Annotated in this window: 91 protein-coding genes and 1 pseudogene (2 of these 92 running past the window's edge); 51 read left to right on the plus strand and 41 right to left on the minus strand. The window is 71.9% G+C overall.

The window, feature by feature from the left end; translation table 11 throughout:
- The 4 genes from IE269_RS06660 to IE269_RS06675 form a co-directional block, all read left to right on the plus strand.
- Nucleotides 1–507, plus strand: partial view of a bifunctional adenosylcobinamide kinase/adenosylcobinamide-phosphate guanylyltransferase gene (locus IE269_RS06660; RefSeq protein ID WP_189821796.1) — the end only. The gene continues 687 nt to the left of window position 1, outside the view; 507 of the gene's 1194 nt are visible here — the last part of the coding sequence; its start codon lies beyond the left edge, outside the window; it ends in the stop codon at nucleotides 505–507.
- 65 nt (nucleotides 508–572) lie between these two features.
- Nucleotides 573–1682 carry a nicotinate-nucleotide--dimethylbenzimidazole phosphoribosyltransferase gene (gene cobT, locus IE269_RS06665; protein WP_189821797.1) on the plus strand — a complete coding sequence of 370 codons (1110 nt, stop codon included), beginning with the start codon at nucleotides 573–575 and terminating at the stop codon, nucleotides 1680–1682.
- A gap of 89 nt (nucleotides 1683–1771) precedes the next feature.
- On the plus strand, nucleotides 1772–3583 hold the full coding sequence (locus tag IE269_RS06670) for a phosphatidylglycerol lysyltransferase domain-containing protein (RefSeq protein WP_189821798.1): 1812 nt from the start codon (nucleotides 1772–1774) through the stop codon (nucleotides 3581–3583).
- Nucleotides 3580–4299, plus strand: coding sequence for a hypothetical protein (locus IE269_RS06675; RefSeq protein WP_229897810.1), 720 nt, complete (start codon nucleotides 3580–3582; stop codon nucleotides 4297–4299). Before IE269_RS06670 ends, IE269_RS06675 begins: the two co-directional genes overlap by 4 nt.
- Here IE269_RS06675 and IE269_RS06680 read toward each other — a convergent pair.
- Nucleotides 4260–5003, minus strand: a complete 744-nt coding sequence (locus tag IE269_RS06680; RefSeq protein ID WP_189821799.1) for a hypothetical protein — start codon at nucleotides 5001–5003, stop codon at nucleotides 4260–4262. The two genes, IE269_RS06675 and IE269_RS06680, sit on opposite strands and share 40 nt — an antisense overlap.
- Nucleotides 5004–5073: 70 nt before the next feature.
- On the opposite strand from IE269_RS06680, the gene IE269_RS06685 reads away from it, so the two are divergent.
- Nucleotides 5074–5880 (plus strand): adenosylcobinamide-GDP ribazoletransferase, encoded by an 807-nt coding sequence (locus tag IE269_RS06685; RefSeq protein ID WP_189822085.1) that lies wholly within the window; start codon nucleotides 5074–5076, stop codon nucleotides 5878–5880.
- A gap of 57 nt (nucleotides 5881–5937) precedes the next feature.
- On the opposite strand, the gene IE269_RS06690 is transcribed toward IE269_RS06685, so the two are convergent.
- From IE269_RS06690 to IE269_RS06710, 5 genes are all read right to left on the minus strand, one after another.
- On the minus strand, nucleotides 5938–6723 hold the full coding sequence (locus IE269_RS06690; protein WP_189821800.1) for an endo alpha-1,4 polygalactosaminidase: 786 nt from the start codon (nucleotides 6721–6723) through the stop codon (nucleotides 5938–5940).
- Nucleotides 6720–7373: a spherulation-specific family 4 protein gene (locus IE269_RS06695; protein ID WP_189821801.1), complete on the minus strand. Its 654-nt coding sequence runs from the start codon at nucleotides 7371–7373 to the stop codon at nucleotides 6720–6722. The genes IE269_RS06690 and IE269_RS06695 overlap by 4 nt, the downstream gene beginning before the upstream one ends.
- 442 nt (nucleotides 7374–7815) lie before the next feature.
- Complete coding sequence (locus IE269_RS06700; RefSeq protein WP_189821802.1) at nucleotides 7816–9225, minus strand: hypothetical protein; 1410 nt, start codon at nucleotides 9223–9225, stop codon at nucleotides 7816–7818.
- Nucleotides 9226–9256: 31 nt separating this feature from the next.
- A complete protein-coding gene (gene pelF, locus IE269_RS06705; protein WP_189821803.1) occupies nucleotides 9257–10795 on the minus strand; it encodes a GT4 family glycosyltransferase PelF in 1539 nt (512 codons plus the stop codon).
- A 103-nt stretch (nucleotides 10796–10898) separates the two neighbouring features.
- The gene (locus tag IE269_RS06710) at nucleotides 10899–13007 is read right to left on the minus strand and encodes a hypothetical protein (protein ID WP_229897870.1); all 2109 of its coding nucleotides are present in this window, start codon (nucleotides 13005–13007) and stop codon (nucleotides 10899–10901) included.
- 379 nt (nucleotides 13008–13386) lie between these two features.
- Between IE269_RS06710 and IE269_RS06715 the strand changes: the two genes are divergently transcribed.
- From IE269_RS06715 to aceE, 5 genes are all read left to right on the plus strand, one after another.
- The gene (locus IE269_RS06715) at nucleotides 13387–14907 is read left to right on the plus strand and encodes a leucyl aminopeptidase (protein ID WP_189821804.1); all 1521 of its coding nucleotides are present in this window, start codon (nucleotides 13387–13389) and stop codon (nucleotides 14905–14907) included.
- Nucleotides 14908–15200: 293 nt separating this feature from the next.
- On the plus strand, nucleotides 15201–16589 hold the full coding sequence (gene lpdA, locus IE269_RS06720) for a dihydrolipoyl dehydrogenase (protein ID WP_189821805.1): 1389 nt from the start codon (nucleotides 15201–15203) through the stop codon (nucleotides 16587–16589).
- 63 nt (nucleotides 16590–16652) lie between these two features.
- The gene (gene sucB, locus IE269_RS06725) at nucleotides 16653–18449 is read left to right on the plus strand and encodes a 2-oxoglutarate dehydrogenase, E2 component, dihydrolipoamide succinyltransferase (RefSeq protein WP_189821806.1); all 1797 of its coding nucleotides are present in this window, start codon (nucleotides 16653–16655) and stop codon (nucleotides 18447–18449) included.
- A 157-nt stretch (nucleotides 18450–18606) separates the two neighbouring features.
- On the plus strand, nucleotides 18607–19230 hold the full coding sequence (locus tag IE269_RS06730; RefSeq protein WP_189821807.1) for a GntR family transcriptional regulator: 624 nt from the start codon (nucleotides 18607–18609) through the stop codon (nucleotides 19228–19230).
- Nucleotides 19231–19486: 256 nt separating this feature from the next.
- On the plus strand, nucleotides 19487–22159 hold the full coding sequence (aceE, locus tag IE269_RS06735) for a pyruvate dehydrogenase (acetyl-transferring), homodimeric type (protein WP_189821808.1): 2673 nt from the start codon (nucleotides 19487–19489) through the stop codon (nucleotides 22157–22159).
- A gap of 69 nt (nucleotides 22160–22228) precedes the next feature.
- On the opposite strand, the gene IE269_RS06740 is transcribed toward aceE, so the two are convergent.
- Nucleotides 22229–23683, minus strand: coding sequence for a serine/threonine-protein kinase (locus IE269_RS06740; protein ID WP_189821809.1), 1455 nt, complete (start codon nucleotides 23681–23683; stop codon nucleotides 22229–22231).
- A gap of 70 nt (nucleotides 23684–23753) precedes the next feature.
- On the opposite strand from IE269_RS06740, the gene IE269_RS06745 reads away from it, so the two are divergent.
- The gene (locus IE269_RS06745; RefSeq protein WP_189821810.1) at nucleotides 23754–24725 is read left to right on the plus strand and encodes a helix-turn-helix transcriptional regulator; all 972 of its coding nucleotides are present in this window, start codon (nucleotides 23754–23756) and stop codon (nucleotides 24723–24725) included.
- Nucleotides 24726–24863: 138 nt separating this feature from the next.
- On the opposite strand, the gene IE269_RS06750 is transcribed toward IE269_RS06745, so the two are convergent.
- Complete coding sequence (locus IE269_RS06750) at nucleotides 24864–25787, minus strand: SDR family oxidoreductase (RefSeq protein ID WP_189821811.1); 924 nt, start codon at nucleotides 25785–25787, stop codon at nucleotides 24864–24866.
- Between the two features lie 101 nt (nucleotides 25788–25888).
- Nucleotides 25889–27901, minus strand: a complete 2013-nt coding sequence (locus IE269_RS06755) for a hypothetical protein (protein ID WP_189821812.1) — start codon at nucleotides 27899–27901, stop codon at nucleotides 25889–25891.
- Nucleotides 27902–28151: 250 nt separating this feature from the next.
- Here IE269_RS06755 and IE269_RS06760 point away from each other — a divergent pair, with 250 nt between their 5' ends.
- A complete protein-coding gene (locus tag IE269_RS06760; protein WP_189821813.1) occupies nucleotides 28152–28670 on the plus strand; it encodes a DUF4240 domain-containing protein in 519 nt (172 codons plus the stop codon).
- A gap of 400 nt (nucleotides 28671–29070) precedes the next feature.
- Here the strand turns inward: IE269_RS06760 and IE269_RS06765 are convergent, their stop codons facing one another.
- Both IE269_RS06765 and IE269_RS06770 read right to left on the minus strand, forming a co-directional pair.
- On the minus strand, nucleotides 29071–29982 hold the full coding sequence (locus IE269_RS06765; protein ID WP_189821814.1) for an SDR family NAD(P)-dependent oxidoreductase: 912 nt from the start codon (nucleotides 29980–29982) through the stop codon (nucleotides 29071–29073).
- A gap of 90 nt (nucleotides 29983–30072) precedes the next feature.
- Complete coding sequence (locus IE269_RS06770) at nucleotides 30073–30849, minus strand: SDR family NAD(P)-dependent oxidoreductase (protein WP_189822087.1); 777 nt, start codon at nucleotides 30847–30849, stop codon at nucleotides 30073–30075.
- A gap of 147 nt (nucleotides 30850–30996) precedes the next feature.
- Here IE269_RS06770 and IE269_RS06775 point away from each other — a divergent pair, with 147 nt between their 5' ends.
- Nucleotides 30997–31677 (plus strand): TetR/AcrR family transcriptional regulator, encoded by a 681-nt coding sequence (locus tag IE269_RS06775; protein WP_189821815.1) that lies wholly within the window; start codon nucleotides 30997–30999, stop codon nucleotides 31675–31677.
- Nucleotides 31678–31706: 29 nt separating this feature from the next.
- Here the strand turns inward: IE269_RS06775 and IE269_RS06780 are convergent, their stop codons facing one another.
- Together IE269_RS06780 and IE269_RS06785 are read right to left on the minus strand one after the other, a co-directional pair.
- Nucleotides 31707–32834 carry a PP2C family protein-serine/threonine phosphatase gene (locus IE269_RS06780; RefSeq protein WP_189821816.1) on the minus strand — a complete coding sequence of 376 codons (1128 nt, stop codon included), beginning with the start codon at nucleotides 32832–32834 and terminating at the stop codon, nucleotides 31707–31709.
- Between the two features lie 156 nt (nucleotides 32835–32990).
- Nucleotides 32991–33530 (minus strand): GNAT family N-acetyltransferase, encoded by a 540-nt coding sequence (locus IE269_RS06785; RefSeq protein WP_189821817.1) that lies wholly within the window; start codon nucleotides 33528–33530, stop codon nucleotides 32991–32993.
- 56 nt (nucleotides 33531–33586) lie between these two features.
- Between IE269_RS06785 and IE269_RS06790 the strand changes: the two genes are divergently transcribed.
- The 4 genes from IE269_RS06790 to IE269_RS06805 all read left to right on the plus strand — a co-directional run bounded on the left by IE269_RS06790 (nucleotide 33587) and on the right by IE269_RS06805 (nucleotide 40754).
- On the plus strand, nucleotides 33587–34492 hold the full coding sequence (locus IE269_RS06790; RefSeq protein WP_189821818.1) for a TIGR01777 family oxidoreductase: 906 nt from the start codon (nucleotides 33587–33589) through the stop codon (nucleotides 34490–34492).
- A gap of 254 nt (nucleotides 34493–34746) precedes the next feature.
- Nucleotides 34747–36129: an NAD(P)/FAD-dependent oxidoreductase gene (locus IE269_RS06795; protein ID WP_189821819.1), complete on the plus strand. Its 1383-nt coding sequence runs from the start codon at nucleotides 34747–34749 to the stop codon at nucleotides 36127–36129.
- A 180-nt stretch (nucleotides 36130–36309) separates the two neighbouring features.
- Nucleotides 36310–38517, plus strand: a complete 2208-nt coding sequence (locus IE269_RS06800) for a family 20 glycosylhydrolase (protein WP_229898277.1) — start codon at nucleotides 36310–36312, stop codon at nucleotides 38515–38517.
- On the plus strand, nucleotides 38514–40754 hold the full coding sequence (locus tag IE269_RS06805) for an alpha-L-fucosidase (protein ID WP_189821820.1): 2241 nt from the start codon (nucleotides 38514–38516) through the stop codon (nucleotides 40752–40754). Before IE269_RS06800 ends, IE269_RS06805 begins: the two co-directional genes overlap by 4 nt.
- 28 nt (nucleotides 40755–40782) lie before the next feature.
- Here the strand turns inward: IE269_RS06805 and IE269_RS06810 are convergent, their stop codons facing one another.
- Nucleotides 40783–42243: an NsdA family TPR-like regulatory protein gene (locus tag IE269_RS06810; RefSeq protein WP_189821821.1), complete on the minus strand. Its 1461-nt coding sequence runs from the start codon at nucleotides 42241–42243 to the stop codon at nucleotides 40783–40785.
- 253 nt (nucleotides 42244–42496) lie between these two features.
- On the opposite strand from IE269_RS06810, the gene lipB reads away from it, so the two are divergent.
- The 4 genes from lipB (at nucleotide 42497) to IE269_RS06830 (ending at nucleotide 45549) form a co-directional block, all read left to right on the plus strand.
- Nucleotides 42497–43294 carry a lipoyl(octanoyl) transferase LipB gene (gene lipB / locus IE269_RS06815; protein ID WP_189821822.1) on the plus strand — a complete coding sequence of 266 codons (798 nt, stop codon included), beginning with the start codon at nucleotides 42497–42499 and terminating at the stop codon, nucleotides 43292–43294.
- A gap of 123 nt (nucleotides 43295–43417) precedes the next feature.
- Nucleotides 43418–44383: a lipoyl synthase gene (lipA, locus tag IE269_RS06820; protein WP_189821823.1), complete on the plus strand. Its 966-nt coding sequence runs from the start codon at nucleotides 43418–43420 to the stop codon at nucleotides 44381–44383.
- Between the two features lie 247 nt (nucleotides 44384–44630).
- Nucleotides 44631–44825 (plus strand): SCO2195 family GlnR-regulated protein, encoded by a 195-nt coding sequence (locus tag IE269_RS06825; protein WP_189821824.1) that lies wholly within the window; start codon nucleotides 44631–44633, stop codon nucleotides 44823–44825.
- 19 nt (nucleotides 44826–44844) lie between these two features.
- Nucleotides 44845–45549: a DUF4191 domain-containing protein gene (locus IE269_RS06830; protein ID WP_189821825.1), complete on the plus strand. Its 705-nt coding sequence runs from the start codon at nucleotides 44845–44847 to the stop codon at nucleotides 45547–45549.
- Nucleotides 45550–45643: 94 nt separating this feature from the next.
- Here IE269_RS06830 and IE269_RS06835 read toward each other — a convergent pair whose 3' ends face one another.
- Complete coding sequence (locus IE269_RS06835) at nucleotides 45644–46111, minus strand: RDD family protein (protein WP_189821826.1); 468 nt, start codon at nucleotides 46109–46111, stop codon at nucleotides 45644–45646.
- A gap of 281 nt (nucleotides 46112–46392) precedes the next feature.
- Between IE269_RS06835 and glnA the strand changes: the two genes are divergently transcribed.
- Entirely contained in the window at nucleotides 46393–47802 is a 1410-nt protein-coding gene (gene glnA / locus IE269_RS06840) for a type I glutamate--ammonia ligase (RefSeq protein ID WP_189821827.1), read from the plus strand.
- Nucleotides 47803–47889: 87 nt separating this feature from the next.
- Here glnA and IE269_RS06845 read toward each other — a convergent pair whose 3' ends face one another.
- Nucleotides 47890–48168 (minus strand): hypothetical protein, encoded by a 279-nt coding sequence (locus IE269_RS06845; RefSeq protein ID WP_189822089.1) that lies wholly within the window; start codon nucleotides 48166–48168, stop codon nucleotides 47890–47892.
- A gap of 159 nt (nucleotides 48169–48327) precedes the next feature.
- On the opposite strand from IE269_RS06845, the gene IE269_RS06850 reads away from it, so the two are divergent.
- Nucleotides 48328–48693 carry an arsenate reductase family protein gene (locus IE269_RS06850; RefSeq protein ID WP_189821828.1) on the plus strand — a complete coding sequence of 122 codons (366 nt, stop codon included), beginning with the start codon at nucleotides 48328–48330 and terminating at the stop codon, nucleotides 48691–48693.
- A gap of 3 nt (nucleotides 48694–48696) precedes the next feature.
- Here the strand turns inward: IE269_RS06850 and IE269_RS06855 are convergent, their stop codons facing one another.
- Nucleotides 48697–49611 carry a Gfo/Idh/MocA family protein gene (locus IE269_RS06855; protein ID WP_189821829.1) on the minus strand — a complete coding sequence of 305 codons (915 nt, stop codon included), beginning with the start codon at nucleotides 49609–49611 and terminating at the stop codon, nucleotides 48697–48699.
- 287 nt (nucleotides 49612–49898) lie between these two features.
- Between IE269_RS06855 and glnII the strand changes: the two genes are divergently transcribed.
- From glnII to IE269_RS06890, 7 genes are all read left to right on the plus strand, one after another.
- Nucleotides 49899–50918: a glutamine synthetase gene (gene glnII / locus IE269_RS06860; protein ID WP_189821830.1), complete on the plus strand. Its 1020-nt coding sequence runs from the start codon at nucleotides 49899–49901 to the stop codon at nucleotides 50916–50918.
- A gap of 107 nt (nucleotides 50919–51025) precedes the next feature.
- Nucleotides 51026–51949, plus strand: coding sequence for a DUF6891 domain-containing protein (locus IE269_RS06865; RefSeq protein ID WP_308436987.1), 924 nt, complete (start codon nucleotides 51026–51028; stop codon nucleotides 51947–51949).
- Between the two features lie 329 nt (nucleotides 51950–52278).
- Nucleotides 52279–52944, plus strand: coding sequence for a winged helix-turn-helix domain-containing protein (locus IE269_RS06870; RefSeq protein ID WP_189821831.1), 666 nt, complete (start codon nucleotides 52279–52281; stop codon nucleotides 52942–52944).
- 125 nt (nucleotides 52945–53069) lie between these two features.
- Complete coding sequence (locus IE269_RS06875) at nucleotides 53070–54341, plus strand: sensor histidine kinase (protein WP_189821832.1); 1272 nt, start codon at nucleotides 53070–53072, stop codon at nucleotides 54339–54341.
- Between the two features lie 38 nt (nucleotides 54342–54379).
- On the plus strand, nucleotides 54380–54970 hold the full coding sequence (locus IE269_RS06880; RefSeq protein ID WP_229898278.1) for a LuxR C-terminal-related transcriptional regulator: 591 nt from the start codon (nucleotides 54380–54382) through the stop codon (nucleotides 54968–54970).
- Between the two features lie 142 nt (nucleotides 54971–55112).
- Nucleotides 55113–55916: a trypsin-like serine peptidase gene (locus tag IE269_RS06885; protein ID WP_229898279.1), complete on the plus strand. Its 804-nt coding sequence runs from the start codon at nucleotides 55113–55115 to the stop codon at nucleotides 55914–55916.
- Between the two features lie 142 nt (nucleotides 55917–56058).
- The gene (locus IE269_RS06890; protein ID WP_189821833.1) at nucleotides 56059–57540 is read left to right on the plus strand and encodes a DUF1996 domain-containing protein; all 1482 of its coding nucleotides are present in this window, start codon (nucleotides 56059–56061) and stop codon (nucleotides 57538–57540) included.
- A 7-nt stretch (nucleotides 57541–57547) separates the two neighbouring features.
- Here IE269_RS06890 and IE269_RS06895 read toward each other — a convergent pair whose 3' ends face one another.
- Complete coding sequence (locus IE269_RS06895) at nucleotides 57548–57973, minus strand: hypothetical protein (RefSeq protein ID WP_189821834.1); 426 nt, start codon at nucleotides 57971–57973, stop codon at nucleotides 57548–57550.
- Nucleotides 57974–58071: 98 nt separating this feature from the next.
- Here IE269_RS06895 and IE269_RS06900 point away from each other — a divergent pair, with 98 nt between their 5' ends.
- The 3 genes from IE269_RS06900 (at nucleotide 58072) to IE269_RS06910 (ending at nucleotide 60512) form a co-directional block, all read left to right on the plus strand.
- Nucleotides 58072–58665 (plus strand): rhomboid-like protein, encoded by a 594-nt coding sequence (locus IE269_RS06900; protein WP_189821835.1) that lies wholly within the window; start codon nucleotides 58072–58074, stop codon nucleotides 58663–58665.
- A 67-nt stretch (nucleotides 58666–58732) separates the two neighbouring features.
- Nucleotides 58733–59554, plus strand: a complete 822-nt coding sequence (locus IE269_RS06905; protein WP_189821836.1) for a tyrosine-protein phosphatase — start codon at nucleotides 58733–58735, stop codon at nucleotides 59552–59554.
- Between the two features lie 247 nt (nucleotides 59555–59801).
- Nucleotides 59802–60512: a DUF4230 domain-containing protein gene (locus IE269_RS06910; protein ID WP_189821837.1), complete on the plus strand. Its 711-nt coding sequence runs from the start codon at nucleotides 59802–59804 to the stop codon at nucleotides 60510–60512.
- Nucleotides 60513–60524: 12 nt separating this feature from the next.
- On the opposite strand, the gene IE269_RS06915 is transcribed toward IE269_RS06910, so the two are convergent.
- From IE269_RS06915 to IE269_RS06945, 7 genes and pseudogenes are all read right to left on the minus strand, one after another.
- A complete protein-coding gene (locus IE269_RS06915) occupies nucleotides 60525–61253 on the minus strand; it encodes a TetR/AcrR family transcriptional regulator (RefSeq protein ID WP_189821838.1) in 729 nt (242 codons plus the stop codon).
- 84 nt (nucleotides 61254–61337) lie between these two features.
- A complete protein-coding gene (locus tag IE269_RS06920) occupies nucleotides 61338–62426 on the minus strand; it encodes a PDR/VanB family oxidoreductase (protein ID WP_189821839.1) in 1089 nt (362 codons plus the stop codon).
- A 3-nt stretch (nucleotides 62427–62429) separates the two neighbouring features.
- Nucleotides 62430–63344, minus strand: a complete 915-nt coding sequence (locus tag IE269_RS06925) for a metal-dependent hydrolase (protein ID WP_189821840.1) — start codon at nucleotides 63342–63344, stop codon at nucleotides 62430–62432.
- 94 nt (nucleotides 63345–63438) lie between these two features.
- Nucleotides 63439–65394 carry a hypothetical protein gene (locus tag IE269_RS06930; protein WP_438817635.1) on the minus strand — a complete coding sequence of 652 codons (1956 nt, stop codon included), beginning with the start codon at nucleotides 65392–65394 and terminating at the stop codon, nucleotides 63439–63441.
- A gap of 109 nt (nucleotides 65395–65503) precedes the next feature.
- Nucleotides 65504–67585 (minus strand): ATP-binding protein, encoded by a 2082-nt coding sequence (locus tag IE269_RS06935; protein WP_189821841.1) that lies wholly within the window; start codon nucleotides 67583–67585, stop codon nucleotides 65504–65506.
- Between the two features lie 227 nt (nucleotides 67586–67812).
- The gene (gene pulA / locus IE269_RS06940) at nucleotides 67813–73131 is read right to left on the minus strand and encodes a pullulanase-type alpha-1,6-glucosidase (RefSeq protein ID WP_438817636.1); all 5319 of its coding nucleotides are present in this window, start codon (nucleotides 73129–73131) and stop codon (nucleotides 67813–67815) included.
- Nucleotides 73132–73364: 233 nt separating this feature from the next.
- A pseudogene (locus IE269_RS06945) lies at nucleotides 73365–74738 on the minus strand (alpha-amylase); the annotation flags it as partial.
- Between the two features lie 249 nt (nucleotides 74739–74987).
- Between IE269_RS06945 and IE269_RS06950 the strand changes: the two are divergent.
- Together IE269_RS06950 and IE269_RS06955 are read left to right on the plus strand one after the other, a co-directional pair.
- Nucleotides 74988–75305: a cupin domain-containing protein gene (locus tag IE269_RS06950; protein WP_189821842.1), complete on the plus strand. Its 318-nt coding sequence runs from the start codon at nucleotides 74988–74990 to the stop codon at nucleotides 75303–75305.
- On the plus strand, nucleotides 75305–76075 hold the full coding sequence (locus IE269_RS06955; protein ID WP_189821843.1) for a phosphotransferase enzyme family protein: 771 nt from the start codon (nucleotides 75305–75307) through the stop codon (nucleotides 76073–76075). The genes IE269_RS06950 and IE269_RS06955 overlap by 1 nt, the downstream gene beginning before the upstream one ends.
- A gap of 109 nt (nucleotides 76076–76184) precedes the next feature.
- Here the strand turns inward: IE269_RS06955 and IE269_RS06960 are convergent, their stop codons facing one another.
- Entirely contained in the window at nucleotides 76185–76613 is a 429-nt protein-coding gene (locus IE269_RS06960) for a MerR family transcriptional regulator (protein ID WP_189822094.1), read from the minus strand.
- A 65-nt stretch (nucleotides 76614–76678) separates the two neighbouring features.
- Here IE269_RS06960 and IE269_RS06965 point away from each other — a divergent pair, with 65 nt between their 5' ends.
- Nucleotides 76679–77668: an oxidoreductase gene (locus IE269_RS06965; protein ID WP_189821844.1), complete on the plus strand. Its 990-nt coding sequence runs from the start codon at nucleotides 76679–76681 to the stop codon at nucleotides 77666–77668.
- A gap of 13 nt (nucleotides 77669–77681) precedes the next feature.
- Here the strand turns inward: IE269_RS06965 and IE269_RS06970 are convergent, their stop codons facing one another.
- The 5 genes from IE269_RS06970 to IE269_RS06990 form a co-directional block, all read right to left on the minus strand.
- Nucleotides 77682–78719, minus strand: a complete 1038-nt coding sequence (locus IE269_RS06970; RefSeq protein WP_189822095.1) for a LacI family DNA-binding transcriptional regulator — start codon at nucleotides 78717–78719, stop codon at nucleotides 77682–77684.
- Nucleotides 78704–80392, minus strand: coding sequence for a glycoside hydrolase family 13 protein (locus IE269_RS06975; protein ID WP_189821845.1), 1689 nt, complete (start codon nucleotides 80390–80392; stop codon nucleotides 78704–78706). Before IE269_RS06975 ends, IE269_RS06970 begins: the two co-directional genes overlap by 16 nt.
- Before the next feature lie 596 nt (nucleotides 80393–80988).
- A complete protein-coding gene (locus tag IE269_RS06980; protein WP_189821846.1) occupies nucleotides 80989–81867 on the minus strand; it encodes a sugar ABC transporter permease in 879 nt (292 codons plus the stop codon).
- Nucleotides 81864–82910: a carbohydrate ABC transporter permease gene (locus IE269_RS06985; RefSeq protein ID WP_189821847.1), complete on the minus strand. Its 1047-nt coding sequence runs from the start codon at nucleotides 82908–82910 to the stop codon at nucleotides 81864–81866. Before IE269_RS06985 ends, IE269_RS06980 begins: the two co-directional genes overlap by 4 nt.
- Nucleotides 82911–82916: 6 nt before the next feature.
- Nucleotides 82917–84191 carry an extracellular solute-binding protein gene (locus IE269_RS06990; protein ID WP_189821848.1) on the minus strand — a complete coding sequence of 425 codons (1275 nt, stop codon included), beginning with the start codon at nucleotides 84189–84191 and terminating at the stop codon, nucleotides 82917–82919.
- A 313-nt stretch (nucleotides 84192–84504) separates the two neighbouring features.
- On the opposite strand from IE269_RS06990, the gene IE269_RS06995 reads away from it, so the two are divergent.
- From IE269_RS06995 to IE269_RS07010, 4 genes are all read left to right on the plus strand, one after another.
- Nucleotides 84505–86136 carry a glycoside hydrolase family 13 protein gene (locus tag IE269_RS06995; protein ID WP_189821849.1) on the plus strand — a complete coding sequence of 544 codons (1632 nt, stop codon included), beginning with the start codon at nucleotides 84505–84507 and terminating at the stop codon, nucleotides 86134–86136.
- 25 nt (nucleotides 86137–86161) lie between these two features.
- On the plus strand, nucleotides 86162–87199 hold the full coding sequence (locus tag IE269_RS07000; protein WP_189821850.1) for a LacI family DNA-binding transcriptional regulator: 1038 nt from the start codon (nucleotides 86162–86164) through the stop codon (nucleotides 87197–87199).
- 89 nt (nucleotides 87200–87288) lie between these two features.
- Nucleotides 87289–88224 carry a phosphatase PAP2 family protein gene (locus tag IE269_RS07005; protein WP_189821851.1) on the plus strand — a complete coding sequence of 312 codons (936 nt, stop codon included), beginning with the start codon at nucleotides 87289–87291 and terminating at the stop codon, nucleotides 88222–88224.
- A 361-nt stretch (nucleotides 88225–88585) separates the two neighbouring features.
- Nucleotides 88586–91576 (plus strand): bifunctional [glutamine synthetase] adenylyltransferase/[glutamine synthetase]-adenylyl-L-tyrosine phosphorylase, encoded by a 2991-nt coding sequence (locus IE269_RS07010; protein WP_189821852.1) that lies wholly within the window; start codon nucleotides 88586–88588, stop codon nucleotides 91574–91576.
- A 119-nt stretch (nucleotides 91577–91695) separates the two neighbouring features.
- On the opposite strand, the gene IE269_RS07015 is transcribed toward IE269_RS07010, so the two are convergent.
- From IE269_RS07015 to IE269_RS07030, 4 genes are all read right to left on the minus strand, one after another.
- Nucleotides 91696–92157, minus strand: a complete 462-nt coding sequence (locus tag IE269_RS07015) for a DinB family protein (RefSeq protein ID WP_189822096.1) — start codon at nucleotides 92155–92157, stop codon at nucleotides 91696–91698.
- 67 nt (nucleotides 92158–92224) lie between these two features.
- Complete coding sequence (locus tag IE269_RS07020; protein WP_189821853.1) at nucleotides 92225–92962, minus strand: SAM-dependent methyltransferase; 738 nt, start codon at nucleotides 92960–92962, stop codon at nucleotides 92225–92227.
- Between the two features lie 84 nt (nucleotides 92963–93046).
- Nucleotides 93047–94408, minus strand: a complete 1362-nt coding sequence (locus IE269_RS07025; protein WP_189821854.1) for a glutamine synthetase family protein — start codon at nucleotides 94406–94408, stop codon at nucleotides 93047–93049.
- A 130-nt stretch (nucleotides 94409–94538) separates the two neighbouring features.
- Nucleotides 94539–96482 (minus strand): ABC1 kinase family protein, encoded by a 1944-nt coding sequence (locus tag IE269_RS07030; protein WP_189821855.1) that lies wholly within the window; start codon nucleotides 96480–96482, stop codon nucleotides 94539–94541.
- Nucleotides 96483–96808: 326 nt separating this feature from the next.
- Here IE269_RS07030 and IE269_RS07035 point away from each other — a divergent pair, with 326 nt between their 5' ends.
- From IE269_RS07035 to IE269_RS07045, 3 genes are all read left to right on the plus strand, one after another.
- Complete coding sequence (locus tag IE269_RS07035) at nucleotides 96809–97192, plus strand: hypothetical protein (RefSeq protein ID WP_189821856.1); 384 nt, start codon at nucleotides 96809–96811, stop codon at nucleotides 97190–97192.
- Nucleotides 97193–97263: 71 nt separating this feature from the next.
- A complete protein-coding gene (locus IE269_RS07040) occupies nucleotides 97264–97962 on the plus strand; it encodes a DUF3105 domain-containing protein (protein ID WP_229898299.1) in 699 nt (232 codons plus the stop codon).
- A gap of 11 nt (nucleotides 97963–97973) precedes the next feature.
- On the plus strand, nucleotides 97974–98648 hold the full coding sequence (locus IE269_RS07045) for a DUF305 domain-containing protein (RefSeq protein ID WP_189821857.1): 675 nt from the start codon (nucleotides 97974–97976) through the stop codon (nucleotides 98646–98648).
- Between the two features lie 9 nt (nucleotides 98649–98657).
- On the opposite strand, the gene IE269_RS07050 is transcribed toward IE269_RS07045, so the two are convergent.
- Genes IE269_RS07050 through IE269_RS07060 form a run of 3 tightly spaced genes read right to left on the minus strand, consistent with a single transcriptional unit; the run spans nucleotide 98658 to nucleotide 100688 of the window.
- Nucleotides 98658–99074 carry a DUF5990 family protein gene (locus tag IE269_RS07050; RefSeq protein ID WP_189821858.1) on the minus strand — a complete coding sequence of 139 codons (417 nt, stop codon included), beginning with the start codon at nucleotides 99072–99074 and terminating at the stop codon, nucleotides 98658–98660.
- 7 nt (nucleotides 99075–99081) lie between these two features.
- A complete protein-coding gene (locus tag IE269_RS07055; RefSeq protein ID WP_189821859.1) occupies nucleotides 99082–99945 on the minus strand; it encodes an alpha/beta fold hydrolase in 864 nt (287 codons plus the stop codon).
- Nucleotides 99942–100688, minus strand: a complete 747-nt coding sequence (locus tag IE269_RS07060) for a DUF998 domain-containing protein (protein WP_189821860.1) — start codon at nucleotides 100686–100688, stop codon at nucleotides 99942–99944. Before IE269_RS07060 ends, IE269_RS07055 begins: the two co-directional genes overlap by 4 nt.
- A 72-nt stretch (nucleotides 100689–100760) precedes the next feature.
- On the opposite strand from IE269_RS07060, the gene IE269_RS07065 reads away from it, so the two are divergent.
- From IE269_RS07065 to IE269_RS07080, 4 genes are all read left to right on the plus strand, one after another.
- Nucleotides 100761–101207, plus strand: coding sequence for a DUF6153 family protein (locus IE269_RS07065; RefSeq protein WP_189821861.1), 447 nt, complete (start codon nucleotides 100761–100763; stop codon nucleotides 101205–101207).
- A 101-nt stretch (nucleotides 101208–101308) separates the two neighbouring features.
- The gene (locus IE269_RS07070; RefSeq protein WP_189821862.1) at nucleotides 101309–102901 is read left to right on the plus strand and encodes a multicopper oxidase family protein; all 1593 of its coding nucleotides are present in this window, start codon (nucleotides 101309–101311) and stop codon (nucleotides 102899–102901) included.
- Between the two features lie 158 nt (nucleotides 102902–103059).
- Nucleotides 103060–104034, plus strand: coding sequence for a DUF4190 domain-containing protein (locus IE269_RS07075; protein WP_189821863.1), 975 nt, complete (start codon nucleotides 103060–103062; stop codon nucleotides 104032–104034).
- A gap of 53 nt (nucleotides 104035–104087) precedes the next feature.
- Nucleotides 104088–105842: an NAD+ synthase gene (locus IE269_RS07080; RefSeq protein ID WP_189821864.1), complete on the plus strand. Its 1755-nt coding sequence runs from the start codon at nucleotides 104088–104090 to the stop codon at nucleotides 105840–105842.
- Between the two features lie 77 nt (nucleotides 105843–105919).
- On the opposite strand, the gene IE269_RS07085 is transcribed toward IE269_RS07080, so the two are convergent.
- The gene (locus IE269_RS07085) at nucleotides 105920–107008 is read right to left on the minus strand and encodes an endonuclease/exonuclease/phosphatase family protein (RefSeq protein WP_189821865.1); all 1089 of its coding nucleotides are present in this window, start codon (nucleotides 107006–107008) and stop codon (nucleotides 105920–105922) included.
- Between the two features lie 315 nt (nucleotides 107009–107323).
- On the opposite strand from IE269_RS07085, the gene panB reads away from it, so the two are divergent.
- The 3 genes from panB to IE269_RS07100 all read left to right on the plus strand — a co-directional run bounded on the left by panB (nucleotide 107324) and on the right by IE269_RS07100 (nucleotide 110356).
- The gene (gene panB / locus IE269_RS07090) at nucleotides 107324–108208 is read left to right on the plus strand and encodes a 3-methyl-2-oxobutanoate hydroxymethyltransferase (protein WP_189821866.1); all 885 of its coding nucleotides are present in this window, start codon (nucleotides 107324–107326) and stop codon (nucleotides 108206–108208) included.
- 286 nt (nucleotides 108209–108494) lie between these two features.
- Nucleotides 108495–109502 (plus strand): ATP-binding cassette domain-containing protein, encoded by a 1008-nt coding sequence (locus IE269_RS07095; RefSeq protein WP_189821867.1) that lies wholly within the window; start codon nucleotides 108495–108497, stop codon nucleotides 109500–109502.
- Nucleotides 109499–110356, plus strand: a complete 858-nt coding sequence (locus tag IE269_RS07100) for an ABC transporter permease (RefSeq protein ID WP_189821868.1) — start codon at nucleotides 109499–109501, stop codon at nucleotides 110354–110356. The genes IE269_RS07095 and IE269_RS07100 overlap by 4 nt, the downstream gene beginning before the upstream one ends.
- A gap of 7 nt (nucleotides 110357–110363) precedes the next feature.
- On the opposite strand, the gene IE269_RS07105 is transcribed toward IE269_RS07100, so the two are convergent.
- Complete coding sequence (locus IE269_RS07105; protein WP_189821869.1) at nucleotides 110364–113714, minus strand: ATP-binding protein; 3351 nt, start codon at nucleotides 113712–113714, stop codon at nucleotides 110364–110366.
- Between the two features lie 552 nt (nucleotides 113715–114266).
- Nucleotides 114267–114869 (minus strand): hypothetical protein, encoded by a 603-nt coding sequence (locus IE269_RS07110; protein ID WP_189821870.1) that lies wholly within the window; start codon nucleotides 114867–114869, stop codon nucleotides 114267–114269.
- A 92-nt stretch (nucleotides 114870–114961) separates the two neighbouring features.
- Here IE269_RS07110 and npdG point away from each other — a divergent pair, with 92 nt between their 5' ends.
- Nucleotides 114962–115343 carry the 5' portion of an NADPH-dependent F420 reductase gene (gene npdG / locus IE269_RS07115; protein ID WP_189821871.1) on the plus strand. 341 nt of this gene lie beyond the right edge of the window, so 382 of the gene's 723 nt are visible here — the first part of the coding sequence; it begins with the start codon at nucleotides 114962–114964; its stop codon lies off the right edge, out of view.

Genomic DNA, 115343 nt, shown 5'->3' on the forward strand with positions numbered 1-115343 from the left:
AGGTCGGGGAAGTCGGTGGAGGCGGAGCGGCGGCTGGAGGGGTTTCCGGATGTCGTGTACGTCGCGACCGGCGGGCGGCGGGACGGTGACCGGGAGTGGGCCGAGCGGATCTCCTTGCACCGGGACCGGCGGCCGGGTTCCTGGCGTACCGAGGAGACGTGCGAGCTGGCAGGACTGCTCGGGGAGGACGGGCCGCCGTTGCTGATCGACTGCCTGGCCCTGTGGCTGACGGACGCCATGGACCGGGTGGGGGCCTGGGACGACGAGAAGTGGGCGGCGGACGGGCGGCGGGCGCTGCGGGAGCGGACCGAGGAGCTGGTGCGGGCGGTGCGCACCACCCGGCGCACCGTCGTCGCGGTCAGCAATGAGGTGGGGTCCGGTGTGGTGCCTGCGACGGCGGCGGGAAGGCGGTTCCGGGACGAACTGGGGCGGTTGAACGCGGCGTTCGCCGGTGAGTGCGAGCACGTGCTGCTCGTGGTGGCGGGGCAGGCGCTGGTGCTGCGCTGAAACGGTTCGCGGCGGGGGCCGGACGTCCTGAGGGTTTACGCCGTTCGGCCGGTACTGTTCGGCGAATGAGCGCGCTGAATCTCGACGACTTCTCCGACCTGATCGAACGCCCCGACAGCGGCGTGCGGCGTGACGCCGAAGAACGCCGTGAGCACCTCGCCGTGGCGCCGGGCAGCCTGGGGCGGCTCGACGAACTGGGCGAGTGGCTGGCCGCCGCGCAGGGGGCCGTTCCCGTCCGGCCCGTCGAGCGGGCGAAGGTGGTGCTGTTCGCCGGTGACCACGGGGTCGCCGGCCTTGATGTGTCCGCGCGGGAGGCGTCCTCCGCGCACCGGCTGGTGCGGGCGACGCTGGACGGCGAGAGCCCCGTGGCGGTGCTGGCGCGGCGGCTCGGGGTGCCGGTGCGGGTCGTGGACGCCGGACTGGACTGCGAGCCGGAGCTGCTGCCCGAGGAGGTCGTGCGGCACCGGGTGCGGCGCGGCTCGGGACGTATCGACGTCGAGGACGCCCTGACCGCCGAGGAGGCCGAGCAGGCCGTACGGCTGGGGATGGCGATCGCCGACGAGGAGGCCGACGCCGGCACCGACCTCGTGGTGCTCGGCGACCTGAGCGTGGGCGGGACGACCGCCGCCGCCGTGCTGGTCGCGGCGCTGTGCGGCACGGACGCGTCCGTCGTCACCGGGCGTGGTGGCGCGCACATCGACGACCTGGCGTGGATGCGCAAGTGTGCGGCGGTACGGGACTCCCTGCGGCGCGCCCGCCCGGTGCTCGGCGACCAGCTGGAGCTGCTGGCCACCGTCGGCGGCGCGGACCTCGCGGCGGCGACCGGGTTCCTGTTGCAGTGCGCGGTGCGGCGCACCCCGGTGATCCTGGACGGCGTGGTGTCGGCGGCGTGTGCGCTGGTGGCACAGCGGGCGGCGTTCCGGGCCCCGGACTGGTGGCTGGCGGGGCACGTCAGCGGTGAGCCGGCGCAGGCGAAGGCGCTGGACCGGATGGCGCTCAACCCTGTGATCGACCAGGGCGTCACTGTGGGGGAAGGAACCGGGGCATTGCTGGCGCTTCCCCTCGTTCAGGCCGCTGCCGCGCTCGCCGCGGAGCTGCCGGTACGGGGGAACCACGAGAAGGACGCCGAGAAGGAAGCCACCGACGAGGCCGCCGGAGAGGTCCTCGCCGACTGAGCGGCTCGGGTGCGGGCGGGGTGACACCCCCGTCCGCTCCGGCCGGGCAGCCCTCTCGTACAGCGCAATGACCCATATCATCGCGTTTTATGGGAGATGTCCGCTTGGTCACCGAAGAAGCATCCACGGCGCCCGAAGCCGCCAAGGCGCCCGCGGGGCGGCGGAGCACTCCGCTGTCGCGGCGCAGTGCGGGGTTCGCCGTCTGGTACCTGCGGATCGTCACCTTCATCTGCTTCCTGAGCGGGGTGTGGGTCTCCCTCGGCAACGATCTGCGCCGGCACAACGACGGCGACTACTTCACCCCCTACCTGCTGACCGCGGGCTTCGCCTCCGGTCTGTTCGCGCTGGTCATGGCGGTGACCATGCGACGGCGCAAGCGGGCGGCGTGGATCTTGAACCTGGCGCTGAGCGGGCTGCTGTTCCTGCTGTTCGCGCTGGTGATGTTCTTCCCCGAGGTACGGCAGTACCCGCGCAACTGGGTGTCGCTGGTCCTGACCGGTGCCTTCGTGGTGGCACTGCTGCTGGGGCGGCGCGAGTTCTACGCCAAGGGCGACCGCTCCAACCCGAAGCTGGCGGCGGCCGTCGCGGTGGGCGGACTGCTGGTGACCTCGCTGCTGGCGGCACTGCTGGTGACCGTCACCAACACCGCCTCGCACGGTGCGGAGTCCTCGACCTTCCTGGAGCGCTGGCGGTACGGGGTGGCGCGGCTGATCTCGCTCGCCGCGCCGGACGACCAGTTCGCCGGAATCATGACGCCGGGCTGGGTGAACGTCCTCATCAACATCATGAGTACGGCGCTGCTGTTCGGTGTGCTGCTGGCGGCCTTCCGGTCCCGGCGCGCGGTCGACCCTTTGTCGGAGGAGGACGAGGAGAGGCTGCGGGCGCTGCTGAAGAAGCAGGGCGACCGGGACTCCCTCGGGTACTTCTCGCTGCGCCGCGAGAAGAGCGCCATCTGGTCGCCGACCGGCAAGGCCGCCGTCACCTACCGGGTGGTGGGCGGCGTCTCGCTCGCGTCCGGCGACCCCATCGGCGACCCGGAGGCCTGGCCCGGCGCGATCGAGCCGTGGCTGGCGGAGGCCCGTGAGCACGGCTGGGTGCCCGCCGTGATGGGCGCCGGCGAGGAGGGCGGCACGATCTACGCCCGGCACGGTCTGGACGCCCTGGAGCTGGGCGACGAGGCGATCGTGGAGACCGCCGATTTCACCCTCGAGGGCCGCGCCATGCGCACCGTGCGGCAGGCCTACAACCGGGTGAAGCGCGCCGGGTACACCGTCCGCATCCGCCGCCACGAGGACATCCCCGAGGCGGAGATGGCCGAACTGCTGCTGAGGGCCGACGACTGGCGCGACGGGGCCACCGAGCGCGGCTTCTCGATGGCGCTGGGCCGTCTCGGCGACCCGGCGGACGGGCGCTGCGTGATGCTGGAGTGCTTCGACGGCGACGGCGCCCTGCGCGCGGTGCTGAGCTTCGTGCCGTGGGGCCCCCACGGGCTGTCGCTGGACCTGATGCGCCGCGACCGGGACTCCGAGAACGGGCTGATGGAGTTCATGGTCATCGAACTCCTCCAGCGCGCCCGGGAGATCAAGATCACCCAGGTGTCGCTCAACTTCGCGATGTTCCGCTCGGTCTTCGAACGTGGTTCACGCCTCGGCGCCGGACCGGTGCTGAGGCTGTGGCGGTCGCTGCTGAGCTTCTTCTCGCGCTGGTGGCAGATCGAGTCGTTGTACCGGGCGAACGCCAAGTACCGACCGATCTGGGAGCCTCGCTTCATGCTCTTCGAGAAGAGTTCCGACCTGCTGCTCATCGGCATCGCCGCCGCGCGCGCCGAGGGCTTCCTGGAAGCCCCGGGGCTGCCCAAGTGGATGCACCGCAAGCACCTGGGGACGGGGAAGAGAGGGTGACCGACACGGCCGTACCCGTCACTCCGCTGCGGCGGTTCGCCCACCGCGAGTGGGGCGAGCTGTACGCGCGCGTGCGCGGGGCACTCGTCACCCGCACGTGGCGGGCGATTCCTCTCACCCTTGCGGCGGTCGCACTGTGTGCGACGTTCCAGGTGGTGCAGAACCAGTCCTGGGGCTACCAGTTCGTGCAGAACATCGGCTCCGTGCGCTCCGGTGACCCGCTGCTGCTGTCACTGGTGCGCACGCCGCTGTCGCTGTTCGTCCCTGCGCTGGATCTTCCGGTGTGGGGCGCCCTCGCGCAGATCCTGCTGGTGTTCGGCATCGCGGAGATCTGCCTCGGCCGCCGCAAGACGCTCTTCCTCGCGTATGTCGCCACCCTGTCCGGCACGATGTACGCCCGCCTGGGCGTCGCCCTCGGGCCCGACAACCCGATCGGGCTGCCGGCGGCCGACAAGCACGTCATGGACACCGGGCCCTCGGCGGCGGTGGTGGGGCTCGCGCTGTACGTGTGCTGGCGCGTCGGGGCGTACTGGACGGGCACGGCGGTCGTCGTCGCGATGGTCGTCGAGGTGATCGTCAAGACGAACCTGGCGGGCAAGGAGCACATCGCGGCGCTGCTGGGGGTGTTCGTGCTGATGCTGGTCGAGACGGCCGTGCGGAAGGGCCGCAGGGGCGGTCAGGACTTCGGGGAGGGCGCTCCGCCGATCCAGTCCTGAAAGGCGCGCACGCGCCGGGTCCAGCGGCGGTCGTGCCGGTAGACCCGGCGCATGGCGCGGGCGCGCGCCTTGGGGCGGCGGCGGTAGAAGCGGCGGGCCCAGGGCGAGTTGGGGCGGGCGAGGCGGACCGCGCCGACGAAGCCGACCACGGGGACGACGATCCCGAACAGGGCGGTGCGCACCTTGCCCTTGAACAGGGCGATCACCGACCCCGTCGCGTTGATGGCGATGTTCAGGATGAACAGCCCCCGGCTCTGCGCCTCCTCCTCCGTGAGGTCGTTCACCCCGAACGGCACCGAGCCGGTGAGCACCAGCAGCACCACGGCCGCCGTCAGGACGACGATCTCCACGCTGGCACGCCCCTGCTCGGACCAGTAGACGTCGTCCAGGTGCAGGATCAGTGCGAACTCGTCCAGCACCAGCCCCGCCCCGACACCGAAGATCACCGCGCAGATCGCGGCCCCCACCCCGTGCCGCCCGCTGGCGACCGCGCCGAAGCCGCCGATGGTGGTGAGGACGACGCCGGGCACGACGTGGTGGATGTGCATCCCACCGGGGGTGACATTGCGGAAGGGGCCCTTCCCGGCCCGGATCAGACGGGTGATCATGCGGGTGATCAGGAAGGACAGCACGAAGGACGTCAGCGCGAGGAAGAGCGGGAGCTTGCCCGGCTCGACGATGTTCCGGTACAGCCAGTGACCCATGCCACCACCCACTCCGCTTTGTCCGGTTTACGGCTAATGCGTAACCTACCGGGTGATTCTGCGGGATAGCGTGCGCCCGGTGAGCACTCCTGTCCCGCCCTCCCTCTCCGACGGCCTCCGGTTCGCCTTCGGCACCCTCACTGTCCTCCCCTCCCGCGTCACGCGCTGGGACCGCGAGGCCGCCCGTGCGGGCATGCTGTGCGCGCCCGTCGCGGGCGCGGTGGTGGGGCTGTGCGCGGCGGCGCTGGGCGGGCTGCTCATCCTCCTGGGGTCGGGTCCGCTGCTCGCCGCCGTCGCGTCGGCCGCCGTACCGGCCGCACTCACCCGGGGCCTGCATCTGGACGGGCTCGCGGACACCGCCGACGGGCTCGGCAGCGCGAAGCCGGCGCCGGTCGCGCTCGACATCATGAAGCAGTCCGACATCGGCCCGTTCGGCGTCATCGTCCTGCTGTTCACGCTGCTCGCCCAGGTGGCCGTCCTGGCGCAGTTGTACGCCGCCGGATGGGCGTCCGGAATGGCGGCGGCGCTGGTGGCCTCGATCGCCGCCAGGCTGGCGCTCACTTTTGCCTCGCGCAGGGGTGTACCGGCGGCCCGGCCGGAGGGGCTGGGGGCGGCGGTCGCCGGGGTGGTGCCGGTGCGGGCGGCGGTGATGGCGGGGGTCGCCGTCACCGTGGTCTGCGCAGCACCGGGGCTGGTGCTGGGCGGAGTCACCGGGGCGGTGCACGGCGCGGTGGCGGTGGTGGCGGCGCTGGGCGTCGCGGAGGTGCTGCTGCGGCACTGTGTGCGGAGGTTCGGCGGGGTGACGGGGGACGTGTTCGGGGCGGTGGCGGAGGCGGGGGCGACGGCGGCGCTGGTGGTGCTGGCGCTGGGGCGCTGAGCGGGGCTGCGCGGGGTCGCGCGGGGTCGCGCGGGGTCGCGCGGGGTCGCGCGGTGCTCAGCACTTCTCGCGCCACACTCCGAGCTCGTACTTCTTCAGCATCGAGCTGAGCCCCAGCTCCCGGGCCCGGTCGCAGAAACGCCGCGTGGGCAACTCGTACTCCACATGGAAAACGGCCTTTCCCGCCGTGACGAACGGCGTCAGCTTCTCGCACTCCTCGAACTCGGCGCACTGCTCGTTGACCGCGAAGTCGAAGTCCTCGACCAGCTGAGGGATCTGGTCGAGATCGTTCTTCAGCCCGACCGACAGGCCGCGGTCGTGGGCGAGACGGGCGATCAGCCGGTTGTAGCGGAGCTGGTCGTCGGCGGTGAGGGGGAAGCCGGTCCTGTTGCGGTATCCGTCCATGTTGTCCGGCTCGACGGCGTCGAAGCCCTTGGCCCTGCACATGTCGATGCGGGCGGCCATCAGCGGCTCCAGGACGTCCGTGCGGCGGATGTCCAGCCAGCGTTCGCCCTTCCAGCCGTTGCCCTTGCCGAGGAGGCCGGTGGGGAAGCGGGCGGCGTCGGGGCGGAACTCCTCCCAGGCGCCGGTGGAGAGGTAACAGATGACCTTGCGCCCCTGCTCGTGCAGTTCGGCCACCTGGGCGGCGGTGGTCGTGTGTCCGTCGACGTCGTAGACGGGCACGTCGACGCCCAGGTCGAGCTTTCCGCTGAGCTGCCACTGCCAGGGGGTGCCGGGGCGGGGCTGCCAACGGGGGCCCGTCGGGCCCGGGGTGGGCTCGGGGGTCGGGGTGCAGGCCACGGCGGCCGCCAGCAGCAGGGCGACGCCTGCGAGTCGCCTCACTGCGGGGTCACCGCCCCGAGGCCGTGCGGGAGGGTGCCCCAGGGGTGGGCGCCGTCGCCGGGGACGGCACAGTGCAGGGCCGCGCCGCGCTCGGCAGCGAGGGCGGTGAGGTCGGTGTCGGCCCCGTACACCAGATGGCAGAAACGGTCCGCCGGGTAGGTGCGCGTCCAGGCGGGCGGCGGCTCGGCGCTGCGGTACGTCTCCCAGGTCCCCTCGAAGGTCACGAGGACATCGGCGAGCTTGAGGTAGCCGGGGTCGGGGTGCGTGCCGTGGTTCAGCACCAGGGAGCCCGCACCGGCCGCGCGGGCGGCGACGGCGAGACGGCGGTAGTGGGCGAGGGCTTCGGGCCCGGAGGAGACCTGGTCGAGGAAGGCGCCGGTGACGCCGTACCAGTCGCGGTGGCGCAGGAGGTCCCGGACGACGTCGGCGTGGGGGCGGCGGGCGTAGTCGGTGTCGACGTACCCGAGGACGCGGGTGCCGCGGTCGCGGAGCCGGTCGGCGGTGGCGGCGAACGCCGGGTCGGGGTGGGTGCCGGGGCCGCTGGCCGGGTTCAGGATCACCCCGTAGAGGCGGGGAGAGTCGAGGATCGCCTGCCAGGCGGTGGGGTTGGTGGTGGGGTGCTCGTAGTACGGGACGAGGAGGTGGCGCACGGGGGTCCTTGGGGGTGGGGTGGTGCTGGGTACGTACCCAGGGTGTGGCGTGCCCGGAGGGCGTGCCCCGTCAGGGGCGCGGGGCTGGGCCGGATCAGCGGCTCCGCCGCGCGGGCGCTCGCCGACTCGTCCGTGCCCCGTCAGGGGCGCGGGGAACTGCGCGAGCAACCACCCGGCCACCCGCACGGGAACCGTCCACCGGCCGCGCGGCGAGCGCTTTAGGGAAAGGGGCGGGTCCGGGGGCTTCTTGGCCCGGAAGGCGGGGCTGCACGCACCCAGTGCTGGAAGCGTGCAGCCCCGCCCCACCGGGCCATGGGGGTCCCCAGCCCCGCCCCTTCACCTAAACCCTGCGGGGCAGTTGGACGGGTTCCGTGCGGGAGCGTCGTGGCTGGTCGCGCAGTTCCCCGCGCCCCTGAAGGGGCCCGAAAGGGCGAAGCGTTCCTCACCCCCGGTGGGCCGTCGCGCGGCCCAGGAAGGCGTAGGCCAGTGCGGACAGGAGGAGGGCCGCCGCCCCGGGGGCCAGCAGGGAGACCCCCGGCGTGGTGCCGCCGAGCACCGCCAGCGACTGGCCGAGCGCGGCCACCCCGCACACCCCCGCCGCCACCAGCACCGCCCCGAACGCCTGCAGCAGCAGCCCCGTCCACATCAGCGTCCCGATCACCAGCAGCGCGACGAAGCGCACCTCGTCGAAGCCCCCCGCAGACGGCCACACCAGCGTCCCGAGCACCGCCAACGCCCCGAGCACGAGCAGGTACTGGCCCAGGCACCGCGCCAGCGTCCCCAGTGCCGCCCCGCGGAACTCCCCCGGTGTCGTCGACCGGCGCAGCCCCGCCAGCGCCCCGCTGCGGAACCGGTGCAGCAGCCACTCCGCCGGCCCCATGCTCAGCGTGAGCGCCACCGCCCCGGGTGCCGCCTCCGCACCCGACTCCGCCCCGCCCAGGGCCGCGTACAGGACGAGGACACCCGTGGCGAGGCCGAAGAGACCGTACGGGAGGGAGGAGACGAGCCGGGGTCCGCCCGGCATCCTCCTGCCGCCCACCCCCCGCACCAGCTCCGCCGTCGCCAGCACCAGCACCGCCAGCGGCGACACCGCGAGCAGCACCAGCCGTGCCGCGTCGGGGATGTCGTACGCGAGGGCGACGACCGCGCCCACCGACATCGGCGCGAGCGCGGCCAGCAGCAGGCGTTCGCGCCCGAGCACCAGAAGCACGGTGGCCGCCGCCTGGTAGAGCGCCTGTGCCGAGGCGAAGACGACCGCGGGCCCCTCCCCCGCGCCGGCCGCCGCGAAGGCCACCCCCGTGCCGACGAGGGCCCCGAGCGGGGCGCCCACCAGCAGGGCGCGTGCCGCCGCCGGGCGGTCGCCGAGCCCCAGCCAGGTGTACGCCCGGTGGGCGAGCGCCTGGTTCCACGCCCAGCCGGTGAGCGCCCCGGCGACCAGCACCGCGATCGGGGCCGCGCCCGTCGCGAACGGTGCCCCCAGGACGTACGCCAGACCGGGCAGGGCGAAGACGAGCCCGCGCAGCAGGCACGGCAGCAGGGCGACGTGCCAGGGGTCGCCCGGTTGCAGGGCGGGCTCCGGGTAGGTGCGCGGCACGCGGTCGTACAGGTCCTCGGCGAGTTCGAAGGAGTTCGTCCGGCCGTAGGTGAGGCGGATGTGGTCGTCCGTCATGCCGTCGGACTCCAGGATGGCGGCGATCTCGTCGGGGTGGACGGCCGCCTCGATCAAGTCGCGGAGCCGGTCGGCGAGTTCCTCCATCGGGTCGTCGGCGGCCGCCCAGCGGGGGCGCGGACGCGGTATCACCGGCAGGGTGTCCTGCCGGTCGTCGGGCGTGAGCCACAACGGTCCGCTCATGAAGCCCCCTCCTCGAGCCTGGTCACGGCGCTCACCACGTCGTCCCGTCCGCCGCCATCGCCCGCCAGGGGTCCGGCATCCGCAGTTGTGTCGTCCAGTCCTCGGCCAGCGCCTCCACGTCGTGCAGCGTGCGGGCGATCGGCTCCGGGACGCCGTCCAGCTCCTCGTATATCCGCCGGAAGCCCTCGACGGAGCGGCGCAGGGTGAACTGGTCGATGACCCGCTGCCGGGAGCGCTCGCCCAGTTCGGCGCGGCGGCGGTCGTCGCGCAGGAGCTGCAGGGTGGCCCTGGCCATCGCCTCGGGTTCGCGCGGCGGGACGACCAGGCCCGTGTCGCCGACGGCCTCGCGCACGCCGCCGACGTCGGTGGAGACCGTCGTACGGCCGCAGGACATGGCCTCGATGATGCTGAAGGGGAAGCCCTCGCTGATGCTGGAGAGCATGACGACGCTGCCCGCCCCGTAGGCGCGGGCGACGTCGGAGATGCGTCCCTCGTAGCTGATGCCGTCGGTGACACCGAGGTCGGCGGCGAGTTTTTCGAGTGTCGTCCGGTACGGCTCGCCGCCCTCGGGCACCCCGCCGAACAGGCGCAGGCGCAGCGCCGGGATCTCGGCACGGCAGATGGCGTACGCCCGGACGAGGGTTTCGAGGTCCTTGATCGGGTCGATGCGGCCCGCCCAGCTCAGGGTGGGCACCTCGGGTTCGGGGCCCGCGTGCGGGAAGAGCTGGGGGTCGACGCCGTTGTAGATGGTGCGGATGCGCTCGGGGGCGGCGCCGCCGCGTTCCTCCCAGCGCCGGTTGTACTGGTTGCACGGGGTGATCAGGTCGGCCTTGCGGTAGCCGAGCGAGTTCAACTCCCGGTAGAAGCCGAGCAGGAGGGCCTTCACCGGCCAGCGCTGGGCGGCGCTGCGGTAGCCGAGGTAGCGCTCGCGGAGGTAGATGCCGTGCTCGGTGAGCAGGAACGGCGCGCCCTCGAAGTGCTGGGCGGCGAGCGCCGGAAGGGTCGCCAGGCCGCTGCTGACCGCGTGCGCGATGCTGCCGTCGGGGAGGCGGGCGGCGAGCGGGCGCAGCAGGTGGTCCAGGAGGTCGGTGGCTATGAGGGCGTCGTGCAGGGTGGGGCGGGCGTGCGCGGTGTCCAGGTGCGGCCGCGTCCAGACGCCCATCAGGGTCCGCAGGGCGCTCTCGCCGGAGAGGGCGGCGGTCAGGCGCCCCTGCCGGGCGAGGGCGGCGAGTGCGAAGAGTTCCTGCCCGAAGTCGCAGCCGGTGGCCGGGTCCAGGAAGGAGAGCAGGAAACGTTCGTACGTCGCTTGGAAGTCGCGCTTCTCGCGGCGGCCGAGCCGCCCGGTGCGGGTGCCGTCCGGTGCGCCCCACAGGGGGACGACGGTGTGGTCGTAGACGTTGCGCGGCAGTTCCCAGGTGACGGGTTCGCGGCCGCTGCCGGTGAGGGACATGACGTGGAAGTCGACGTCGGGCATGCCTCGTACCAGCTGGTCGCACCAGGTACTGACACCCCCTTGGACGTGCGGATAGGTGCCTTCGGTGAGCATGCTGACATGGCGCCCACGGCTCATGAGTGGTGTTCCCCCAGGACGGATGTGCGGGCGGTCGCGCCGTGCCGGTGAGGGCACGGCGCGACCGCCGGATGGTGCGACGGTGCTGTGGTGCTGCCGGGGCTCAGTGCCCGGCGCTCTCCTGCGGGACCAGCGGCTGCTCCGGGGCGGGCAGCGCCTCCGGGGTGACCTTGGCGACGGGTTCACGCAGCGCCGGGGCCGGGGCCGCCGGAGCACTGGCGGCAGGAGCCGGTGCCGGTGCTGCCGGGAGCTTCAGCGTGACGGCGGACTGGAGGGTGCCCGGGGTGTCCCACCCGGAGAGCGTGCCCGCGTACGCCGTGCCGAAGGCGCCGGAGCCCAGGAGCAGTTGCTTCTTGGTGCCGGTCGGCGCGGTGATCGGTGCGGCGACGCCGGAGGGGGACTGCACGGTGACGGTGTCGCCGATGCGGTAGGCGGTCACCTTGTTGTCGGCGAGCGCCTTGTCCCAGGCGGCGCGCCGGGTGTACTCGACGCCGACGTCCTTCTGCCGCAGGTTCACCACGGGGGCGTTGTCGGCGAACAGGGCCCGGTAGTCGGCGAGGGTCTTGTCGATCACCGGGTAGAGCAGCTTCTCCTCCGCCAGGTTGGACTGGTGGACGTAGTGCGGGCGCGGATCGTTGGCGACCACGTGGTTGAGGGCCGTGCGGGCCTCCTGCGGGACGATGTACGAGGCGTAGCCCGTGTTCACGTCCAGCGGCTGGTCCAGGCAGGTGGAGAGCGGGTTGTCCTCGCAGGCGCCGCTGCCGCCGTCGGCCCGGGAGGTGTAGAGCCAGTTGTACTCGTCGGCCATCTCGGCGGCGGTCCCGACGTTGTAGTACACGTTCATCGGGTGCCGGGGCACCGTCTGGGCCGCGCCCACGGGCCGCTGCTGCGGTTCGCGGGAGGCGTCGCTGGCGATCCACTTGACGCCGTTGTCGGCGAGCGCACCGGCCAGGTTCGGGTTGTCGACCGGCTGCTGCGGCAGGGTCTTGAGCCCGGAGTGCTCACCGGTGACCAGCTCGGTCTTGTCGACCGCGATGCCCTTGCCGGTGGCCCACTTGTGGTTGTCGGAGATCTGCTTGGAGATGTCCGCGCGGCTCATGTAGAGCGTCTTGCCCGCAGCGTCCGTGGCGCACTTCCACGGGACGACGGTGTTGTCCTGCGTGCAGCCGAGGAAGGGGTGGGTGTACGTGTGGTTGATCCAGCGGTACTGGGCGCGGTCGGCCACCAGTTGGTTCGCCAGGGCGTCGACGTTGCCGTTCTCCGCCTTCCACTCCTCACCGGCGCCGGCGTTGTAGACCATGTCGAGCAGGAAGCCGGACTTCTGCTGCCACTGTGCCGCGTACTGCGCGTCGGCGGCGGACATCCGGACCGGGTTCTCCCCCTCGTTCTCACCGCCCTTGCAGTCGAAGTCGCCGGGGGTGCAGTTGAGTTGGCTGTTCCACCGGGCGTCCGGCGCGAAGACGTCGTCGACGTGCACGGAGAAGTAGTTGCGGCTCTGCCCCAGATGCACGCCCTGGGTCAGCCAGTCCACCACTCCGCGCGCCAGCACCCGGAACTGCTTCTGGTACTTGTTGTACGCGAAGGTGACGACCAGTTCGCTGCGCCCGTCGGCCGTGTACTCGCCGACCAGGCTGGCGCGGGTGGCGCCGTTGTTCACCGGGATGTCGAGGTAGCTGGTGTACCCGGCGCGCGGGCGGCCCGCGTACCCGTAGCTCTCCACCACGGACGGCGAGTTGTCCTCGAACTTCAGCGGCCCGTCGAGATAGCCGAAGGGCCCCGCCTTGCCCGCGGCGGTGACCGCCGCGTCGACGCCGTCCAGCGGACCGGCGTACCCCTCCTGGTCGGTGTAGTCCAGGCCGACACCCGGGTGGGACCAGGTGTAGGCGTCGACCTGCCGGATCCCGAAGGTCTTCTCGTACGTCACGAGAGCCGCCGACTCGGCGGAATTCGCCCCGAACGGGGCCTCGTTGGGCAGCACCACGCCCTGGAACTTGGCGCGCGGGCGACCGCTCACGGTGTCGCTGAGGAACGCGGCGTTGATCACCGGCCGCCCGGCCTCGCCGAGCTTGACGGTGGTGAACGGCACGCCCGTGCTGCGCAGTTCGTCGGTGACGGCCGCGACGGCCTCGCCGCCGTCGTCCACCACGAGCACCTTCAGATCCACGCGCGGCACCACTGCCGCGGGAGCGGCGACCGCTCCGGTGGGCGCCATCGCCAGCACCGAGCCGAGCAGGCCCGCGGAGACTATCGCCGCTCCCGCTCTGCCCGCGCGCCTCACGCCGCCCCTGGTGTTCTTTCCGTACGCCACGGCGTACTCCCCTCCCCCTAGAAGGCTCCCCGCGTACGGCACCCAAACGGAAGCCGCAACGAGGACATGTGAATGACCTGCAAAGCAATCCCCTGATCCCTTGCAAGCTCTGTGAAGAGTGTGACGCAAGGTTTACGCTCCGCGCTCCGAAAACCTCGGAGAGACACCACGGACGAGTGAACCGGTCGCCACCGTGATCGAAGTGCCCAACCGCGCGTAGGCTCGTCCGATAGGCGCACATTCCCGCCATCACCAGGAACCCAGGAAGCGAGATTTCACCACCGTGACTGCTCTCACTCTCAGCACCTCCGGTGCCGCGACGCTGCGCGCCGACGCGCTCGTCGTCGGCATCGCCAAGGGCCCCAAGGGTCCTGTCGTCGCCGCCGGCGCGGAGGCCGTGGACAAGGCGTTCGACGGAAAGCTGGCCTCCGTCCTGGAGACCCTGGGCGCTTCCGGTGCCGAGGGTGACCTGACGAAGCTGCCCGCGCTCTCCGGCCTGAAGACCCCGCTCGTGGTGGCCGTCGGCCTCGGCCCGGTCCCGGAGAAGGACGACGCGTTCCCCGCCGAGGCCCTGCGCCGCGCCGCCGGTACCGCCGCACGCGCCCTGGTCGGCGTCAAGAAGGCCGGCTTCGCGCTGCCGATCGAGTCGGTCGAGGACGCGGAGGCCGTCGCCGAGGGTGCGCTGCTCGGTGCGTACAACTTCACCGCCTACCAGGACCAGGCGGACGAGAAGGACGCCAAGAAGCTTCCGCTCGCCGAGGTGGCGCTGCTGGGCGCCAAGCCGCGCGACAAGGCCTTCAAGGCCGCCGCCGAGCGTGCGATCGCGCTGGCCGAGGAGATCAACCGCGCCCGCGACCTGGTGAACACCCCGCCGAACGACCTCTACCCCGAGTCCTTCGCCGCGGTCGCCCAGGCCGCCGCCAAGGAGCACGGCCTGAAGATCCAGGTCCTCGACGAGAAGGCGCTGGCCAAGGGGAACTACGGCGGCATCCTCGGCGTCGGCCAGGGCGCGGCCCACGGGCCCCGCCTGGTGAAGATCTCGTACACCCACCCCAAGGCCGAGAAGTCCCTCGCGTACGTCGGCAAGGGCATCACCTACGACTCGGGCGGCATCTCGCTCAAGCCGGCCGGCCACAACGAGACGATGAAGTGCGACATGGCCGGCGCCGCCGCCGTCTTCGCCTCCGTCGTCACGGTCGCCCGTCTGGGCCTGAAGGTGAACGTCACCGGCTGGCTGGCGCTCGCCGAGAACATGCCGTCGGGCACCGCCACCCGCCCCGGTGACGTCCTGCGCATGTACTCCGGCAAGACCGTCGAGGTGCTCAACACGGACGCCGAGGGCCGTCTGGTCCTGGCCGACGCACTGACCCGTGCCTCGGAGGAGAACCCGGACGCGATCGTCGACGTCGCCACCCTGACCGGCGCGATGATGATGGCGCTGGGCAGCCGCACCTTCGGCATCATGGGCAACGACGAGTCCTTCCGCACCGCGATCCACGAGATCGCCGAGGAGGTCGGCGAGCAGTCCTGGCCGATGCCGATGCCGGCCGAGCTGCGCAAGGGCATGAACTCCGACACCGCCGACATCGCCAACATGGGCGAGCGGATGGGCGGCGGCCTGGTCGCCGGTCTCTTCCTCCAGGAGTTCGTCGGCGAGGACATCGCCTGGGCGCACCTGGACATCGCGGGCCCGGCCTTCCACGAGGCCGCCCCGTTCGGCTACACCCACAAGGGCGGCACCGGGTCCTCGATCCGCACCCTGGTCAAGCTGGCGGAGCGCACCGCCGACGGCGACCTCGGCTAGTCATCCCTCCCCTGCGACCCCGGGCCACCGCGCCCGGGGTCGCAGGTGCGTTTACGTACGATTTCGCCCTGAACGAAATATTTGCACGTACGTACGCATCGGTAACCCCTGAGACGGCGCCCCGGCCCCGTCTCGGAACCCGGCCCGGCGTCCCGCCATCCGTGAACAAGTGCGAAGATGGTTTACCGGCAGGACAGGGCCCCCACCACAGGGCCGAACAACAAGCGGCCGTACACCCCCGCCGCCCGGTCGTCGACGACCGGCGAGTGGCGCACATGCATGGAGGACGTGACGTGGCGAACGACGCCAGCACCGTTTTCGACCTAGTGATCCTCGGCGGTGGCAGTGGCGGCTACGCCGCGGCGCTGCGCGGAGCCCAGCTGGGCCTCGACGTCGCACTGATCGAGAAGAACAAGCTCGGCGGCACCTGCCTGCACAACGGCTGCATCCCGACGAAGGCCCTGCTGCACGCGGGCGAGGTCGCCGACCAGGCGCGCGAGTCCGCGCAGTTCGGCGTGAAGGCCACCTTCGAGGGCATCGACATCGCGGGCGTGCACAAGTACAAGGACGAGGTCATCTCGGGCCTGTACAAGGGCCTGCAGGGCCTGGTCGCCTCCCGCAAGGTGACGTACATCGAGGGCGAGGGCCGCCTGTCCTCCCCGACCTCCGTCGACGTGAACGGCCAGCGCATCCAGGGCCGCCACGTCCTGCTGGCGACCGGCTCCGTGCCGAAGTCGCTGCCGGGTCTGGAGATCGACGGCAACCGCATCCTCTCCTCGGACCACGCGCTCGTGCTGGACCGCGTCCCGGAGTCGGCGATCATCCTGGGCGGCGGCGTCATCGGCGTCGAGTTCGCCTCGGCGTGGAAGTCCTTCGGCTCGGAGATCACGATCATCGAGGGCCTCAAGCACCTCGTGCCGGTCGAGGACGAGAACAGCTCGAAGCTTCTTGAGCGCGCGTTCCGCAAGCGCGGCATCAAGTTCAACCTGGGCACCTTCTTCCAGAGCGCCGAGTACACCGAGAACGGTGTCAAGGTGACGCTGGCCGACGGCAAGACCTTCGAGGCGGAGGTGCTGCTGGTCGCGATCGGCCGCGGCCCGGTCTCGCAGGGCCTCGGCTACGAGGAGCAGGGCGTCGCGATGGACCGCGGCTACGTCCTGGTCGACGAGTACATGCGCACGAACGTCGAGACGATCTCGGCCGTCGGCGACCTCGTCCCGACCCTCCAGCTCGCGCACGTCGGCTTCGCCGAGGGCATCCTGGTGGCGGAGCGTCTGGCCGGTCTGAAGACCGTTCCGATCGACTACGACGGCGTGCCGAAGGTGACGTACTGCCACCCCGAGGTCGCCTCCGTGGGCATCACCGAGGCCAAGGCCAAGGAGATCTACGGCGCGGACAAGGTCGTCGCCCTGAAGTACAACCTGGCCGGCAACGGCAAGAGCAAGATCCTGAAGACCGCGGGCGAGATCAAGCTCGTCCAGGTCAAGGACGGTGCCGTGGTCGGCGTCCACATGGTCGGCGACCGTATGGGCGAGCAGGTCGGCGAAGCGCAGCTCATCTACAACTGGGAGGCCCTGCCGGCCGAGGTCGCGCAGCTCATCCACGCGCACCCGACCCAGAACGAGGCCCTCGGCGAGGCCCACCTGGCCCTGGCCGGCAAGCCGCTTCACTCCCACGACTAATAGTTTTCGTCATGGGCGCGACGACCTGTTTCCGCACCACTTCCGTTAGGAGCAACTGAAACCATGTCGGTTTCCGTAACCCTGCCGGCGCTCGGCGAGAGCGTCACCGAGGGCACCGTCACCCGCTGGCTCAAGGCCGAGGGCGAGCGCGTCGAGGCCGACGAGCCGTTGCTCGAGGTCTCGACCGACAAGGTCGACACCGAGATCCCGGCCCCGGCCGCGGGCATCCTGGCCTCCATCAAGGTCGCCGAGGACGAGACCGTCGAGATCGGCGCCGAGCTGGCGATCATCGACGACGGCACCGGCGGCGGCGCTGAGGCTGCCGCTCCGGCCGCCGAAGAGGCTCCGGCCGCCGCCCCGGCCGCCCCGGCGCAGGAGGCCCCGGCCCCCGCCGCCGAGGCTCCGGCCGCTCCGGCTGCCGAGGCGCCCGCCGCCTCCGGCTCCGCCGAGGGCACCGACGTCACCCTCCCCGCGCTCGGCGAGAGCGTCACCGAGGGCACCGTCACCCGCTGGCTGAAGGAGGTCGGCGAGGAGGTCACCGAGGACGAGCCGCTGCTCGAGGTCTCGACCGACAAGGTCGACACCGAGATCCCGGCCCCCGTCTCCGGCGTTCTCCTGGAGATCGTCGTCGGTGAGGACGAGACCGCCGAGGTCGGCGCCAAACTCGCCGTCATCGGTGCGAAGGGCGCGGCCCCGGCCGCTGCTCCGGCCGCTCCGGCCGCGCCCGCAGCCGCCGCTCCGGCTCCGGCCGCCCCGGCTGCCCCCGCCGCTCCGGCCGCCCCCGCGGCCCCGGCTGCTCCGGCCGCCGCTCCGGCTCCGGTCCAGGCCGCGCCCGCCGCTGCCGCTCCGGCTCCGGCCGCTCCGGCTGCCCCGGCCGCGCCCGCCCCCGCCGCCCCGCAGGCCCCGGCTCCGGCCGCGACCACGGCGGACGACGGTGCGTACGTGACCCCGCTGGTCCGCAAGCTCGCCGCCGAGAACGGCGTCGACCTGGGCCAGGTCAAGGGCACCGGCGTCGGCGGTCGCATCCGCAAGCAGGACGTCGTGGCTGCCGCCGAGGCCGCCAAGGCTCCGGCTCCGGCTGCTGCCGCTGCTGCTCCGGCCGCCGCGTCCAAGGCTCCGGCCCTGGAGGTCTCGCCGCTGCGCGGCCAGACCGTGAAGATGACCCGCATGCGCAAGGTCATCGGCGACAACATGATGAAGGCCCTGCACTCGCAGGCCCAGCTCACCTCGGTCGTCGAGGTGGACATCACCAAGCTGATGAAGCTCCGCGCCGCCGCGAAGGACTCCTTCGCCGCCCGCGAGGGCGTCAAGCTCTCCCCGATGCCGTTCTTCGTGAAGGCTGCGGCCCAGGCGCTGAAGGCCCACCCGGTCGTCAACGCCCGGATCAACGAGGACGAGGGCACCATCACCTACTTCGACTCGGAGAACATCGGCATCGCCGTGGACTCCGAGAAGGGCCTGATGACCCCGGTCATCAAGGGTGCCGGTGACCTCAACCTGGCGGGCATCTCCAAGAAGACCGCCGAGCTGGCCGGCAAGGTCCGCGGCAACAAGATCACGCCGGACGAGCTGTCCGGTGCGACCTTCACGATCAGCAACACCGGCTCGCGCGGTGCGCTGTTCGACACGGTCATCGTGCCGCCGAACCAGGTCGCCATCCTGGGCATCGGTGCCACCGTCAAGCGTCCCGTGGTCATCAACCACCCGGACCTGGGCGAGACCATCGCCGTGCGCGACATGACGTACCTGTCGCTCTCCTACGACCACCGCCTGGTGGACGGCGCCGACGCGGCCCGTTACCTGACGGCCGTCAAGGCGATCCTGGAGGCCGGCGAGTTCGAGGTTGAACTCGGTCTCTGACGTGGCGGCCCCGCGAGGGGCCGAGGATCGCAACGAGGTCGGGCTCCGGCCTGTAACACGCCTCTGCTGTACGACTGCGCCCCCGCCCGGGTCTCTTCCGGGCGGGGGCGCCGCCGTATGGTTACCCAGCGCGTCGGTTTTCCCTGAAGGAGCCCCCATGAATCCGCCCGTCGTCCACTCGCTCCGCGAACAGATCCGCGAGCACATCGTGGAGGGGATCGTCAGCGGGCGCTGGAAGCCGGGCGAGCGCATCGTCGAGCGCCGCATCGCCACGGAGCTGCAGGTCAGCCAGACGCCCGTGCGTGAGGCGCTGCGCGAGCTGGAGACCCTGCGGCTGATCGAGTCGGCTCCCAACAAGGGCGTACGGGTACGGAATCTGACCGCCGCCGACCTGGAGGAGAGCTACCCGGTGCGGGCGGGCCTGGAGCAGATCGCCGCCGAACTGGCCGCCCCCGTGCTCGCCGACGACGTATCGGCGCTGGAACCGCATGTGGTGGCGCTGTACGCGGCCGACCGGGCGGTGGACGGGACGGCGCAGGTGCGGCACACGGTGGGCTTCCACCGGGAGCTGGTGCGGGCGGCCGGGAACGGCGTACTGCTGCACACCTGGGAGGGGCTGGGCATCGAGGTGTTCACCGCGCTGTCGATCCGGTGGCTGGGGACCGTGCAGAAGTCGTACGCGGAGGAGCACGAGGACCTCGTCGAGGCGTTCCGGCGGCGGGATCCGCGGATCGGCGAGCTGGTGAAGGCGCATGTGCTCGGATGTGCACCGCGCGCGTGAGGTGTGCACCGCACGCCCGAATTGCACTCAATGCCCCTTTCCGAGGTGACACTTCGTGCCCTTTTCTGTGGCACGGAATGCCGACTTTGCGTGGCGGAAGGATTTTTTCCGTTCAAACTTTGATCGATCATCGATCAGTCCTTACAGTCGACGGCGGACCTCATCAAGGTCCCGTCAAAAAGCACCACCGGGTCCCGTCCTGCCAGACACAGACCCCCCTTTTCTCACCACCCCCTCCTTCCCGGAAGGCGGCGTCATGACCGACCCCGTACGCAACGCTCCGAGCGAGCTCGACCAGCTCCCGGACCGCGACACCGAAGAGACCGCCGAATGGGCGGCCTCCCTCGACGCCGTCGCCAAGGCCGCAGGCTCCAACCGGGCCGAATACCTGATGCGCCGCACCCTCCAGCACGCCGAGGCCGCCGGTCTGGCGCTGCCCAAGCTGCTGGAGACGGACTACGTCAACACCATCCCGACCGCCTCCGAGCCCGCCTTCGACGGCGACCTGGAGATGGAGAGCCGGATCACCGCGTGGAACCGCTGGAACGCGGCGGCCATGGTGACCCGCGGCTCGCGCTTCGGCGTCGGTGGTCACATAGCGACGTTCGCGTCGGCCGCCTGGCTGTACGAGACCGGCTTCAACCACTTCTTCCGCGGCAAGGAGGGTGACGGCTCCGGCGACCAGCTCTACATCCAGGGCCACGCCTCCCCCGGCATCTACGCCCGCGCCTTCCTGGACGGCCGTCTCAACGAGCAGCAGCTCGACAACTTCCGGCAGGAGGCGGGCGGCGACGGCCTCCCCTCCTACCCGCACCCCCGCCGTCTCCCCTGGCTGTGGGAGTTCCCCACCGTCTCCATGGGTCTCGGCCCCCTGTCCGCGGTCTACCAGGCGCGCTTCAACCGCTACCTGGAGAACCGCAACATCAAGGACACCTCGAACTCCCACGTCTGGGCGTTCCTCGGTGACGGCGAGATGGACGAGCCCGAGGCGACGGCGGCCCTCACGCTGGCCGCCCGCGAGGGTCTCGACAACCTGACCTTCGTCATCAACTGCAACCTGCAGCGCCTCGACGGCCCGGTCCGCGCCAACTTCCGTGTCGTGCAGGAGCTGGAGGGCGCCTTCCGGGGTGCCGGCTGGAACGTCGTCAAGACGCTCTGGGGCTCCGCCTGGGACGAGCTGTTCCAGCTCGACACCACCGGTGCGCTGGTCCGCCGCCTCCGCGCGGTGCCGGACGCCCAGTTCCAGACGTACGCGACCCGCGACGTGGCGTACATCCGCGAGCACTTCTTCGGCGCGGAGCCCGCGCTCAAGCAGCTCGCGGCCGTGCTCTCCGACGCGAAGATCGCCGAGTGCTTCCACACCTCGCGCGGCGGCCACGAGGCCCGCAAGGTGTACGCGGCGTACAAGGCGGCCGTCGAGCACAAGGGCCAGCCGACCGTGATCCTCGCCCAGACGGTGAAGGGCTACACGCTCGGCCCCGGCTTCGAGTCGCGCAACGCCAACCACCAGATGAAGAAGCTCACCGGCAAGGAATTCCGCGCGATGCGCGACCTGCTCGAGCTTCCGATCCCGGACTCCAAGCTGGACGAGTCCCTGGTCCCGTACGGCCACCCGGGCGCCGACTCCCCCGAGGTCCGCTACCTCCAGGAGCGCCGCGCGGCCCTCGGCGGCCCGGCACCGGCCCGCCGCGTGCACCCCGTCGCGCCCCTCCCCCAGCCCGCCGAGAAGTCCTTCGCCGCGCTGAAGAAGGGCTCGAAGCAGGGCATGGCCACCACCATGGCGTTCGTCCGCCTGGTGAAGGACCTGATGCGGGACAAGGAGACCGGCAAGCGCTGGGTGCCGATCGTCCCCGACGAGGCGCGCACCTTCGGCATGGAGGCGCTCTTCCCCTCCGCCGGCATCTACTCGCCGCTCGGCCAGACGTACGACCCGGTCGACCGCGACCAGCTCATGTACTACAAGGAGGCCAAGGACGGTCAGGTCCTCAACGAGGGCATCACCGAAGCCGGGGCCATGGCGGACTTCATCGCCGCGTCGACCGCGTACTCCACGCACGGCGAGACGATGATCCCGTTCTACATCTTCTACTCGATGTTCGGCTGGCAGCGGACCGGCGACCAGATGTGGCAGCTCGCCGACCAGCTCGGCAAGGGCTTCATCGTCGGCGCGACCGCCGGTCGTACGACGCTGACGGGTGAGGGCCTCCAGCACGCGGACGGCCACTCGCACCTCATCGCCGCCACCAACCCGGCGTCGCTGAACTACGACCCGGCGTTCGCGTACGAGGTCGCGGTGATCGTCCAGGACGGTCTGAAGCGGATGTACGGCGAGAAGCCGGAAGACGTCTTCTACTACCTGACGGTCTACAACGAGCCGATGCCGCAGCCCGCGATGCCCGAGGGCGTCGAGGAGGGCATCGTCAAGGGCCTCTACAAGTTCAAGGACGCCCCGGCGGCCACCTCGCCGGACGCCCCGCGCGCCCAGCTGCTGGCCTCCGGCACCGCGATCCACTGGATCCTGGAGGCCCAGGAGCTGCTCGCCGCCGACTGGAACGTCTTCGCCGACGTCTGGTCCGCCACCTCGTGGGGCGAGCTGCGCCGCGACGCGCTGGAGGCCGACGAGGCCGCGCTGCGGGGCGAGTTCCGCACCCCGTACGTGACGAAGGTGCTGGCCGACGCGCCGGGCCCGGTCGTCGCGGTCAGCGACTGGATGCGCCAGGTCCCGGACCAGATCAGCCAGTGGGTCGAGCAGGACTACACCTCGCTGGGTACGGACGGCTTCGGCCTCTCCGACACCCGTGAGGCGGCCCGCCGCCACTTCGGCGTCGACGCGCAGTCGATCGTCGTGGCGACGCTGGCCCAGCTGGCGAAGAAGGGCTCGGTCCCGGCTTCGGCGGTCAAGGAGGCGCGGGAGCGGTACGGCCTGTAGGCCTTCGCGCTCTGACGTCGTACGGGAGGGGCCCCGCGTGCATGGTGCACGCGGGGCCCCTCCGGCTGTTCAGGCAGGCTTCCCCCCGGGGGCTTCGGACTGTGCCAGCTCCCGCTGGATGCTGAAGAGCTGGCGCAGGATGCCGTCCCGCCTGCCGGCGAGTTCGTCGGTCGGCAGGTACATGCTCTCCTGCACCAGACGGTCCAACTGCGCCCGCGCCGAGGCCAGTTCCGGCATCTCCGCGCGCGGTGCGATCCCCTTGGCCCGGCTCTGCGCCGCCTCCACGACCTGCCGGGCCCGGCGTTCGGCGTCCGTGAACAGCCGCTCCGCCTCCAGCCTCAGCTGCTCCGCCCTGCCCTCGATCTCGGCGAGGCGCTCCTGGGCCTTGGCGTGGCGGGCGGTCTCGTCGCGCTCGGCCCGCTCGCGGCGTGCCTGCAACTGCCGCTCGAACTCGGCAGCGGCCCGCGCCACCTGCTCCCGGCTCGCCGCCAGAAGGGCGTCGGCCTCCTCGCGGGCGGCCCTGAGCTCTTCCTGCGTCTCGTCGCGGACGCGGGCCGCCTCGGCCTTCGCCTCGGCCAGGTGGTCGCGGGTGGCGTACGCGTTCCACAGTCCGGCCGTGCCGGGCGAGGACCAGACCGGTTCCGCCCGGGACCACTTCCGGCGTGTCCCCTGCTCCGTCCTTCCGGCCGCCAGCGTCCGCAGCTGCTCCACGACCGGCTCGGCCGTCCTGGGCCGCCCGTCGGGGTTGCGGGCGAGGAGGCCCATGACGAGCCTGCTCAACTCCGCAGGGACACCGGCGGTGAAGCGGTCGGGGGGTACGGGCGGTTCGTGGTCCTGCATCATCGCCAGGGCGAACGGGTTCTCCGCGCTCAGCGGCGGGCGGCCGGTGAGCATGTAGTACAGCACGCAGCCGAACGAGTAGAGGTCGCTGCGGTGGTCGAGGTCCCGCAGGCCGCGCAGCTGCTCCGGCGACATGTAGGCGGGGGTGCCGACGATGCCGCCCGTGCCGGTGATTTCGCTGACCGTCACCGAGTCGCCGACGAACTTGGCGATGCCGAAGTCGAGGACCTTCAGCTCGTCGGCGGCGGTGAACATGACGTTGGCCGGTTTGATGTCGCGGTGCACGATGCCCCGCGCGTGGGCCGCGCCGAGTGCGGCGGCGATCTGGCTGCCCCAGTGGGCCGCCTGCGACCAGTGCGGGAGCTGTTCGGCAACCTTGTCGCGCAGGGTCGGGCCCTCGATCAGCTCCATCACCAGGTAGAGCACGTTCTCGCCGTCGAGCCACTCCTCCCCGCAGTCGTGGGCGACGACGGTGTGCCTGCCCGGCAGGCTCGCGGCGGACCGGACCTCGCGCCGGAACCGTAAGGAGGTCTCCGCCTCGGCGGGGCCCTTGGGCGTGGCCACCAGCTTCACGGCGACGTCCCGCAGCATCCGCTCGTCGTGGGCGGCCCACACCTCGCCCATGCCGCCCCGGCCCAGGCGTCTCGTCAGCCGGTACCGGCCGCCCAGTCGTTCCCCCCGCATGACCCCGCCTTCCACGCGTACACGACAACGGCCCCAGTATGACCCGGCCGCCCGTAGCAAGATGTGGGTCATGCGTGCTGCCCGACTGATCAAGATGGTGCTGCTGCTCCAGTCCCGGCCGATGATGACGGCCGCCGAACTGGCGGCGGAGCTGGAGGTGTCCGAGCGGACGATCACGCGCGACGCCCAGGCCCTCTCGGAGGCGGGGGTTCCGGTGTACGCGGACCGGGGGCGGGCCGGGGGCTACCGGCTGATCGGCGGCTACCGCACCCGGCTGACGGGGCTCGGCCGCAGCGAGGCGGAGGCGCTCTTCCTGTCCGGTCTGCCGGGCGCGCTGCGGGAGATGGGCCTGGAGGACGCGGCATCGGCGGCCCGTCTGAAGGTGTCCGCCGCACTCCTGCCCTCGCTCCGTGACGCCTCGGCGAGTGCCGCGCAGCGCTTCCATCTGGATGCGCCCGGCTGGTACCAGGAGCCGGTGACACCGGAGTTGCTGCCCGCCGTGGCGGAGGCGGTGTGGGGGGACTTCGTGATGGAGGCGCGGTACGGGAAGCGCTCGGACCGCGTCGTCGAGCGCCGCCTGGAGCCGTACGGCCTGGTCCTCAAGGGAGGCATCTGGTACGTCTGCGCGCGGGCGGAGTCGGGGGACTTCCGGGTGTACCGGCTGGACCGCTTCACGGCGGTGACCGTGACCACTTCGGGCTTCACCCGGGACGAGGGCTTCGACCTGCCCGCGTTCTGGGAGTCCCGGGCGGCGGAGTTCTCCCGCTCGCTCCTGCGGACGGAGGCGGAGCTGCGGCTCTCCCCGGCGGGGGTGCGGGGGCTCGCCCGGGTGATGGACCCGCCGGTGGCCCGGGAGGCACTGGCTGCGGCGGGGCCGCCGGACGCGGAGGGGTGGGTGCGGGTCACCGTCCCGGTGGAGTCGGTGGAGGTCGCCACCGCCCAGCTCCTGCCGCTGGGCGCGGAGGCGGAGGCACTGGGTCCGCCGGAGCTGCGGTCGTCCCTGGCCTCGGCGGCGAAGGGCCTGTACCGGCTGTACGGGTGAGGGGGGCCGGTGCCGGGGCGGGCCCGGATCGGGCGTACCGCCCCCTTGCCCGCCCGTCCCGCCCCCGGGGGGCGGCCCCGCCGCCCAAGGGGACGAGGGTAAACGGGCGGAGCCCAAGGGGGCGGGGACGGCAGGGCCTCAGCGGTAGTCGTCCGCCGGGACGCCCTCCTCGCCCGCCATGACCCGCGAAAGGTACCCCCACGCATCCGGCTGCGACCCGTCCGCGTCCCGCACCCCGTACGCCACCGCCAGGTCCCTGCTGGAGAGCGAGCGCCCGTTCCACCGCGCCCGCTCCGGGTCGGCGGCGATCCGGGCGATGCCCCGCCCCACGTACACCGGCGACTCCGCGATCGCGAAGCTCGGTTCCTTGGCGATCGCGTCGCGCCAGTTCGCCTCCGTCACCCCGAAGTGGTCGAGCATCTGCTCGGAGCGCAGGAATCCGGGGGTGACGGACACGGCGGTCCCGCCCACGCCCGCCAGGTCGTGGGCCAGGTTGGACGCCATCCGGATCGGCGCGTTCTTCGCAAGGTCGTAGTAGAAGTTCTCCCGGAACCCCTTGTTCGACTCGGCGGTGCCGTCGGTGATCTCGACGACCAGCCCGCCCTTGTGCCGCACCAGCAGCGGCAGCGCACAACTGCTGGTGATGATGTGGGACTTGACGCCGAGTTCCAGCATCCGCAGCCCGTGCTCCAGCCCCGTCTCCCACATCTTCTTGCCGAACTCGACCAGGTGCTCGCCGCCCCAGATGTCGTTGACCAGGACGTCGAGCCGGCCGCGCTCCCGGTCGATCCGCTCGACCAGTGCCCGTACCTGCTCGACCTCCAGGTGGTCCGTCGGCACGGCGACGCCCTCGCCGCCCGCCGCCGTCACCAGTTCCGCGGTCTCCTCGATGGTCTCGGTCGCCCGCCCTACCTCGCTGAGCTTCGTACGGGTGGTGCGCCCGGTGACGTACACCGTCGCGCCGAGCGCACCCAGTTCCACGGCGATGGCGCGGCCCGCTCCCCGGGTCGCGCCCGCCACCAGTGCGATGCGGCCGGTCAGGTTCGGCTGGTCGTGGTTCATGTACGGCTCCTCCGTCGCTCCGTGCTCATACGAAGAAGGATGCCGCCGAAACCAGACAACTCCTGTCCGGATTTACCGCGAGCCGCGAGGAATCCTCAGACTCAGTGCAGCCCCTCCAGCGTCGACCCGTCCGCCATCTTCGCCTTCAGCTCCGCCTTGACGCCCTTGGGTGCGCGGACCGCCAGCGTCGGCCCGGCGGCCTCGGCCTTGAGGCCGCCGGTGGCCTCGATGGAGCGCACCTTGCGGCTGCCCGCCGCCAGCAGGTACCAGTCGCCCGACTTCGGCGCCTGCCAGCCCGCCCCGGCGAGGACGTGCTGCCCGAAGCGGCTGCACGAGGCCGTGTCCTCGGCGGTCGCGACCGTTGTGCCGAGCGCGGTGGGGGCGGTGGACGGCAGATGCAGCTGGACCATCACCCGGCCGGGGCCACGCCAGGTGTCGGCGCGGGTGCAGACCCAGTCGGCCCGGCCGCCCGCCTCGGGGAGCGTCTGCTGCGCGTACACCCAGTTGTTGACCGAGCGCACCCCGTACCCCCGCATCGAAGGGAGGTGGCAGGCGCTGTGCGCCCAGGTCTGGAGGGCGGCGGCGCTGGTCGCCTCGCGGGGCTGGCGCGCGGGGGCGCCGCTGCCGGGCGGCGGGGTGTAGGTGAGGTGGACGGGGGCGAGGTCGCCCAGGTCCGTGAGCAGGAAGGCGTGTTTCTCGACGATCAGCTCGGAGGAGCGGAGCTGGAGCACCGGCCAGGAGTCGCACACCCCGCCTGCTCCGGGGCGGCGGACGGGGTCGGTGACGCCGTCCGCGCGCACACTCAGCTTCCCGCCGGGGGAGTTGGGTTTCAGCAGGTCGCGGGTGGTGGTCTCGTCGATCCAGGGGGCCAGCAGGAAGCGGGTGTTGCTGCCGTCCCGGGTGACGACGAGGGCCGCTCCGGTCACCACGTCCGCGTCGTCGGTGCGGGCGAAGTCGAGCGTCGGGGGCTCGTCGCGGTCGGCGGGTTCCGCGTAGCGGATCGTACGGTCGCCGTCGTTGAGGAGGACGACCGCGGTGCCGTCGACGTCGCCCGCGTACAGCAGGCGGGGCGGGGCGGTGGGGGGCTGGGTGCCCGCGCCGGGTGTGCTGGAGATCCGTACCGTACGGGCCGGGCTCGCCCAGACCTTCAGTGCGCGGTCGAGCAGCGGCAGGTCGTTCACGCGGTCCCCGCGGGCGGGCCAGACGGTGAAGTCGACGCGGGAGGTGTCGGCCCATTCGTCGGCGGCGGGGCGGACCAGATGCCGGGGGTCCAGGACGCGCCCCGCTATGGAGGCGTTGACGGTGCCGGTGGCGGCCGTGCGTTCCTGCGGACGGGGGGCGTCGCCGATCACGACGGGCAGCACCCCGGCGGCGACGGCCGCGACCACGAGGGCGGCTCCTGCGGTACGGACGCGGTGCCTGCGGCGCAGGAGGTCGGTGGGGCGGGTGTGCACGAAGCAGGGGTCGAACTCGCCGGAGAGGAGCGGGTGTTGGGCCCCCTCCTCCGGCTCGCCGAGCACCTGGCGCCCCAGCCGTTCGGCGGTGCGCAGGGCGAGGGCGGGCTCGGCGACCCCGGCCTCGGCGAGCCGCTGCCGGGTCTCGTCCTCGCTCATGCCCTCCACCCGGTGCAGGGCGAGGGCGGCGCGGGTGGCGGAGTCGGTGCCCGACAGGGCCTGCTCCAGGGCGAGTTCGTCGGCGCCGCCGGCGGCGGGGAAGAGCCGCAGCCCCCAGACGGTGGGCAGGACCGGGCGCAGCCGCTCGGGCCCGGGGCCGCGCTTCGGCCACCAGGTGGGGCGCTTGCCGTACGCCAGCGCCTCGCGCAGCACCCGGGCGCGCAGGGTGACGTACGCGCTCTCGGCGGGCGCGGTGCGCTGGGCCGGAAGGGCGGGCGCGGCGGCGGACCGGACGGACCGGGTGCGCACGGAGGGAAGGGCGCGCTGGACGAGCCCGTGGGCGGCGAGGACGCGGCGGTGGCGGCCGAGGGTGGGCGGAAGGGTGATAAAGGCGAGCCTGACGAGGCGCGGATAGTGCTCGACCAGCGCGGCTTCGGCCTGCGCCACGCTCAGCGGGGCTCCGCGGGCCCCGGTGTGTTCGGTCCGGTCTTGCGTGTCCATGGCGAGGGCAGCTCCCTTTGAGGGATCGAGTGGGTGAGAGTGCGTACGTCGCTAGCCCTTCAAACGAGTGAATCATCGGACGGTCACACGGGGCGCGGACCTGCACGGATGCGGGGCGCGGAGGCTCGATCGGATTCGGCCGTACGTGCGTGTACTAGGCATGCGTCCGAATCGCGCGGGTAACGAGACGGCTCTCATCCGGGCGCTCCGCGTGCGCCGCGTGCGCGCAAGCCCGATGCTGGAGCACGTGATGGACGAGACGGAATTCTGGGAGATCGTCGACAGCACCCGCGCGGCCGCCGAGGGCGACCCCGAGGACCATGCCGACCTGCTCGTCGAGCGGCTGCTCCAGCGGGACCCCGACTCCGTGCTCGACTTCGCCAGACACTTCGAGGTGCGCTACAACCGCGCGTACCGGTGGGACTTGTGGGGGGCCGCCGTCGTGATGATGGGCGGTGCGAGCGACGACGCGTTCGACTACTTCCGGTGCTGGCTGATCGGCCAGGGCCGGGAGGTGTTCGAGGGTGCGCTGCACGAGCCGGACGACCTGGCCGGGCTGCTCGACGACTTCGACGACGAGATCGACGGGGACGGGGAGGAGCTGGGGTACGCGGCGGACGAGGCGTACGAACAGCTCACGGGCTCGGTCGCGCCGGACCTGGGCGTCCCGGGGCAGGCGGCGGAACCGGAGGGGACGGTTTTGGACCTCGATGACGACGGGGCGCTGGCGGATCGTTTCCCTCAGCTGTGGGAGCGGTTCGGGGACTAGGCGCTCCGGCTGCGGGCGGCGGGCCGCTGGGGCGCGGGCCGCTCAGGCGCGGTGCGGGGTGGGCATCGGCACCCGGTGCCGGGGCGGATTCGCCCCAGCCCCGCCCCTTCACCTAAACCCGCGGGGCCGAACGGTTCCGTGCGGGTGCTTCGTGGTCGCGCGCGCAGTTCCCCGCGCCCCTTTCAGGGGCGCGGGGCTGTATCGATTTGCGGCTCCGCCGCGTGGGCGCAAAACGCGAGCCACCCACCCAGCCGCGCGGCCGAGCGCTTTAGGTGAAGGGGCGGGACCGGGGCGAAACCCGGGGGTCCGGGGGCAGAGCCCCCGGCACGGGCCGGGCCCGGAGGGGGCCACGCACCCGGTGCCGGGAAGGGGGCCGCACGCCCGGTGCCGGGAAGAAGAATCAGCCCAGGTTGAGCGTGGGGACCGTCCGGGACAGGATCATGTCCGTGCGGCCCTGGAGGACCGCGTCCAGCATCTCGGGCTGGGGGACGGCCCAGTAGGCACCACCCGCCACCAGGTCGAAGACGCGCCGCGCATGCTCCTCCGGCGTGATGCCCTGCTCGTCCGCCCTCGCCTGCAACTGCTCGTTGAACGCGGCGATCTCCGGAGGCGTCCCGCCCCCCGGCTTCGCCGACCGGAAGATCTCGCTCTTGACGGAGTCGGGCATGACGACCGACACCTGGATCGGCGCCTGCCGCATCTGCATCTCGTAATGCAGCGACTCACTCAGCGCCAGCGTGCCGAACTTGGTCACGCTGTAGGGCGCCATCAGCGGACTCGGCAGCATCCCGTCCACCGAGGACACGTTCAGCACCCACGCCTTGGTGCCCTGCGCCAGCAGCCTCGGCACGAAGGCACGCAGGCCGTTGACGTACCCGCCGATGTTGATCCGCAGGGCCGCGTCCCAGCGCTCGGCGGGGATCTCCCAGGAGTAGCCCATGGCCATGATCCCGGCGTTGTTGATCAGCATGTCGACGCTGCCGAAGCGCGCGTACGCCTTCTCGGCGAGGCCCTCGACGGAGGCCGGATCGGCGACGTCGACGACGACCGTCTCGACCTCGGCGCCGCCCGCCTTCAGCTCACCGGCGAGGGCTTCCAGCCGGTCGGCGGCGATGTCGGCGAGGACCAGGCGCATTCCCAGGGACGCGGCGTGCCGGGCGAAGCCCGCGCCGATGCCGGCGGAGGCCCCGGTGATGACGACGGTCTTCCCGTCGAAGGTCTCCGCGGCGGAGACGGCGGAGACGGAAGCGGAGGCGGCGGTGGCGGCGGAGACGGAAGCGGTGGCGGCCGTGGTGGTTTCGGTGCTGCTCATGAGACTCAGTGCTTTCAGCTAAGTGGTGATCGCCGACAGGGGGGGTACGGCACCGGGCTCCCCGGTGCCGTACCCCCCGCCCGGCCCCCGTCAGTAGTGCGTGCCGCCGTCGATGCGGATCTCCGTGCCCGTGATGAACGCCCCGTCCTCCGAGCCGAGCATCGCCACGACGCCCGCGACCGTCTCCGGGCCCGCGAAACCCTGGCCGAGGGCCGGGGCGAGCTTCATGAAGAGCATCATGTCGGCGTCCTCGGGCAGACCCGGACCCTTGCCGCTGGTCATGTCGGAGGCGATGGAGCCGGGGGCCACGGCGACGACGCGCAGGCCCTGCTTGCTGTACTCGGCGGCCAGGGCGTGGGTCATCGACTGGATGCCGCCCTTGCTGGCCGCGTACGCCGACATGTACGGGTGGGCGAAGGAGGCGGAGGTCGAGGAGAAGTTCACGATCACCGGCTTGTCGCCCGCGAGCAGGGCGGGTATCGCCTCGCGGATCATCAGGAAGGTGCCGGTCAGGTTGACCGCGATGATCTTGTTGAAGAAGTCGAGCGTGGTCTCGTGGGTGTGCGAGGAGCGCAGGATGCCGGCCGCGTTGACCAGGACGTCCAGGCCGCCCAGGGTCTCCACGGCGGCGGCGACGCCGGCCTTGACGGCGGCCTCGTCGGAGATGTCCAGGACCGCGGTGCTCAGGCGCTGTGCGGCCTCGGCGGAAGTGGCGGCGGCCTGCTCGGCGGTCTCCTTCAGCCCTGCCTCGTTGACGTCGACGGCGACGACGCGGCCGCCCTCGGCGAGCACGCGGTGCACGGTCGCCCGCCCGATGCCCGAACCGGCCCCGCTGATCAGAACGCGACGGCCCTCGTAACGCTGCATGGTCTTCATCTCCGCTGTCCTCGTTCCCTCCGGATCGGCTTCCTTCGGGATCGTCTTTCACGTTACGCCCATGTGGCACGTTTTGTCACTGGGTCATTCCGTGCACCCCTGCCGGTGTGCGGACCTTTCTGGGCGTACGCTGCCGAGGTGAGCACCCAGCCCCCGCAGCCCCAGTCCGACCGGCCCCGGTCCGCACCGCCGACGACCGGCGCCCCCAAGCCCTCCCTCACCGAGCGCCGCAAGGCCGCCACCCAGCTCGACATCGCCCGCGCCGCCGCCGAGCTCTTCGCCGAGCACGGCCCGGACGGCACCACCGCCGAGGCCATCGCCACGCGCGCGGGGGTCGCGCTGCGCACCTTCTACCGGTACTTCCGCAGCAAGCAGGACGCCGTCGCCCCGCTGCTCTCCGGCGGCGGCGACCAGTGGCGGGCCCTGCTCGCGGCCGCCGAGCCCGGCTCCGGCGTGCTCAGCACCCTGGAGCGCGCGGTCGCCGAGGTGCTCGCCACCCCGGACCCGCAGGCCGCCGAGCAGCTTGACTGGACGCGGGGGCTGCTGCGCGCCGCCGCGCAGGACCCGGCGCTGCGGGCCGTCTGGTACCGGGTGAACCAGGAGTCCGAGGAGCAGCTCATCCCGGTGCTGGGCACGCTCGCGGGACCCGGCGCCGACCCCCTGGAGGTCCGCCTCGCGGCCGCTGCGGCAACAGCCGCCATCCGTACGGCACTGGAGGAGTGGGCCCGCACGGACGCCCCCACCGAGGGGCCGGGCTCGCCCGCCGAACTCGCCGCCCGCTGCCTGAAGGAGCTGACCCGGGGCATGAGCCTGTCCTGAAGGCCCGCGAGGGGCCCCGGGACGCTCCGTCACGGCCGGCCCGGGCCCCCCTCGCCGTCCGGGCAGCTCTCCGGGTCCGGCTCCACCAGCAGCAGCGCCACGTCGTCCTCGACGCGCTTGGCGAACCGCAGCAGATCGCGCTGGACCGCTTCCGCCAGATCGGCCAGCTCCCCCTCGGACGCACCCAGCGCCTCCAGCCGCTCGCGCAGGGGGTAGAAGACACCCGCCGCGTTCCGCGCCTCCGTGATGCCGTCAGTGTGGGCCAGGATGCGGTCGCAGGGCTCCAGCGGCACCACGGTCACCGACGGCAGCCCGAACTCGGTGAGGCCGAGCCCCAGGGGCGGCGCCGGATCGACCCGCATCTCGGTGACCTTCCCCTCCCGCAGCAGCAGCGGCGGCGGATGCCCGCAGGAGACCACCCGTACCGACAGCCCGTCCTCGGCGAACTCCATGAGCACGGCGGTCGCGAACAGTTCCGCGTGCTCCACCGCCGCCGAGTCGACCACCAGCCGCCGGTCCAGCCGGGCGGCCACCGCGGGCAGGTCGGCATCGTCCAGCGCCGCCTCCCGGAAGGCCCCGAGGAGCGCGGAGACGGTGGCGACCGCACCGGGCCCGTGCCCCTCCACGTCGGCGACGACGGCGCGCACCCCGTTCGGCCCCGCCCGTACGTCGTAGAGGTCGCCGCTGACCAGTGCGCCCAGTTCCGCCGCCCGGTAGAGGCCGAAGCAGTGCACCCGGCCCACCGCGGTCGGCAGCGGCGGCAGCACCGCGAACTGCGCCACCTCCGCGGCCGTCCCCACGGTCACCAGCCGGGCGTCCCTGCGCGTGCGCGACCAGGACACCACCACGCTGGTGACGCACAGGAGCACCAGGGAGAGCAGCACACCGTCCCGGTGCGCGAATTCGTCGGTGTCGTAGAGCCCGAAGACGACCACCGCCACCCCCATGAGCGCGGTGCTCACCGGCCCGTACAGCAGGGCGGTCAGCGGCGGCAGGGCGGCGACGAAGTAGCTCAGCTCCACGTCGTCCGGGGTGATCCGGTCGGACACCGCCAGCAGGGCCAGCACGACCAGCGGCAGCAGCCGGAGCCAGAGCGGGGCCTTCTCGCCCCTGAGCCATCGGGGAACCTCCCCCTGGCGCGCGCGGACCGAGCTCATCGCGCTTCCGGCTCCTCGGGCAGACGACAAGGGCTGCGGGCGGGCGGCGCACGATGTTCCGTGCGCGCACCCCTGTCGATCACTATGCCCGCATTGCCTCTTTCGCGCCGTTCGGTGCCAGGGCGCCGGCGTCCCGGCCCCGGGCGCGCCGGACCCTCACTCCTCCGTGAGCGCCCGCCCCATCAGCACGTCGTCCACGTACCGCCCGTCCAGGAAGAACTCCCCCGCGAGCACCCCCTCCACCACGAAGCCCTCCGCCTCGTACAGCGCACGGGCGGGCGCGTTGTGGCCCAGCACCCGCAGGGTGATCCGCCGGCACCCCCTGCGGCGGACCTCCGCGCAGACCGCCCGCACCAGCAGCCTGCCGATCCCCCGGCCCCGCGCCTGTCCGGCGACCGCGAAGCCGTTGATCTGGAGGACGTGCGCGTTGCAGGCGAGCGGGGTGGGCGGCACGACCCGTACGTAACCGAGCAGCCGCCCGTCCTCCTCGGCGACCAGGACGTCGTCGGGGAGGTGGCGTTCGTCGAAGTAGGGGGCGTACGGAGGCACCGGGCGCGGTGTCACCGCGTGCAGCGGCGACCAGGTGTCCCCGTCCAGTGCGGCCAGCGCCGCGTCGTCGGCGAGCGTGGCGGTGCGTACGGTGACGGTGTCGACGCCACTCGCGGATGCGTCGGGTCCTTCGTGCGTCGGCGGCATGGCGACACTGTGCCACGCTGCGCGCATCCGGCCCTGTCCGGGGCAGGATGACCCCTATGGACGCCATGCGGATCGCAGTCACGGGCTCTACGGGCCTCATCGGTACGGCACTTGTGCGCTCGCTGCGCGCGGACGGGCACCAGGTGGTGCGCCTGGTGCGCAGGCCCGCGCGCGCCGGGGACGAGGTCACCTGGGACCCGAGGCGCAGTTACGTCGACGCCAAGGGCCTCGCCGGGTGCGAGGCGGTGGTGCACCTGGCGGGCGCGGGCATCGGCGACCACCGCTGGACGGAGGAGTACAAGCGCGAACTGCGCGAGAGCAGGCTGCTGGGCACCTCCGCGATCGCCGAGGCGGTGGCCTCCCTGGACACCCCGCCGAGGGTCTTCGTCAGCGGCTCGGCGCTGGGTTTCTACGGGGAGACGGGCGACCGGAAGGTCGACGAGGAGGCCCCGCCGGGCGAGGGGTTCCTGCCGTCGCTGTGCGTGGAGTGGGAGGAGGCCGCCGCGCCGGCCGAGGAGGCGGGCATCCGCACGGTGTTCGCGCGCACCGGGCTGGTGGTGGCGCGCGGCGGCGGGGCCTGGGGAAAGCTCTTCCCGATCTTCCGGTCGGGCCTGGGCGGGCGGCTCGGCGACGGCAGCCAGTTCTGGAGCTTCATCGCGCTGCACGACGAGGTGGCGGCGCTGCGGCACCTGATCGACACCGAGTCGCTGTCGGGGCCGGTGAATCTGACCGCCCCCGAACCGGTCACCAACAAGGAGGTGACGGCGGCGATGGGAAGGGCACTGCACCGGCCCGCCCTCTTCCCCGTGCCGAAGGTGGCACTGCGTGTCGCGCTCGGGGAGTTGGCCGGGGACGTACTGGGGAGCCAGCGGGTGGTGCCCCGACGGCTGCTGGAGTCGGGGTTCTCGTTCGCCTTCCCGACGGTGGACGACGCCATCGGGGCGGCGCTGCGCGCGACGTAGCGGCCGCACCCCGGCCGCACCCCGGCCGCACCCCGGCCATGCCCCCGCGCACGACCGTCCTTGACCGTTTCCCGACCACTTCCCGACCGCTTCTCCGCCCCTTGTGCGACCGCCGTGCATCGGTGCACGGGAGGTGCGCGCCTGCCGGAGCGAGCGTGCCGACTTCTACGCTGCACCCTCAGTGCGGGTATCCCGTACGGCTGTCGGGGGCATAGGCCCTGCACCACAGCCGCGCCGACCTCGGGGAGGGGCACGTGCGTAACGCAACGCACCACGCGGACGTCGTCATCGTAGGAGCCGGGGTCGCGGGACTCTGTGCCGCTCACCAGCTCGTCCGGGCCGGGGTAACAGTCAGCGTCCTGGAGGCCGCCCCTTACGTCGGCGGCCGGATGTCCACCGAGCGGGTCGACGGCTTCCGGCTGGACCGGATCGGCCAGGTCCTCAGCAGCGCCTACCCGGAGCTGCTGCGCACTCCGGGTCTCGAAGGTCTCGCCCTGCGCCCGTTCGCCCCGGGCGTGCTGGTGCACAGCGAGGGCCGCCACTACCGCGCGGGCGAGGTCGCGGGCGTACGGGTCGCGGGGGTACGGGGCGCAAGGGGCGCACTCACCGCAGCGCGCGCCCTCGCGAGCGCCCCCCGGAACGGAACCACCCTCGGCCAGAGCACCGGACAGCCCGCCACCGCCCCCGCCTCCCGCCCCCTCGGCGGCGCCCTCGACCAGGCCCGGCTGAACGCGGCCCTCGCCCGGTTCGCCGCCACCCCCGTCGAGAAGCTGCTGGCCCGGCCCGAACTCCCGGCGCTGGACGCCCTGTTCAGCCGGGGCCTGCCGTCGCGCACCGTCGAGGGCTTCCTGCGCCCGCTCCTGTCCGCCCTGCTCTCCGACCCCGACCTCACCACCTCCAGCCGGTGCGCCGACCTCGCCCTGCGCGGCTTCGCCCGGGGCCGCCTCTGCCTGCCGGAGGGCGGCGCCGACACCCTGCCCGAACTGCTCGCCGCCGCACTGCCGCCCGGCACGATCCGTACCGGAGTGCACGTCACCGGCGCCTCCATCTCCTCCGTCACCACCAAGGAGGACGGCGAACTGGGCTGCCGCTCCCTGCTGCTGGCCACCGGCGCCCGCGCCGCCGCCGAACTCCTGCCGGGCCTGCGGGTCCCCGACTTCCACCCCGTGACCGTCGTGCACCACACCACCGCCACGGCTCCCGCGACCGGTTCGGCCCTGGTCCTGGAAGCCGACCGGAGCGGCCCCGTGTCGCACACCGCCGTCGTCAGCGCGGTCGATCCCACGCGTGCGCCCGACGGCAGGGTGCTGATCTCCTCCACGGTCCTCGGCACCCCCCCGCCGGACCTGGACCACGGGGTCCGCTCCCACCTGGCGCGGCTGTACGGCACGCCGACCCACGACTGGGAGCTGCTCGCCGTCCACCACGACCCGGACGCCGTCCCCGCGATGCCCGCACCCCACGACGTACGCCGCCCGGTCCGCCTGCTCTCCGGCCTGTACGTCTGCGGGGACCACCGGGAGACGAGCACCGTGCAGGGCGCCCTGCACTCGGGCCGCCGGGCCGCCGAGGAGATCCTGCGCGACTTCGGCATCCGCCCCGGTTACGCGGCCGAGGAGCTGCGCGACGCGGCCTGACGCATACGGCAGCATCACCTGACCCATCGACAACATCCGACCTCTGCACCTTGATTGGTCGGACCTATAAAAAACGAGGGTCTGCGGAAAGTGGTCCACACCACTCGCCGCAGGCCCTCTTGTCATGCCTCACACGCGCCACTACGGTCCCTCCGACCCCAGGTATCCAGGAGGCCCCTCGTGCGCCGCGCTGTACCGATCCTCTCCCTGTTCCTCGGCCTGCTCGCCACAGCCGTGACTCCCCCCGCCTCGGCGGCTGCCGCCCCCGCCGTCCCCGATGTCGTCCCCAGACCGACCCAGTGGTCGGACCTGGGCGGACAGAACATCCTCTCTTCCCGCAGCCGCATCTTCGTCGCCCCCTCCTCCGGCTCCCCGAACGCCCTGCCCGCCGTGCGCAGCGAGCTGATCGCGCCCTCCAGCCAGACCCCGCGTCAACTCGCCGACCAGCTCCGCACCGAGCTCTCCCAGGTCACCGGCCTGTCCCTGCCGGTGCGCACCGACGTCCAGCAGGCCGCCAAGGGCGACATCGTGCTGCGCCTCGCCCCGGACCGGGCGCTCGGCGTCGAGGGCTACCGGCTCGACAGCGCGGAGGCCGTCCGTATCGACGCCGCCTCCACGCACGGCCTCTTCTACGGCACCCGCACCCTGCTCCAGCTCCTGCGCGCCGCCCCCGACCACCGCACGCTCCCCCGCGCCCGCTCCCTGGACGTACCGGCGCAGCAGCTGCGGACGGTGATGCTGGACGCGGGCCGCAAGTTCTGGCAGCTGCCGTACCTGGAGAACCTGATCCGCCGCATGGGCGACCAGAAGCTGAACACTCTCTTCCTGCATCTGTCGGACTCGGAGGGCTTCCGCCTCGACAGCCCCAGGTTCCCCGGCCTGGCAGACCCGGCGAACAGCTACAGCCGCGCCGACATCGACCGCCTGAAGACCTTCGCGGCCCGCCACCACGTGCAGATCATGCCGGGCATCGACGTCCCCGGCCACGCCACCGTGATCACCGACGCCTTCAAGATCGGCTTCGGCGACGGGGCCGACCCCTGCACGGCGGCGCACACGCACGCGCACCTGACGGCGAACTGGATGATCGACATGACCAGCCCGCAGGCGGTCGCGAAGTCGAAGGAGCTCGTGGAGGAGTTCGCGGGCTGGTTCGACGCCCCGCTGTTCAGCATCGGCGCGGACGAGCTGCCCGGCCAGCTCGCCAACTGCCCCCGGGTCAAGGACCACTTGGCGAAGGACCCGGACGTCTCGACGCTGGGCGACCTGCTGGCCCAGTACATCAACACCCTCGACTCGGTCATCACCCGGCACGGCAAGCGCACCGCGATCTTCAACGGCGTCGAGCACATGACCGCGCCCCAGCAGAAGGTGAACCCCTCCGTGGTCTTCATGACCTGGGAGGGCTCCGGCGCCGACCCGATCGTCCCGGGCCACGACGAGCTCGCGATGGGCCCCTTCTACGTCACGCCGAACAACTACCACAACCTCTATCCCAACGAGTCCTGGATGTACGACAGTTGGGCCCCCTCCACCTCCGGCGACATGCTCGGCTCCAGCCTGGAGAACTGGGCGGACTACAACTTCTGGGCCGAGGACGGCTACTACGAGCAGCACATGGCGGGCCCCCGCGCGGTCCTCGCCGACCGCTCCTGGAACGCCTCCCCCACCCCCGACACCCTCGCCGACTTCCGCGCCCGCGTCGCCCGCATCGGCGACCCGCCCGGCCTCAACCCCGCCCCCGCCAAGCCCCGGGTGAACGACGGAAAACCGTCCCACCACTGGACGTACGACACCAGGCCCTACCCCAGCGGCTGGACCTGGGCGGGCAGCCCCGGCAACACCCTGTACGTGGAGGACAAGGCGGGCGCGCTCCCCGGCACCTCGTACATCATCAACAACCCGACCCCCGTCGCCGACGGCGTGCGCGGCCAGGCCTGGCGCTTCGACAGCGACCGGGACGGTGTCGGCTTCGGCGGCCTCGACGTCGCCGAGCCGTGGACCGTCTCCACCTGGGTGCGCGCCGGCGCGAAGACCCCCGACCAGGTCTTCCTCAGCTCGAAGGCGGGCGCGCTGAAGCTCCGACAGTGGGGCACCGGCAAGGTCGGCTTCACCCGCTACGGCGTCGCCGACCACTCCTTCGACTACACGCTCCCCCTCGGCGAGTGGGTGCAGCTGACCTGGGTCACCACTCCCGGCTCCACCACCCTGTACGCCAACGGCAAGCAGGTCGGCACCGTCGCCGCCTCGATCCCGCTCCCCCTCCGCTCGATCGGCACCCCGCAGGCGGGCCTGCGCGGCGACCTCGACGAGACCTTCACCTGGGACGAGGCCCTCACTCCCGCACAGGTCAGCGCCCACTACACCGGCCACCAGGAGACATCGTGAACCGCGCACGACTCGCCGCCGCCACCGCCGTCGCCGCCCTGGCCGCCGGTCTGCTGGCCGCCGCCCCCGCACCGGCCGCGCAGGCCCCCGTACCGGCGAACAAGGACTACGAGCCCACTCCCGAGTCGCTCAACGGCCACCCCACCCCCAAGTGGTTCGAGGACGACAAGTTCGGCATCTTCATCCACTGGGGTGCCTACTCGGTGCCCGCCTGGGGCCCGCGCGGCAGCTACGCCGAGTGGTACTGGGCGTACATGAACCAGCAGGGCCACGCCACGAACCAGCACCACAAGGAGACGTACGGGACGGCCGCGAACTACGACGACTTCATCGGGCAGTGGAAGGCCGAGAAGTACGACCCGAAGGCCTGGGTGAAGCTCTTCAAGGACGCCGGGGCCAAGTACTTCGTCCTCACCTCCAAGCACCACGAGGGCGTCGCCCTGTGGGACAGCAAGGTCAGCGGCCGCGACACCGTCGAGCTCGGCCCGCAGCGCGACCTGGCCGGGGACCTCTTCAAGGCGGCCCGTCAGGACACCACCGGCGGCGGCCCGCTGAAGACCGGCTTCTACTTCTCCTTGTACGAGTGGAACAACCCGGCGTACACGGGCAGACAGCCGCGCAACCCGTACACCGGGGCGGAAATCCCGTACCTCGGCGCCCCCAAGGTCGACGACTTCGTCGCCGACTACATGAAGCCGCAGATGAAAGAGCTGATCAAGGGCTACGACCCGGACATCATCTGGTGCGACGGCCAGTGGGAGAAGCCCGCCTCGTACTGGCAGACCGCGCCGGTCCTGGCGGACTACTACAACCAGGCCAAGAACCGGGCGAAGCCCAAGGAGGTCGCGGTCGCCAACCGCTGCAAGATCCAGACCGGTGAACTCGACAGCCGGGAACTGGACTTCCAGACCCCCGAGTACACCGTCAAGCCCGACATCGACCCGAACAAGTGGGAAGCGAGCCGGGGCATCGCCCACTCCTACGGCTACAACCAGAACGAGCCGGAGGAGGACCACCTCACCTCCGACCAGCTCGTCGACTCGCTCACCGACATCGTCAGCAAGAACGGCAACCTGCTGCTCGACATCGGCCCGCGCGGCGACGGCACGATCCCCGAGATCCAGCAGCAGCGCCTGCGCGACATCGGCGCCTGGCTGAAGACCAACGGCGAGGCGATCTACGGAACGACGTACTGGCACCACGCCGAGGAACCCACCTCCGACGACAAGATCCGCTACACGGTCAAGGACGGCACCCTCTACGCCACCGCCCTGGAGTGGCCGGGCGCGGAACTGACCCTGGGCGCCGACACTCCCGTGCGCGGCAACTCCCGCGTCACCCTCCTGGGCGGTGACGGCAAGCCGCTGCCCTGGAAGAAGGACGCGCAGGGCCGGGTCGTCGTGAAGACGCCGGCGGTCGGCAACCTCAAGCACGCCTACACCTTCAAGGTCACCACCCCGGGCGTGCACAGCCTGATCCGCTCCCGCACCGAACTCCCCGCCGAGACCAACCCCGGCCGCACCGCCGCGGGCGCCCTCTTCCTCACCAACACCGCCCGCCGGTACGCCCCTTCGACGCAGCTGGACCTGACCGCTCCGGCAGGATGGAAGGTCACTCCGGCGTCCAGGCACCTGGGCGCGCTCGCCCCCGGCGCGGAGGTCAAGGTTCCGCTGACGGTGACGCCTCCCGCGTCGGCCGCGCCCGGAACGTACGAACTCCCCCTGGCCATCCGCCACAACGGCCTCACCAGCACCACCAAGGTCAAGGTGGCGGTCGCGTACGAGAACCTGGCGCAGGGCAAGGCGGCCACCCAGCAGTCCACCGGCTACGACTCCCCCGCCTCCCGCGCGGTGGACGGCAACACCGACGGCAACCACGGCGCGGGCTCGGTGACGCACACGGCGGAACCCTCGAACCAGGCCTGGTGGCAGGTCGACCTCGGAAAGTCCTCCAGGCTCGGCTCCGTCGACGTCTGGAACCGCACCGACTGCTGCGCCGACCGCCTCAAGAACTACTGGGTCTTCGCCTCGGCCGAGCCCCTGACCGCGAACACCGTCGAGGAGGCCCGCAACACCCCGGGCGTCACCGCGATCCACGTCACCGAACAGGCGGGCCGCCCGAGCCGGATCGCGCTCCCGGCCGGGACGACCGCCCGCCATGTCCGTATACAACTCGAATCGACCACCATGCCGCTCTCCCTGGCCGAGGTCCAGGTGCGAGGAGTGGCCGGAAACTGACCCTTTGACAGGTGCCCGGACCGGGTCGTCAGCCCAGCGCCGCGACCCGGTCCCGGTACCCGCGCACCGCCGCCGCGTCCCGGTACGGCTCGAGCCGCCGCTCGAACTCCCGAACGTACTCCGTGGCCCGCGCCGACCGCATCTCCGCGGCCTGCTGCGCCGCCTCCGCGCCCAGGGCGCACGCCTGGTCCAGCTCGCCGAGCCCGAGCCGCGCCTGCGCGAGCACCACCCGGCAGAAGAGCCGGCTGCGCGCGTATCCGTGCGGCCTGAGCTGGAGCGACTTCTCCGCGTGCTGCGCCGCCGCCCGGTACTGCTGCAAGTCCCGGTGGCAGTGCCCGAACTCGTCGGCCAGCTGCGCCTCGTCGAAGAACTTCGCCCAGTGCGGTACGTCGTCCCCCGGCCGGGAGGCCTCCATCGCCCGCTCGGCCCGCACCAGCGACGACGTGCACGCCCGCACCTCGCCGAGCACCCCGTGCCCGCGCGCCTCCACCGCGTGCAGCAGCGCCTGTACGACCGAGGGCGCGGACGAGCCGACTCCCTGCTGGGCGACCCGCGCGAGTTGCACGGCCTCCCGCCCGTGTCCCAGGTAGACGGCCTGGCGGCTCATGGTCACCAGCACATAGCTGCCGTACGCCCGGTCGCCCGCCGCCTGCGCCAGGCGCAGCGCCTGCACGAAGTAGCGCTGGGCCAGGCCGTGCGCCGCGATGTCGTACGAGGTCCAGCCGGCCAGCCGGGTCAGATCGGCGGCGGCCGCGAACAGCCTCCGGCCGGTCGCCTCCCCGTACGTCCCCCGGAGCATGGGTTCCGCCTCGTGCTCCAGGTAGCGCACGAGGGCCTGCCGGGCGTGCCCGCCGCCGTACGCGTGGTCCAGTGTGCGAAACAAATCGGCCACCGAGCGCAGGGCCGCGATGTCGCCGGAGGTGACCCGCTGGCCAGGCCCCCGGTCGGTCTGGCGCTGGCGGGGCAGTACGGCGGGGCGGCCGCCCTGGGCGGGGACGCGGGCGCCCGGCGCCCCGTTGACGACCGGCGGCTCACCGCGCCCGACCCGGTCGTCGGCCCGGCCGATCAGCCAGTCGCGGCTGGGGACGACGAGTCCCGCCGGGGTGAAGGCGATCTTGCGCAGCTCGGCGTGGCTGCCGGAGTCCTTGCGCCACAGGCCGCTGACGATGTCGACGGCCTCCTCGGGCGTGGCCGCGAATTCGAGTCCCGCGTAGACCGGGGCGCACGCGTCCAGTCCCAGGTCCTGCGCGGAGAGCCGTCTGCCCAGCCTTCTGGTGAACACTTCGGCGATGAGCGCGGGTGTGGTGCCGCGCGGCTGCTGGCCGCGCAGCCAGCGGGTGACCGAGGTCTTGTCGTACCGAAGGTCGAGCCCGTGCTCCAGTCCCAGCTGATCGACCCGTCGGGCCAGACCCGCGTTGGAGAATCCCGCCTCCGCGATGAGCGCGGCGAGCTGTCGGTTGGGAATGCGCTGCGGAGGTCGTTCCGTCATCAGCTCTGTGCTCTCCTGCCTTCCGGGCCCCGGGTGGCAGCCCTGCATGGGACGGCGCGAATTTAGCGATCCTGGCCCCCGGAACCGGCCTCTGCGCCTCTACTTCATCCGATCGTGTGACGATTCACGGGAGGCGCTGACGGAGGCCCCTTCTTTTTTAGGGGCTGCGCTGCGGTTCCCCTCCCTGCCCGGGGGGCGTCGCTCCGGCCGCCGTACAGTGGCTGAGGGCGTGGCGATACGAAGGAGACACACCGTGAGTGAGCTGCGGTTCGTCCGACTGGGATTCGGCGACGAGGCCGTCGAGTACCAGGAGGCCTGGCAGAAGCAGCGTGAGGTGCACGCCGCCCGCTTCGAGGACGAGATCGAGGACACCTGTCTGCTCCTTGAGCACCCGCCCGTCTACACGGCGGGACGGCGCACCGAGGACAGCGAGCGCCCCCTGGACGGGACGCCCGTCGTGGACGTGGACCGGGGCGGCAAGATCACCTGGCACGGTCCGGGCCAGCTCGTCGGCTATCCGATCCAGAAGCTGCCCCGCCCGGTGGACGTGGTCGCGCACGTGCGGCGCCTGGAGGAGGCCCTGATCCGTACGTGTGCGGAGCTGGGCCTTGCGACCACCCGCATCGAGGGCCGCAGTGGTGTCTGGGTGCTCGGCGACCCGGTCGAGCAGCGCCCCGCGATCGGCGGCCTGTCGCTCGACTTCGACCCGCGGCTGTCGGACCCCGAGTTCGACGCCCGGCTGAACGGTCCCGAGTACGCGCCCTCCAACGCCGGTCAGCGGCGCGAGGACCGCAAGCTGGCCGCGATCGGCATCCGGGTCGCCAAGGGCGTCACGATGCACGGCTTCTCGCTGAACGTGAACCCGGACAACACCTGGTTCGACCGGATCGTGCCGTGCGGCATCCGCGACGCGGGTGTCGCCTCGCTCGCGGGCGAGCTGGGCCGGGACATCACGATCGAGGAGGTCCTGCCGGTGGTCGAGAAGCACCTCACCGAGGTGATGGCTCAGTCCGTGCTCGCGCCCCGCGAGGTCGACAAGGCAGCCGTCTAGACGTCAGCTGGGGAATGCCCCTGTCCGGGTCCAGGTTGTCCGGACGTAGTGCCATGCAAATATCGGGCGTACCCTGGTGTTCGCCGATGAATCGAAGCCGTTACGGCAAGAGGGAGTGCGGACGTGTCCGCTGTCGCACCCGACGGACGCAAGATGCTGCGCCTGGAGGTCCGGAACAGCCAGACCCCCATCGAGCGCAAGCCCGAGTGGATCAAGACCCGGGCGAAGATGGGTCCCGAGTACACCAAGATGCAGGCCCTGGTGAAGGGCGAAGGACTGCACACGGTGTGCCAGGAGGCCGGTTGTCCCAACATCTACGAATGCTGGGAGGACCGCGAGGCCACCTTCCTCATCGGCGGTGACCAGTGCACGAGGCGCTGTGACTTCTGCCAGATCGACACGGGCAAGCCGCAGGCGCTGGACCGTGACGAGCCGCGCCGCGTGGGCGAGTCCGTGGTCACCATGGACCTGAACTACGCCACCATCACGGGCGTCGCGCGCGACGACCTTCAGGACGGCGGCGCCTGGCTGTACGCGGAGACCGTGCGCCAGATCCACCAGCAGACGGCGGGCCGCGAGGCCGGGCGCACCAAGGTGGAGCTGCTGGCCCCCGACTTCAACGCGGTCCCCGAGCTGCTGGACGTCGTCTTCGCGTCCCGCCCCGAGGTGTTCGCGCACAACGTGGAGACGGTGCCGCGCATCTTCAAGCGCATCCGCCCCGGCTTCCGCTACGAGCGCTCGCTCGACGTCATCACCAAGGCGCGCGAGGCCGGTCTGGTGACGAAGTCGAACCTGATCCTCGGCATGGGCGAGACCCGTGAAGAGGTCAGCGAGGCGCTGAAGGACCTGCACGAGGCGGGCTGCGAGCTCATCACGATCACGCAGTACCTGCGCCCCTCCCCCCGGCACCACCCCGTCGAGCGCTGGGTGAAGCCGATGGAGTTCGTCGAGCTGAAGGACGAGGCCGACGCGATCGGCTACTCCGGTGTGATGTCCGGGCCGCTGGTCCGCTCCTCGTACCGCGCGGGCCGTCTCTACGGCCAGGCGATGGAGCGGCGCGGGGCACTGGAGTCCACGCCCGCCGTGTGACCGTCTCCGTGTGAATCGACACACAAGTGGTTACCGATCGGTAATGACCGCAAGGACGCGGCCCGCACGATCCCCGCAGGTAGGGGGACCGTACGGGCCGCGTCAGTGTTTTCGCCCCTACCGTCAAGGTTTCATCGCTGTTTGACCGGTCGGTCACGTGCTGGTAACACCAATCAGTGACCCTGGCTTTACGCACCGCAGTTCCACCGCCACTGCCACTTGCCGTTGCTACGAGGGGGACCCCCGAATGCAGGCCGTACGCGCCAACGCCCTCCCGTCCGTCACCGACGCGCTCCGCGCCGTCGAGTCCCTGCTGATGGGCACCGGCCAGCGCACCGCGCGCCGGAACGCCTGGACCGCCGTGCTGGAGGACCGCCGCCGGGCGAAGGACCGGGTCGAGACACAGCACGTACTGGAGGCCGTGTCCGCTCGTACGTCCTAGGCAACGTAAACTTTCTCGCATGGCGAGGAAGGAACGCGCAGCGAACGCGGACACTGCGAACCCCGGGCGACTCAAGCAGATCGCTCTGACGTACAAGATGACCCGCAAGCAGGACCCCAAGGTGGGTCTTGTGGTCTTTGGCCTGGGCATCGTCGTCTTCGGCGTGCTCCTGGGCGTCGGCTTCTTGATCGGTCACCCGGTCTACCTGGGCATTCTCGGCTTCCTGCTGGCCTTCCTCGCGATGGCGATCGTCTTCGGACGGCGTGCCGAGCGCGCTGCCTTCGGGCAGATGGAAGGACAGCCGGGAGCCGCTGCGGCCGTACTGGAGAACGTGGGCCGCGGCTGGACGACGACCCCGGCGGTCGCGATGAACCGCAACCAGGACGTCGTGCACCGGGCCGTCGGCAAGGCCGGCATCGTCCTGGTGGCCGAGGGCAACCCGAACCGGCTGCGGACCCTGCTGGGCGCCGAGAAGAAGAAGATGGCGCGCATCGTCGGCCCGGACGTCCCGGTCACCGACATCATCGTGGGCAACGGCGAGGGCCAGACCCCGCTGAAGAAGGTGCGCACCACGATGCTGAAGCTGCCGCGCACGCTGACCGGCCCCCAGGTGACGGCCACCAACGACCGGCTGCGCGCCATGGGCGACCTGATGAGCAACATGCCGCTCCCCAAGGGCCCGATGCCCGGCACCAAGGGCATGAAGATGCCCCGAGGCCGCTGACGCCCGTCCCCTCCCGTTCCTTCTACGCAAGCGACGGCCCCGGAACCTCTCAGAGGTTCCGGGGCCGTCCTGCTGTCTCGGGTACGTTTCCGGGCTACATCCGCACCTGTACTGAGCGGCTCAGCCGGTCGTGCAGTCCGCGCCCGTCGCGGTCCCAGATCAGGGCCGGGATCGCCAGGCACAGCAGCACACTGCGCACCACGGCCCAGCCGAAGGCGAGCCGCCCGCCGTGCTCGGAGACCACCCGCACCCTGAAGAGGCGCTTGCCGGGCGTGCAGCCGATGGTGCCGACGGTCAGAATGCTCAGTACGAGGAAGATGCCGAGCGCCGCGTTGCCTGCGGCCTGGGCGTCACCGCGGGCGAAGAAGCCGTTCGCGATGAGCAGGCACAGGATCCAGTCGACGAAGAGCGCGCCGAACCGGCGGCCCAGCGGGGCCACCGCGCCGGGCCCCTCGGGGGGCAGCCCGAGGCGCTTGCCCCGGTGCCCGAAGTCGGCGCCCATCTCTTCGGCGGCCGCGCGCGGCCCGGAGAGCCACGATCCGATTGCTTGCCTGTTGTCCACCCCACCAAGGTACTGCGCCCCCCTTCGTCCCGGTCCGGGCGGGGCGGCGCTTGCGGCGAGCGTCACGTTCCCGGGGGTGTTCGGCACGGTCGGCCGGGGGCAGGCTCGGCGGGGAGCGGTGGAGCCTGCTGGTTAACTTGGGCGAAACAAATGGGTCATGCTGGAGAAATCCCGTCTGCCTATGGTCGACGCCAGCGTGCGCCACCGCACTGGCCCGCATGAAGAACCCGCAGATGACGCGGCAACCCCGTCCGGCCCCGGGCGGGAGTAGGAGGAGCTGGATGTTCGGGAACGCCGACGACGCCAAGAAGTTCATCGCCGACAACGACGTGAAGTTCGTGGACGTCAGGTTCTGCGACCTGCCGGGTGTGATGCAGCACTTCACCATCCCGGCGAAGGCCTTCGACCCGGACGAGGAGCTGGCCTTCGACGGCTCGTCCATCCGCGGCTTCCAGGCCATCCACGAGTCCGACATGGCGCTGCGCGCCGACCTGTCGACGGCCCGTCTGGACCCGTTCCGCCGCGACAAGACGCTGAACATCAACTTCTTCATCCACGACCCGATCACGGGCGAGCAGTACAGCCGTGACCCGCGCAACATCGCCAAGAAGGCCGAGGCCTACCTCGCCTCCACCGGCATCGCGGACACCGCGTACTTCGGCCCCGAGGCCGAGTTCTACGTCTTCGACTCGGTCCGCTTCGAGACCTCCGCGAACCAGAGCTTCTACCACATCGACTCCGAGGCCGGCGCCTGGAACACCGGTGCGGTGGAGAACAACCGCGGCTACAAGGTCCGTTACAAGGGCGGCTACTTCCCGGCCCCGCCGGTCGACCACTTCGCCGACCTGCGTGCGGAGATCTCCCTGGAGCTGGACAAGCAGGGCCTCCAGGTCGAGCGCCAGCACCACGAGGTCGGCACCGCCGGCCAGGCCGAGATCAACTACAAGTTCAACACGCTGCTCGCCGCGGCCGACGACCTGATGCTCTTCAAGTACATCGTGAAGAACGTCGCCTGGCGCAACAACAAGACCGCGACCTTCATGCCGAAGCCGATCTTCGGCGACAACGGCTCGGGCATGCACGTGCACCAGTCGCTGTGGACCGGCGGCCAGCCGCTCTTCTACGACGAGCAGGGCTACGCGGGCCTCTCGGACACCGCCCGCTACTACATCGGCGGCATCCTCAAGCACGCCCCCTCGCTGCTCGCCTTCACCAACCCGACGGTGAACTCCTACCACCGCCTGGTCCCCGGCTTCGAGGCCCCGGTCAACCTGGTCTACTCGCAGCGCAACCGCTCCGCCGCGATGCGCATCCCGATCACGGGCTCCAACCCGAAGGCCAAGCGCGTCGAGTTCCGCGCCCCGGACCCGTCCTCGAACCCGTACCTCGCCTTCTCGGCCCTCCTCCTCGCGGGCCTCGACGGCATCAAGAACAAGATCGAGCCGGCCGAGCCGATCGACAAGGACCTCTACGAGCTCGCCCCCGAGGAGCACGCGGGCGTCGCCCAGGTCCCGACCTCCCTCCCGGCGGTCCTCGACGCCCTGGAGGCGGACAACGAGTACCTCCAGGCGGGCGGCGTCTTCACGTCCGACCTGATCGAGACGTGGATCGACTACAAGCGCACGCAGGAGATCGCCCCGATCCAGCTGCGCCCGCACCCGCACGAGTTCGAGCTGTACTTCGACCTCTAAGCCGGACCGCTTCCCACGGAGCCCCGGTCGCTGCCTTCGAGGCGGCGGCCGGGGCTCCGGCGTTCGTCCGTGCGGAGGCGGGCCGGATCAGCCCATCTCGTCCCGGATCAGCTCACGCACCATGCGGCAGGTCGTGTTGGACGGGGGGTGGATTCCCACGCGGGCGGCCGTGTCGCGGATCTTGCGGTTGGTGGCCTTTTCCGGGACGTAGACGCCCGAGTCCATCAGGGCTATCGCCAGGCGCATGGCCTTCAGGCGGCGGTTGTGGGAGATGTACCACTCGCGCGGGCGGCCGGCCGGGAGGGGCTTCTTCCGCAGCGGCTTGGGCGGGGTGGCCTTCGGCTTGTGGGGGCGGGCGTTTGTCATCAGTGCGGCAGCGGTCACGGGCATCCTCCTGAGGCGTTCACGGACCCTCTCGGACGCTTCCCATTTTACTGGCCACCACTGACAATCGGCCCTGGCCAGAGGGGGTTTGGGCGGTGTGGGGCGGGGGGTGGGGGAGGGGGCGGGGGTAGCTTTGGGGGCATGGAGATCTGGATCAATCCCGCGTGTTCGAAGTGCCGGTCGGCAGTGCAGCTGCTGGACGAGGAAGGTGCCTCGTACACCGTGCGGCGGTACCTCGACGACGTACCGGGCGAGGGGGAGATCCGCGAGGTGCTGGAGCGGCTGGGGCTCGAGCCGTGGGACATCACGCGGACGCAGGAGGCCGAGGCGAAGGAGCTCGGGCTGAAGGAGTGGGCGAGGGACGCGGATGCGCGGGAGCGGTGGGTTGCGGCGCTCGCCGCGCATCCGAGGCTCATCCAGCGGCCGATCATCACGGCGGACGACGGTACGGCCGTGATGGGGCGGACGGAGGAGGCGGTGCGGGACGCGCTGGGGCGGAAGGGGTAGCGGTCAGGGCTTGGCGGGGAGCGCCGCTTCGGCCTGGGCGAGGAGTTCGGTGACGCGCAGGCCGAAGCGGGCGTCGCAGGGGTGCGGGGTGCCGGTGCGGACGGCGTCCAGGAGGGCGTCGACGGCGGCGGCGAAGGAGTCGGTGGCCGGGCCCCACTGGTCGGGGAGGGTGTGGATGCCGGTGCGGCCGCGGAGTTCGATGCCGACGCCGGCGGCCTCCTGAGGGGCGCTCAGGCCGAGGGTCGTGGTGCTGGAGGCGCCCGAGGCGTGGCGCAGGACGAGGTGGACGGTGTCGGCGGAGCCGGGGGCGGCGGTGAGGTCGGTGACGTCGCCGAGGGCCGGCAGGAGTACGGAGAGGGCGTGCGGGCCCACGTCCCACAGGGCGCCCTTCTCGCCGCGCCAGGGGGAGGCGGCGTACGGGCTGTCGGAGCCCGGGGAGAAGAGGGCGCCCAGCCAGTGCGCGTGGGCGGTGAACCAGCCGTCGGCGGCGGCCTGTTCGGCGATCCAGGGGGCGACGCCGGGGGCGAAGCGGAGGGTGAAGAAGACGACGGAGGCGACGCCCGTTTCCCGTACCGCGTCGGCGACCTCGCGGGCCGCCTCGGCGGTGGTGGCGACCGGCTTGTCGAGGAGGAGGTGGCAGCCCGCCTGCGCGGCGCGGACGGCCAGGGGGGCCTGGATGTCCGGGGGCAGGGCGACGGCGACCGCGTCGCAGTCGGCGAGGAGGGCGTCGAGGTCTTCGTATGCGGTGGTGGCATGCGTACGGGCGAGGGCTTCGGCCGCTTCGGGGCGGCGGCCCCAGACGCCCTGGAGGTGGACGCCGGGGTGGGCGGCGAGGGCGGGGGCGTGGGTGCGGGTGGCCCAGGGGCCGGTGCCGAGTAGGCCGATGCGGAGGGGGGTGGGGGGCGGGATCGAGGTCATGGGGTCAAGTCTGCACGGGGCGAGGGGGCTGGGGCCCGGGGTGGTGGGGGTGCGGGCAGGAGCGGCACCCGGGCGGGCCGGGAGCGAGGGGGCGGGGGCGAGGGTGCGACGGAGGTCACATGGCCCGGAAGGGCAGGTAACACGGGGTTCACATTCGGGCAACGGACGGGAAATCGCGGGTTGCCAGGCTGCCGACCATCACCGCAGCAGCACGGGGCCGCACCCGCCACCGCCGCACCGGTGGCACACCCCGCAGCCGCGCAGAAGAACCCGTAAAGGATGGCGTCGTGACGTTCAAGGCCGAATACATCTGGATCGACGGCACCGAGCCGACCGCGAAGCTCCGCTCGAAGACGAAGATCCTGACCGACGGGGCGGCGCTGCCGCTCTGGGGCTTTGACGGGTCGAGCACGAACCAGGCCCAGGGGCACGCCTCGGACCTCGTCCTGAAGCCGGTGTTCTCCTGCCCGGACCCGATCCGCGGCGGCAACGACATCCTCGTCATGTGCGAGGTGCTGAACATCGACATGACGCCGCACCCCTCCAACATGCGGGCCGAACTGCGGCCGCTGGCCGAGCAGTTCGAGGCGCAGAAGCCGATCTTCGGGATCGAGCAGGAGTACACCTTTTTCGAGGGCGAGCGTCCGCTCGGCTTCCCGGCGGGCGGCTTCCCGGCCGCGCAGGGCGGCTACTACTGCGGTGTCGGCGCCGACGAGATCTTCGGGCGCGAGATCGTCGAGAAGCACCTCGACCACTGCCTCGCGGCGGGGCTCGGGATTTCCGGCATCAACGCCGAGGTCATGCCGGGGCAGTGGGAGTTCCAGGTGGGACCGCTGTCCCCGCTGGAGGTCTCCGACCAGCTGTGGGTCGCGCGCTGGCTGCTCTACCGCACCGCCGAGGACTTCGGTGTCTCCGCGACGCTGGACCCGAAGCCGGTGAAGGGCGACTGGAACGGCGCCGGTGCGCACACCAACTTCTCCACCAAGGCCATGCGCGAGGGCTACGACGCGATCATCACGGCGTGCGAGTCGCTGGGTGAGGGCTCGAAGCCGATGGACCACGTCAAGAACTACGGCGCGGGCATCGACGACCGTCTGACCGGCCTGCACGAGACCGCGCCGTGGAACGAGTACAGCTACGGGGTCTCCGACCGTGGTGCCTCGGTGCGCATTCCGTGGCAGGTGGCGCAGGAGAAGAAGGGCTACATCGAGGACCGTCGGCCGAACGCCAACGTCGACCCGTACGTCGTGACCCGTCTGATCGTCGAGACCTGCTGCACCGCCCTGGAGAAGGCCGGCCAGGTCTGAACCGCCGCAGCATGAGCCAAGCGTGAGCCAGGGGGTGTTCGCCGGAGTGGTCCGGTGAACACCCCCTTGGCGCGTGCGTTGTCGGTGGCGTGTGTCACTCTCGACCCATGTCCGACATCCTCGACATCACCGTCACGACCGAGTCCTCCGCCGCACCGGTCGCCGCGCACGTCACCGCCGACGCGCTCGTCTCGTACGTGCACCGCATCGGCGGGGACGACGACCACTTCCTGGTGGTCCGCCGGATACCCGCCGATCCGGACTCGTACGTGCAGGTGTGGCACGAGCACGGCGGGGTGTACGAGGTCGAGCACCGGGACGGCGGCCCCGACCGGCACTTCGCCGCGACCCTGACCGGGCCGGAGGCGGTCGCCTCCGTCGTGACCGGCTGGGCGCGCGGTGCGGCGGACGGCTGGGACGCGGGCGTGGAGTGGGAGCGGCAGGACCACACGCCTCCCAGGGCCGAGCCGATACCCGACCTGCCGCCGGAGCTGGCCGAGGCCGTCGGGCGGTACGTCACGGAGCTGGTCGACTGCGGGTACCTGGACCGCGTCGAGGTCGCCCGGGCCGTGCAGATGACGTACGGCGGCGAGGTGTCGTACCCGCAGACCTGGCGGGTGGTGGACCGGCTGTGGTTCGCCCGGCTCACCGAGCAGCGGGGATGGCGGGGGCGGACGGACCCCGAGCGGATCACCGAGGCGTTCGGGGCGCTGGAGGGCCGGGGGATCACCGCCCGGGAGCACTTCGCGTGCTGCCGTTCCTGCGGGCTCGACGAGATCGGGGCGCAGGCCGCACCGGGTGCGCGGGGTTTTGTGTTCTTCCCCACGCAGTGCACGGCGGCGGCCGCCGCAGGGGGCGGACTCTCCCTGTACTACGGCGGGTTCGCGAAGTCGGCGGCGGTGACGGCGGCGGTCGGCCGGGAGGTCGTGGCAGCACTGGCCGAGGCGGGTCTGGCGGCGGAGTGGGACGGATCGCCGGAGCAGTCGATCCTGCTGCCCGAACTGGAGTGGCGCAGGCGGCTGGTGGGATGAGTGGCCGCGGTGTGAAGGGCCCGCGCGGGATGCGGAGCGGTCGTGGGGCTCCACCCCCTGGCGTGCTCATGCTTCAATAGGGCCATGACCGGCTTCCAGAACCCCACCGCTACGGGTCGTTTCGACCTGGAGCCGTTCTGGCCTTCCCGTCAGCATCATGACTTCGACCGGGTCTGTTGTCGCGCGACGAACGCGCGGCCCCTCTAAAGCCGTTCCGCACCGGTCCCCCGGTCCGACGGCCTTCGGTCCGCGCGCAGTTGAGAGGTAAGCACCACACCGCCGCGCGGCTCTCCGCGGCGGTCTCCTCCGCGCGAAAGAGCTGACCTGCCATGGCGAACTCCCGCATCACCCCCCGTACGTACTCCGCTTCCACCGCCGTGTCCTCGGTGACCGCGAACCTGGTCCAGCGGCGCACCGTCCACGAACCCCTGCGCCCCTCGGGGCACCGGCTGCGGGCCGTGGACCGCGACGAGGTGGCGCCGGCCGCCGCCCCGATCCGCCCGGCCTACGACGTCGCCGACTACCTTCCGCCCGGGGCCACTTGGCTGCCCGCGCCCCAGCACACGCTGCCCGCGCTGCCGGGCCGCCCGCCGATGGTGGGCTACCTGGTCCTCGTACCGGCGGACCAGAGTCACGCGGCCCAGCAGGCGCCGCCCGTGCTCGTCGCCGAGCCGGAGGCCGGACACGTGCCCGGGCCGGTGCGGGACGTGCAGCACGGTGCGGTGCGGATCGACGGGTCGCGGCGGATCGTGGAGGTCGAGGGGCGGGTCCTGGACCTCACGTACCTGGAGTTCGAGCTGCTCGCGCACCTGGTGGCGCACCCCCACCGGGTCCACACGCGCGACCAGTTGGTGACCACGGTGTGGGGGTACGGTCACGTCGGCGACGGCCGCACCGTGGACGTGCACATCGCCCGGCTGCGCCGCAAGCTGGGCGCGGAGCACCGCCGCAGCATCCAGACGGTGCGCCGGGTGGGCTACAAGTACGCCCCGTAGGACCCGGGGGTGGTGCTGGGTACACCCCGCTTCGGGTGTGGGGCCCAATGACCTCGTCCCTCTCCACCGGAGAGACTGTGGGGGCACTCGGCGCACGGGCTGCCGACGGAGAGGGACAGACCACCATGAATGCCACGAAGATACGCGCGTCCGCGCTCGCAGGAGTCCGCGGGCTCGGACTGTCGGTCGTCACCGTCGTCGTCTCGGGCCTCTACTTCTGCCTGCTGCTGCTCTCCTTGGCACTCATCATGATCGGCGTCGGGGTCTTCACCACCCCGCTGGTCCTGAACGGGGTCCGCGCGTGGGCCAACCGCCGGCGGGTGCTCGCGGGCGAATGGTCCGGCGTGCGGATCGCCGTTCCGTACCGGCCGCTGCCGACGGACGTGCGCGACGGGGTCACCGGGCAGGTGGAGCGGCTCACGCACCTGCTCAAGGACCCCGCGACCTGGCGGGACTTCCAGTGGCTGTTCGTGGACATGATCGCGGGGCTCGCCACCGCGATCCTGCCCGCCGTGCTGCTCTGGTACCCGCTGGAGGCGGTCGTGCTGGCGTGCGGGCTGTGGCTGGTCTTCCGGAACGAGCCGTACATGTACGCCTTCATCCCCGTCGACAGCCAGAGCACCGCGCTGCTCGCCGTGCTGCTGGGCGCGGTGATCCTGGCCGTGGGGCTGAGCTTCAACACGACGCTGCTGCGGGCCCACTTCCGGTTGTGCGACTACTTCCTCGCCCCGACCAAGGAGGCCGCCCTCGCCCAGCGCGTGGCGAAGCTGACCGAGACCCGGCACGACGCGGTGGACACCTCGGCTGCCGAACTGCGGCGCATCGAGCGCGACCTGCACGACGGCGCACAGGCCCGGCTGGTGGCGATGGGCATGAACCTGGGCACCATCGAGGCGCTCGTCGAGAAGGACCCGGCGCAGGCGAAGAAGCTCCTGGCGATGGCCCGCGAGTCGTCCGCCGAGGCCCTCACCGAACTGCGCGATCTCGTACGGGGCATCCACCCGCCGGTACTGGCCGAGCGCGGCCTCGGCGACGCGGTGCGGGCGCTCGCGCTGCGGCTGCCGATCGAGACCGAGGTCGAGGTGGACCTGCCGGGGCGGGCGGACGCACCGGTCGAGTCGGCGGCGTACTTCGCGGTCAGCGAGGTGCTCACCAACGCGGTCAAGCACTCGGGCGCGGACCGCATCTGGGTCGACCTGCACGGCGCGGACGGGATGCTGCGCGCCTCGGTCACCGACAACGGGCGCGGCGGGGCCAGGATCGGGGCGGGCTCCGGGCTGAGCGGGGTCGAACGCCGACTCGGTACATTCGACGGTGTTCTGGCCGTCAGCAGTCCCGCGGGCGGTCCCACCATGGTGACCATGGAGATTCCTTGCGCAGCCTTCGCGTCCTTCTAGCCGAAGATCTCTTTCTCCTCCGCGACGGCCTGGTCAGGATGCTCGAAGCGTTCGACTTCGAGGTCCTGGCCGCCGTCGAGACCGGGCCCGAACTGACCCGTGCCTTCGAGGAGCTGGAGCCGGACGTCGCCGTCGTCGACGTCCGGCTGCCGCCGTCGCACACCGACGAGGGCCTCCAGTGCGCGCTGGCGGCCCGGCGGGCGAAGCCGGGGCTGCCCGTGCTCGTGCTGTCCCAGCACGTGGAGCAGTTGTACGCGCGCGAGCTGCTCGCGGACGGGAACGGGGGCATCGGGTACCTGCTGAAGGACCGGGTCTTCGACGCGGAGCAGTTCATCGACGCGGTGCGGCGGGTGGCTGCGGGCGGCACGGCCATGGACCCGCAGGTCATCCAGCAGCTGCTGTCGCGGCGGGCGCAGGACCGGCCGATGGCCCAGCTCACGCCCCGCGAGAAGGAGGTGATGGAGCTGATGGCGCAGGGCCGCTCCAACGCGGCGATAGCGGCGCAGCTCTTCGTGACGGAGCGGGCGGTGGCCAAGCACACGTCGAACATCTTCGGGAAGCTGGACCTGACGGTGTCGGACGACGACAACCGCCGGGTGCTGGCGGTGCTGGCGTATCTCGACCGGTAGGGGCGCGGGGGCCGGGGAGCTGTCGGGTTGCTGTGAAACACGTCGCTTCCCGCAGCTCAACCGCGTAACCACGACATTCTCGGGACACATGCCTAACCTGTCAGCGCGTGGCCGGATGCGAGTGGGCGAGGAGACTGCCGACGTGGGTGAACGCTGGATGTCGAGAGCGCGGGGTGCCGCCGCGGCCGGTGGCCTGGCGCTGATGATGCTGGTCAGCGCGTGCGGCGGGCCGGTCGCCTCGGCGCCCCGGCTGGAGCCGGGCACCTCGCCCGTGCCGCAGAAGTCGGCCGCGGTCATCGACTACCCGCCGTTCATCGGCGTCCTCGTCGACGGCGAGGAGCACTGGTGCACGGCCAGCGTCGTGGACAGCCCCCAGGGCAACATCGTGGCCACCGCAGCACACTGCGTGTACGAGACGGACAGCTCCGAGCCACGCACGATCTTCTTCGCCCCCGGCTTCTCGGGCGAGGGCGTGGGCAAGCAGCCGTACGGCGCCTGGAAGGTGCGTTCCGTACAGGTCGACGACCGGTGGCAGGAGCAGGAGGACGATCCGTACGACTTCGCCTTCCTGGCCCTGGAGCCGGACGGGCAGGGGCGCAACGTGCAGGAGGTCGTGGGCGCCGCCGAGCTCGACTGGGACTCGGGCCCCGACCGGCAGGTGACCGTCGTCGGCTACCCGGAGTCCGACCACAACCCCGACAACCGCCCCGTCACCTGCACCACCGACAGCCACGCCGACAAGGACCTGCCGGGCATGGTGCGCATGGAGTGCGCGGGCTTCTGGAACGGCACCAGCGGCAGCCCCTGGCTGACGGACTACCGGGGTCCGGACCGTCCCGGCAAGCTGATCGGCGTGCTGAGCGGCGGCGACACCGACGCCGAATCGACGGCGGCGCTCTTCGGATCTCCGGCGAGGGCGCTTTATCAGCGGGCGCTCAAGGCATGAGGGCACTTCGCCGCAATTGATGGATTCCGCCGAATTCGCGGGACGCATGGGAAACGATTGAACGCGTCGTTCCCCGCGTACGTATGGGACTTCGCCCGGCAGTAGCACAGCGCGAAGATCGCACATCCCCCGAAGGAATCCCATGGGCAAGACAGAACGCACCACCTCACGACCGAAACAGCACAAGCGTTCCCCTCTGGCGAAGCGGGCGATTGCGGCGAGTGCCGCGCTCGTTCTCGGCGGGGGCGGATTGATCGCCCTGAATGTGCACGCCTCCGCGACGGAGGAACCGTCCGCATTACCGTCGGCCGCAGGACCGCGTACGGGGACGATCAATTGCCCCGACGTGTCGAATGCGCTTCCCGACGTGCCGCAGGGGGCCCGGCAGGAGGTCGACCGGGAGCTGGCGGCCATGGACAGCCGCCTCACGGAGGCGTACGCCAAGTTCGCGGAGGCGGGCAGCGGCGCGGACCAGGACGCCGTGCTGGGCTCGCTGAAGGAGCAGCGGGCGGCGTCGCTGACGCGGATCGCGGACGCGGTCGAGCGCCAGGCGGAGGCGGACCGGCCGCAGGGGCTGGAGGGGCTGGCGGGGTGCACGATGCAGGGCACCAAGGACACCGAGGGCAGCAAGGGCTCCGAGGACGCCGAGGGCTCCGGCTCTGAGAACTCCCCGCAGGAGAGCGCCCCCGACGGGACCCGGCAGGGCAACGCCCCCGACGGGACCGCCCCCCGGCAGGGCAACGGTCCGGACCGCTCCGACTTCGTCGACATCCGCTCCGTACGCCCCAACGCGCCGCAGGTGCGCAATCGGCGCGGGGCCAGCAAGGGCACGTTCAGCACCTTCTGCGGCCGGAACGAAAACGGCAAATTCAATCCCGATAACGTCATCGTCGCTCCCGGTGTGAGCAATGGCGCCCACCACATGCACGATTACGTCGGGAATCAGGCGACGGACGCTTTCGCGAGTGACGACATTCTGGCGTCCGGGCGGACGACCTGCCGAAATCCGGGTGACCGCTCGACGTACTACTGGCCCGTTCTGCGACTTCAGAACGGAAAGGCGGAGGACGACGCGAACGCGGACGGCGGCGGAAAGGACCAGAACACCGGAGAGATCCAGACGCCGCGACAGGTCACCCTCGATTTCGTCGGAAATCCGACGGGCAAGGTGACGGCGATGCCGCGCTTCCTGCGGATCATCACCGGGGACGCGAAGGCGTTCACCAACGGCACGACGAATGCGAATGCGTCGTGGAGCTGTACGGGATTCGAGAACCGGCAGCTGAAGGACAAGTACCCGATCTGCCCGCGCGGCAGCCAGGTCGTGCGGACCTTCCGGTTCCAGAGCTGCTGGGACGGGCGGAACGCGGACAGCGCCAACCACCGCACGCACGTGGCGTTCGCCCGGCAGGACGGGTCGTGCGCGCTGGGCTTCCAGCCGATTCCGCAGCTGGTGCAGCGGGTGGTGTACGCGGTGCCGAAGGGGCCGGGGTTCGCCGTGGACTCCTTCCCGGAGCAGTTGCACAAGCCGGTGACGGACCACGGGGACTTCATCAACGTGTTCGACGAGGGGGTGATGGGGCGGATGGTGCGCTGCATCAACACCGGGCAGCGGTGCCGCTGAGTGAGGGCTACGGGGCGTGGGACGCGTGACCCCCATGCCCCCCAGGCTCCGCATGCTCCCCGTGCGCCCCCTCGCCCGACAGGTGGAGGGTTCCGCCCAGGTGGGTGCGGAGGGAGGTCAGGGTGGGTTCGTCTGCGACGGCGACCCACTTGCGGGCGACCAGGTACGTACCGCCGTAGTCGTCGGCCTGGTCGAGCCACTCCGCCCGTCCTCGGTCGGTGGCGAAGGCGACGAGGACGTAACGGGACGCTCCCGTACGGCAGTTGGCCTGCCGGATCTCCGCCGCGTCCAGGTCGAGGTCGGGCACGCACCCCGCCCGTGCCGCGAGCTCCTCCAGGGTCCCGGTGGCCTCGGCCGGCGGGGGCGGCGGCCCCCCGCACCCCGCCAGCCCGAGCAGGAGCCCGCACACCACGGCAGCCGTTCGCTTGCGCATCCGCCCATCGTGGCGCGCCGGGCGTGATCGGCGAGGCGGAACGGTCCGAACGGCCCGTTCTGACACCCCCGTTAACCGGCGTGCGCGATCATGCCCCCATGCACCTCTCGGACCTCCCCGTCCTCGCCCCCGCGTACGTCGGCGGCGTGCAGCTCGGCGCGCACGCCGCGCTGCGGCACCTGCCCGAGCCCGGCCCCCGCCACGACTTCCTGCGCTCCTGCTCCACCAACGTCGACCAGCTCGAAGCGGGCCGCTGGGAGACCCTCCTGACCAGCGCGCTCGTCGTCGAGGAGCCGATGCCGCTGCCGTACGCGCTGCTGCTGCTCGCGGTCCTCGGGTACGCCGAGTACGCGTACGGGGCCTGGTGGGCGGCCGGGGTCTTCCTGCTCGGGCACACCGCCGCCACGCTCCTGGTGTACGGGGGCCTGCGCGCGACCGGCGCGGACCCGGCGACGCGCTCGGCGGTGGACGTGGGCGCCAGCTACGGCTTCAACACGGTCCTGGGCGCGCTGACGGTGGCGGTGCCGCGGGGGCCGCTGCGGCTGGCGGCCCGCGCGGGGCTGCTCGCCCTCGGGGCCCGCCCGCTGCTCAACAAGGACCGCCCCACCTTCACCGACGTCGGCCACTTCGCCGCGCTCGCGCTGGGCATCGGGCTGGGGTCGGTGCTGGCCGGGGGCCGTCGAGCCGCCTGACAGGGGGCCACGTACGGTGGCTGAAAACACCCCATTGGTCCCTTGCACCCCCAGGAGCCCCACCCCCATGACCGCACTCGCGTCAACCACCGTCGCCAACCTCCGCGACCTGGGCGGTCTCCCGCTCGCCGACGGCCGCACCGTCCGCCCGGGCCTGGTGCTGCGGGCCGGGCAGCTGGACCGGATGGACCCGGAGACGGACCCGGTGGTGGCGGAGCTGGGCATCACGACGATCGTGGACTTCCGCAGCACGGCCGAGCGGACGGACTACCCGGACCGGGTTCCGGCCGGGGCGCGGCTGGTGGTCGCGGACGCGCTGGCCGACACGATCGCGTCGGCGGTGGCGCGCGGGGACGTGGACGACAAGCCGGCGGCGGCGCAGCTGAAGAACGTGCTGGGCGACCCGGCGCTGGCGGAGGAGCACCTGGGCGGCGGTCGCGCCCAGGCCCTCTTCGCGGACACCTACCGCGCCCTGGTCTCCTCGGACTCGGCGCGGGCCGCCTACCGTGCCTTCCTCCTCGAACTGACCGCGCCGGACGCGGGGCCGCTGCTCTTCCACTGCACGGCGGGCAAGGACCGCACGGGGTGGGCGGCGACGGTCGTGCTGACCCTGCTGGGGGCCTCGCCCGAGACCGTGGAGGCGGAGTACCTGGCGGTGAATCCGGCGGTGCGGGCGGCGTTCGAGCCGCTGATCGAGGGCTTCGTCGCGAAGGGGGGCGACCCGGAGATCGCGCAGGCGATCATCGGGGTGGTGCCCGAGTACCTGAAGACGGCGCTGGCGGAGGTGGAGGCGAAGTACGGGTCGATGGAGGCGTACGTCCGGGACGGGCTGGGGATCGAGGACGAGGCGGTCGCGCGGCTGCGGGTCCGCCTGACGCAGGGGGCGTAGCCGGTACGGGGGCCTGGGCGGCCGGTGGCGAGAGGGCCGGTGCCGGGCTCGGCCGGTGCCGGGGGCGCGGGCAGGGGCCGGTGCCGGGGCGGGCCCGGATCGGGCGTACCGCCCCCTTGCCCGCCCGTCCCGCCCCCGGGGGGGCGGCCCCGCCGCCCAAGGGGACGAGGCGGAGAGGGCGGCCCAAGGGGGCGAGGGAAGAGGGCGGTCCCGCGTAAAAGGGCCCCGCAGCGGGCACCCGGCACGTATGGACCGCACCCAAGCGCCGCCCGGGGCCGGGGAGACCGAGAGTCCCCGGTCGGCGGCACCCGCCCCCGTCCACCCCCGCCGCGTCCCCCTCTGGATCAAGATTCCCGGCGTCCTGCTCGCCCTGGTCGCCGTCCTTCTGCTCGGCACCCGGCTGTTCCTGATCCCGGGGCTCGGTGAGCTGTTCGGCACCGAGACCAAGGACCGCACCGGTCCCGCCGTCCTCAAGTCCCTTCAGGACATGAGCAGTTACGAGGCGGCGGCGGGCAATTTCCAGGTGGTGGTCGATCTGGAGAAGGACGCCAAGTTCCTCCCGGACGCCATCCGCGGCACCCGCACGCTGTACGTCGGCGCGGGCACCGTCGGCGCGAGCGTCGCGATGGGCGGGCTCGGCAAGGACGACGTCACCGTCAACGAGGACCGCACCGCGGCCACCATCCGGCTCCCCCACGCCACCCTCGGCAAGCCGGCCCTCGACCCGGACCGCTCCTACGCGGTCTCCAAGCAGCGCGGTCTCCTGGACCGCCTCGGCGACTTCTTCTCCGACAACCCGAACGACGAGCAGGCCGTCCACAAGCTGGCCGCCCAGCGCATCGGCGAGGCCGCCAAGGAGAGCGGACTGACCGCCCGTGCCGAGAAGAACACGACGAGCATGCTCCAGGGGCTCCTGCGCTCCCTCGGGTTCAAGGACGTCACGGTCACCTACAAGTGACCCCCGTGCCCCCTACTCGGAAGCCTCGCGCTGCCCCGGCACCACCGGCAGCGCGGCCACCAGCCCCACCAGCCGCCCCACCAGTTCCCCGAACGGCCCGTCCTGCGGCTCGTCGGCCAGTATCCGTACGACGATCTGTGCCGTCGCCGGGTCGTACGCCGCGCTGACCGCCATCAGCGCGGCGAAGTCGTGGACGAGCTGCAACTCCAGCTCCGCGCGCGGGATTTCCCGACCGTCGAGCCACAGGAGCGCCGTCGACTCGGCGAGCGAGACCCAGGACCGTACGACCAGGGCGAGCCGGGCGGGCGGGTCGCCGACGCCCAGGTGGTCGAGGATCTGCTCGTACGCGGCCTGCCGCACCTCGTCGATCATCGCGTTCGTGGTCGAGGAGCCGACCGCGGGGCCGCCCCGCATGAGCGCGGAGAAGCCGGGCCCGTGCTCGTCCACGAAGCCGAAGAAGCGGCTCATGACCCTCAACAGCCGTGCCCCCAGCGGGCCTTCGTGGGGTTCATTGAAGCGGGCGGCCAGCTCGTCGGCGGCGCGCCGCAGGGCGGCTTCGTACAGGCTCTGCTTGCCGGGGAAGTAGTGGTAGACGAGGGGCCGGGAGATTCCCGCGGCGGCGGCTATCTCGTCGATCGAGACCTCGTCGGGCGAGCGATGGCTGAACAACTCCAGCGCCACGCCGATCAGTTGCTGCCTGCGCTCTTCGACGCCCATCCTGCGGCGCACCCCGGTCGTCATCCCCCCAGCCTAACCTTCCCTCCTCCCCCGGGGGACCCCCAGGGGCCGGTACGGATCTTCGCCCGGCCCCCGTCCCCGCGCGGCCTACAAGTCGAGAACCAGCCGCTCCCCCGCCGCCCGCGAGACGCAGATCAGCAGCGAGTCGTCCCGCTCGGAGTCCGTCAGCAGTTCGTCGCGGTGGTCGATCTCGCCCTCGATGACCCGCTGCTGGCAGGTCCCGCAGAAGCCCTGTTCACAGGAGTACGAGACGTTCGGCACGACCGGCTTCAATGCAGCGAGCACCGACTGGTCGGCCGCCACCCGCACCACCTCGCCGCTCCTGCGCAGCTCCACCTCGAACGCGCCGGAGCCCCCGGCGTTCGCGCCCGGCGCGAAGCGTTCGACGTGCAACGAGCAGTGCTCCGGCAGCGATCCCTCCACCGCTCCCAGGAGCCCCTCCGGTCCGCACGCGTACACGGCCGTCCCCTGCGGCACATCCGCCCACAGGGCACCGAGGTCCGGCAGCCCGTCCTCGTCCTCGGCGACGATCCGCACCCGCTCCGAGGAGACGCCCAGCTTCTCGACCTCCTCCAGGAACGGCATCGTGGCCCGGCTGCGCCCGCCGTACAGCAGCCGCCACTCCGCGCCCGCCGCCTCGGCCGCCCGCAGCATGGGCAGCAGCGGGGTGATCCCGATGCCGCCCGCCACGAAGACGTACGACGCGGACTCGACCAGCGCGAAGCGGTTGCGCGGCCCGCGCACCTCCAGCTCCGACCCCTCGTGGATCTGCTCGTGCACCTCCAGCGACCCGCCCCGGCCACCCGTCTCCTCGGTGATCAGGCGGGTGGCGACGGTGTACGAGGCCCGGTCGGCCGGGTCGCCGCAGAGCGAGTACTGCCGTACGAGACCCGACGGCAGCACCAGGTCCAGGTGCGCACCCGGCTCCCAGGGCGGCAGGTCACCGGCATCCATGGCCTCCAGGTGGAGTTGTACGACGCCTTCGGCGGGCTCGGACCGCCCGCTGACCAGGACGCGGGTCGTCCCGGAGGACCGCCGCTGCCCCGATATGGGTTCCTCCAGTGCGGGCATGGGCCACAGCGGCGACTCCTGGACGCGGCCGCGCAGGGCCCGCCGGGCGACGACGGCGAGCGAGGCGGCACCGGCCGCGATCAGATACGTACGGACGCGGGGCATGGGTCAGGAACCTCCGGAGGTGCGGGCCTCTGCGGCGAGCGCTGCGGGGGACGAGGCGAGGTAGGCGACGGCCTGGGCGGTGCTGCCCTCCTGGGAGGGGTGGTAACTGCGGCTCAGATAGCGGGGGATGGACTTCACCATGGCTCCGGTCGACGGCAGCAGGCCGCGCCGCCCGTCCCGTACGAAATCGGAGACGCGGGCCCGGCCCGTACCGCCCAGCGACGGGTCGTTCTCCATGAAGAAGCGGGAGCCGCGCTGCCAGAGGAAGACGAGCGCGGTGAAGGCGGTGGCCCAGGTGCGGGCGCGGCGCGCGTAGCCGCCGTCGACGTGCTGGAACAACTCGAAGGCCACCGAACGGTGTTCGACCTCCTCGGCGCCGTGCCAGCGCAGCAGGTCGAGCATGGTGGGGTCGGCGCCGCGCCGGTCGAGTTCGTCGGCGTTGAGGATCCAGTCGCCGAGGAAGGCGGTGTAGTGCTCGATGGCCGCGATGATCGCGATGCGCTCGATCAGCCACCACTTGCGCGGCTTGCCGGGCGGCAGCGTGCGGTCGCCGAGGAGCTTCTCGAAGAGCCAGTCGACCTGTGCGGTGTAGGGGGTCGGGTCGAGCCCCTGGGCCTTGAGGTGCGGCAGGACGTCGTCGTGGGCCTGGGAGTGCATGGCCTCCTGGCCGATGAACCCGACGACGTCCCTGCGCAGCCGGTCATCCGTGATCAGCGGCAGCGCCTGCTTGTAGACGTGCACGAACCACCGCTCCCCCGCCGGGAGCAGCAGGTGCAGGACGTTGATGGTGTGCGTGGCGAACGGCTGGCCGGGGAGCCAGTGGAGCGGGGTGTCCGCCCAGTCGAAGGACACGTTGCGGGCCTTCAGCGGCGTCCACTCCGACGCCACCGGGGCCGGCCCCTGCTGCGTATTAGACATGGCGTCAATGTACTGACGGGTACGGCCTGGGCAACAGGTCTGTGCAGCCAGAACTTTGACGCCACGCGATCACCATCGGCTCGCTACGGGCCCTCTACCTCAGCGAGGCGAGCTTCGTGCCGTCCGCCAGCTTGCCGTTGAGCTGCGCCTGCGCGCCCTGCTTGGCGGGCACCGCGAGGACGTTGCCGTCCGCCGTGCCGTCGACGCCGCCGCTCACCGTCACCGAGGTGACGGCCTCGTTCCCGGCGGCCAGCAGGTACCACTTGTCGCTCTTCGACTTCCACAGCACCCCGGCGAGCACCTGGGGGTCCTTGGCCCCGCACGCGGCGGACTCCTCGGACTTCGCGGCGGTCGCCCCGGGCGTCGGCCGCCCGGTGGCGGGCGGCAGGAACTGGGCGAGCACCCGGCTGCCGCTCCCCTGCCAGGTCTCGGCCCGCGTGCACACCCAACTCGCGGTGCCGCCGCCCTCGGGCAGGCTCTGGGAGGCGTACGTCCACACGTTCACGCTGCGTACGCCGTGCGACCGCAGCGTCGGCAGTTGGCATGCGGTACGGGCCCAACTCGCCCGGTCCGTGGCCGACTTGAGGTCCCCGGAAGTCTCCGGCGCGCCTGCGGTCAGCCGGGCCGGGACCAGCTCGCCGAGGTCGGTGAGGGTGCGCACCCCGGTGGTGTCGCGGATCTCGACGGCGTCCCAGGAGGTGCAGTCGCGGGCCATCGAGGAGGCGGCCACCGGGTCGGTGACACCGTCGGACGCCCGCTTGAGGGCGCGCGGGGCGGCGGCCGGGTCGAGGAGGTCGCGCACGGAGGTGCGGTCGGCCCAGGGGGCGGTCAGATAGCGCACGGTGGTGTCGGTCCGGGAGACGACCACGGCGCCCGCGGTGGCTTCGTCGGCGCTGTCGACGCGCGCGAAGTCGAGGACCGTGCTCGCGCCCCCGGCGAGGGGTTCGGCGTACCGCACGAGCCGCAGCCCGTCGTACAGGACGACGACGCGCGCCCCGTCCAGCTCGCCCGCGTAAAGGAGTTGGGTGGCGCCTGCGGCGGGACCGGTGGCGGTGTCCGAGGTGGCGGAGACGCGCACGCTGTCGTCGGGGTCGGCCCAGGTGGCGAGGGCGCGGCGCAGCAGGGCGCTGTCGTCGGTGAGGGAGCCGCGGACGGGCCAGGCGGAGAAATCGGTGCGGTCGGAGGTCTTCCACGCCCCGGCCGCAGCGATCGTCAACTGCCCAGGATCCAGGGCCTCTTCGGCGGCGAGATTCCGTACGGTCGATCCGCTCTCCCCCGACCCGCCGAGCACGACCGCACCCACCACCAGGGCGGCAAGGGCGGCAACGCCGATGCGGGTGTGCTGGCGGCGGCGCATGAGGTCGGTGGGGCGGGCCTGGAGCGAGCAGGGGTCGAACTCGGCGGACTCCAGCAGCGGCGACGGCTCGACGGTGCCGGCCTCCGCGAGCGCGGAGTCCGGGTCGGCGGCCCCGGCGGCGGCGAGCACGCTCCGTACCGCCGCATCGTCCAGCCGCTCCAGACCGCGCAGTACGTACGCGGCGCGACCGGCGCCCGACAGGGCGGCGAGCCGCTGGTCCAGGGCGAGTTCGTCGGCTCCGCCGGACTTGGGGAACAGCCGCACCCCCCACACCTGCGGCAGCACGGGCGGCAGCTGGGCCCGCTTGGGCCAGGCCTTGCGCAGCAGCGGCGGTTCGGCCTCCAGCGCCTGCTTGAGCACCTGCTGCCGTACGAACGCGTGCCCGCTGCCCTGGCGCTCGCCCTCGGGCCGGCGGGGTCCGGGAAGGGTGACGACGGCCTCGGGCGTACGACCGGTACGACCGCGCGGGAGGGAGCGCTGGACCAGGGAGTGGGCGGTCAGCACCCGGCGGTTGCGGCCGAGGTGGGGCGGGAGCACCAGGTACGCGAGCCGGACGAGTCTCGGGTAGTGCTCGACGAGCGCGGCCTCGGCCTGCTCCACGCCGACGGCGACGGTGGGGTCGGCCGGGGGCGCGGCGGCGGGGGCGTCGGTGGGCTTGCGGGGGCGGCTGAGGACATCTTGGGGGCGGCGCACATTACGCAGAACGAGCGATTGGTGGGATGGTCACCCCCGATCGTGCACCCGACCGTTCACCCGGTCTCGCGCCGCGTCCTGCCGCCCGTCCCGCCGCCGATGTGGCCGGTCAGGGGCGGGGTCCGAGGAGGGCGAGGGTGAGGGCGGTGTCCTGGTCGGCGCCGACGCCCTCCCGGTAGGCGCGTTCGTACGCGTCGTCGCCGATCAGCGCGCGGGCCTGCCGCTCGCACTCCTCCCGTACGGGCCCCAGCTCGGGGGTGCCGCGCTGGGGGTGGCCGACCTGCCCCCAGTAGGTGTGACCGGTGCCGTACACGCGGGCGGCCTGTTCGCCGTCGCCCTGGGCGGCGAGGGCCGCGGCGAGCAGGTCGAGCCCGAGGGCGATGCCGAAGCTGTCGCCGATGCGGTACTTGGAGTCGACCATGGCGCGCGCGTGCGCGGCGGCTTCGTCGGGCCGCTTCTGGAGGAGGGCGATGAGGGCGAGCTGGTAGTCGGCGTAGGCGCGCGTCCAGCACTCCCCCCGCTCGGCGCAGATCCGCCGCAGCTCCTCGGCGGCGGTCCTGGCGTCGTCCAGCTCGCCCATGCCGGTGAGGGCGAAGACCCGCACGAGGCGGCAGCGGAGCTGGGCGGCGGAGTCGAAGGGGGAGCCGGGCCGGGCGGTGAGGCACCGGTCGGCGACGGTGTACGCGGCGCGCGGCCGCCCCATCAGCAGATACGTGATCCCCAGCAGGTACGCCGCACTGAGCATGTCCTCGGGGTTCTTGTCCTGCCAGGCGGCGACGGCGCACTGCTCGCCGAGCCAGCGCGCCCCTTCGTGGTCGCCCTGGAGGCTGCCGGCGACGCCGAGCGCCCACAGGGCACGCGCGCGGTGCGGGCCGGGGGCGCTGTGCGCCTCCAGGGCGCGGGTGAGATAACGGCGGGCCTCGTGGAGGTGTCCGCAGCACCCCCAGTAGAAGCCGACGCTCGCGGCCATGGCGAGGGCCCGGTCGGGGGCGGTCTCCAGGAGGTGGTCGAGGGCGGCGCACAGGTCGGCGTGCGCGGCGCCGATCCGCCGGTACCAGTCGGCCTGCTCCGGCCCGGTCCAGCCCTCGTCGGCGCGGCGGGCGAGGTCGGCGTGGTGGGCGGCGTGGCGGTCGGCGACGCGGGGGGTCTCGCCGAGCTCCCGCAGCCACATGGCGCCGTATTCGCGCAGGGTGTCGAGCATGCGGAAGGTGCCGTCGTGGCGCTCCCGGACGACGGACTTGCGGACCAGCCCGCGCAGGGCGTGCCCGACGGTGACGGCGTCCAGCGGCCCTCCGGCGCAGACCTCGGCGGCGGCCTCCTCCGTGAAGTTCCCCCGGAAGACCGAGAGGCGGGCCCAGAGCAGCCGTTCCAGCGGAGTGCACAGCTCGTGGCTCCAGCCGATGGCGGTGCGCAGGGCGCGGTGCCGTTGCGGCCACACCCCCTCCTGGGCGAGGACGTCGAGCCGGGCGCCGGCCCGGGTGGTGAGGCGCTGGGCCACCTCGCGGACGTCCTTGCCCTCCGTGAGCTGGGCGCAGGCGAGTTCGAGGGCGAGGGGGATGCCTTCGAGGTGGGCGCAGATCGCCTCCACCGCGGTGTCGTCCATCGTCACCCCCGGTACGGCGCTGCGGGCGCGCTCCCGGAAGAGGTCGGCGGCGCAGTCGGGGCCGGTCAGCGGAAGCGGCGGTACGTCGAGGACGGTCTCGCCGCGGCTGCCGAGGGCCTGTCTGCTGGTGGCGAGGACGGTCAACCGGGGGACGGTGGTGAGGAGTTCACCGATGAGGTGGGCGACGGGTCCCGTCAGCCGCTCGCAGCAGTCCAGGACGAGCAGGATCTTCTTGTGCTCCAGCCATTCGCAGAGGGCCTCGGCGGGCATCCGGAGGGTGTGGTCGGCGAAGTCGACGGCGTCGGAGACGGTGGCGACGAGGAGGGAGTCGTCGCGCAGGGGGGAGAGGTCGGCCCACCAGACGCCGTCGGGGTAGGCGGGTTGGGGGGTCTGGGTGTGGGGGGTGTGCTGGGCTTGCGGGGCTTGCTGGGCTTGCTGGGCGGCCCGGAGGGCGAGCCTCGTCTTGCCGACGCCGGCGGGGCCGGTGAGGGTGACGAGGCGGGACGTGCGGAGGGAGTGGGCGACGCGGGCCAGGTCGGCGCGGCGGCCCACGAAGGTCGTGGTTTCCTCGGGGAGGTATCCCAACACGGGTTCATTCTGGCGTAGTTCGGGGGTGGGGTGGGGTCCGGGGGGGTGCGGGGGGTCCGTGCGGGTGGGTGGGTGGTTGCTGTTCCTGCCGGGGGCTCCGCCCCCGGGCCCCCGGATTTCGCCCCGGTCCCGCCCCTTTCCCTAAAGCGCTCGCCGCGCGGCTTGTGTGGTGGTTGCTCGCGCAGTTCCCCGCGCCCCTTTAGGGGCGCGGGGAACTGCGCACGGATTCATCCGGCCCGGAAGACCGCCACCGTGCGTGCCGGGACCGTGAAGGTGCCCGAGGCCGCCTCGTACGCGGACCGCTTGACCACCGGGTCAGAGCCCCCCGCCTGCACCGGGTGAAGCCCGTACGCCCGCCCCGAAAGCCCCGGCACCGCCTGCCGCGCCTCCCCCGGCGTCGCGTTGAAGACGACCACCAGCTCACCGAGCCGCATCGTCACGACCCCGGGGGTCTCCCCCTTCCCGGAAAGGGGGAAGGAGAGCCGGGACTGAACCGCCCCGGCCGTCGCCAGACCGAAGTCCGGCTCCGTCGTACGGATCTTCAGCAGGTCCCGGTAGGCCGCCGACGCCCCCTCGATCTCGGGGCAGCCGACGGACACCGCCGTCAGCAGCGGTTTCCCGAAGCCCCACTTCGGCCGGTTGTCGGCCGCCATCGGCAACCCCCGCCCGAACCCGTTCCCGTCCCCGCACTCCCAGTGGATCGCGTTGAACCAGTCCCCACTGTCGTACGAGTTCCGGTCCAACGACTTGGACCGCAGCACATCGCTCCCCGCCTGCGACAGCGCCGGCCCCTGCGACAGGGCCGCCGTCGCCATCCCCAGCACCTGCATCCGCGCCCGGTCCCCCGCCGGCGTCTTCACCGGCAGCTTGAAGGCCAGCGCGTCGAACAGCGACTCGTTGTCGTGGGCGTCGGCGTACGCCAGGGCGTCCCCGGGGGCAGCCGCGTACCCGGCGGGCGAGCCGTTGTAGTCGACCTGCGCGCCCGTGACCGTACGACCACTGCTGTCCACGAAGGAGAACCCCGCGAGGTTCCCGCTCAGCCCGACCTTCAACAGGTCCTGGTAGTGCAGCAACCGTGCCCGCTGCTCGGCCGGACTGCCGTTGGCGGCGGAGGGGTTGGGGTCGGTGAACAGTCCCGACGCGAAGCCCTGAACCCCCGGATCCTCGTCGAAGGGCCCGCCGCCCCGCACCGCGTCCCGCGCCCGGTCGGAGAAGGTCGCGATCCCCGTCCCGGCCATGTTCTTCTGCGTGGCCTGCACGAAGCGCGCGTCGTCGGCGATCTCGCCGAAGTTCCAGCCCTCGCCGTACAGGACGATCGCCTTCCCGTCGACGCCGTCCTTCGCGACGGTCAGCGCGTCCAGCGCCTTCCGGACGGCCAGGATGTTGGCCTTCGGGTGGTGCCCCATCAGGTCGAAGCGGAACCCGTCGACCTTGTACTCCCGCGCCCACGTGACGACGGAGTCCACGACGAGCTTGCCCATCATGGCGTTCTCGGGCGCGGTGTTGGCGCAGCAGGTGGAGGTGGCGACGGACCCGTCCGGCATCAGCCGCTGGTAGTACCCGGGCACGATCCGGTCGAGCACGGACTTCTCCGACTGCCCGGCGGCGACGGTGTGGTTGTAGACCACGTCCATCACCGTCCGCAGCCCGCTCCCGTTCAGCGCCTGCACCATCTGCCGGAACTCGACGGTGCGCCGCGTCCCCTCCGGGTCACTGGCGTACGAGCCCTCGGGCACGGTGTAGTGCAGCGGGTCGTACCCCCAGTTGTACGCGCCCTTCGCCGCGACCTTCCCGACGCAGGCCTGCTGCTCCTCCGAGTCCTTCGCGTACGACGTCAAGTCACAGGCGGGGACGGCCTGTTCGGACTTCTTCTCCGGTACGGTCCCGATGTCGAAGACGGGCAGGAGATGGACGTACGAGGTCCCGGCCGCCGCCAGCTTCTTCAGGTGCTGCGACCCCTTCGAGTCGCCGTCGGTGAAGGCGAGGTACTGCCCGGGGTGCTTGGCGGTCTTGTCCGCGACGGAGAAGTCCCGTACGTGCAGTTCCTGGATCTGCGCATTCCGCAGCGGCACGGCGGCAGGCTTCTTCAGCCCGCCCCATCCCTTCGGCGCGAGCTTCGGATCCCTGAGGTCCACGACCAGGCTTTGCTTCGAATCCGTCGTCAGGGCCGTCGAGTAGGGGTCGGTGACCCGGTTGGTGACGACCTTCTGCACGCTGGGCGCCCAGACGGTCACCTCGTACAGGTACGGCTTCCCGGTCCACCCGCGCCCGCCTTCCACCGACCACACCCCGCTGCGCGCGTCCCGCCGCATGGGCACCTTCCGCCCGTCGAGGTCGAGGACGACCTTCTGCGCGGTGGGCGCCCAGACGGACAGCGTCGGCCGCCCGCCCCGGAAGACGGGCCCGAGCGCGGCCTTCTCGGCGCTCGCGGCGTACGTCGCGTCGAGCACGCCGGGGATCTGCACTCCGGTGGCCGCCAACAGGGCGCCGTTCGCGGCACGTTGGGTGGCGATGACCTGGCCGCTCAGTGCGTCACCGATGCGGTCCCGGTCGCGGGGGTCCACCACGAACGCCGGATAGTCCTTCAGATGGGGGTACTTGGTCTTCTGCGCGTCACTCAGCGCGCCCGGGCTCAGCCGCAGCCACTGCCCCTCGTCGTTCAGCGCACCGTCGACGACCTTGATGCCGCCGTTGCGTGCGTACACGAGCTGCTGGCTGGTCGCCTCGGTCGCCTTGACCTTCCACACGACGGTGTCCCGGTCGATCCACTGCGCCTCGGCCTTGCCGAGGTCGAGCGTGCCCGCGCCGCCGGCCTGCGGCAGCACGTACTTCGGCTGCCCGGCGAGCGCCCACACCTCGTACCCGTAGGTGGCGAGGTCGAGGGACTGGTCGGTGGGGAGGTCCTTCTCGTCGCCCTTGTGCAGGATGTACGCGAGTGAGGTCGCCCCGGCGGCGAGCGGGACCTCGTACGTCACTCCGTACGCGTCCTTCCTCACCGGCATCAGCGGCTTCGCCCAGTCGGTCGGGTCCTTGGCACCGGTCCAGACGTGCAGCCCCCAGCCGTCGTAGTTGCCGTCGGCGCGCTGGTAGTGCAGCACGGCCTTGGTCTTGTCCTGCGGCGGATACGTCCCCTCGGGGGCCTTCGTCAACTGCCCGTCCTTGCCCTGCTCGATCCAGACCTCGCCGGTGGCGGCCAGGTCGACGGTGCGGGCGGGCCCGTCGGCGGCACCGTTCTTCTCGACGGTGTACGGGAAGGAGGTCGCCCCTTCCGGCAGCTTCACCCAGGCAAACGCACCGTAGGCGTCACGGCCGCTGAACTCACCGGTCCCTTGGGGGGACTTCAGCTGCCATCCCTCGTACGCGCCGTCCGTCCGCTTGTAGTGGACGACCGCGTACGTACGGTCCCCTGCGCGCGGCTTCTCGGGCGGGGGCGTCTTCCCCGCCGTCGACGCGGCGAGGGCACTGGCCGTGCGTCCGGCACTGTCCACCACAACTGCCTTGTACCGCAGGGCGGTTCCGGCATTCGTGCTCGGGTCGAGGTATTGGGTGACCTTGTACGGGGCGTGGTCGGCGGAACCGAGGACGCGCCAGGGCCCGTTGCCGGCCTGGGCGGCGAAGACGACCCGGTTGAGCTGCCCGCCGGTGGGGGCGGCCTCGATCTCGACGGTGCCGGTGGCGCCGGCGGCGGGGGTCTTGAGGGTGAGGGAGGGCTTGGCGGTGGGGGCCGGGAGGGGCTTGTCGGCCTGGAGGACGAGGCTGGAGAGGGCGGGGACGGTGAGCTTGACCTTGCCGTCGGTGGCGGTGAGGGTGCCGGTGCCGCCGTAGATCGTACGGAAGGCGGCGCTCGCGACCGGGACTTCGACGGTCCTGGCCTCGGCGGCGCTGTTGGTGGCGACGACGTACTCGACCTTGCGGGTGCTGTCGGTCCGGGAGAAGGCGTACACGGAGCCTTCCGCGTACCGCTCCTCCTGGACGCCGTCGCGCAGGGCGGGGTGGGCCTTCGTCAGCTTCGACAGCTCGGCGATGGACCGGTAGATCGGGTGCGTGGTGTCGTACGCGTCGCTCGCGTGGGTGCGGTCGGTGCCGAGCTGGTCGTCGTCGAGGTAGTCGGGGGTCTTCGAGGCGAAGAGGGTCTGGCGGGAGTCCTTGTCGCCGCCCGCGCCGGTGAAGCCCTGCTCGTCGCCGTAGTAGACGACGGGGTTGCCGCGCGCGAAGAACATCAACTCATTGGCCAGCCGGGCCTTTTGGAGCAGTTCGGCGTCCGTGGCCTTCGGGTTGTCCTGCTTGAGGAAGGCGCCGATGCGGCCCATGTCGTGGTTGCCGGTGAAGGTCACCTGCTCGTAGGCGTTGGCCTTGTCGGTGGTGTAGCGGTAGTCGGCGCCGTAGACCTTGGCGAGCTTGTCGGCGCCGCCGCCCTGGGAGGCGTACCCGCGCAGGGCGTCCTGGAGGGGGAAGTCGAGGGTGGCGTCGAGGCGGCCGCGGGTGACGTAGGGGGCGGTGGCCGCGGGGTTCGCGTCGTAGATCTCCCCGAACATGAAGAAGTCGTCCCGTCCGCGCTTCTTCGCGTACGCGTCGAGGGCGGTGGCCCACTGGGTCCAGAAGTCGAGGTCGACGTGCTTGACGGTGTCGATGCGGAAGCCGTCGATGCCGAAGTCGCGTACCCACTTCTGGTAGATCTCCTCCATGCCCTTCACGACCTCGGGCCGCTCGGTCCAGAGGTCGTCGAGGCCGGAGAAGTCGCCGTACTCGGCACTCTCGCCCGCGAAGGTCGAATCGCCGCGATTGTGGTACATGGTCGGGTCGTTGAGCCACGCCGGGGTCTTGCGCTCGCCCGCACGCGGGGCGGGGGTGTACGGGGAGGAGTCCCGGTCGACCTTGCCGCGTGTCCCGGCCCGGTCGTCGAAGGGGCGGCCCTGCTTGTCGAGGTACGGATAGGCGCCCTTGGGCCGGTACCCGTACTTCTTCTCGGCGTAGTCGACGGTGTCGGCGGTGTGGTTGGTGATGACGTCGAAGAAGACCTTCATGCCCTTGGAGTGGGCCTTGTCGATCAGCCTCTCCAGGTCGGCGTTGGTCCCGAAGTGGGGATCGACCTGGGTGAAGTCCGTGATCCAGTAGCCGTGATACCCGGCGGAGGCGTCCTTCCCCGCCCCTTGCACGGGCTTGTTCTTGAAGAGGGGAGCCATCCAGATGGCGGTGGTCCCGAGCCCCTTGATGTAGTCGAGCCTGTCGGTCAGCCCCTTGAGGTCGCCGCCCTGGTAGAAGCCCTTGTCGGCGGGGTCGAAGCCGTGGTCGAGGCGGGTGCCGGTGAGACCGCCGCGGTCGTTGCGCGTGTCCCCGTTCGCGAACCGGTCCGGGAGGACGAAGTAGAACTGGTCCCGGGTGAGGTCGTGCCGGGCGGGCTGGGCGGCCAGCTTGGCGTCGGAGGGCGGGGCGGGCGGCTGGGGCGCGTTCAATGCGGCGAAGGCGGGCGCGGCGGGGGCGAGTGCGGCGCACAGGGCCGCGCTCACGACGCCGACGACGGCTCTTCGCAGGGGGGTGGGTATCACGGGCGGGGTTCTCCTCGTACGGGTCGACCGGGGGGGGTGGTTGGGGAGGGTTGGTCCGGATCTACCGTGGAATGTTCTTGAGTCGGCTCTGAATCTTCTTGCTGCAAGAAGGCAGAAAGTTCTTGCGCGTGACGGTACGAGGAGGGTGTGAAGGGGTCAAGGGGTTGGGCGGGACGGGGATTTGGGCTGGTCAGGCGGGGCGGGGCCGATGGTCCCGCCCCACCTGACTCCTAACAGGCCCTCGCGCCCGCGTGCAGGGCGATCGCCGTACCCGGCGGGGCGGTTGCGGTGAAGCGTCCCGAACCGTCCACCGCGACCGGGCGGTTGCTCTGGACGTCGCAGTAGGCGCCTGCGGGCAGGGAGGTCTGGAAGGTGCGGGTCAGTGGGGAGCCGTCGCGGTTGATGGCGACGTACGCCTTGTCGCCGCGGCCGAAGGCGATCTGGTTGCCGCCGTTGTCCCACCAGTTCGTGACCGGCTGACCCTGGGACGTGTTGCGCAGGGCCACCATCGAGGCGATCTCGCGCCAGTTGTGCTGGCACTTCCAGCCGTCGGAGTAGCAGGCGTTGACCTGGCCGCCGTTGGGCGGGCCCGCGTCCTTGTCGGTCCATTCGTAGCCGGAGTGGACGTCCGGTGAGCCGTACGGCCAGGCCAGCATGAAGACGTTGGCCAGGGTGTAGGTGCTGCCGGCCTTGTAGTTGAGGGTGTCGCCGCCGCGCTCGGTGTCGTGGTTGTCGACGAAGACGGCGGACTTGCCGGACTGCATGAAGCCCCAGCCCTCGCCGAAGTTCTTCAGCCAGGAGAGGCTGCCGCCCTGGAAGGCGGACTTCAGGCCGCGTGCGTACCGGAATTCCTGGACGTCACCGGTCCCGAGGTACTCGCTCGGGGAGACCGCTTCGCCGTCGCCGTAGATGGCCTCCTGTTTCCAGTAGACGGAGGGGTCGCGCAGCTTGCCCTTGATGGCCGCGAGGTCCGCGGCCGGCATGTGCTTGGCCGCGTCGATGCGGAAGCCGTCCACGCCCAGGGAGCGGAGGTCGTCGAGGTAGGCGGCTATGCGGGTGCGGACGTACTCCTCGCCCGTGTCGAGGTCCGCGAGGCCGACGAGTTCGCAGTTCTGGACGTTGGAGCGGTTGCGGTAGTCGGTGATGGGGGCGCGGCAGTCGTCCACGTCGAAGCCTGAGTAGGTGCCGGGGTAGTCGTACTTACGGTACGAGGTGCCGCCCGTCCCGGTGCCGTCGCCCGCCGCCATGTGGTTGATGACGGCATCGGCGACGACCTTCACGCCTGCCGCGTGACAGGTGTTGACCATGGACGCGAAGGCCGTACGGTCGCCCAGCCGCCCCGCGATCTTGTAGCTGACGGGCTGGTACGAGGTCCACCACTGGCCGCCCTGGATGTGCTCCTGCGGCGGCGAGACCTGGACGTATCCGTAACCGGCGGGACCGAGGCGGTCCGTGCACGCCTTTGCGACCGAGCTGAACTTCCACTCGAAGAGGACGGCGGTGACGTCCTTCCCGCCGGGCGGGGCCGCCTGGGCGGTGGGGGCGGGGGCGGTCAACAGGACGGTGGTGGTGAGGAGGGCGAGGGCAGTGGGGAGTCTGCGGGGCATGGGGATTCCTCCGGTGGGGGGGGCGCGGTGCGGCACGCTGAAGGTTCTTGCTGCAACTGCCGGGAATTTCTTGCGGGGTGACGCTATGAGCAGGTCCGAGTGGGGTCAACCCTTCGCGCAGACCCGGTTCAGGTGCCGGGCTTTGCCAAACGGTCGACCACCTGTCCGCGCAGGTCAGGTAACTTCGCGGCCATCCAGGGAAGTTGAGGTGCGGTTCCGCCGGGGCGGGGCCGCCGGAAGGGGTGTGCCATGGAAGCGGTCAACCTGTGGGAGACGTCGGCGGGCCTGCCGGAGGCGTGGCGCTCGCGGGCGCTGGGGCGGGTGGGGGCGGCCTGCGTGAAGGTGCTGCGCATGGACGGGATGCCGGTGGCGGAGGAGAGCCACGGTGCCGCCGAAGCGCTTCTCGCACTCGATGGCCGGCTCGAACTCACGGTGGAAGGGGAGGAGTTCTCCCTTCAGGCGGGCGAGCTGTTCATGGTCCCGGCGGGGGCGCGGCATACGGTCCGGCCCGGGAGCAGGGGCACGCTGGTGATCGTCGAAATACCGGAGGAAATACCGGAGGACTGATGCCCGACCAGCAGGAATTCAAGGGCGGCGTGCACGTCGTCCGTCGGCACGGGGACGTCGTCCACCGCCCGGCCTCCCCCGCGACCCCGGCGGTCCACCGCCTCCTGCGGCACGTGCACGCCCGCGGCTTCCACGGGGCTCCGGAGCCAAGGGGCTTCACCCCCGGCGGCCACGAGACGCTCACCTTCCTCGACGGCCGCGTCCCGGACACCCTGACCCCTGACCTCCGTGGAACCACCCTCCTCACCTCCGCCGCCGCCCTCCTCCGCCACCTCCACGACGCGAGCGCGGACTTCGCCGCCCGGCCCGACGACGCGTGGCTCTTCCCGGCCCGGGAGCCGGTGGAGGTGATGTGCCACGGCGACGCCGCGCAGTACAACTGCGTGGTGCGGGACGGCAGAGCAGTCGGCTTCATCGACTTCGACACGGCGCATCCGGGTCCGCGCGTGTGGGACCTCGCGTACGCGGCCTACCGCTTCGCCCCCTTGCAGGGGCCGGACAACCCGGAGGGTTTCGGGACGCCCGAGGAGCAGGGGCGGCGCGTGGCCGCCTTCTGCCGGGCGTACGGGGCGGACCTGGTGGGCGCCGAGCTGCTGGACGTCGTACCGGACCGGCTGCAGGCCCTGATCGACTTCATGCGGGAGCAGGCCCGGCAGGGCAGTGCGGCATTCCGGCAGCACATCGCGGAGGGGCACGCGGACCTGTACGCGGCGGACATCCGTTACGTACGCACGCACAGGGATGCCCTGCGCGCGGCCTTCGAGGAGTGAGCGGGGCGGAGGAACCGGGTGACCTCGCCGAGGGCGGCGCGGGCGAGTCGCGCGGGGGCGTGCTTCCTCACCGGCCTCGGTGGCGCCGGGCGCCGAGGCTCGTGCCGGATCAGCCTCCGGGTGTCGGGTCCCACAGGCCGCCGGCCTCGCCCCGGTCGAGGTGCTCCTCGTACACCCCCACCTTCCAGTTGATGACCGACCTGCACTCCTCCAGCGCCCTTATCTGCGCGTCCACCCGGCTGCGGTGCGCGTCCAGCAGGCGCAGGCGTTCGGCCTCGTTGCCCCGGCCTGCCCGGACCAGTTCCGCGAACCGTTTGAGTTCGGCGAGCGGCATGGCCGATTCGCGGAGCTTCACGCAGACCAGCAGCCATTCCACGTCCATGGGCGCGTACCGGCGGCGGCCTCCCGGCGTACGGTCGACCGGGCCGACCAACAGGCCCTCGCGCTCGTAGAAGCGCAGCGCGTGCACGCTCAGGCCCGTGCGTTCGGCCACCTCCCCGATGCTCAGGGACTCCGCCGGAACCCCGGTGGCCGCCATCCGCTTCCCCGCCTCACCGCTCGCCACTTGATCTAGACCTTCCTCTAGATCGTAGCGTCGTCGCCATGAACAGCAGCGATGCGCAGCAGCAATGGCAGCGACAGCAGTCGGTCAACTCGGGTTTTGGTCATGGCAGTACGGTCGCGGACGTGCTCGGCGGGATCGATCTCACCGGGCTCACCGCCGTCGTCACCGGCGGATACTCCGGGCTCGGCCTGGAGACCTCCCGGGGGCTGGCCGCCGCCGGGGCCCGTGTTCTCGTTCCGGCGCGGCGGCCCCGGGTCGCCCGTGAGGCCCTCGCGGGGGTGCGGGGGTGTGAGGTCGTGCCGATGGACCTGACGGACATCGGGTCCGTGCGCGAGGCCGCCACGTCGATCGGGGAGCACGGCGGCAGTGTGGATCTGCTGTTCTGTCTCGCCGGGGTCATGGCCGCCCCCGAGCGGCACATCGGGCCGGGGTGGGAGAGTCAGCTCGCCGTCAATCACTTCGGGCACTTCGCGCTTGCCTGCGCGCTGTATCCCCTGCTCGCCGCCCAGGGCGGTGCCCGTGTCGTCGTCAACAGCTCGGCCGGGCACACCCTCACCGACTTCCGCTGGCACGACCCCCATTTCCGTACCGGTTACGACAAGTGGCTCGCGTACGGGCAGGCCAAGACCGCGAATTCGCTCTTCGCGGTGCATCTTGACGCCCTCGGGCGCGGCGACGGGGTCCGGGCCTTCGCCCTGCACCCGGGGAAGATCCTCACCGGGCTCCAGCGGGAGATGACGCGGGAGGAGCAGATGGAGCGGGGGTGGGTGGACCGGGAGGGGAGGCTCGTTGCGGACGACTTCAAGAGTTCGTCGCAGGGGGCCGCCACCGGGGTGTGGGCCGCCACGTCGGATCTCCTCGGCGGGCGTGGCGGGCTGTATCTGGAGGACTGCGACGTCGCCCGGGTCACCGCTCCCGGCACCCCGATGGACGACGGTGGTGTGCGCGCGTACGCCGTCGACGCCGGTGCTGCGGCGCGGCTGTGGGAGCTGTCGGCGGCGGCCACGGGGGCCGCGCCGATCGTGTGAGCAACTCGCTTGCTCAGGTGCGGACTTGGGCCGTGGAGCCCCGTACCACCAGCTCCGGCTGGAAGACGTATTCCGTACGTTGGACGGGGCTGCCGCCCAGCTCCTCCAGGAGCGCGCCGACCGCCGCCGAGGCCATCGCGTGGACCGGCTGGCGGACGGTGGTCAGGGGCGGGTCGGTGAAGGGGATCAGCGGGGAGTCGTCGTAGCCGACGACCGAGACGTCCTGGGGGACGCGCAGGCCCCGGTCGCGGGCGGCGCGGATCACGCCGAGGGCCATCATGTCGCTGCCGCAGATGATGCCCGTACAGCCCTGGTCGAGGAGGGCGACCGCTGCGGCCTGACCGCCTTCGACACTGAAGAGGGTGTGCTGGACGGTCTGCGCGGCGGGCTCCCCGAGTGCGGTGAGGAAGGCCTCGCGTTTGCGGCGGGAGGGGACGTAACGGGCCGGGCCGACCGCCAGGCCGATACGGGTGTGGCCCAGGTCGGCGAGGTGGGTGACCGCCATGCGGACCGCCGCGTGGTCGTCCGGGGAGACGAAGGGGGCGCTGATGCGGTCGTTGTAGCCGTTGATGAGGACGTACGGGATGTCGGCGGACGTCAGCGCTTCGTAGCGGGCGGGGTCGGTGGAGAGGTCGGCGTGCAGGCCGGAGAGGAAGATGATGCCGCCGACGCCCCGGTCGACGAGTTGCTCGACGAGTTCGTCCTCGGTGGCCCCGCCCGGGATCTGGGTGCAGAGGATCGGGGTGTAGCCGTGGCCCGCGAGCTGCTGCTCGATGATCTGGGCGAAGGCCGGGAAGATCGGGTTGGTGAGCTCCGGGGTGACGAGGCCGATCAGGTCCGTCGCGCGGGGCTTGAGGCGTACGGGGCGGGCGTAGCCGAGTACGTCCAGGGCGGCCAGGACGCGCTGGCGGGTCGCGGCGGCCACGCCCGGCTTGCCGTTCAGGACGCGGCTCACCGTCGCCTCGCTGACCTTGGCCTGCGTGGCGATGTGGGCCAGCCGGGGAGCGGGAGCACCGCTCCCCGGCGCGGGGTGCGTCACACGGACCACCAGACGGTGGTGTCGGCGGGAAGGCTCAACTCGCCCTCCTCCAGGACCACTTCTTCACTGGTGAGGAGTACGCGCCCGGGGACCTTGATGCGTACCGGCTCGGCGGTCGTATTGGCCGTGCAGACGAAGTCGCCGCGGTCTCCGCGGGAGAAGGCCAGGACGCCGGGGGCAGTGTCCGGGAGCCAGGTGACGTCCGTGCCCGCGCCCAGGTCCGGGTGGGAGCGGCGGACGGCGAGCGCGGAGCGGTAGAGCTCCAGGGTGGAGGTGGGGTCGCCGGTCTGGGCCTCGACCGAGAGGGCCGCCCAGGAGTCGGGCTGCGGGAGCCAGCTGCCGCCCGCGCCGAAACCGTACGAAGGCCCGTTCTGCGTCCACGGGATCGGGACGCGGCAGCCGTCGCGGTAACCGTCCTGGCCGGCCGCGCGGAAGAAGGACGGGTCCTGGCGGACCTCGTCGGCGAGGTCGGTGACGTCCGGGAGGCCCAGCTCCTCGCCCTGGTAGACGTACGCGGAGCCGGGGAGGGCCAGCATCAGAAGGGTGGCGGCGCGGGCGCGGCGCAGACCCAGCTCGCGGTCGCCGGCGGTGCGGATCTGGGTGCCGAGGCCGGGCGGGTTGGCGAAGCGGGTGGCGTGGCGGGTCACGTCGTGGTTGGAGAGGACCCAGGTGGCGGGGGCGTCGACGGGGCGCATCGCGGCGAGGGAGGTGTCGATGACCTCGCGCAGCGCTTCCGCGTCCCAATGGGTGCCCAGGTACTGGAAGTTGAAGGCCTGGTGGAGTTCGTCGGGGCGGACGTAGTTGGCGGTGCGCTCGACGGTGGGGGTCCAGGCCTCGGCGACGCCGATCCTCTCCCCCGGGTACTCGTCGAGGATCTCGCGCCAGGCGCGGTAGATGGCGTGGACGCCGTCCTGGTCGAAGAAGGGCATCACATCATTGCCGAGGAGCTTCAGCTGGTCGTGGGAACCGATGTCGGGAAGGCCCTCGGCCTTCACCAGGCCGTGGGCGACGTCGATACGAAAACCGTCGACGCCCATGTCGAGCCAGAAGCGCAGGATCGAGCGGAACTCGTCGGCGACGGCCGGGTTCTCCCAGTTGAAGTCGGGCTGCTCGGGGGCGAAGAGGTGGAGGTACCAGTCGCCGGGGGTGCCGTCGGGGTTGGTGGTACGGGTCCAGGCGGGGCCGCCGAAGACCGACTCCCAGTCATTGGGCGGCAGTTCACCGCTCTCGCCCTTTCCGGGGCGGAAGTGGTAGCGGGCGCGGAGGGGGGAGGCGGGGCCGTCGGCGAGGGCGCGCTTGAACCAGTCGTGCTGGTCGGAGGAGTGGTTGGGGACCAGGTCGGTGATGATGCGCAGGCCGAGCGCGTGGGCGTCGCGGATCAGACCGTCGGCGTCGAGGAGGGTGCCGAACATCGGGTCGATGGCCCGGTAGTCGGCGACGTCGTAGCCGGCGTCGGCCTGCGGGGAGGCGTAGAAGGGGCTCAGCCAGACGGCGTCGACGCCGAGGTCGCGGAGGTAGGGGAGGCGGGAGCGGATGCCGGCGAGGTCGCCCATGCCGTCGCCGTTTCCGTCGGCGAAGCTGCGGGGGTAGACCTGGTAGATCACGGCGTCGCGCCACCAGTCGGCGCGGGGGGTGGCGTCGGCGTCGGCCTGGGCGGCGGCGGGGGCGGTGAGGTGCTGGGTCATGTCGTCCCTGGGAGGTGTGGGGTGTACGGGGTGGTCTGTGGCGGGGGGGGGTCCCGTGCCCCTTTGGGGGCGCGGGGCTGTATTCGATGTGCGGCTCCGCCGCGCGGGCGCGACCGGCCGCCTGTCCGTGCCCCTTCAGGGGCGCGGGGCTGTATTCGATGTGCGGCTCCGCCGCGCGGGCGCGACCGGCCGCCTGTCCGTGCCCCTTCAGGGGCGCGGGGAACTGCGCGACCAGCCACGACGCACCCGCACGGAACCGTGCAATTGCCCCGCGGGTTTAGGTGAAGGGGCGGGGCTGGGGACCCTCTTGGCCCGGCGGGCCGGGGCTTCACGTGCCCGGTACCGGGAGGCGTCCCGAGGGCCCCGGGGCTGCGCGCGTCCGGCGTGCAAGGTGCGGGCGGGCCGGTGCCGGGGCGGGCCCGGAGCGAGGGGGCCGCCCCCTTGCCCGCCCGTCCCGCCCCCGGGGGCGGCCCCGCCGCCCAAGGGGGCGAGGGAAGAGGGAGGAGGCGGGCGGCCCCGCCGCCCAGAGGGGCGAAGGGAAGGGGAAGGGGAGCGCGGCCCCGCCGCCCAAGGGGGCTGGGGGGAAGGGAAGGGCGTCAGCCCTTCGTCGCGCCTGCGGTCATCCCGCTCACCAAATGCTTCTGCGCGAAGACGAACACAACCCCCGCCGGAATCGCGATCAGCACAGAGGCCGCAGCCATCGGCCCCCACTGGCTGCTGTACTGGTTGACGAATTTCTGCAGCCCACCCGCCAGCGTCATGTTCTCGTCCCCGACCAGGAACGCCGACGCGTACGCCACCTCGCCCCACGCCGTGATGAACGAGTAGAACGCCGTCACCGCGATCCCCGGCTTCGCCAGCGGAAGGATCAGCCGCCAGAACGTTCCGAACGGGGTGAGCCCGTCCACCTGCCCCGACTCGTCGATCTCCTGCGGGATCCCGTCGAAGAACCCCTTCATCATCCAGGCGCAGAAGGGCACGGAGATCGTCAGATACGTAATGACCAGCCCCATGGGCTGATTCAGCAGCCCCAGCTTCGCCATGATGTTGTAGATCGGCACGATCAGCACGGCCACCGGGAACATCTGCGTGATGAGCAGCGTCCACATCAGCCCCCGCTTCCCCGGGAACCGGAACCGGCTGATGGCGTACCCCGTCGTCGCCGAGACAAAAACACCGATGACCGTCGAAAGCCCGGCGATCAGCAGCGAGTTCCCGAACCACGTGAGGAACGGCGTGTCGCCGATCAGCCGCGTGTAGTTCTCGAAGGTGGTCTCGCGGACGAAGTCCGTGGTCGTCGCGTACTTCGCGGGCTTGAGCGAGGTCAGCAGCACCCACAGCACGGGGAACACGGCGACGACCGATGCGACGACCAGCGTGGCGTGCAGCCCGAAGGAGGCCAGCGGTGAACGCCGTTCCCTCAACTGCACGTTGGCCTTCTGACCCGTCACCAGAGTAGAGGTGGAGGTGCTCACCAGACGTCTCCCTGCTTACGGAGCACTCGCCGGTAGACCGCGGCGAAGAGCATCAACAGCACGAGGATCAGCACGCCCCACGTGGAGGACTGCGCGAAGTCGCGCGGGCTGATCTCGAACGAGAACTTGTAGGCCTGCGTGACGAGGATCTGTGTCGCCTCGCCGGGTCCGCCCCGGGTGAGCAGGAAGATCACCGGGAACATGTTGAAGGTCCAGATCGTCGACAGCAGCACCACCGTCGTGCTCACCGGCCGCAGTCCCGGCATCGTGATGTGCCGGAAGCGCTGCCAGGGCGAGGCGCCGTCCATCTCCGCGGCCTCGTACAACTCCCCCGGGATGGACTGGAGTCCGCCCAGCAGGGCGACCATCATGAACGGGATGCCGAGCCAGACGTTCACCGAGATGACGGCGAACTTCGCCCAGGTCGGGTCGTTCAGCCACGGCACCGCGTCGATGCCGCCGCCCGCGAGGAGCTTGTTGAGCAGGCCGTTGTCCTGGTTGTACAGGAACCGCCAGGCGAAGACGGAGACGAAGCCCGGCACCGCCCACGGCAGCACCAGCAGCATCCGGTAGAAGGCCCGTCCGGCGATCTTCCGGTTGAGGATGTTCGCCAGCGCAAGACCCAGCGCGAAGGTGATCGACACGCAGGCGACGGTCCACAGGACCGTCCAGCCCAGCGTGGCCAGGAACTGGTCCCCGGTCAGGGCGTCCTTGTAGTTGTCGAGGCCGACGAACTCGTACGTCGCGGGCAGTTGGTTCACGCCGATGGAGCGCTCGACATTGCGCTCGTTGGCGTTGGTCAGCGACAGGTAGACGCCGCGGACCAGGGGGTATCCGATGATGACGCCGATGACGACCACGACGGGCGCGACCATCGTCCAGGCGTACCAGTGGGTGGAGAAGGACCGGCGGAGCCTGCCCGGTGCCTTCCCGGGCGCGGTGCCCGTCGTCGTCTCGCGGCCGGTTGCGCGGCTCCGGCCGCGGGCGGGGGTGTCCCCGCCCGCGGCCGTCGCCACCGGCCGACCGGTGTCAGCGGCAGCCATCAGGTGTTACTTCCAACCCTTGAGGAGCTTGCGGTACGCGTCACCGGCGGCCTTGGTGCCCGCCTCCGGCGTGGTCTGGCCGGTGAGGACCTTGGTGTACTCGGTGACCAGCGGCGCGAACAGGCTGCCGGTCTCCGGGATCCACGGGCGCTCGACGGCCTTCTCGACGGCCGGCTTGAAGAAGCCCACGATCTCGTTCTTCGCGACGTCCGGCTGGGCGTAGACCGAGGTGCGGGTCGGGAGCAGGTTGAGCTCCTTGGTGACCTGGGCCTGGACCTCGGGCGAGGACATGTACTCCACGAAGGCGTACGAGGCGTCGAGGTTCTTGGAGCCCGCGTACACGGCCAGGTTGTGGCCGCCCTGCGGGGCGCCCTGCCGAGCCGAGCCGGCCGGGACCGGGGCGATGCCCAGGTTGGACTTGTCCTTGAACTGCTCGCCGGCGAAGGTGTCGGTGAGCGCCCACGGGCCGTTGATCATCATGGCGACGTCGCCGGACTTGAAGGCCTTCTGCTGGTTCTCGTAGCCGTCGGTGGCGTCCGTCTTGGCGGCGCCCGAGGTGACGAGGTCCTTGGCGACGTTCATGGCCTTGACGCCGGCCGCGTTGTCGACGGTGACGGTCTTGGTCTTGGCGTCGACCAGGTCGCCGCCCTCGCCGTAGAGGAACGGCAGGAAGAAGTACGCGTCGTCGCCGCGCAGGTAGAGACCGGTCTTGCCGGACTTGTCCTTGACCTTCTTCGAGGCTTCCTTCAGCGAGGCGATGTCCTTGGGGACCTCCGCGCCCGCGTCCTTGAGCATCTTCTTGTTGTAGAAGATGCCGAGCGAGTCGATGACCTGCGGGACGGCGTACGTCTTGTCCTTGTACTTCGTCGAGGCCGCAGCCTGCGGCAGGAAGTCGCCCTCGTTCTTCAGCGCGGTGGTGCCGTCGAGGGGGGCCAGGTAGCCGAGGTCCGCGAAGTCCGGGGTCCAGGCGACCTCGGAGCGGATCACGTCGGGGGCGCCGGAGCCCGCCTGCGCCGCGTTCTTGAACTTGTTCTGGGCGTCGCCGAAGGGCACGTTGATGTACTTGACGGTGACCTTGGGGTGCTTCTTGGTGAAGTCCTCGGCGATCTTCTTGAAGACCTTGTCCTCACTGCCGACGGTCGAGGTGTCCCACCAGGTCACCTCGCCGGACAGCTCGCCGCCCGAGCCCTTGCTCTGCTTGTCGCCGTCGCCGCCGCCGCAAGCGGTCGCCGCGAGCGCCAGGGTCGCGACCAGGGCGGTGGCTGCTATGCCACGTCGCATCTGAACTCCTTCAACTGCCGTACCGCTCCGTCGCGGCGCCGGGTCGTGGAGGAACGTAACAAGCCTGAAAGAAGACCGAAAGAGTTTGCGGGAAATTTCTGCAAGAAGCGGTCGGACGTTACCGCCGCGAGACCGGAAGGTTGCCGTCGGATGCCTTGATTCACAGGCCAGAGGCGGTTTCGCGGGCTTTCGGAAGTGTTCGGCATCACCCTCGCAAGAACTTGCAGGCCGGGTTACTTTCCCGCCCGCCCGGCGTTGATCCGGGAGCCGGGTCCACTCCCCCGCGCCTCTCCGTACGAAAGGGACCGCCCCCATGACGCGCCGCCCCACGCCCACCACCGACGACCTCCACGCTGCCTCGTCGGGCTCCTCGGGGTGGTGGCGCGACGCCGTCATCTATCAGGTGTACGTCCGGTCCTTCGCCGACAGCAATGGGGACGGCGTCGGAGATCTGCCGGGAGTGCGGACGCGCCTCCCGCAACTGGCCGCCCTCGGCGTGGACGCGATCTGGCTGACCCCCTTCTACGCCTCCCCGCAGGCCGACGGCGGCTACGACGTCGCCGACTACCGGGCCGTGGACCCCCTCTTCGGCACCCTGGACGACGCCGTCGCCCTCATCGACCGCGCCCACGAGCTGGGCCTGCGGGTCATCGTCGACGTCGTCCCCAACCACACCTCCGAGCAGCACCCCTGGTTCCGCGCCGCCCTCGCCGGCGGCCCCGAGCGCATCCGCTACCACTTCCGCCCCGGCAAGGGCGCGGACGGCGAACTCCCGCCCAACGACTGGGAGTCCGTCTTCGGCGGCCCCGCCTGGACCCGCACCAGCAACCCCGACGGCACCGACGGCGACTGGTACCTCCACCTCTTCGCCCCGCAGCAGCCCGACCTCAACTGGGAGAACCCGGACGTGCACGCCGAGTTCGACTCCGTGCTGCGCTTCTGGCTCGACAAGGGCGTCGACGGCTTCCGCATCGACGTCGCCCACGGCATGGTCAAGGCCGCCTCGATGCCCGACATCGGCGCCCGCGAACAGGCCAAGATGATCGGCTCCCAGGTCCTGCCGTTCTTCGACCAGGACGGCGTCCACGACATCCACCGCGGGTGGCGGCGCCTTCTCGACGCGTACGCCGGACAGCGCATCGGTGTCGCCGAGGCCTGGGCCCCCTCCCCCGAGCGGCTCGCCCTGTACGTGCGCCCCGACGAATTGCACCAGGCCTTCAACTTCCAGTTCCTGACCTGCCCCTGGGACGCGAGGGCGATGCGTGCCGTCGTCGACGCCTCCCTCGCCGCGACCGGCTCCGTCGGCGCGCCCACCACCTGGGTGCTGTCCAACCACGACGTCGTACGCCACCTCACCCGCTACGGCGGCGACGACCACGCCCTCGGTCTGCGCCGGGCCCGCGCCGCCGCCCTGCTCATGCTGGCGCTGCCCGGATCGACGTACCTCTACCAGGGCGAGGAGCTGGGCCTGCCCGAGGTGAGCGACCTGCCCGACGCCGTCCGCCAGGACCCGTCCTTCTTCCGCAGCGACGGCCAGGACGGGCTGCGCGACGGCTGCCGGGTGCCGCTCCCCTGGACGCCCGAGGGACCGTCGTACGGATTCGGCAGCGGCGGCAGCTGGCTCCCGCAGCCCGAGGAGTGGAAGCGGCTGAGCGCGGCGGCGCAGCAGGGCGTGGCGGGCTCCACCCTGGAGCTGTACCGCCGGGCCCTGACCGTACGCAAGGAACTGCCCGGCCTCGGCGACGGCACGATGCAGTGGCGGCCGTCGGCGGACGGGATTCTCGATTTCGTACGGGACGGCTTCCGCTGCACCCTCAACGCGGGGTCCGCTCCCGTCGAACTCCCCTCCCCGGGAAGGCTGCTGGTCGCGTCGGCCGAGGTCGCGGACGGCGCGGGGACGCACGTCGTGCTCCCGGCCGATACCTGTGCTTGGTGGGCAATCTGACACGCGCCCGGTAAGGTCAACGGTCATGACCGCACGGCTAGCCGACATCGCAGCCCAGGCGGGGGTCAGCGAAGCGACGGTCAGCCGGGTCCTGAACGGCAAGCCCGGTGTTGCCTCGGGCACCCGCGAATCCGTACTCGCCGCACTCGACGTCCTCGGGTACGAGCGCCCGGTCCGGCTGCGCCGGCTGAGCGCGGGCCTCGTCGGGCTGATAACCCCCGAACTGGAAAACCCGATCTTCCCGGCGCTCGCCCAGGTGATAGGGCAGGCGCTGACCCGCCAGGGCTACACCCCGGTGCTCGCCACCCAGACCCCCGGCGGCTCCACCGAGGACGAGCTGACGGAAATGCTGGTGGCCCGGGGCGTCTCCGGCATCATCTTCGTCTCCGGACTGCACGCCGACACCACCGCCGACATGCAGCGCTACGAGCAGCTGCGCGCCCAGGGCGTGCCCTTCGTCCTGGTCGACGGCTTCTCGCCCAAGGTGCAGGCCCCCTTCATCTCGCCGGACGACCGGGCGGCCATGCGGCTCGCGGTCACGCATCTCGCGGCGCTCGGGCACACCCGGATCGGTCTGGCGGTGGGGCCGAAGCGGTTCGTGCCCGTGCTGCGCAAGATCGAGGGCTTCCGGGCGATCATGCAGGAGCGGCTGGGGCTGTCGGCGGAGGAGGCCGAGGAGCTGATCCAGCACTCGCTCTACACCCTGGAGGGCGGGCAGGCGGCCGCCTCCGCGCTGATCGAGCGGGGCTGCACGGCGATCGTGTGCGCGAGCGACATGATGGCGCTCGGCGCGATACGGGCCGCGCGGCGGCTCGGCCTGGAGGTGCCGAAGGACGTGTCGGTGGTCGGGTTCGACGACTCGCCGCTCATAGCGTTCACCGACCCGCCGCTGACGACCATCCGCAAACCGGTGACGGCCATGGGCCAGGCGGCCGTACGGGCCCTGCTCGAAGAGGTCGGCGGGACGCCCGCGCCGCACAGCGAATTCGTCTTCCACCCGGAGCTGGTCGTGCGGGGATCGACGGCTTCGGGCCCCCGGCAGTTCCCCGACGGTTCCCCGTGAGTGCGTAGTACCTGAGTCGTAGACCGGGCAGGCGGGACCCCTCCGAGGGATGATCGTGCGCGGATAACGATCTGGCAGACTCTCGTGCCATGGGTGAAGCGACGACGAGATCCGAGGCAGGCCAGGAGGCAGGCCCCGACCAGGGCAGGCGTGCCACCATCCCGTCACCCCAGGTGAGCGCGGAGGGTACCGGCGCGTCCGGTCCTGCTTCGTCCGGTCGCCTCGCCCGGACCGGCCGTGCCGTCGTCGCACTGGCCGGGCGGGTGCGGACGCCCCGGCGGCCGCGCATCTGGTTCGAGATCCTGCTGATCCTCGTCAGCTACTGGATCTACTCGATGATCCGCAACGCCGTCCCCGAGCAGAAGGCGAAGGCGCTCGCCAACGCCGACTGGATCTGGAAGGTCGAGAACGACCTCGGGATCGCCGTCGAGAAGACGATCAACCATGCGGTCGACTCCGTGACCTGGCTGATCGTGGGGATGAACTACTACTACGCGACGTTGCACTTCATCGTGACGATCGGCGTGCTGGTGTGGCTGTACCGGTGGCAGCCGGGGCGATACGCGGCGGCGCGGACGATCCTGTTCGCGACGACCGGTGTCGCGCTGGTCGGCTACTACCTGTACCCGCTGGCGCCGCCGCGGCTCATGAACGGCGGCGGGTTCGTCGACACCGTGCTGGTGCACCACACGTGGGGGTCGATGGCCTCCGGCGACCTCAAGCACATGTCGAACCAGTACGCGGCGATGCCGTCGATGCACATCGGGTGGTCGACGTGGTGCGGGCTGACGATCTTCTTCCTGGCGTCGGCGCCGTGGGCGCGGATTCTGGGGCTGCTGTACCCGACGCTCACCCTGGTGGTCATCGTCGCCACCGCCAACCACTTCTGGCTGGACGCGGTGGGGGGGCTGCTGTGCCTCTCCTTCGGGTATGCGGTGGCCTATGCGTGGTACGGGTCCTTGCCCCACCGCCTCCCGAAACTGGTCTCCGCCACGGGCCGGGGCCTTCTACCGGCGAGGGCGTAGCGGCTCGCGGAGCAGTGAGGGCTCTTGCGGGCCCACGTGCTTCTCACGGGGTGGGATGGTTGCTGTTCAATCCGGGGGCGCTGCCCCCGGACCCCCGGTTTCGCCCCAGCCCCGCCCCTTCACCTAAACCCGCGGGGCAATTGCACGGTTCCGTGCGGGTGCGTCGTGGCTGGGCGCACAGTTCCCCGCGCCCCTGAAGGCATGCCCTCCGGGCAGCCATCGCCTGCCCCTCACTCTCCCTCGCCCAGCCCCCGCGCCGGACGCAGGTCCGAAGAGCCCCCGGCCAGCCCCGTACCCCGAAGCCCCCGCCCGACTAGGCTCGGAAGCCGTACCCCCACCGCCCACCGCCCAAGGGACCCGCATGACCGTGCCAGGCCGCCGCAGCAGCACCTTCACCCGCCTCATCCGGCACGGCTTCACCGACCCCGCCACCGCCGAGCGGCTCCTCGCCGAGGACTCCCTCGCCCTCGTGCGCAACGACCCCGTCCTCCTCGACGCCCTCGGTGCGACCGCCGACCCCGACCTCGCCCTGCGCGGCCTCGTCCGCCTCGCCGAGGCACAGGCCGACGAGGCGCAGCGGCACGAGTTCCTGCGGACGCTCGTGTCGGCGAAGCCCTTGCGGGACCGGCTGCTGGGAGTGATGGGCGCGTCCGAGGCCCTGGCCGACCACCTCGCCCGCCACCCCGGCGACTGGCACGCCCTCCTCACGTACGAGGCCGCCGACCTGCACCCCGGGGTGGAGGAGTTCGAGCGGCACCTCGCCGTCGCCGAGGACCCGGTCGCCCTGCGCGTCGCCTACCGCCGGTGTCTGCTGTCGATAGCGGCACGGGACGTCTGCGGGACGACAGATGTGGCGGAGACGGCCGCCGAGCTGGCGGACCTCGCGACGGCCACCCTCCGCGCCGCCCTCGCCATCGCCCGCCGCGCCGCCCCCGACGACGACGCCATGTGCCGCCTCGCGGTGATCGCCATGGGCAAGTGCGGCGGCCACGAACTGAACTACGTCTCCGACGTGGACGTGATCTTCGTCGGCGAGGCGATCGACGGCGTCGACGAGGACAAGGCGATGCGCGCCGCGACCCGCCTCGCCTCGCACCTCATGCGGATCTGCTCGGAGACCACCGTCGAGGGGACCATCTGGCCGGTCGACGCGAACCTCCGCCCGGAGGGGCGCAACGGGCCGCTCGTCCGCAGCCTCTCCAGCCATGTCGCGTACTACCACCGCTGGGCGAAGACCTGGGAGTTCCAGGCCCTGCTGAAAGCCCGCCCGGTGGCCGGCGACCTCTCCCTCGGCGAGGAGTACGTCGAGGCGCTCTCCCCCATGGTCTGGCAGGCCGCCGAGCGCGAGAACTTCGTCACCGACGTGCAGAAGATGCGCCGCCGGGTCGTCGACAACATCCCGGCGGGGCAGGCGGAGCGCGAGCTGAAGCTCGGTCCGGGCGGCCTGCGGGACGTCGAATTCGCCGTACAGCTCCTGCAGTTGGTGCACGGGCGCAGTGACGCCTCGCTCCACAGCGGTACGACGCTCGAAGCGCTGCAGGCGCTCGCCGCCGGGGGGTACGTCGGCCGGGCGGACGCCGCCCAGCTCGACGCGGCGTACCGCTTCCTGCGCAAGATGGAGCACCGTATCCAGCTCTACCGGCTGCGCCGCACCCACCTCGTCCCCGAGGACGAGACCGACCTGCGCCGCCTGGGCCGTTCGCTGGGCCTGCGCGGGGAGCCGGTGACCGAACTCCAGCAGGCGTGGCGCCGGCACGCCTCCGTGGTCCGCCGCCTGCACGAGAAGCTCTTCTACCGGCCGCTGCTGGACGCCGTTGCCCAACTCGCCCCGGGCGAGGCCCGGTTGAGCCCGCGCGCGGCGGGCCAGCGCCTCCAGGCCCTGGGCTACGCGGACCCCGTCGGCGCCCTCCGCCACCTCGAAGCCCTCTCCTCCGGCGTCACCCGCAAGGCCGCCATCCAGCGCACCCTGCTCCCCGTCCTCCTCGGCTGGTTCGCGGACTCCGCCGACCCGGACGCGGGCCTGCTGGGCTTCCGCAAAGTCTCCGACGCGCTCGGCAAGACCCCGTGGTACCTGCGGCTCCTCCGCGACGAGGGCGCGGCCGCCGAAAACCTCGCCCGCGTCCTGTCCGCCGGCCGTCTCGCACCCGACCTCCTCCTGCGCGCCCCCGAGGCCGTCGCCATCCTCGGCGACCCCAAGGGCCTCAACCCGCGCACCCGCGAACACCTGGAGCAGGAGGTCCTGGCGGCGGTGGGCCGCGCGGACGGCGCGGAAGCCGCCGTCGCCGCCGCGCGCGGCGTACGGCGCAGGGAACTGTTCCGCACCACGGCCGCCGACATCATCGGCTCGTACGGTACGGAGGACAGCCCGGCGGAATCCGACCCCGGCGCGCTGGTCGACCGGGTCGGCGGCGCGGTCACCGCACTCAACGCGGCCACGCTCGCCGGGGCCCTGCGCGCGGCGGTCCGCGCCCAGTGGGGCGACGAACTCCCCACCCGCTTCACGGTGATCGGGATGGGCCGCTTCGGCGGCCATGAACTGGCCTACGGCTCCGACGCGGACGTCCTCTTCGTCCACGAACCCCGCGAGGGCGTCGACGACCACGAGGCGGCGCAGGCCGCCAACAAGGTCGTCACCGAGATGCGCCGTCTCCTCCAACTCCCCACCTCGGACCCGCCGTTGCTGATCGACGCGGACCTGCGCCCGGAGGGCAAGAGCGGCCCGATGGTCCGCTCCCTGAAGTCGTACGAGGCCTACTACCGCCGCTGGTCCCTGGTCTGGGAGAGCCAGGCCCTGCTCCGCGCCGAGCCGATGGCGGGCGACGTGGACCTCGGCCGCCGCTTCATCGAGCTGATCGACCCGCTGCGCTACCCGGCGGAGGGCCTGGGCGACGACGCGGTCCGCGAGATCCGCCGCCTCAAGGCCCGTATGGAATCGGAACGCATGCCCCGTGGCGCCGATCCCACCCTGCACACGAAACTCGGCCGGGGCGGCCTGAGCGACGTCGAATGGACCGTCCAGCTCCTCCAGATGCAACACGGCTGGGCCGAACCGGGCCTGCGCACGACCCGCACCCGCGAGGCCCTGCGCGCGGCGCACGCGGCGGGCCTGATCCCGACCGAGGAGGCGTCGATCCTCGACGACGCGTGGGTCCTGGCCTCCCGCGTCCGCAACGGAGTCATGCTGGTCCGGGGTCGGGCGGGCGACACGTTCCCCTCCGACGGCCGTGAACTGGCGGCGATGGGACGCTACTTGGGCTACGGGGAGGGGCACGTGGGCGAAATGCTGGACGACTACCGGCGCATTACCCGCCGGGCAAGGGCGGTCATGGAGGACCTCTTCTACGGGGCGTAGGGCACTGCGGCTGCGCGCGTCCGGTGCTTGAGGGTGCGGGCGGGGGCCGATGCCGGGGTGGGCCCGGAGCGGGCGGGCCGCCCCCTTGCCCGCCCGTCCCGCCCCCGGGGGGCGGCGGGCTAGGCCCCCACCACCCCGTCGATTCCCTCCCGGAGGAGGTCCGCGTGGCCGTTGTGACGGGCGTACTCATGGATCAGGTGCAGCATGACGAGCCGCAAGGAAACGTCCTCGCCCCACCGCGGCTGATACCCCGTCACATCCAGCGACTCCGCTCCCCGCTCGATGCGCCGCGCCTCCTCCACCTCCGCCTCCCAGGCCGCGAACGCCTCCGCCCGGGTCGCCCCCGTCGCGTCGTACGCCTCCTGGTAGTCCTGCTTCTCCGACCAGACGAAGGGCAGGTCGCTCTCCCCCGCGATGACCCGCCGGAACCACGTCCGCTCGACCTCCGCCATGTGCCGCACGAGCCCCAGCAGCGACAGCGTCGACGGCGGCATCGACTGCGTCCTCAGCTGCTCGTCCGTCAGCCCCTCGCACTTCATCGCGAGGGTCGCCCGGTGGAAGTCCAGAAACGTACGCAGCATCTCCCGCTCATCACCCCGCAGGGGAGGCGCGGGCCGCTCGGTCCCGGTGTTCACCACGAAACCCCCCTCAGCCCTTGGTCGACCGCAGGACGAGCGTGTGGAACCCGAAGCTGTCCCGGTACACGCGCAGCCACTCCGTCCGGTGCGCCGCGGACGACTCCAGCGCCTCCGCCGCGTCCGGGTGCTCAGGGTTGTTGACGGCCCACTCCGCGAGCGACCCCGTCCAGTGCCACTCGTAGTCGTCCAGCTCGTGCCGCGTGCTGAGGTGCCCGTACACGGGAACCCACCCGTCGGCGACGATGTTCTCCACGGTGGTCGCCAGGTCCTCGTACTCACCGAGCATCTCGACGGCCTCGGCGGTCGGCTCGGTCAGCCAGTACGCGTCACCGACGACGACCGCGCCGCCCGGCGCGAGGTGCTTGCGCGCGGCGGCGAGAGTGCCGAGAACCCCACCGAAGGCATGCGTGGCCCCCACACTGAGGACGACATCGAATGCCCCGTCGAGGGTGGCATTGGCGGCGTCGCCGACATGCAGCTCCAGCCGGTCCCCCACCCCGCGCGCGACGGCCTGCGCCCGCGCCTCCTCCAGGGCGTTCGCCGCGATGTCGACACCGACGGCGGTCGCCCCGGGGTTCGCCTCCAGCGCCCTGATCAGCCATTCCGCCTGGCCGCAGCCGAGGTCGAGAAGGCGCGCGCCGTCGCGCACGACTGCGCGGTCGAGCACTCTGCGTACGGCCGAGTCGTCAAGCGGCGCCGCGATGGGGTGGTGCACGTGTGCCAGCTGTGACTTAAGTGAACGTTCCATTCGCGCAGGGTCTCACTCCCGCAGACCCGCCGCATCCGCTTATTCCCCCAACGGACGCGACGGGCACGGAAGTTCTGCGTACCCCTACAGAACGGGCAGGTTCTTCCGCAGCTCGAAGGCGGTGACCTCGGAGCGGTACTCCTCCCACTCCTGCTTCTTGTTGCGCAGGAAGAAGTCGAAGACGTGCTCGCCCAGCGTCTCGGCGACCAGCTCGCTGCGCTCCATGAGCGCAATCGCCTCGCCGAGGTTCTGCGGGAGGGGCTCGATGCCCATCGCGCGGCGCTCGGCGTCCGAGAGCGCCCAGACGTCGTCGTCGGCGCCCGGCGGAAGCTCGTACCCCTCCTCGATGCCCTTGAGGCCGGCGGCGAGCAGGACCGCGTAGGTCAGGTAGGGGTTCGCGCCGGAGTCGATCGACCGGACCTCGACCCGCGAGGACCCGGTCTTGCCGGGCTTGTACATGGGGACGCGGATGAGGGCGGAGCGGTTGTTGTGTCCCCAGCAGATGTACGAGGGGGCCTCGCCGCCGGAGCCAGCCGTCCGCGCCGAACCGCCCCAGATCCTCTTGTACGAGTTGACCCACTGGTTGGTGACGGCGGAGATCTCGGCGGCGTGCTTCAGCAGGCCCGCGATGAACGACCGTCCGACCTTGGAGAGTTGGTACTCGGCGCCCGACTCGTAGAAGGCGTTCCGGTCGCCCTCGAAGAGCGAGAGATGCGTGTGCATGCCGGAGCCCGGGAACTCGCTGAACGGCTTCGGCATGAAGGTCGCCTGCACGCCCTGCTCCAGCGCGACCTGCTTCATGACCAGGCGGAAGGTCATGATGTTGTCGGCCGTCGACAGCGCGTCCGCGTACCGCAGGTCGATCTCCTGCTGGCCCGGCGCACCCTCGTGGTGGCTGAACTCGACCGAGATCCCCATCGATTCGAGCATGGTGATCGCCTGCCGCCGGAAGTCCATTCCGACGTTCTGCGGGGTGTGGTCGAAGTAGCCGGAGTTGTCGGCGGGGACGGGCTTGGACCCGTCCAGCGGCTTGTCCTTGAGCAGGAAGAACTCGATCTCGGGGTGGGTGTAGAAGGTGAACCCGAGGTCGGAGGTCTTGTTCAGGATGCGCTTGAGCACGTAGCGCGGGTCGGCGAAGGACGGCGAGCCGTCCGGCATGAGGATGTCGCAGAACATCCGCGCCGTGCCGGGGGCCTCCGCGCGCCACGGGAGGATCTGGAAGGTGCTGGGGTCCGGCTTGGCGATCATGTCGGACTCGTAGACCCGGGCGAACCCCTCGATGGCGGAGCCGTCGAACCCGATGCCCTCGTCGAAGGCCTGCTCCAGCTCGGCCGGCGCCACCGCGACCGATTTCAGGAAGCCGAGCACATCGGTGAACCACAGGCGCACGAAGCGGATGTCACGCTCCTCCAGGGTACGGAGCACGAATTCCTGCTGCTTGTCCATTTTCACTTCCATTCTCACTGGTCAGGCCGCCTGCTCCCGCGCCTCGGGACACAATCGGGGCTTCCAGCATCCCACCACACGGTTTCGCGCAGGTTGCGCAGTGCCCCTCGTACCGGGGAAAGAATCGTGCTCACGGCCGTGAACGCGGTGCGCGGACGATGGTGAAGACGGTGCGGAGGAGGACGGCGGCCGAGAGGGCGAGGACGTGGAAGCCGGCCAGGGCGTAGAGGCTCAGGTCCTTGCCGATCGTCGGGCCGCCTTGCAGGGAGAGGAGCTGGAGGCCGGCCACGCCGAGGAAGATGCCGACGGCGGCGAGGACGACGCGGCCGACGAGGTCGCCGAGGAAGCGGCGGTCGCGGGGGTCGGCTAGCAGGCGGACGTTCATGCCGAGGCGGCCCTCGGCGAGCTGGCCGGTGATGCGGTCCAGGCGGCGGGGCAGGCGGCGCAGGGCGGGGAGGAGGGCGACGAGTTCCTCCTGGGCGGTGTCGCGGAGGCTGCGCGGGGCGAGGCGGTCGCGGAAGCGGTCGGTGGCGTACGTACGGGACGCGGCCAGCATGTCGAAGCCGGGCGAGAGGCGGACCAGGGTGCCTTCGAGGGTGGCCAGGGCCCGGAAGACGGCGGCCATTTCGGCGGGGACGGCGAGGCGGAAGTCGGCGACCAGGCGGAAGAGTTCGGTGAACATGGCGACGTCGGGGGTGGAGCCGTGGCCGAGGTGGCGGGCGCTGAAGCGGCCGAGGGCCCGTTGGAGCTGGGTTTCGTCGACGTCCTCGGGGCGGTCGGTGACGTCCAGGAGGGCGTCGGCGAGTGCGGCCGGGTCGCCGCTCTCGACGGCGAGGAAGAGTCCGGCCATGGAGTCGCGGAGGGCGGGGTCGAGGCGGCCGACGGAGCCGAAGTCCAGGAGGGCGGGGCTGCCGTCGTGCTGGAGCAGGATGTTGCCCGGGTGCGGGTCGGCGTGGAAGACGCCGTCGAGCATGATCTGGTTCAGCAGGGCGTGGAGGAGGGTGTGGGCGAGGGCGGTGCCGTGGGCGGCGTCGTCGGGGACGGCCTGGCCGAGCGGGGTGCCGTCGATGCGGCTCATCACGAGGACGCGTTCGCTGCTGAGGGTGTGGTGGAGGACGGGGACGGTGATGGCCTCGGTGTCGCCGCGGGCGACGGCGGCCGCGCGGACGGCGGTCATGTTGCGGGCCTCGACGCGGAAGTCGAGCTCTTCGCGCAGGGCGACGGCGAAGCCCCTGGCCAGGGCGGGCAGGCCCAGGCTGCGGCCCCAGTCGGTGCGTTCGTGCAGGGTGGCGGCGAGGCGGTTCACGATGTCGAGGTCGCGTTCGACGAGCCGGAGGATGCCGGGCCGCTGGACCTTGACGATCGCCGGGCTGCCGTCGAGGAGCACGGCGGCGTGCACCTGGGCGATGGAGGCGGCGGCGAGCGGTTTGCGCTCGAACTCGGCGAAGACCTCGGTGACCGGTGCGCCGAGGGCTGCGGTGAGGGTGGCCTCGACCTCCTCCCAGGGGGCGGGCGGCACCTGGTCCTGGAGGCGGCTCAGCTCGGTGACGTACGCCTCCGGGAGCAGGTCGCGGCGGGTCGACATCAGCTGGCCGAGCTTCACGAAGGTGGTGCCGCCCGCCTGGAGGGCCTGCCGCAGCTCGGCGGCGAGGAGTTCGTCGCGTACGTCGCTGGGGTGGCGGCGGCCGCGGAGGTACGGGCCGAGGCCGTGCCGGGTGGCGATGCGGACGACGCCGGAGTAGCGGCGGGCGCGGGCGATGCGGGCGCGCAGGGACTGGAGGCGGGTGAGGGGGCGCAGGCCGGTCGGGAGGAGGAGGTCGAGGACGACGAGCGTGGTCATCGAGACGAACAGCCCGATGAGGACCATGAGGGAGAGGAGGAGGGGCTGGGGCTCCCGCTGGGTGCTCAGCCCCGGGGAGACGAGAACGCCGGATATCGCCACGCCGGCGACTCCCGCGACGACGACGCGGATGCGGCCGGCGTGGATGTCGAGGAGGCGGCGGGCGAGGAGGGCGGGGGCGACGAGGATGAGGAGGGTGGAGGCGAGGGCGATCAGGAGGCCGAGGAGGAACATGGGGGAATTGTGCGGCAAGTGGCTTGAGGGGGTGGGTAGTTGGGCCCTCGGGGCTGCGCGCATCCGGTGTCGCGGGGTGCGGGCGGGGCGGCACCCGGGTGGGCCGGGAGCGGGAGGGGCCGCCCCCTTGCCCGCCCGTCCCGCCCCCGGGGGGCGGCCCCGCCGCCCAAGGGGACGGCGGGGGGAAGGGGCTCCGTCCAAGGGGGCTCGGCGGAAAGGCCCTGCCACCCAAGGGGGCGAGGGGGGAAGGGGAAGGGCCGGTTGGAAGTGGTCAGGTGCGGGGGAAACGGGGACGCCGGGGCGAGGGGCGGTTAGCATCTCGGGCCATGGGGGCAGCGCGGCACACCCGCATCACGAGCACCGCGCGTCACGCGTGGCGCGGCGTGGCCCTGCTGTGCGCCGCCACCGCCCTGCTGGGCGCCCTGCTCGCATGCCTGAGCCCCACCGGGGCCGGCGGTGAAGGCGTTGGCCCGCACCGCGAGAGCCCTGCGGCCACTGCGTACAACTGCCCCTACGACGACAGCGGTTGCGGCGCGTTCCCGCACCTCGCGCCCGCCGTCCTGACCGCCCCGCCCCAGGACTCCGCCCCCGGCACCGCCGTGCTCGTCGTGCGGCACGCGCGCGGTGACGAGAGGCCGAGGGTGCGGCGGGCGGTCGAGGTGCGGGCCCGGGCGCCGGGGGCGCATGTGCTGGGAGTGCTGCGGAGGTAGGAGGGGTCCGTTTCCGGACGAGGTTCCTCCGTACACCCAACTCCCGGTACAGACAAGGAAGTCCAGCCGTGGTGACCACCTCCAAGTCCAGTTCAGGTTCCAACTCCGCCTCCCGCAAGGCCCGAATAGAGCAGATGCGGCGCGCCGAGAAGGCCCGCGACCGCCGCAACAAGATCATCGCGTTCGGTGTCGGCGGCGCCGTCCTCGCCGGCGTGATCGGCTTCGGGGTGTACGTCTTCACCAAGGAGTCCGACAAGAAGGAGGCCCAGGTCGCGGCGGCGAACGCCCCGATCAAGGGCGAGAAGGTCTGGGACGCGAAGAAGCTGGGCCGCACGCACGTGGCCAAGGAGGTCACGTACCCGGTGACCCCGCCGGTGGGCGGCGACCACCACCAGGCGTGGATGAACTGCCAGGGCGACGTCTACACCAAGCCCGTCCCCGACAAACACGCCGTGCACTCGCTGGAGCACGGCGCGGTCTGGGTGACGTACAACGACAAGGCCCCCAAGGGGGATGTCGAGAAGCTCGCCGCGAAGGTCAAGAAGACGCAGTACTCGCTGATGAGCCCGGTGCAGTCGCAGTCCGGGGCGATCATGCTGAGCGCGTGGGGCAAGCAGGTGACGGTCGACGGGGCGGACGACCCGCGTGTGAACCAGTTCTTCACCCGGTACGTGATGGGCAAGCAGACCCCGGAGCCGGGCGCGGCGTGCTCGAGCGGCGTGACGCTGGACGACGCGGGGAAGCCGGTGCTGGGCGGGGGCATGCAGTAGTGGGCCGTGCCATGAGTCGTACGTGGTGGCAGGCGATCGGCGCGGTGGCGTTCGCGCTCGCGGTGGTGGCCGGGACGGTGACGGTGACCCGGGCGGCGATGACGTCCTCGCCGCCCGCCCAGGCGCCCGCCGCGTCCGACGAGGGCGGTCCCGGGGTGCCCGGCGGTCCTCGGGGGGACTCGGCGGACGCCGGGTTCGCCCGGGACATGGCGGCGCACCACCAGCAGGCGGTGGAGATGTCGTTCCTGGTCAGGGACCGGACGAAGGACGCGGACGTACGGCGTCTCGCGTACGACATCGCCAACACCCAGGCGAACCAGCGGGGCATGATGCTGGGCTGGCTGGACCTGTGGGGGCTGCCGAAGACGGGCATCGCGCCGATGGCCTGGATGGGCGGTTCCGGCCCCTCCGGTCACTCCGGTCACGCGCAGGGGCCGGAGGGCCTCATGCCGGGCATGGCCACCCGGGCGCAGCTCGCCGACCTGGGCAAGGCGTCGGGCCGGGACGCCGAGGTGCGTTACCTGCGTCTGATGACCGCACACCACAAGGGCGGGGTGGAGATGGCGCGGGGGTGCGTGCGGCTGTGCACGGTGAAGGTGGAGAAGGAGCTGGCGCAGGGGATGGTGGACGCGCAGCAGGCGGAGGTGGAGCTGATGGAGGGGATGCTGAGGGAGCGGGGGCAATAGCCAGGGGCGTCAGCTCCAGGTGATGGTGGGTGGCCGTACCGCCGCGCACAGCGGCATCCCCTTGGCGTCCGTCAGGGAGATCCGGCCCTCCGCCCGGCCCCGGGCGAGGAGTTCCGCCGGGATCTCCGCGCAGAAGATCTTGGCGCGGCGGAACATCTCGAAGGTGCCGTCCGGGGCGACCTCGCCCCAGGTCAGGTAGAGGAACCGCTCCCCGGGGCGGCCGTGGACGTACGGTCCGCGGAAGTCCGGGCCGGGGAGGACGTCCAGGGTGAGGTCCCAGACGGCCTCCGGTGCGTCCCCCCGGACCGGCCCCTCGGGGTCCTTCTTGCGCTGCACGGCCACGTGGACATTCCGGAACTCGCCGCAGTCCCGGCCCGGCAGGTCGTGGCCGACGAGTCTCAGCTTCAGCTCGGTCTTGTCCGTCATGGCTTCATCACAGCACGGGGTTCTGACAACGGACCGCCTCCGCGACCCGTTCGGGGCGGTCCAGCATCAGCAGGTGTCCCGCGCCGGGGACGATCTCGAAGCGTGCGGCCAGCGTGTCGGCCAGGTCGCGCTGGAGGTCGAGCCAGTGCAGGGCGGAGAGCGTCGGGTGGCCGTCGTAGGCGGCGAGCACGGTCACCGGGAGGGAGGCGGGGAGGGGGTGTGTGGTGCGCAGGGCGAGGAGTTCGGCGGCGACCGCCCGGTAGGAGCTGTTCTCCAGCAGGGTGCCGCGCAGTACGCGCGCGGTGCGGTAGGTGCGGCGGACCAGCGGGGTGGGGGCGGGGTCGTGGGCGTGCCGGGCGCGTGAGGCCCGTACGACCGCGCGCCGCACGGCAGGACCGAGCAGTGCGGGCAGTCCGGCCGCGGCCAGCGCCGTGCCGAGCGCGCGCGTCGCCCCGGTCCGCAGGGCGGGAGCTGCGGGCACGCGCGCGCTCGGCTCGGCGCTGGAGTCCACCAGGACGACACCGGCCGCCCGCTCCGGGTGCAGCCGCGCGAACGCCTCCGCGTGGAATCCGGCGATGGAGTGCCCGACGACAGTGACGGGGTTACGGAGTTCCAGCGCGTCCAGCAGCGCCACGATCCGGTGCGCCTCCCCCGCCGCCGTCGGCGGCACCGGTGCCGGGCCCGACAGCCCGTGTCCGGGCCGGTCGAAGCGCACCACCGTGCGGTGCGGCGTGAGCAGCGGCACGACGGGTTCCCAGTCGTACCAGCTCATCGCGAGCCCCGCACTCAGTACGCACACCGGGCCGCTGCCCTCCACCAGCACATGGTGGGGCACCCCCGCGATCCGCACGAACTCTCCCTCGACCGTCATGGGGACAGCTTCTCGCGCCGCACCGAGTACGCGAGAACCGCCAGCCAGATCGCCACCAGCAGCACCTGGAGCCGCTGCCCGGCACCCAGCGCCCAGGTGCCCCGGCCGGCCTGGAAGAGGGCGACGGAGGTCAACGTCCAGGCGGTCGCGGCCAGGACGAGTCCGGCCAGCAGCGGTCCGCTTCGCAGCAGTGGTGTCCAGTGCCGGTACCTGCGGGCGGCAACGGTGAGCGCGACGACGCCGGAGAGCGCGCCCAGCATCGCCAGGCTGCTGCTCCAGGCGTGCGCCGCGTGGGTGGCGGGGACGAGCCCAGCGGTCTCGCGCGCGGCGCACTCCGGGTCGATGGTCGGCGCGCAGCTCAGCGGCAGCCGGGAGTCGGCGACGGTGGCCGCGCCGAAGAGGGCGAGGCCCGCCCAGCCGGTGACGAGCCAGGGGCGGCGCGGAGTGCGCAGCAGGGCCCAGAGCGCGCCGAGGAACAGGAGCGTGCCGGCCACCAGGTCGGTGGCGCGGAAGAGGCCGCCCAACGGCTGGTCGGCGGCGGCCAGTTCGCTGACGTACGTGTTGATGGGGTTCAGGCCCGTCCACACGAGGACCTCGACCACCCACGCGGTGTACGCGGCCGCGCCGAGGCCGAGGAGGAGCGAGACGGGGCGGGAGGAGTCGGAGGGCGGGGGCGTGGAGCCGGAGGGGACGGGGGTGGGGTCGGGAAGCGGGGGCGCAGAGTTGACGTCGAATCTGGACATAGTGGGATAGATGCTAATTCGTGGGGCCACCCTCCTCCGGGACGCATACCCGGCAGGGGTAAGGTGCGGGGCATGACGGCGAGGCGCGGACGAGGCACGTGGGGCGGGCGGCTGCTGCTGCTCACCGCGCTCCTGTTCGGCATCGTCACGATGCACACGCTGGGGCACCCGGCCCAGGAGCACGAGGACACGGCCTCCGTGACGGTGTCTCACCAGGAGGCTCCCGCACCCCCGCACGCGGCCCACCGCAAAGAGGCGCCGGCGAGCACCCTTGCGCCCGCCCTCGCCAGCACCCTTGCGACGACTACCGAGCCCCCCTTGCACGGCATGGACCCCATGTCCGTCTGCCTCGCCGTGCTCACGGTGTGGAACATCGCGCTCCTGTGCACGCTCGCACTGTCGCGACGGCCGCAAGGGTGGGCCGAACCGGTGCGCGACAGTGGCCTGTTGCGCTCCCTGTGGCCCCATCCCCCGCCCCTGCGCGTGGCGCTCGCCCGACTGTCGGTCCTGCGGATCTAGAAGCGGCCCCCTCCCCCGCTTCCTTCGTCCGCCGCTCCCGCATGCCCGCACGGCTGCACGGGAGACGGACCCACACCGACAGACACACGAGGTTTTCCGTCATGCGTACGCATCACACGCGCCGTTCCGTGCTGGGCGCGGGCATCGCCGCCGCCGGTGCCGGTTTCCTGACCGCCTGTTCGTCCGGCGACGCCACCGGGCACGCGGGCCAGAACCACACCACACCCACCCCGCCCCGGGGCTACGTCTCCCCGTACGACAAGGAGGTCGCCGCCGCCGAGGCCAAGCGCGGCAACGGCCCCACCCGCAGCGTGAAGCTCACCGCCACGCCCGCCCCGCTCGACCTGGGCGGCGGTGTCACCGTGAAGTCCTGGGCGTACGGGGACGCCCTGCCCGGCAAGGAGGTGCGGGTGACGGCGGGCGACACCCTCGCGCTCACCCTCGCCAACCACCTCCCCGCCGCCACCTCCCTGCACTGGCACGGTCTCGCCCTGCGCAACGACATGGACGGCGTGCCGGGGCTCACGCAGAAGGACATCGCACCGGGGGCGGAGTTCACGTACCGCTTCAAGGTGCCGCACCCGGGGACGTACTGGTTCCACCCGCACTCGGGCGTCCAGCAGGACCGGGGGCTGTACGCGCCGCTGATCGTGGAGGACCCGAAGGAGCCGCTGAAGTACGACCGGGAGTGGGTCGTGGTGCTGGACGACTGGGTGGACGGGGTGGAGGGCTCCACCCCGGACGCCGTGCTGGCCGAGCTGAGCAAGGGCATGGGCGGCATGGACCACGGAGGCGGCTCAGGCAGGGGTCACGAGGGGCACGGCATGTCCGCGCCGACGACTCCACCGAAGGGCACCGGTCCCTCCCGCATGATGATGGGCGCCACCAGTGACCTGCTGGGCGCGGACGCGGGCGACGTCGCCTACCCGCACTACCTCGTCAACGGGCGCGTCCCGGCCGATCCCTCGACGTACCGGGCCAGGCCCGGCGAGCGGATCCGGCTGCGGATCGTCAACGCGGGCGGCGACAGTGCCTTCCGCGTCGCGCTCGGCGGGCACCGGATGACGGTGACGCACACCGACGGCTTCCCGGTCGAGCACGCCGAGACGGACGCGCTGCTGCTGGGGATGGGCGAGCGGTACGACGTGCTGGTGACCGCGAAGGACGGGGTGTTCCCGCTGACGGCGGTCGCGGAGGGCAAGAAGGCGTCGGGGCTCGCCCTGCTGCGGACCGGCGGCGGGGCCGCACCCTCCGCCGACGTACGGCCCAAGGAACTGACCGGGAAGCTGGTGACAGCCGATCGGCTGCGGGCGGCCGCGTCGGCGGCCCTGCCGTCGCGCGCACCGGACCGGACGATCCGGCTCCGGATGACCGGCGGGATGATGAAGTACGACTGGGCCTTCGACGGGAAGCCGTACTCGCCGGACCAGCGGCACCCGGTGCGGGCGGGCGAGCGGGTGCGGCTCGACGTCACCAACGCGACGACGATGTGGCACCCGGTGCACCTGCACGGGCACACCTTCGCGCTGGGGGCCGCAGCGGGAGGCGCCCGCAAGGACACCGCGATCGTGCTGCCGAACGGGCGGCTGACCGTGGACTTCGACGCCGACAATCCGGGCCTGTGGATGGTGCACTGCCACAACGTGTACCACGCGGAGGCCGGGATGATGACGGTGCTGGGCTACCGGCGCTGAGCGGGCACGCGTGACGCCGGGGCGGGGCCGCGAGAGGGCCGAGCGCCCCCGCCCCGGCGGTCCAGAAATCCTGTAAGGAAGATGTGAAGGCGCTGTTAGTCTCGACGGACACCCGCGAAGTCGAACTCGCATTCGCCCTGCCCTCCGAGGACCCGCGCATGAGCCAGCCCCCCTCCCCCTTCGAGCCGAACCCCTGGGCCCCGCCGCAGGACGGGAGCGCGGAGCAGCAGACCGGGACCGGCGCGCCGCCGCCCCCGCCGCCCGCGCCGGGCCAGGGGTTCGGGAACGGGCCCCAGACCCCGTTCCCGTACGGCTACCCGCCGCAGCCCGAGGCCCCGAAGAACGGCATGGGCGTCACCGCCCTCGTCCTCGGCATCGTCGGCCTCGTGCTCGGCCTGGCGATCGTGGTGTTCTGGCTGAGCTGGCTGCCGGCGGTCCTGGCCGTGATCTTCGGGGCCGTCGCCCTGGGCCACGTCAAGAAGGGCATCGCCGACAACAAGGGCATGGCGCTGACCGGCATGATCATGGGCATGGTCGGTGTGCTCCTCGCAGTGGGCGGCGGCATCTTCACGATGACGACCCTCCGGGACAGCGTCCGGGAGTACGAGGACCAGGTGCTGGAGGTGGAGGCCAGCGAGTCCCCCGAGCCCAAGAGCCCCGAGCTCACCGAGGCGGAGAAGAAGCTCGCCGAACTGGAGGCGTCCCGTTCGGCCGAGGCCGACGCCGAGGCCGACGCCGCGAAGCCCAAGGCGTTCGGCACCACCTACACGTTCCCCGACGGCGTCTCGGTCAAGGTCGACAAGCCCGTTCCGTACACCGCGAGCTCCACGGCCTCGGGCCACACCAAGGGCTACCGGACGTACACGGTGAAGATCACCATGACGAACGGCTCGAAGGAGAAGTTCGACTCGCTGTACGCGATCCCGCGCTTCAAGGACGCCGACGAGGCCGAGGTCCAGAAGGTTTTCGACGGCGACGTCCCCACCTCCTTCCGGGGGTCCCTGCGCCCGGGCAAGACCAAGACCGCGGTGTACGCCTACGACCTGCCGCCCGAGGCGGCCGGGACCACGTTCGTGGAGCTGTCGCCGGGAGTCGGCTGGCCCGACGCGGTCTGGTCCGGCCCGACCAAGTGACCCAGGAGCTCTTCCCGGGACATCGCGTCAAGTAGACGATTAGAGTGGCGTTCGTGCCTCAACTACGCCTCGCCCTCAGCCAGATCGACTCCACCGTCGGCGATCTCACCGGCAACGCCGAGGCCGTCGTCCACTGGACCCGGCACGCCGTCGAGCAGGGCGCGCACCTGGTCGCCTTCCCGGAGATGGTCCTCACCGGGTATCCGGTGGAGGACCTCGCGCTGCGCTCCTCGTTCGTGGAGGCGTCCCGGGAGGCCGTGCGCGCGCTCGCGGCGCGGCTGAAGGAGGAGGGGTTCGGGGACGTCCCAGTGGTCGTCGGGTACCTGGACCGCTCCGAACGGGCCGCCCGGTACGGCCAGCCCGCCGGGGCGCCGCAGAACGCCGCGGCCGTGCTGCACGGGGGCGAGGTGGCGCTGTCCTTCGCCAAGCACCACCTCCCCAACTACGGGGTCTTCGACGAGTTCCGGTACTTCGTGCCGGGCGAGACGCTGCCGGTGGTGCGGGTGCACGGCGTGGACGTCGCCCTCGCGATCTGCGAGGACCTCTGGCAGGACGGCGGCCGGGTGCCCGCCGCGCGCACCGCGGGGGCCGGACTGCTGCTGTCCATCAACGCGTCTCCGTACGAGGTGGACAAGGACGACACCCGCCTCGACCTGGTGCGCAGGCGGGCCCGTGAGGCGGGCTGCACGACCGCGTACGTCGCGATGATCGGCTGCCAGGACGAGCTGGTCTACGACGGCGACTCGATCGTCTGCGACAAGGACGGCGAGGTGATCGCCCGCGCCCCGCAGTTCAGCGAGGGCTGCATGCTGCTCGACCTGGACCTGCCCGCCGCCTCCCCCGACCCGGTCACCGGGGTCGTGGACGACGGGCTGCGGGTGGACCGCGTGGTGCTCGGGGCGCAGCCGCTCGCTCCGTACGACGCCGAGCTGGACGGGGGCTACGCGGAGCGCCTGGAGGACACCGAGGAGATCTACACGGCGCTGGTGGTGGGCCTGCGCGCGTACCTCGCGAAGAACGGTTTCCGCTCGGTCCTGATCGGCCTCTCCGGCGGCATCGACTCCGCCCTCGTCGCGGCGATCGCCTGCGACGCGGTGGGCGCGCAGCACGTGTACGGGGTCTCCATGCCGTCGAAGTACAGCTCCGAGCACTCCAGGGGCGACGCCGCCGAGCTGGCCCGCCGGACCGGGCTGAACTTCCGCACCGTCGAGATCGCCCCGATGTTCGACGCGTACATGGCGGCGCTGGGCCTGACCGGGCTCGCCGAGGAGAACCTCCAGTCCCGGCTGCGCGGCACCACCCTGATGGCGCTCTCCAACCAGGAGGGCCACCTCGTCCTCGCCCCCGGCAACAAGTCCGAGCTGGCGGTGGGCTATTCCACCCTCTACGGCGACTCGGTGGGCGCGTACGGCCCGATCAAGGACGTCTACAAGACCTGGATCTTCACGCTCGCCCGCTGGCGCAACAAGGCCGCCGAGGAACGCGGCCAGACCCCGCCGATCCCCGAGAACTCGATCTCCAAGCCGCCGAGCGCGGAGCTGCGCCCCGGCCAGGTCGACACCGACTCGCTGCCCGACTACGACGTCCTCGACAAGATCCTCCAGCTGTACGTCGACCGGGACCAGGGCCTGGAGGCGATCGTCGCGGAGGGCTTCGAGCGGGAGCTGGTCGCGAAGACGCTGCGGATGGTCGACACGGCGGAGTACAAGCGCCGCCAATACCCGCCGGGCACCAAGATCTCGCCCAAGGGCTTCGGCAAGGACCGCCGTCTGCCGGTCACCAACGGGTGGCGCGAGGGAGCACAGTAAGTACTGCGGCAGGGAAGCGAAAGGGGCCGCCCGCGTTCCGCGCGGGCGGCCCCTTCCTCGTACGTACGGCTGGAAGGCTAGAACTTCACCCGTGCCGCGATCGGCAGGTGGTCGCTCGCGGTGCGCGGCAGCGTCCAGGAGGACATCGGCTCGACGCCCTTGACCATGATCTGGTCGATGCGGGCCATCGGGAACGCGGCCGGCCAGCTGAAGCCGAAGCCGTCGCCCGCCGCGCCCTGGGTGGAGCGCATCTGGGCGGTGATGCCGTTGAGGGCGCGGTCGTTCATGGTGCCGTTGAGGTCGCCGAGCAGGACCACGCGCTTGAGCGGCTCGCGGGCGATGGCCTCGCCGAGGGCGTCCGCGCTGGCGTCGCGCTGACCTGCGGTGAAGCCCGCGTTGAGCTTGACCCGCACCGACGGCATATGGGCGACGTACACCGCGATCTCGCCCTTGGGGGCGGCGACCGTGGCGCGCAGGGCGCGGGCCCAGCCGAGCCGGATGTCGACCTTGCGGACGTCGGTGAGGGGGTACTTGCTCCACAGGCCGACCGTGCCCTGCACCGTGTGGTGCTTGTACGAGGCGGCGGCCATGGCCTTCTCGTACCCGGCGAGGTTGTCGCCCGCGATCTCCTCCAGGGCCACGACGTCGGCGCCGGACGCCGCGAGGGTGGCGACGGTGCCGGCGGGGTCGTTGTTCTCGGCGTTCACGTTGTGGGTGGCGACGGTGAGGTCGCCGCCCGGCGTCGACTTGTCGGTGTACAGGCCCGCGAAGAGGTTGAGCCAGACCACCGCCGGAAGGATCAGCACGACCAGCGCCAGCGCGGAGCGGCGCATCAGGGCCAGGATCAGCAGCAGCGGGATGCCGAGGCCGAGCCAGGGCAGGAAGGTCTCGGTGAGGCTGCCGAGGTTGCCGACGGTGTTGGGGATCTCCGCGTGGAAGACCATGACGACGGCGAGCAGCAGGGCGACCACGGCGAGGAAGACGCCGCGCCGCCAGATGCGGGGGTCGCCGCGCCAGCCGTCTGCGAAGCGGCGCAGGGGCGAGCGGGGGGCGCTGCGGGTTTCGGGGGTGCTGCTGGTTCCGCGATTCGCAGAGGGCTCAGAGGGCTCGGAGGGACCGGGCTCCGGTCCGTGGTTACCGGTGTCCGGCCTGTACGCCTGCGCCATTCCGCTGTCCTCACTGCCTTGCCCGCTTGCCTTGCTCGTACGCCGTCCCCGCCCCGCCCTTGACCCTAGGCGATAGCCGGGACGCATCGTCGCCGCCATCCGTGGCGGGCGTACTGCGGGAAGGACGAGAGGGCCCGGTGGGCAGTTCCTCGGACCGGCCTCGAACGCCGGGCTGTGACGAAACGCGCATAAAAGGGCAGGTGGGGAGGGTCTTGTGACCGCGCACTTCCCGCGAGGCGGCACGGGATGCCACCATGGACGCGGTCCGGAGACGCCGTAAGGGCGCTTCGAGATGACGAAGGAGCCGTACCAGCCATGACGCTTCAGGCTGCCCAAAACACTGCGCCCGAGGGGCGCACCCCCGCGCAGGCCGACCCCAAGGCCCTCTACGGCGGGACCGGCACGCGCCGGATCACCGTCCACCAGATCGCCGCCGCCAAGCAGCGCGGCGAGAAGTGGCCCATGCTCACCGCGTACGACGCCATGACGGCGTCCGTGTTCGACGAGGCCGGGGTGCCGGTGCTGCTCGTCGGCGACTCGATGGGCAACTGCCACCTCGGGTACGAGACGACCGTGCCGGTCACCATGGACGAGATGGCCTTCCTTTCGGCCGCCGTCGTCCGCGGGACCCAGCGCGCGATGGTCGTCGCCGACCTGCCGTTCGGGTCGTACCAGGAAGGGCCCGTGCAGGCCCTGCGCAACGCCACCCGGCTGATCAAGGAGTCCGGGGTCGGCGCGGTCAAGCTGGAGGGCGGCGAGCGGTCGCTGCCGCAGACCGAGCTGCTGGTCGCCTCCGGCATCCCGGTGATGTCGCATCTCGGGCTCACCCCGCAGTCGGTGAACACCCTCGGCTACCGGGTGCAGGGGCGCGGGGACGAGGCCGCGCACCAGCTGCTGCGGGACGCGAAGGCCGCGGAGAACGCGGGCGCGTTCGCGCTGGTGCTGGAGCTGGTCCCGGCGGAGCTGGCGGCCGAGGTCACCCGGAGCCTGTCGATCCCGACGATCGGGATCGGCGCGGGGCCCGACACGGACGCGCAGGTGCTCGTGTACACCGACATGGTGGGGCTGACCGGGGGCAAGGTGCCGCGCTTCACGAAGCAGTACGCGAACCTGCGCCAGACGCTGGGCGACGCCGCGAAGGCGTTCGCGGAGGAGGTCGCGGGCGGGAGCTTCCCGCGTGAGGAGCACACGTTCCACTAGGGCGTGGGGCGGGCGGGGTTTCTGTGCGGGTGCGTTGTGGCTGGTCGCGCAGTTCCCCGCGCCCCTGATGGCATGCCCTTCGGGCAGCCATCCCCCGCCCGCCCGCGCGTCAACACATCAAGCCACTGTCGCGCAGACGACGGCCCACCGCCTTCCCCCTCGGTGGGCCGTCGGCGTGTGCGGGGGTGGTTTCTGGCTGTGGTTTGTCGGTGGGTTGTCGGTGGGGTGCGGGGGTTGTCCACAGGCTGTCGGTCGGTTGTCAGTGGGGGGTGCTCCACTGTGGGACATGACGCGACACGACAGCACACCACACGCCATCGAGGTCCGGGGCCTCGTCAAGCACTACGGCGAGACCAAAGCCCTGGACGGGGTCGATCTCAACGTCCGTGAGGGCACCGTCCTCGGAGTCCTGGGGCCGAACGGAGCGGGCAAGACGACGCTCGTACGGTGCCTGTCCACCCTGATCCGGCCGGACGCGGGGACGGCGACCGTCGCCGGGTACGACGTGGTCCGCCAGCCCCGCCAGCTGCGCCGCACCATAGGGCTGACCGGCCAGTACGCCTCCGTCGACGAGAAGCTCTCCGGCTGGGAGAACCTCTACATGATCGGCCGGCTGCTGGACCTGCCCCGGAAGGATGCCCGGCGCAGGTCGGACGACCTGCTGGAGCGGTTCTCGCTCACCGAGGCCGCCAAGAAGCCCGCCGCACAGTATTCGGGCGGCATGCGGCGGCGGCTCGACCTCGCGGCGTCCATGATCGGGCAGCCGGCTGTTCTGTATCTGGACGAGCCGACCACGGGTCTGGACCCGCGCACGCGGAACGAGGTGTGGGGCGAGGTCCAGCGGATGGTCGGCGAGGGCGTCACCGTGCTGCTCACCACCCAGTACATGGAGGAGGCCGAGCAGCTCGCGAGCGAGCTGACCGTGATCGACCGGGGGCGGGTCGTCGCGGAGGGCAGGATCCACGAGCTGAAGGCGAAGGTCGGCGGGCGGACCCTCCAGATCCGGCCGTCGGACCCGACGCAGCTGTCCGCGATGGCGGACGCCGTCCGCCGGGCGGGCCTCGACGGGGTGGCCGGCGCCCAGATGGTGCCCGAGGAGGGCCTGCTGTACGTGCCGATCCTCAGCGACGAGCAACTGACGTCCGTGGTGGGCCTGTTGGGTGCGCAGGGCTTCGCGATCGCCGACATCGGCACCCATCTGCCCAGCCTGGACGAGGTGTTCCTGGCGATCACCGGCGAGAAGAGCAGCGAGAGCGACGTGCTCCGCGACATGAAGGAAGAGGTAGCGGCATGAGTACGGCCACCCTGACGAAGCCCGGTGCCGGGCAGAGCGGCCCCACGCGGCCCGCCGTGGCCGAGGACGCGGAGGGCCGGATCGGCCTGCGCGCCAATCTGCGGCACATCGGCGCGCTCGCCCGGCGCAACACGCTCCAGATCAAGCAGGACCCGGAGTCGATGTTCGATGTGCTGTTCATGCCCATCGTCTTCACGCTGCTGTTCACGTTCGTCTTCGGCGGCGCGATGATGGGCAAGGGCAACCAGAGCGAGTACGTCAGCTATCTCGTGCCCGGCCTGATGGCCATGATGGGCATGAACGTGTCGATGTCGGTGGGCACCGGGGTCAACGAGGACTTCCAGAAGGGGGTCATGGACCGGTTCCGGACGATGCCCATCGCCCGTTCCTCGGTCCTCATCGCGAAGATCGTCGTCGAGGTCGGCCGCATGATGGTGGCCTTCACGATCCTGCTGGTCGTCGGCCTCATCCTGGGCATGACGATCGGTACGTCCTGGCTGCACGTGCTGGCGGCGGTCGGCCTCTCACTGCTGTTCGGCGCCTCGCTGATGTGGATCTTCATCCTGATCGGACTCACCGTGAAGACGGCCCAGGCCGTGCAGGGCATGGCGATGATCGTGCTGATGCCGCTCCAGTTCGGCTCGTCGATCTTCACTCCGACGTCGACGATGCCGGGCTGGCTGGAGACCTTCACCAACTACAACCCGCTGTCCAACCTCGCGGACGCCGCCCGCGGCCTCTTCCGGGGCGACATCCCGATCGCCCACGACGTGTGGATGGTGCTGGCCTGGTCGGCGGCGATCACGCTGGCGACCGCACCGCTGGCGATCCGCAAGTTCCGCGACAAGACCTGACGGGCGCTCAAGGTCCCGAGCCCCCGTTCTCTTCCTTCCGATACTCGTCGCGTCGCGCATACACCAGGGCGGTGGCCTCCTCCAGGGGAAGGCCGCCGCCCTCGGCGTACGCCCGCGCGTAGGCGTCGTCGTCCAGGAGGGTGCGGGTCAGGCGGACGGCGGTGTCCCGGGCGTGGGACTCCTGCCCGTTCACGAAGTGCCCGTCGGGGAGGTGTTTCTCGTACGCACCCAGCAGGCGGCCCGCGTCCACGGCCAGGGAGGCGCGCCGGTCCGGGTCGGACTCCATCGTCGCCAGTCCGGCCAGGGTTCCCGCCGCGGTCATCAGGTGCACCGCGGGCATCTGCGGGGCGACCATCAGGGAGAGCTGCGAGTGGGACCGCTCCAGGGCGTACCCGACCAGGCCGATGGCCTCCTCGTACGACTCCTCCTGGTTGGCGACCCAGGCGAGCAGACCGAGCGAGAAACCGTCGAAGATCATCAGGTTGCCGTTGTCGAAGTTGTTGCGCAGCAGGGCGAGTTGCTCGCGGGCCTCGGCCAGGCGGCCGGTGCGGCCGAGGCGAACGCCCAGGTAGAGGTGGGCGGCCGGGCGGACCTCGACGCGCTGGCTCTCGGTGTCTGCGAGGACCGCCCGCAGGATGTCCTCGCCCTCGTCGCCCTCGTCGAGTTCGATGAGCGCGCCGGCCAGCCGCACCCGCAGCAGCAGGGTCTGCGAGCGGGCGTCGAGCCGCTGGGTGTGGACGATGGCGTCCCGGTAGGCGTCGGCCGCCGCCGCGTACTCCCCGGTCCGCTCGTACGCCTCGCCGCGCGCGGAGAGGGATTCGGCGGCGCCCCAGGAGTCGCCGAGCCGCTCGAAGATGGCCAGGGACTCGTCGGCGTCGCGGCGGGCGTCGCCGACCCAGGCGGTGTGGTTGGCGAAGATGTTGGCGCGCATCTCCAGGGCGCCGGCCAGTTCCCACTCGTAACCGAAGTCGCGGCAGGCCTGGACGGTCGTGTTGATGGCGTCGCGCAGCGCATCGCTGCTCTCGCTGGTCATCAGCAGGGCCATGACCCACATGGAGCCGGGGACCCGGCAGGTCTGCGGCAGTCCGGGCCGGTAGGTGGCGACGACCCGGTTCAGCCAGTCCTTGGCGTCGTCGGTGAACCACACGTCCAGGTCGTGGTTCATGCTGATCAGGTTGAGCAGCCGGACGCCGCGCCGGGCCTCCTGGAGGACTTCGGGGCTCAGCGGCGGGGGCGCGTCGGTGCACTGCTCGTGCACCGGGGGTGCGGGCTCGACGGGACCCGCGAACGGGTCCGGACCCAGCTCCATGGCGGCGGAGGTCCAGTGCCGCTGGTCGGCGCGCAGGTCGCGGACGTGCCAGAACCAGGACATGGCGTGCACCAGCACCAGCGCCTCCTGCTCGTCCTCGGCGGCGACGGTGCGGCGCAGGGCGGTGCGCAGGTTCTCGTACTCGCTCTCGAAGCGGGCGATGGAGCGCAGTTGCTCGCGTCCGCGCATCAACGTGTCGCCCGTGCGGGCCAGTTCGCGGTAGTGGACGAGGTGGCGGCGCTCGACGGCCGCCTGCTCGCCGGACTCGGCGAGGCGCTCGGCGGCGTACTCCGAGACGGTCTCCAGGAGCCGGTAGCGCATCTCGCCGTCCGGCTCGGCGGGGGCGGCGACGACGAGGGACTTGTCGACCAGCGAACCCAGCAGCTCCAGGGCGTCGGGCCCGCAGACGGCCTCGGCGGCGGCCAGGTCGCAGCCGCCGGAGAACGTCGACAGGGCGCTCAGCACCGCACGTTCCGGCTCGTCGAGGAGGTCCCACGACCAGTCCACGACGGCGCGCAGCGTCTGCTGGCGCGGCAGTACGGTCCGGGCTCCCGCGGTGAGCAGCCGGAAGCGGTCGTCCAGCCGGTCCGCGATCTGACGTGGCGTCAGCATACGCAGGCGGGCGGCGGCCAGCTCGATGGCGAGCGGCAGCCCGTCCAGGCGGCGGCAGATCTCGGCGGCGGCCGCCGGGTCGTCGTCGGTACGGAACCCGGGCCGGGCGGCGGCCCCGCGCTCGGCGAACAGCCGCAGCGCGACGGGCTCCGGCAGCGGGTCGACCGGACGCACCAACTCCCCCGGCACACCCAGGGGTTCACGGCTCGTCGCCAGGACGGTGAGGCCGGGACAGTGCGCGAGGAGGTGGTCGACCAGGCGGGCGGCGGCGTCCAGCAGGTGCTCGCAGTTGTCGAGCAGCAGGAGCATGCGGCGGTGCCCGCAGTGCTCGACCAGCCGCACGAGGGGGTCGTCGGCGTGCCGGTCGGAGGCCCGGATGCTCTCCGCACCGGCACCGCGCAGGAGGGTCTCGCGGGCACCGAGCGCGGTGATCGCGGCGTCCGGCACGGCGTCGGGGTCGTCGACGGGGGCCAGTTCGACCAGCCAGGTGCCGTCGGGCCAGGGGGTGGTGCCGGTGCGTTCGGCCGCCTCCTGCGAGAGGCGGGTCTTGCCCGCGCCGCCGGGGCCCAGCAGGGTCACCAGACGGGCGCGGGTCAGGTCCTCGCGGATCACCTCGATGTCCGCCTCGCGGCCGACGAAGGAGGTCAGGCGGGCGCGGAGGTTGCCGGTGGGGGCGGGGGCGGGGGCGGCTGGTTGCACGGGCGGGGTGTCCAGCAACTCGCCGTGCAGGGCGCGGAGTTCGGCGGACGGGTCGATACCGAGGCGGTCGGCCAGCTCCCTGCGTACGGTCTCGTACGCGTCCAGCGCCTCGGCGGTGCGGCCCGTCGCGTGCAGGGCGCGCAGCCGCAGGACCTGGAGGGGCTCGTCCAGGGGGTGCTCGGCGCACAGGGCGGTCAGCTCCGGGAGCGCCTCCTGGGCGCGGCCCAGCGGGAGGGACGCGGCGAGGCGGGCGCGGCGGGCGTCCAGGCGGCGGGCGTCCCAGCGGGCGGCGTCGGCGGTGCGGGCGGGCAGGTCGGCGAGGGCGGGGCCGCTCGTGCCCTGCCACAGGGCGAGGGCGTCGTCGAGGAGGGCGACGGCCTTCGCGGCATCTCCCTCGGCGAGGGCGCGGACGCCTTCCGCGGTGAGCCGCTCGAAGCGGTGCAGGTCGACGTCGTCGGGGTCGGCGACCAGGGCGTACCCGCCGTGCAGGGAGGCGACGGCGTCCCGGCCCAGCGCGCGGCGCAGGCGGGCGATCAGGGCCTGGGCGGCGGCGGGGGCGTCGGCGGGCGGGGCGTCGGACTCGCCCCACACCTCGTCCACGAGCACCGGCACCGGGACGGGGCGGCCGGGGCGCAGCGCGAGTGCGGTGAGCGTTGCGCGCAGGCGGGGGCCGCCGAGGGAGACGGGGGTGCCGTCGTCGCGGAGGGCTCGGGCGGGGCCGAGGATCTGGTAGCGCACCGGGCCATTGTCCCTGGGGTCCGCCCGTCCCGGGGGCGGGGTCCTCCGGGCGCCCCCCCCCGCCCCGCCTTCCGATGCCGGGGGTCCTGCCCCCTTCCCCTAGCCCCCTTGGGCGGCGGGGCCGCCCCCCGGGGGCGGGACGGGCGGGCAAGGGGGCGGCCCGCCCGATCCGGGCCCACCCCGGCACCGGCCCCTGCCCGCACCTTCCGTGCCGGACACGCGCAGCCACAGGGCCCTCGGGGCGCCTCCCGGTACCGGGCGTCTGAAGCCCCGGCCCGCCGGGCCAAGGAGGCCCCAGCCCCGCCCCTTCACCTAAAGCGCTCGCCGCGCGGCTGGGTGGGTGGCTGGGCGCGCAGTTCCCCGCGCCCCTGAAGGGGCACGGCAGGAGCGCGCCCGGCACAGGACGTCGCGCCCGCGCGGCGGAGCCGTACAGCGGAACTGCCTCGCGCCCCCAACGGGGCGCGCCCCCGCGGCGGAGCCGCACAGCGGAACAGCCCCGCGCCCCTAACCGGGCGCGACCGCGCGGCGCAGACCCGCCCCCCTGACAGGCCGTCACCAGCGTTCCGGGCCCGGGCCCAGGAGGCCGTCCAGGAGGCGCCAGAGGCGGCCCTTGCCGGGGGTGGACCGGAGGATGTTCTCGCCCGCGGCCGCGCTCACCAGGTGCTGGGCCGTGTCCAGGTCCACCTCCCCGTCCGGCGGGACGGACAGCAACTCGTGGGCGAGGGAGGGGATTTCCGTGTCCGAGGGCGAGCCGGAGAGGGCCAGGACGGTCGTGCCCGCGCGGCGGACGTCGTTGACGCGTTCCAGCAGGTCCGCGTCCGGGCCCGTCGGCCCCGACACCACCAGCAGCGTCTCGCCCCGGCCCGCCGCCGCCAGCCGCCCCAGGCCCACCGAGAGGTGCGCCGGGTCGTGCGGGCCGACCTCGTGGCGTACGAGCGTGGGGGCCAGGGTCGGCAGGCCGGACCAGGCGGCCTCGTCCATCAGGTGGGCGGCCAGGTGCCAGGGTTCGTACGCCTTCGTGCCGACCAGCAGGAGGCCGCCGCTGCCCGGCGGCGAGACCGAGGCGCGCAGCACTCCGGCGAAGCGTCCCGTGGCGCCCAGCCACTCCGTACCGGCCAGGACCTCTCGCAGCAGTGCGACCCTCACGGCATCCATGCGCGCGATCCTCGCCGCCCGGCGCGCGTCCCGTACGGGAGAAGGCCCCGGCTCACCCGGACGAGCGGCCTACCTGCAAGTAGGGTCGGGCCATGACTTCCACTTCAGACACCCCCCAGCCCGAGGCCCCGAAGAAGCCCGTCAAGGACCCGTGGGACCTGCCCGACGTCTCCGGACTCGTCGTCGGCGTCCTCGGCGGCACCGGCGACCAGGGGCGCGGCCTCGCCTACCGGCTCGCTCGGGCCGGGCAGAAGGTCATCATCGGTTCGCGGGCGGCGGAGCGGGCGCAGGCCGCCGCCGAAGAGCTGGGGCTCGGCGTCGAGGGCGCCGACAACGCCGAGTGCGCTCGGCGCAGTGACATCGTGATCGTCGCCGTGCCGTGGGACGGGCACGCCAAGACGCTCGAATCCCTGCGGGAGGAGCTGGCGGGCAAGCTCGTCGTCGACTGCGTCAACCCGCTCGGCTTCGACAAGA

This window comes from Streptomyces spiroverticillatus, from assembly GCA_014650415.1.
Lineage (GTDB): Bacteria > Actinomycetota > Actinomycetes > Streptomycetales > Streptomycetaceae > Streptomyces > Streptomyces spiroverticillatus.

Bases quoted from the DNA above. Each gene is read 5' to 3' on its own strand.
- IE269_RS06745 (WP_189821810.1), top strand. From the start codon at position 23,754: ATGCGTGCTGCCCGACTGATCAAGATGGTGCTGCTGCTCCAGTCCCGG.
- IE269_RS06750 (WP_189821811.1), bottom strand. From the start codon at position 25,787: ATGAACCACGACCAGCCGAACCTGACCGGCCGCATCGCACTGGTGGCG.
- IE269_RS06895 (WP_189821834.1), bottom strand. From the start codon at position 57,973: ATGCGCAAGCGAACGGCTGCCGTGGTGTGCGGGCTCCTGCTCGGGCTG.
- IE269_RS07050 (WP_189821858.1), bottom strand. From the start codon at position 99,074: ATGACGGACAAGACCGAGCTGAAGCTGAGACTCGTCGGCCACGACCTG.
- IE269_RS07085 (WP_189821865.1), bottom strand. From the start codon at position 107,008: ATGGCGCAGGCGTACAGGCCGGACACCGGTAACCACGGACCGGAGCCC.
- glnA (WP_189821827.1), top strand. From the start codon at position 46,393: ATGTTCGGGAACGCCGACGACGCCAAGAAGTTCATCGCCGACAACGAC.
- IE269_RS06670 (WP_189821798.1), top strand. From the start codon at position 1,772: ATGGGAGATGTCCGCTTGGTCACCGAAGAAGCATCCACGGCGCCCGAA.
- IE269_RS07030 (WP_189821855.1), bottom strand. From the start codon at position 96,482: ATGTTCCTCCTCGGCCTCCTGATCGCCCTCGCCTCCACCCTCCTCATC.
- IE269_RS06965 (WP_189821844.1), top strand. From the start codon at position 76,679: ATGAACAGCAGCGATGCGCAGCAGCAATGGCAGCGACAGCAGTCGGTC.
- IE269_RS06765 (WP_189821814.1), bottom strand. From the start codon at position 29,982: ATGAGCAGCACCGAAACCACCACGGCCGCCACCGCTTCCGTCTCCGCC.
- IE269_RS07020 (WP_189821853.1), bottom strand. From the start codon at position 92,962: ATGGAACGTTCACTTAAGTCACAGCTGGCACACGTGCACCACCCCATC.
- IE269_RS07110 (WP_189821870.1), bottom strand. From the start codon at position 114,869: ATGGATGCCGTGAGGGTCGCACTGCTGCGAGAGGTCCTGGCCGGTACG.
- IE269_RS06950 (WP_189821842.1), top strand. From the start codon at position 74,988: ATGGAAGCGGTCAACCTGTGGGAGACGTCGGCGGGCCTGCCGGAGGCG.
- panB (WP_189821866.1), top strand. From the start codon at position 107,324: ATGACGCTTCAGGCTGCCCAAAACACTGCGCCCGAGGGGCGCACCCCC.
- IE269_RS06755 (WP_189821812.1), bottom strand. From the start codon at position 27,901: ATGGACACGCAAGACCGGACCGAACACACCGGGGCCCGCGGAGCCCCG.
- IE269_RS06760 (WP_189821813.1), top strand. From the start codon at position 28,152: ATGGACGAGACGGAATTCTGGGAGATCGTCGACAGCACCCGCGCGGCC.
- IE269_RS07005 (WP_189821851.1), top strand. From the start codon at position 87,289: ATGGGTGAAGCGACGACGAGATCCGAGGCAGGCCAGGAGGCAGGCCCC.
- IE269_RS07015 (WP_189822096.1), bottom strand. From the start codon at position 92,157: ATGCTGCGTACGTTTCTGGACTTCCACCGGGCGACCCTCGCGATGAAG.
- IE269_RS07060 (WP_189821860.1), bottom strand. From the start codon at position 100,688: ATGTCCAGATTCGACGTCAACTCTGCGCCCCCGCTTCCCGACCCCACC.
- IE269_RS06995 (WP_189821849.1), top strand. From the start codon at position 84,505: ATGACGCGCCGCCCCACGCCCACCACCGACGACCTCCACGCTGCCTCG.
- cobT (WP_189821797.1), top strand. From the start codon at position 573: ATGAGCGCGCTGAATCTCGACGACTTCTCCGACCTGATCGAACGCCCC.
- IE269_RS06855 (WP_189821829.1), bottom strand. From the start codon at position 49,611: ATGACCTCGATCCCGCCCCCCACCCCCCTCCGCATCGGCCTACTCGGC.
- IE269_RS07070 (WP_189821862.1), top strand. From the start codon at position 101,309: ATGCGTACGCATCACACGCGCCGTTCCGTGCTGGGCGCGGGCATCGCC.
- IE269_RS06680 (WP_189821799.1), bottom strand. From the start codon at position 5,003: ATGGGTCACTGGCTGTACCGGAACATCGTCGAGCCGGGCAAGCTCCCG.
- IE269_RS06830 (WP_189821825.1), top strand. From the start codon at position 44,845: ATGGCGAGGAAGGAACGCGCAGCGAACGCGGACACTGCGAACCCCGGG.
- IE269_RS07065 (WP_189821861.1), top strand. From the start codon at position 100,761: ATGACGGCGAGGCGCGGACGAGGCACGTGGGGCGGGCGGCTGCTGCTG.
- IE269_RS06810 (WP_189821821.1), bottom strand. From the start codon at position 42,243: ATGACGGAACGACCTCCGCAGCGCATTCCCAACCGACAGCTCGCCGCG.
- IE269_RS06780 (WP_189821816.1), bottom strand. From the start codon at position 32,834: ATGAGCTCGGTCCGCGCGCGCCAGGGGGAGGTTCCCCGATGGCTCAGG.
- IE269_RS06975 (WP_189821845.1), bottom strand. From the start codon at position 80,392: ATGACCCAGCACCTCACCGCCCCCGCCGCCGCCCAGGCCGACGCCGAC.
- IE269_RS06730 (WP_189821807.1), top strand. From the start codon at position 18,607: ATGAATCCGCCCGTCGTCCACTCGCTCCGCGAACAGATCCGCGAGCAC.
- IE269_RS06785 (WP_189821817.1), bottom strand. From the start codon at position 33,530: ATGCCGCCGACGCACGAAGGACCCGACGCATCCGCGAGTGGCGTCGAC.
- IE269_RS06960 (WP_189822094.1), bottom strand. From the start codon at position 76,613: ATGGCGGCCACCGGGGTTCCGGCGGAGTCCCTGAGCATCGGGGAGGTG.
- IE269_RS06925 (WP_189821840.1), bottom strand. From the start codon at position 63,344: ATGTCTAATACGCAGCAGGGGCCGGCCCCGGTGGCGTCGGAGTGGACG.
- IE269_RS06990 (WP_189821848.1), bottom strand. From the start codon at position 84,191: ATGCGACGTGGCATAGCAGCCACCGCCCTGGTCGCGACCCTGGCGCTC.
- IE269_RS07055 (WP_189821859.1), bottom strand. From the start codon at position 99,945: ATGACGGTCGAGGGAGAGTTCGTGCGGATCGCGGGGGTGCCCCACCAT.
- IE269_RS07045 (WP_189821857.1), top strand. From the start codon at position 97,974: ATGAGTCGTACGTGGTGGCAGGCGATCGGCGCGGTGGCGTTCGCGCTC.
- IE269_RS06700 (WP_189821802.1), bottom strand. From the start codon at position 9,225: ATGAGCGGACCGTTGTGGCTCACGCCCGACGACCGGCAGGACACCCTG.
- IE269_RS06790 (WP_189821818.1), top strand. From the start codon at position 33,587: ATGGACGCCATGCGGATCGCAGTCACGGGCTCTACGGGCCTCATCGGT.
- IE269_RS06865 (WP_308436987.1), top strand. From the start codon at position 51,026: ATGTCCGACATCCTCGACATCACCGTCACGACCGAGTCCTCCGCCGCA.
- IE269_RS06845 (WP_189822089.1), bottom strand. From the start codon at position 48,168: ATGACAAACGCCCGCCCCCACAAGCCGAAGGCCACCCCGCCCAAGCCG.
- IE269_RS06850 (WP_189821828.1), top strand. From the start codon at position 48,328: ATGGAGATCTGGATCAATCCCGCGTGTTCGAAGTGCCGGTCGGCAGTG.
- sucB (WP_189821806.1), top strand. From the start codon at position 16,653: ATGTCGGTTTCCGTAACCCTGCCGGCGCTCGGCGAGAGCGTCACCGAG.
- IE269_RS07010 (WP_189821852.1), top strand. From the start codon at position 88,586: ATGACCGTGCCAGGCCGCCGCAGCAGCACCTTCACCCGCCTCATCCGG.
- aceE (WP_189821808.1), top strand. From the start codon at position 19,487: ATGACCGACCCCGTACGCAACGCTCCGAGCGAGCTCGACCAGCTCCCG.
- pelF (WP_189821803.1), bottom strand. From the start codon at position 10,795: ATGAGCCGTGGGCGCCATGTCAGCATGCTCACCGAAGGCACCTATCCG.
- IE269_RS07100 (WP_189821868.1), top strand. From the start codon at position 109,499: ATGAGTACGGCCACCCTGACGAAGCCCGGTGCCGGGCAGAGCGGCCCC.
- IE269_RS06905 (WP_189821836.1), top strand. From the start codon at position 58,733: ATGACCGCACTCGCGTCAACCACCGTCGCCAACCTCCGCGACCTGGGC.
- IE269_RS06880 (WP_229898278.1), top strand. From the start codon at position 54,380: ATGCTCGAAGCGTTCGACTTCGAGGTCCTGGCCGCCGTCGAGACCGGG.
- IE269_RS06890 (WP_189821833.1), top strand. From the start codon at position 56,059: ATGGGCAAGACAGAACGCACCACCTCACGACCGAAACAGCACAAGCGT.
- IE269_RS06910 (WP_189821837.1), top strand. From the start codon at position 59,802: ATGGACCGCACCCAAGCGCCGCCCGGGGCCGGGGAGACCGAGAGTCCC.
- IE269_RS06915 (WP_189821838.1), bottom strand. From the start codon at position 61,253: ATGACGACCGGGGTGCGCCGCAGGATGGGCGTCGAAGAGCGCAGGCAG.
- IE269_RS06900 (WP_189821835.1), top strand. From the start codon at position 58,072: ATGCACCTCTCGGACCTCCCCGTCCTCGCCCCCGCGTACGTCGGCGGC.
- IE269_RS07000 (WP_189821850.1), top strand. From the start codon at position 86,162: ATGACCGCACGGCTAGCCGACATCGCAGCCCAGGCGGGGGTCAGCGAA.
- IE269_RS06955 (WP_189821843.1), top strand. From the start codon at position 75,305: ATGCCCGACCAGCAGGAATTCAAGGGCGGCGTGCACGTCGTCCGTCGG.
- IE269_RS07025 (WP_189821854.1), bottom strand. From the start codon at position 94,408: ATGGACAAGCAGCAGGAATTCGTGCTCCGTACCCTGGAGGAGCGTGAC.
- IE269_RS06740 (WP_189821809.1), bottom strand. From the start codon at position 23,683: ATGCGGGGGGAACGACTGGGCGGCCGGTACCGGCTGACGAGACGCCTG.
- IE269_RS07075 (WP_189821863.1), top strand. From the start codon at position 103,060: ATGAGCCAGCCCCCCTCCCCCTTCGAGCCGAACCCCTGGGCCCCGCCG.
- IE269_RS06770 (WP_189822087.1), bottom strand. From the start codon at position 30,849: ATGCAGCGTTACGAGGGCCGTCGCGTTCTGATCAGCGGGGCCGGTTCG.
- IE269_RS06825 (WP_189821824.1), top strand. From the start codon at position 44,631: ATGCAGGCCGTACGCGCCAACGCCCTCCCGTCCGTCACCGACGCGCTC.
- IE269_RS06985 (WP_189821847.1), bottom strand. From the start codon at position 82,910: ATGGCTGCCGCTGACACCGGTCGGCCGGTGGCGACGGCCGCGGGCGGG.
- IE269_RS07035 (WP_189821856.1), top strand. From the start codon at position 96,809: ATGGGGGCAGCGCGGCACACCCGCATCACGAGCACCGCGCGTCACGCG.
- IE269_RS07095 (WP_189821867.1), top strand. From the start codon at position 108,495: ATGACGCGACACGACAGCACACCACACGCCATCGAGGTCCGGGGCCTC.
- IE269_RS06870 (WP_189821831.1), top strand. From the start codon at position 52,279: ATGGCGAACTCCCGCATCACCCCCCGTACGTACTCCGCTTCCACCGCC.
- IE269_RS06710 (WP_229897870.1), bottom strand. From the start codon at position 13,007: ATGGCGCCCACCGGAGCGGTCGCCGCTCCCGCGGCAGTGGTGCCGCGC.
- IE269_RS06875 (WP_189821832.1), top strand. From the start codon at position 53,070: ATGAATGCCACGAAGATACGCGCGTCCGCGCTCGCAGGAGTCCGCGGG.
- IE269_RS06920 (WP_189821839.1), bottom strand. From the start codon at position 62,426: ATGCCCCGCGTCCGTACGTATCTGATCGCGGCCGGTGCCGCCTCGCTC.